Origin of the sequence: Paraburkholderia sp. HP33-1 (assembly GCF_021390595.1) — a bacterium.
Lineage (GTDB): Bacteria > Pseudomonadota > Gammaproteobacteria > Burkholderiales > Burkholderiaceae > Paraburkholderia.
This window is the reverse complement of the sequence record NZ_JAJEJR010000002.1, coordinates 1,030,341-1,145,683: the sequence shown is the minus strand read 5'-3', so window position 1 is coordinate 1,145,683 and position 115,343 is coordinate 1,030,341. Positions and strand designations below refer to the sequence as shown.

Here is a 115,343-nt window from a genome sequence, read left to right as displayed (position 1 = left end):
CCTGGTTGTCCCAACGCCTGCCGGTTCATGCTGTATCGGCGAATCCGCGCTTTTCGCCGCCCGGCTTCGCTTTGCCCTTTCCTCTTCGAGATACCATTTGACCTCCCAATGCGGTGGAACGAAAACCAGCCTGCGGCTCCGAAGTTGCCGGTGAATCTCGCTAGCCACCTCGTGGTCACTCATCATGTTGATCCGCAGCCGACGATCGTTGACGCGCCCCAACAACCCTCGCAGGTTGCTCATATCCGCGTCACTCGAGGTCCATGACCCGGGTGTCGCCCACTTTACAAACTCCTCATGGGCGACGTTCAACGCTAGCTCAATTTCTTCGTATTCCTCTCGCGTGAGTTTCTTGATCGCGCTGTGCCACCGGAGGGCTGCGGAAAATCCCGACGCCTCCTTTATGTACATAATGTTCCGGCTAAAAAACATCAGGACTCCGCCACCTTAACCCTTGCCCGCGAAGCCCGCATCCTAGCAGCTCATCAGCTGCCCATGAGCCCGCCTGAATCAATCTTTACAAACATTTGACATCACTTAGGAATACTCTTTGCCAGCGCCCAAAAACGAACGCGGCGCACCAGAAAATCCAATGCGCCGCGTTCGACATAGGCAAGCCTTTTACCAGGTCGCTGCGTCAGCTTCTCAAATCAAAGACTTGCTCAAACCACCGCTTCAACCCGCATAAACTTCCGGATTATCCACGAGCGGCAAGAACTTGCCGCTCTTGCCATCCAGCGCGAGCATCTCGCCGCTTTCAATATTGAAGATCCACCCATGCAGCCGCAGCGTCTTGTTCACGAGCCCGACCGCCACCGACGGATGTGTGCGGATATTGCTGAGCTGTGCGATCACGTTGTCCTTGACCAGTGCCTCCAGACGCTCCGCATCCGAGCAGTAGTGGCGCGACGCATTGATCGCCTTCGCCGCATCCGCGTGGCGCAGCCAGCTCGCGACCGCCGGCATGTGTTCGAGATTCGTGCAGGACGAGATCGCCGTCATCGCACCGCAGTTCGAATGGCCGCAGATCACGATGTTGCTCACGCCGAGCACCGCTATCGCATATTCGACGGTTGCCGACACGCCGCCCGGCTCCGGGCCGTACGACGGCACGATGTTGCCCGCGTTGCGGATCACGAACAGTGAGCCCGGCTCGGTCTGGGTCAGCAGCTCCGGCACCACGCGGCTGTCAGAACAGGTCACGAACAGCGTGCTGGGATTCTGCGCGGTCGACAAACGCTTGAAGAGCGCGCTTTGCTGTGGAAAGACCTCGCGTTGAAAGCGGATCAATCCTTCGATGATTTCCTGCACGATATTCTCCAGAGAATCGTAGAGACGGATTTTTAAATTGCCGCGACTATACCGCAGCCCTTCAATCGTCGCGCGAATCACCGTGCTAATCGTCGTGCGCGCCTGCGGCGAATTGCCAGCAAAATCATGACGTGCTTGCACGCGCCACAAAAAAACCGGCTGCCGGCAGCCGGGTCCAACTCTCTCGCTCACGCACCGCAAGCGCTGCGTGCATCACCACTGTAGCCGCGCCGGCGTCGCGGATACAGACGCCGCAATGGAAGAGTCCTTTCCAACGCGGCCGCAATTGCCTGAACCGATGCAATCAGGCAGGCCGTTCAATCGAAGTCGCGCGTTTCGAGCTCCACGGACCGCCCCCCGTTTCGTTCCAGCACCCGCCGCGTCGCATTTTCAATGCGCGCGCGATTCGCCTCGAACGCTCCCACCAGATCATGAGCCGACGGGGCGCCGTTGCCGAGGCTGCCATTGCCGAAGTGGTCATTGAGCGCGTCGAGCGACACGCTGCACCATACGTCCTTCCCGTCCACATTGGCCTCGTAGGCGACGCGCGCAGCAGCCACGACTTCCCGGCGTCCGGTGAATTCGATTCTCATAATCGACCTCCATGTGTCAAAGGGAAACTGGATACACAATGGTCGTGCCCAAACCAGCCGGTTTGCCGGTTGCTCAGGCACGAGCACGCATTCTCCGCGAGGTGCATACTCCTGCCGGGCCGCCCCACGCGGCCGCGCCGACGCGTCGCAGCAAGGCCTCCTCCTGGCCGCCGACGCACTCAACATATCGATACTACGCTTTTCGCGTCACGCAGCCGTCACTGTTCGCGCCGGCCCGCCGGCATCGTCGCTGCGAAGAAATCACGTACCTGGGCGGCGGTTCGCGCATGAATCGCGGCGCGGTCAACACCCGGGCCGTCCTTGCAAACCGGCGCGAGACGCTCCATCACCTCGGGCTCGCACACATCCATGAACGTATAGTGCGACGCGCCCGGCACGATCGTCACCGTCGCCTGGGGTATGAAGCCCGCGACGCGGTGAATATTGGTGTTGACGGGCGCAGTCGTGTCGGCCTCGCCCGCGAGCAGCGCGACCGGAATCGTCACTTCCTTGAAAGATGAACTGTTGAACGCCTCACCGAGCGCGGGCGCGATCGCGAACGCGGCCTTGATACGCGGATCGCGATACGAGTCGCCCGAACGCGCGCGCGACGCCTGCGTTTCCACCGATAACCCCGCAACCGTCAGCGCCGGCGCACCCGGCGCGTGCGCGAGATTGGCGGCTTCCGGCGGCGAGCAGATCGCATCGGCTTCGGGCGACGTGCAGAAGTGCTCGAACGCGGCCAAATCGGTACGCGCGCCCGCGAGTTCGAGCACCGTGTAGCCGCCGAGCGAAAAGCCCAGCGCGCCGATCCGCGTGGTGTCGACGCGCGGACCGAAATGCGGGTCCGCAAGCATGCCGTCGAGCACTTCGCTGACATCTGTGGCGCGCTCCCACCAGAGGATGAAACCGTCGCGCGTGCGCGGCTCCAGGGCGTTGTTGCCCGGATGATTGACGCCAGCGACGATATAGCCCTGCGCGGCCAGCGACGCCGCGAGCCAGTCGAGACTGGCCGCGCTGCCGCCGGTGCCGTGCGACAGCAGCAGCAATGGGTATTTGGGCTGCGCGGCCGACAGCGGCGCATCGTCGGCGGCAGCGTGGCCGAGAAAGATCGGATGGCCCGGCGCGCCGATATCGTGAGGTGTCTGAGGCTGCGTCGCGTCGGCCGGATACCAGATGCTCGTGATCAGCGCCTGGGTTTGCGCGCCGCGCCAGTTGCGGGCCGCGGCGGGATGAAACACGCGGCGCGTTTCGCCGACGTGCCAATCGGCGGGGGCGGATTGAGCGACAGCCGGCGTCGGCAACGCAGTCCATAGCGCGCCGCACAGCGCCCCCGATAACGCTACCGACAGCGACACCAACATCGCGCTCGACAGCGCGGCACAGCCTCGACGCATCATGGTTAGTCCTCGCAAATGGGGATCAGCAGATCGGTGATGCAGGGATGCAGCGCGCCGCGATCGGGCGTGCTTCGATACAGTTCGAGCCCCGGCCGCTGATCGCGCCGGTAGCCGCTGCGCGGCAGCCAGCCGCCGTACAGCGCCCTGAACGTCGGTGAGATCAGCGCATAAGGGCCGACGAGGCGGTGCACCGCGTACAGGCCGCCTTCGAGCCGCAGCGGCACGACGCCCGGCGGCGGCCCGGTAACGCACGACTGCTGCGTGGTCTCATCGAGCCGCTCGATCGCGCGGCTGAACGCAGTCTGCGACGCGGCGACGATTCCCGCGTGATAGCGAAACCCGCCGGCCACCGTCGCATCGCGCGCGCAGATACCGACGCGCTGCTGCAAATGTGGATCCTCGTCGCAGCGCAGCATCGTCATCAACGTCTGGAAGGTCTGGCCGATCGTCGCAACCGGGCCGTCATGGCGAACGCACAGCACGTCGAGCGGCGCGAGCTCGGCGATTTCGACGGACGGCAACGCTGACGCCGCCGGATTCGCAACCAGATGCCGCTGCCGCGCCCTGAACTCGCTCGGCGACACGCCGGTGAAATCGCGAAACGCGCGCGCGAAGGCTTGCGGACTGTCGTAGCCGGCGTCGTGGGCGACCGAGGTGACTTGCGCGGCGTCGGTCAGCCTTTGCGCCGCCTCGGCGAGCCGCAGACGCTTGACGGTGTCGACGACACTCTCGCCCATCAACGCGCGATAAATCCGGTGGAAGTGATACGGCGACATATGCGCGACGGCCGCAAGGCTGGCGAGCGTGTGACGCGCGCCGGGCTCGAGCAGAATGGCCTCGACCACGCGAGCGATCCGTCGACGGTAATCACGTTGGGTGCTGGGCTTCATCATGGCGCCACGATACCGGTCCGCGCGCCGCGCGGCGGTGCAGAACTTGCTGACTTTCGCGTTTGCGCATCTTCGCGTTTTGCCGGGAAGACGGCGGTCGGGCTCGCCCCGTGCCGTCAGCTGTCCTTCGCGTACAGCGTCGAATCGGCGAAACCTTCCGCGGCCAGCACCCGCCCGACCAGAATCAGCGCGGTCCGCTCGATCGCGCTGCCCTGCACTTTTGCGACGATGTCGTCGAGCGTGCCGGTGATTTTCTCCTCGTCGGGCCAGCTTGCCCTATAGATCACCGCGATCGGGCATGCGCCGCCGTAATGCGGCCGCAATTCATCGACGATGCGCGCGAGATGCCGCACGCCGAGGTGAATCGCCAGCGTCGCGCGATGCCGCGCCAGGTCGGCCAACTGCTCGCCTTCGGGCATCGACGTTTTGCTCGCATAGCGCGTGAGGATCAGCGTTTGTGACACGTTCGGCAGCGTCAGCTCGCAACCGAGCGCCGCCGCGCACGCGGCCGTCGCGGTCACACCGGGCACGATTTCATACGGAATGCCCAGCTCACGCAAACGGCGGATCTGCTCGCCGATCGCACCGTACAGCGATGGATCGCCCGAATGTACCCGCGCGACATCCTGACCTTTCGCGTGCGCCGCCGCGAGCAGCGCGACGATCTGGTCGAGATCGAGCTCCGCGGTGTTGATCACCTGTTCGGCGCTGTGGCCTTCGAGCACCGCGGCCGGCACCAGCGACCCCGCATACAGGATCACCGGACAACTGCGCACGAGGCGTTGCCCTTTCACCGTGATCAGCTCCGGGTCGCCTGGACCGGCGCCGATAAAAAACACTGTCATTCGACACTCCAATATTTGCTCAATTAGCCGGATCCGCGGCCACCTGCGCGGGCAACGCATCGAGAAGGTCGGCAGCGGTGGCGAACTCGCGATCGACACCGGGCAACACCGGCCGGCGCAGCATGATCACCGGCAAGCCACGTTCGCGCGCGACCTCGAGCTTCGCCTCGGTCGCACCGCCCCCGCTGTTCTTGCTGACGACGACATCGAACCCCTGCAGCGCGAACAGCGCGCGTTCGCCGTCCAGCGTGAACGGTCCGCGCGCCGCGAGGACGCGCGAGCGCGCGGTGTCCGGATGCGAATCGAGCACACGTACGGTCCAGAACTGTTGCGGTGGAATCTCGTCGAGATGCGCGAGCGGTTCGCGTCCGAGCGTGAAGAGCGGCCGCCTGAACGGCGCCAGCGCGTCGACCAGTTCGTGCCAGTCGCCGACCATGCGCCAGTCGTCGCCGGCTTGCGGTTGCCACGCCGGACGACGCAGCGCCCAGCACGGCACATTCGCCGCCCGGCACGCCTCTACGGCGTTTGCGCTGATTTGCGCCGCGTACGGATGCGTCGCGTCGATCACGAGGTCGATCCGCTCGCTGGAGATGTAGCGCGCAAGACCCTCGCTGCCGCCGAAACCGCCGACGCGCACCGCGCACTTCAGGTCGTCGGGCACCTTGCCGAGTCCCGCGAGACTGTACACGTGCGCGGGACCGAGTCGGCGCGCGATCTTCAGCGCGTCGCCGGTACCGCCGAGCAGCAGCACGCGCGTCATCGCGCGACTCCGACGAGGTTGCCCTGCCGGTCGATCGCAAACATTTCGACGCTGACCGTCGGCGGCACGATGTCGCGCGCGACGGCCAACGCATGGGCGCAGACGATATCGCCAAGCGGCACCTGCTGCGCGTGCGCGAGCGCGAGTGCCTGCTGGCTCGTGTTGGCCGCGCGCATCGCCGCTTGCAGCGCAGCGTCGGCGCCATGCGCGGCGGCCCACGCAGCGAGCTGTTCGAGGTCGATGCTCGAATTGCGGCTATGCAGATCGAGATGGCCGGCCGCGAGCTTGCTGAGCTTACCGAAGCCGCCGCACATGCTCAGACGCTCGACCGGCGCGCGCTTCATATGCTTGAGCACCGCGCCCGCGAAATCGCCCATTTCGATCAGCGCGATATCGGGCAGGCCGTAATGCGCGCGCATGGTGTCCTCGCTCGCGTTGCCGGTGCAGGCGGCCAGATGCGTATAACCGTTCGCGCGCGCGACGTCGATGCCCTGATGGATCGACGCGATATACGCCGAGCAGGAAAACGGCCGCACGATGCCGGTCGTGCCGAGTATCGACAAGCCACCGATGATGCCGAGACGCGGGTTCATCGTTTTGAGCGCGAGCGCTTCGCCGCCTTCGACGCCGATCGTCACCTCGAAGCCGCCGCGATACGCGTGGCGCGCAGCCAGTTCGGCGAGGTGTTGCGTCATCATCTGGCGCGGGACCGGATTGATCGCGGGCTCACCGACCGGCAGCGTCAGCCCCGCGCGCGTGACCGTGCCGACGCCCGGCCCAGCCCGAAAGACCACACCGGGCTCCGGCACGAGGCGCACGCGCGCGAACACGAGCGCGCCGTGCGTCACGTCGGGATCGTCGCCGGCATCCTTGATCGTGCCGGCTTCGGCGATCCGCTCGGCGTCCGTGCTGGCGAGACGGCAGAACACGAGCCGCATCGGCACATGCTGGCCCTTCGGCAACACGATCTCCGCAACCTCGCTGATCTCGCCCGCCAGCAGCAGACGCGCGGCCGCCAGCGACGTCGCGGTCGCGCAGCTGCCGGTCGTATAGCCGCTGCGCAGCGGCGCCGGTTGTTCGGGGGTCTCGTCGCGCATCACGAATCGGGCGACGGCCGCGCAGGTTTCGTCACGTCGAGTAACGTGATCGGCAATGCCTGACGCCACGTATCGAAGCCGCCGAGCGGTTGGGCGTGCGCGAGCGCGATGCGCGTCAGCGTGCCGCCATGCCGCTCGCGCCACGCGGCGAGCACCGCCTCGCCTTGCAGCGTCACCGCGTTCGCGACGAGCCGGCCGCCGTCGCGCAGCCGTGACCAACAGGTGTCGAGCACGCCGGGCTCCGTGACGCCACCGCCGATAAACACCGCATGCGGCGCCGGCAGCCCCCGCAACGCGTCGGGCGCGCGGCCCGCCACCAGTTGCAGGCCAGGCACGCCCAACGCATCGCGATTCTGTTCGATGAAACGCTGCCGCGCTTCGTGCGCTTCGATCGCGATCGCGCGACAGGTGGGATGCGCACGCATCCATTCGATGCCGATCGAACCGCTACCCGCGCCCACGTCCCATAGCAATTCGCCGGGCGCGGGTGCGAGTCGCGCGAGCGTGATCGCGCGGACATCGCGTTTGGTCAACTGACCGTCGTGGACGAAGGCATCATCCGGCAAGCCGCAGGTCAGCGGCAGACGCGGCGCTTGCGCTGACGCGCGGCAGTCGAGCGCGATCAGATTGAGCGCCGCCATCTCCCCGGCCGGCCATTGATCCGCGCGGCCATCGACACGCCGTTCGAGTTCGCCACCCAGATGTTCGAGCACGGTCATGCAAGTTGCGCCGAAACCGCGCGCGTCGAGCGACGCGGCCAGCGCCGCGGGCGTGCGCCCGTCGGCGCTCAGCACGAACAGGCGCGCGCCGTCATGCAGATACGCATTCAGCGCGGCGAGCGGCCGGCCGACCAGCGACACGGTCGCGACATCCTGCAACGGCCAGCCGAGCCGCGCGGCCGCGAGCGACAACGACGACGGCGCAGGCAGCACACGCAATTCACCGGCCGGCAACTGCCGCGCGAGCGTCGCGCCGACGCCGAACAGCATCGGGTCGCCGCTCGCGAGCACGCATACCGCGTGCGGACGCTCGGCGAGCAACGGCGTGAGATCGAACGGACGCGGCCACGCGGCGCGGCGCGCGGCGAGCCGCGCGGGCAACATCGCCAGATGGCGCTCGCCGCCGTACACGACCGACGCGCTCAGCAACGCACGCCGCGCGGGCCGCCCCAATCCGGCGAAGCCGTCGTCGCCAATGCCCACTACAGTCAGCCATGCCGGCATGCACCCATCCTCATCAATTGCGTCGGTTCTTTAGCGTTTTGCGCCGCGCCGCGTCATGCACGCGGCTGCGCGCGGGCTCGGACGGCGGTTTGCGAAAGTCCGCATGATACCGCCGCCGTGCGGCCCGCTGCATCGCGCGATGGCCGACAAACAGGCGCTGCGGCCACAGCGTAAAGATATAATGGCCGCTTTCATTGCCCACGGTCAGCCCGAAGCGCTGTTCCGGCCGCATGGTTCACGCCGGCCCCTATCGGGCAGCATGCAGCGAGGCCGCAGCCATGCCGTCGCGCGACGCTAAACCCGGTGCCCTCTTGAATCGAGCTTCGCCTCCCCCCGTTTTGTCCCACGCGGTCACGACACCGCGGTCCTCGGCGTGTCCGGGGCTGCTGCGCATCGTCCCTGCGCGCGACGGCGGCATCTGCCGCATCAAACTGCCCGGCGGCGTGCTGAGCGCAGCGCAGGCACGCGCGATCGCCGATGCGAGCACCCGGCACGCGAACGGCGTCGCCGAGCTGACCAATCGCGCGAACCTGCAACTGCGCGGCGTGCGTAGCGGACACGAAGCGGCGTTGAGCGCGGCGCTGATTCGCGCGGGGCTCGGGCCCGCTTCAGCGCTCAGTTCCGCCGACGACGTCCGCAACGTGATGATCAGCCCCGCCGCCGGCCGCGATCCGCACGCGCTGATCGACACGACGCCGCTGTGCGGAGAATTGCTCGCGCTGCTGCAAAGCGACGCGCGCTTCGCGGCGTTGTCGCCGAAATTCGCGCTGCTGCTTGATGGCGGCGAACAGCTCGCGCGAGTCGATCATCCGCATGACGTGTGGCTCGCGGCGTCGCCCGACGAAAGAGGCGTGCGCTTCGTGTTCGGCCTCGCGGGAAGCCCGGTTTCCGCCGGCGCGAACGTCAACGGCACGGGCGCGCTCGCGGCCGTGCCGCCGTCGCGCGTGCCCGCGCTCGTGCGCGCGCTGTTGCACACGTTCCTTGACCTTGCCGCCGCCGACGCAACCCGCATGCGCGACCTGCTCGCCACGCACTGCGCCGATGCGCTGCTGCAACACGCGCAACGCTACGTCGATTTTCCGCTCGCGCGCGACGCGTCGCTGAGCCATTGGCGACGACACATCACCGCCGACGCGTCGCTGCGGCTCGGCGCGCACGCGCAGCGCGGCGACGGCACATCGCACGTCGGCGGCCAGCCGCCGCTCGGCCGGATCGACGCGGCGACGCTGCGCCGCCTTGCCGAGCTCGCGCAAAGGCACGGCAACGGCATGCTGCACGCAACGCCGTGGCAAAGCGTGCTGCTGCCCGACGTCGCGACGCAGGCCGCGCCCGTCGTGCTCGCGAAACTGATCGCGCTCGGCCTCGCCTGCGATCCCGCGCAGGCCATCACGCACGTGATCGCATGCGCCGGATCGGCCGGCTGCGCGAAGGGCCTCGCCGACACCAAGACCGACGCGCTGCAACTGGCCGAGCGCTTACCTGCCGGGCTCGACGTGCATCTGACGGGTTGCCCGCGCTCGTGCGCGGCCGCGCATTGCGCGCCCTACACGCTGCTCGCCGCCGCGCCCGGCCTTTACGACCTTTATCGACGCGACGGCCGCCCCGGCTTCGGCCAATGCGTCGCGCCCCAACTGACGATCGACGAGGCCGCCGCACTGCTTGCGCGCCTCGCCCGGAGTACCCCTCATGCTTGATTACATTCGCGACGGTCAGGAGATCTATCGCCAATCGTTCGCGACGATCCGCGCGGAGGCCGACCTCGCGCGCATCCCCGCCGACCTCGAAAAACTCGCGGTGCGCGTGATCCACGCGTGCGGCATGGTCGACGTGATCGAAGACCTCGCGTTCTCCCACGGTGCCGGCAGCGCCGGCCGCACCGCGCTCGCGCAAGGCGCGCCGATCCTGTGCGACGCGGGCATGGTCGCGCAGGGCATCACGCGCGCGCGGCTGCCCGCGAACAACGAAGTGATCTGCACGCTCACGCATACGGACGTGCCCGAGCTCGCGCGCGAGCTCGGCAACACGCGCTCGGCCGCCGCACTCGAATTGTGGCGTCCGCATCTGGCGGGCAGCGTCGTCGTGATCGGCAATGCGCCGACCGCCCTGTTTCATCTGCTCGACATGCTTGACGCGGGAGCGCCGAAACCCGCGCTGATTCTCGGCTTTCCGGTCGGCTTCGTCGGCGCGGCGGAATCGAAAGCGGCACTTGCGCAAGACAGCCGCGGCGTGCCCTACGTGGTCGTGCACGGACGGCGCGGCGGCAGCGCGATGGCCGCCGCCGCAGTCAACGCGCTCGCGACGGAGGTCGAATAAATGGCGAACCCGCTAACCAGTCGCGGTCGGTTGTACGGCATCGGCGTCGGCCCCGGCGATCCTGAGCTGATCACGGTGAAGGCGCTGCGACTGCTGAAAGCCGCGCCGGTGGTTGCTTATTTCGTTGCGAAGGGCAAGAAAGGCAACGCGTTCGGCATCATCGAAGCGCATCTGCACGACGCGCAGCAGCATCTGCCACTCGTCTATCCGGTCACGACCGAAGCGCTCGAACCGCCGCTGTCGTACGAAGCGATCATCGCGGACTTCTACGACACCGCCGCCGAAATCGTCGCGAGCCATCTCGACGCGGGTCGCGACGTCGCCGTGATCTGCGAGGGCGATCCGTTCTTCTACGGCTCGTACATGTATCTGCACGACCGGCTCGCCGCGCGCTACGACAGTGAAGTGGTGCCGGGCGTGTGCTCAATGCTCGGCGGCACGGCCGTGCTCGGCGCGCCGCTCGTGTATCGCAACCAGAGCTTGTCGGTGCTGTCGGGCGTGCTTCCCGAGGACGAACTGCGCCGGCGTCTCGCCGATGCGGACGCCGCGGTCATCATGAAGCTCGGCCGCAACTTCGACAAGGTGCGGCGTGTGCTCGACGAACTCGGACTCGCGCAGCGCGCGCTGTACGTCGAACGCGCGACGATGCGCAGTCAGCGGATCGTGCCGCTCGCCGAAGTCGATCCGATGGCTTCGCCGTATTTCTCGCTGCTGGTCGTGCCGGGGCAAAAATGGCAAGGATGAACGCGCCCGCCATTGTGATTCTCGGCGCGGGTGCGCTCGCCACCGCGCGACGGATTCAGGCGCTGTATGCCGAACGTGGCGCGCATGCCGAGCCTCACGTCGCTGCGGATTGCCAGGTCCACGCGTTACAGGGCCGCGTCGAGGCCGATGTTTCGTATACCGAGCTCGGCGCGCATCTGCGTGAGCTGTATGCACGCGGCACGCCGATCGTCGCGCTCTGCGCGGCCGGCATCGTGATCCGCTGCCTCGCGCCGCTGATGTCGAACAAAGGCGCCGAACCACCCGTGCTCGCGGTCGCCGAGGACGGCAGCGCGGTCGTGCCGCTGCTCGGCGGCCTCGCGGGCGTCAACGTGATGGCGCGCGACATCGCTGCCGCGTTGAGCGTGCAACCCGCGATCACGACGAGCGGTGAATTGCGCTTCGGCACCTGCGTGCTCAATCCGCCCGATGGCTATGCGCTCGCCGACCTGGGCCAGGGCAAGCGCTTCGTGTCGGATCTGCTCGCGGGCGAAAGCACGCGCATCGAAGGCGACGCACCGTGGCTCGACGATGCGCAACTGCCGCGCTCGGAGTCGGCGCGTCTCGCGATTCGTGTGACGCCGCGCGCATGGGATGGGGGTAAAGACGAGCTCGTCATTCATCCGCGCTGTGTCGTGGCGGCCGTGGTCAGCGAGTATGCGGGCGCGGATGCCGATGCCGCCGACGCGATCGTTGCGCGCGTGCGCGCGGCACTGAACGCGCACGGTCTCGCCCCGCTTTCGCTGGCGGCCTTGCTCGCGCCATCGGCAAGCATGGCCGACACGGCGCTCGCACAAGCGGCAACGCTTCTCGACGTGCCGCTGCGCTTCGCCGATGCCAGCGCCGAACATGGCGAACCGGGCGCCGCGGCGTTGCTGCACGCCGCGCTTCGCGTCCCCCACGAAACGCTGGCCGGTGACGCACACACCAGCGTCGCGCTCGCCCTCTCCCCGCTCGCCATCGACCCCGCGACGATCGGCCGGGCGCGCGGACGTCTGACGGTAATCGGCCTCGGCCCCGGCGACGCCGCGCTGATGGTCCCAGCCGCGCGCACCGCGTTGAACGAAGCGACCGACATCCTCGGCTACGACACCTACGTCAAAATGGCCGGCCCGTTGCGCCCCGATCAACGCGTGCACGGCACCGACAATCGCGTGGAAATGCAGCGCGCGCGGCACGCGTTCGAACTCGCGAGCGAAGGCCGCTCGGTCGTGATGGTGTCGTCGGGCGACCCCGGCGTGTTCGCGATGGCGGCCGCCGCGCTCGAAGCGCTCGAAGAGTCGCATAACGAAGCATGGGCCGCCGTCGAACTATCGATCGTGCCGGGCGTGTCGGCCGCGCTCGCGACCGCCGCGCAGGCCGGCGCGCCGCTCGGCCACGACTTCTGCATGCTGTCGCTGTCGGACAACCTGAAGCCGTGGACGATCATCGAAACCCGCCTGCGCCATGCGGCGCAAGCCGACCTCGTGATGGCGTTCTACAACCCGATTTCGCGCGCGCGTCCTTGGCAACTCGACAAGGCGCTCGACATCGTGCGGGAGTATCGAGCGCCATCGACCCAGGTGGTGCTGGGGCGTGACATCGGCCGGCCCGGCGGCACGCTGCGCACGCTGACGCTCGGCGAGCTTCGCTCGGCCGACGTGGATATGCGCACGATGGTGATCGTCGGATCGTCGCTGACGAGAAGCTTCTCATGCGGCGATAGGGGTGTGCAGTGGGTGTACACACCACGCTGGTACGAGTAAGCGCCCCGCTCACGCCACCTTCAGATCCTCCACCGCCCGCTGCCTGACCCCGAGGTCGTCCCACAACTCCGGATGACACGTGAACACGAGGATCTGATGCCGCGTCGCCGCATCGATCAACGCGCGCTTGAGCGCATCGCGGCGCGCGGCATCGGTGTGTACCGCCGCGTCGTCGAGCATCAGCAGGGTCGGGCGGCCTGAGGCCTGCAGCAGATCCGCGTACGCGAGCCGCGTCAGGATGCCGAGTTGTTCGCGCGTGCCGAAGCTGAGCGCGTCGAGCAGTTCCGCGCGGCCGTCGCGATCGAGCATCGCCGGAATCAAATCGTCGCCAAGCGCGAGGCTCGACTGCGGAAAAATCCGCTTCAGATAGTGACCGAGCCGCTCGGTCAGCGGCGCGCGCAACTGCGCGAGCGCGGCGTCGCGTTCATCGACCAGCACTTCGTCGAGCAGACTCAGTGCGCTTGCGCGCATGCTCAGTTCGTCCTTGCGACGCATGGCCTGCTCGACCTGCGCTTCGAGCGCGGCAAGCCGTTCGCCGAGGCCCGATGCGCCCATCGTTTCGAGCTGACTACGCAGCTCCGCGATCCGCAGTTGACGCTCGTGCTGCTCGCTGCGCGCGAGTTCCGCCGATGCGCGATAGCGCTTGGCCTCCGCCACGGGATCATCGAGGCGGGCCGCGCCGAGTTCGCGCTCGCGCTCACCGCGCTGGTTCTTCAACGCGTCGACCTTCACGCGCTGCTCGACGATGTGCGCCTGCCACTGCGCGCGGTTGCGCCGAAACGCGTCGTCGTTCAGCTGCGCTTCCTTGCGCTGCAGTTGCGCCGCGAGCGAATCGGCCTTCGCGACGCCGGTCGATTGCGCGCCAGCAGCCTGCGCGAGCACTTTGCGCGCGGCCTCCAACGCGTCGCGCGCAATGTCGGCGTTGCGGCGCGCGTCGTCGAGCGGCGCCGCCGCGGACACGTCGGGCAGGCTCCCGAGGCGCTCGCTCGACGCCTGCAAACGCGCCGCCGTCGATGCCAGCGCCGCCCGCAACGCGTCGATGCCTTGCGGCGCATGCACCTCGAGAATCCTGGCCTGGCTCTTCTGTTGCGCGACCAGCGTTTTCCATTGCTCGTGACGCGCCTGCGCATCGCCCACCGACTCGACGCCGAGCGTGCGCAGCAACTGCGCGTGCTTCGCTGCGAGCGAGGCCAGCTCCGAAACCTGCGCGGACAGGTCGGAGACGCCCGGAATCACACGCAATTCGCCCAGCTCGCCGAGGCCGATGCGCTTCTCTTCGTCGACGCGCAGCACGCCAGTCCCGCTGATCGTCTGATCGCCGACGCTCAACTTGCCGTTCAAGCGATACTCGATGCGCGTCATCGCCGCTTCGGTTCGCGCCCGCAGTACGGTCAATTCGCCGTCGAGCGCGACGAGGCGCTTTAACTGCGCGTCGTCGAGTTCGAGCGCCGCCGCCTCGCGCGCGGCGTGCAACACCGCCGCGTTCGCCTTGTCCGCCTCGACGATCGACGCTTCGAGCCGCTGACTCTCCGTCCGATAGAAATCCACCTGGCTGCGCAGGTCGGCGGCGGTCACGGCCGCGTTCGCGAGTTCGAGCGCGCGGTTCGCCTCGGCCGACGCCTGCTCGCATTGCACGACGCGGCTTTGCGCCTGCGCATGCGCGGTTTGTGCAGCCGCGACCTCAGCGCGCGCCACGTCGAGCAGCTCGCGTTCGCGCGCGATGGCAGCTTCCAGTTCGAGCGCGCCCTGCTCCTGCGCCACCGACAACGCGAGTTCGGCCTCGCCGACCTTCAGTGACTGTCCGAGCCCTTCGAGACCCCGTTCGAGTTGCTCGACCGCCGCGGCGCGCTGTTGCGCAAGCGCAGCCTTCTGCTCGTGAAGCTCCCACGGACGCCTGCGCGCGGCGTCGTCGAACGCCTGTTGTTGCGTGGCGAGGCGCGCGATGTTGTCGTCGAACTGCTGGCGCTGCTGTTGCAGCTCGTCGCGGCTCGCACTCAGCGCGGCGAGCTTCTGCTCGGCCTCGGCGAGCGGCCCGGTCGATTTCTGCGTGCGCGCGGTCAACAGTTGCCGCAGTTCGCGCTGCACGGCTGCAATCAGCGCATCCTCGCCGCCCGACTCACGACCGCCCGACAGTTGCGTCAGCGCGTCGCGCAGATACTGGGCCGCGTGCCCGGTCGAATCACGCATCTCCTGCGTGCCGCCCTGCTGCACCCATAACAGACCCGGCACGCCGGCGTTCTCCGCTTTCATCGGCCCGCGCGCCGCGCGCGAGAATCCGAGTAGTGCGGCGAGCTTGTCTTCGGCCTCGTCCTCGCTATACACGGCCTGGCCGATCCTCAGCTCGCAGCGCTGGCGTGACACGAACTGCTTCGCCAGACGGCACGCCACACCATCGAGCTCGAAGCTGACCTCGACCGACGGCTGCCCGCTCGCGAGCCCCCACGGCAACAGATCCTTCAGATGCGACGCCTTGTAGCGTTCGAGAAACACCGTGCGCACCGCCTCGGCGATCGTGCTCTTGCCTGCCTCGTTCGGGCCGATGAACAGATTGAGGCCGGGCTGCAGATCGTCGATCACGAGCTGCCCGCTGAACTGCCTGAATTCCTGAATCGCGATACGTTGCAGCTTCATGCGCAGGCTCCTTCGCGCGGCAGTTCAGGTTGTTGCCGCTCGCGCGCCTGCGCGGGTGGAGCGGCAGTCGAATCGCGTTGCCGCTGTTCGCGCTGAAAACGTGCGAGCAGCAGCAATGCCTCCGCCGCGCGCCGAGCCTGATGCGGATCGGCTTGCGCGTCTTCCTGCAAGCCGCGCAGCCGCGCGACCACCTTCGCGAGATAGCCGCTTTGCGCGCCGAGTTCGGCGAGATCGTCGGCGGTGGGGAGCACGTGTAGGGCGGCGAGATCGGCACGCAACGCGCGCACGCGGGCGCGGGCCTCTTCGACCCCGACATGCAGCGCTTCGGCATCGGCGAGCGCCGCCGTGCCGTCAACCTCGATGCGCAGCACGTCATTCGCGGCGAGGACGGCGAGGCGGGCTTTCAACGCGTCGACGTCGGTCGGCACCGAGATCGTCTCATCCCAACGATGCCACCGATATTGCCCGACCCGCACCGCGTCGACCTGCGGCACCGCGCCCGGCTCGCTGATGGTGACGTCGAGCACGAAACCCGGTTCGTTCGCACGAAAACGGTCCTGCTCGTGTGTGCCCGCGTACCAGGTGCGTTCATCGACGCGCAGATGACCGTGCCAGTCGCCTAGCGCCAGATAGTCGAGCCGCGCGTTCGCGGCGCGCGTCGGCGCGATCGGATTCGACGAATCGATGCCCTCCTGCAGAATCCCGCCGACGCTGCCATGCGCGAGCCCCACGCGGTGATAGCCGGGTGGCGTGTCGGTGGTGTCGAAGAACGTGGTCGTGTCGTCGTAGGTGATGCGCTGCATGAGCGGCGCGCACAGCAGCGCGCAGCGGCACGCGTCAAGCAGCACGACGCCAGGTTCCAGCACGAGGCGCACGTTCGGCACGACGCAATTGAGCCGCTGCGCGCGGGTCCACACGCTTTCGACGAGCGCCGCATCGTGATTGCCCGGCAACATGATCCACGGTCCGGAAAACGCTTGCAGCGCGGCGAACAGACGCCGGATCACGGTATCCGACACCGTCTGCAGATCGAAAACGTCGCCCGCGACGAGCACCGCGTCGACGTTGCGCGCGCTCGCTTCTTCGGCGATACGGCGTACCGTGTCGAAGCGCGCTTGCGCGAGATGCGCGGCCTCGTCCGGCTCGAACTGGCCGAATTGCGTGCCGATCTGCCAGTCCGCGGTGTGCAGAAACCTGATCACTGTGCCTCCATTGCGATTGCGTTGCGCGTATTGCGGTGGGTTCAACGAGAAGCCCAACCGGGAATGTTACCTTGCCGAAGCGCCGGCGCGTATTGCGCTCGCGCGTATTGCGCTCGCGAGTATCCAGGCTGGACGCGCGCGCAGGCCGTATCGCATCATTGCAACCGAACCGCCTGAACCCTGCCCCCTTCAGCCGCCGCCCGACAGGATCAACCGCGCCGATGGACAAAACCACCGAACTGAAGAAGGCCAAGCGCACGCCTTTACTGCTGCTCGCCGCGGCCGCCTGCGTTTTCGTCGTCACTGCGTTCCTGCCGCGCGGCCTGTGGGTCGACGGCATCAAGGCCGTCGCCGAGGCCGCGATGGTCGGCGCACTCGCCGACTGGTTCGCGGTCGCCGCGCTGTTTCGCCGTGTGCCGATTCCGGTCGTCTCCGCCCACACCGCGATCATCCCGCGCAACAAGCACAAGATCGCCGACAACCTCGCGCACTTCGTGCAGGACAAGTTTCTCGACGTGCCGTCGCTGGTCGGTCTGATCCGCCGGCATGATCCGGCGCGGACCATCACCGTGTGGCTCAGCGAGCCCGCCAACACCGCCCGCCTCGGCGACTACGTGGTGCGGCTCACCGGCGGCATCCTCGACGTGGCCGACGACGCGCGCATCCAGAGCTTCATCAAGGACGCGTTGCGCGATCTGCTCGCGAAAGTCGATCTGTCGCAATCGCTCGGCGCGATTCTCGACACGCTGACGCGCGACGGCCGTCATCAGGAACTGCTCGACACCGCGATCGATCAGGTGATCGCCGTGCTGCGCGAGGCGCCGGCGCGTGAGTTCATCGCCGCTCGCATCGTCGATTGGGTGAAGAGCGAGTATCCGACGATGGAGAAGTTTCTGCCGTCAGCGTGGCTCGGCGACAAGGGCGCCGAAGCGATCGCGAGCGCCGCGAACCGTATGCTCGAACAGATCGCGGAGAACCCTACACACGAGTTGCGCGACAAGTTCGACCGGGTGGTGCAGAAGCTGATCGTGCGGCTGAAGACCGATCCGGTTTTTCTGCAGCAAGGCGAAGCGCTCAAGCGTTATCTGGTCGAAGGCGAGGCGTTCAGCGGCTACGTGAAGGATATGTGGGGCGACCTGCGAGCCTGGCTCAAGCGCGATCTGAACAGCGCCGAATCGACGCTGCATGCGCGTGTCGCCGCGATGGGCGCGTGGGTGGGCCGCGAACTCGCGCGCGATCCGGCGCTGCGGCAATCGCTGAACGATCACCTCGAGGAAGCGGCGCGCGCGATGGCGCCGGACTTCGCGCAGTTCCTCACGCGCCATATCAGCGACACCGTCAAGAACTGGGATGCGCACGAAATGTCGCGGCAGGTCGAGATGAATATCGGCAAGGATCTGCAGTACATCCGGATCAATGGGACGATCGTCGGCGGGTTTATCGGCTTGTTGCTGTATGTGAGTTCGCGGTTGCTGGAGATGCTGCGGGTGCATGTGGGCTAGCGTGCGTGACCGACATCTCTGTTTGCCTATTCCGCAAAGACTTCCTGCAAGGTCCGCAGACTGTCCAACAACGTATTGTCGGCCACTGAGCCTTCTTTCTTGACCAGGCGCAGCTTGTCGACCGCGCGAATCTGATCCATAAGGATCAAGCCATGTTTGCGCTTGAACGTGACCGGTACTCGAAACGGTGCCGGACGTCCCTTTGAGGTCATGGGGGCTACGATGACTGTCCGCAAGTGGTCATGCATTTCAGGCGGCGAAATCACTACACAAGGCCGCGTCTTTTGAATCTCACTGCCCAGCGTTGGATCGAGCGCGACCAACCAAACTTCTCCGCGCACTACCATGCCAGTTCCGCGTCGTCAGCGTTCGGAAATTCACCCATTACCAAGGCGTCATCGCCGCTTTCCGTGAGAGCTTTGCTTGCCTCCGCCCAGCCTTCGCGCGCCCTGTGTTTGGGGCGTCGCAGGACGATCGCGTCGTTCTCAATCTCCATTTCCACCTCGTTCTCCAGTCCCAATTGGGCAAGCACTGGCTTCGGGATTAGCACACCCTGCGAGTTACCCATTCTGCGAATCGTCGTTCTCATAGAATTCACCGACCTAATGTAATAACAATATTATGCCCAGCAAGAGCCGAAGTCAACACAATGTTATTACGCAATGTCCGCTGTGTCACGACTGATCCTCCAAAGCGCCTACAATTCCGGCATGCCTCTTGCTGACCATCTGTGCTCCGCTCGGCCGTCAACACATCCCAACCAGAATTCTCTTCACATGAAAATATCGCTGCCACCGCCGCAAGGACGGCCGAACCGCGTTTACCCGCCGGGCACGCCGGGCCTGCATGGGCTCGTGTCGCTGATCACCGGCGTCGTAGTCGTGTGCGCGCTGTACTTTGGCCGGGAGGTACTCATTCCGATCACGTTGTCGGTGCTGCTGAGTTTCCTGCTCGCGCCGCTCGTGCAAATGTTGCGGCGCTTGCACATGGGCCAGTTGCCGTCGATCTTCATCGCGGTGCTGTTCGCGCTCGCCTCTCTGCTCGCAGTCGGCGCGCTGATCGGCGCGCAACTCGTGCAGCTCGCGAACGCTCTGCCGCAGTATCAGGAAGCGATCGAGCAGAAGATTGAAACGGTGCAGGAAAAGACCGTCGGCCGCGCCGATTCGTTGATGTCCAGCGCGGCCACCGCGCTGCAGCGCATGGCGCCATCGCGACCCGCTCCGCCGCACCCGACCGGCCGCGCCGCGCGCAATGCGCCGCAGGTGCCGCAACAGGTCGAGGTGCACGAGCCCGCGCCGACGCCGGTGCAGCTCGCGCAGCGCGCGCTGTCGCCGGCCATCGCGCCGATCGAGACGACCTTCATCGTGCTCGTCGTGACGATCTTCATTCTGTTGCAGCGCGAGGATTTGCGCGATCGTCTGATCAGCCTGTTCGGCTCGCGCGACCTGCACCGCACGACCACCGCGATCGACGACGCCGCCGGGCGCCTGTCCCGCTATTTCGTTGCGCAGCTCGGCGTGAACCTGAGCGTGGGCGGCATCATCGCGATCGGGCTCGCGATCATCGGCGTGCCCGGCGCGCTGCTGTTCGGCGTGATGGCCGCGCTGCTGCGCTTCGTGCCGTACATCGGCATCTGGATCGCGGCGATCCTCGCGTTTTTGCTCGCTGCCGCGATCCAGCCGCAATGGACCATGGCCGTCCTCACGCTGATCCTGTTCATCGTCGTCGACGTAGTCGCCGGACAGATCGCCGAGCCGCTGTTGTACGGTCATCGCTCGGGCCTATCGCCGCTCGCGGTGGTCGTCGCGGCGATTTTCTGGAGCTGGCTGTGGGGGCCGATCGGCCTCGTGCTGTCGACGCCGCTCACGCTGTGCGTCGTCACGCTCGGGCGCTACGCGGACCGGCTCAACTTCCTGACCGTGCTGCTCGGCGATCAACCCGCGCTGACGCCCGCGCAGACCTTCTATCAGCGCCTGCTCGCCGACGATCCGGACGAGGCAATCGTGCAGGCCGAGCGGCTGTTGCGCGAGATGTCGCTGATCGACTACTACGACAAGGTCGCGCTCGAAGGCCTGCAACTCGCGCGCAACGACGCACTGCGCGGCGTGCTGATGCCCAACCAGTTGCAGCGGATCAACGACGCGCTCGTCGATATCGTCGAGAACCTCGAAATCGCCGAAGGGCTGCGCGATACGCTGTCGCCTGGCGGACCAGCGGACGCGGGTAGCGCGCTGCTCACCCCGGCGTCGGATCTGGGGTCACCGGACGCGGGTAGCGCGCAGCGCTCCGGCAGCGACCTGTTCACACGCTCGCGACCGTCGGACGAAGCGGGCAAGGCGGCGGTGCTGTGCGTGCCCGGCCGCGGCGCGTTCGACGAAGTGACGACCGCGATCGCCGTGCAACTGCTGAACCGCCAGGGCTTCTCGCCGCTGATGGCGACGCACTCGGGCTATCGCAGCGCGCACGCCGACGAGCCGAGTTTCAAGGACGCGTCGATCATCTGCATCGTGTCGCTCGACGCGCCCGAATCGCCCGCGTATCTGCGCAACATGCTGCGACGCACGCGCGAGTGGCGGCCGCGCGCGACGCTCGTGGTCGGCGTCGGCGTCGGCGAGACGCCGGAAACCAGCATCGAGCTCGATGCGGCCGGCGAGCTGCACGCGTCGCCGACGTTCCGGGCGATGATCGAGGCATGTCACGCGGCGACGGGCGCGCAGGCCACGCGGCACCCGGCGCAAGCGGCCGGCGCGGGCTGAAGCCACCGCGGCCCAGGGCGGGCCGGTTAGAAATAACCGCGAGGATGCGCGAGCGCCTCGCGGTTTTTTTGTGCCCGCGCGCAGCCTTGTACCCAAAATGAGGACAGCCGCGCGCGCCCGTAACCGCATACTGCGCGGACAACGCAAGAAAACTGGAGACATGCATGACCCGCCCGTTCAAGCCCTATCCGTTCGCGCCGCGCCACTATCCGGCCGTGGTGCCGCCGCTCGTCGACGGACGGGATCGCGAGGCGCGCGCCGTTGCGATCGTCGGTGGCGGGCCGGTCGGCATGACACTCGCGCTGGCGCTCGCGCGCCACGGCGTGCGCTCGGTGCTGATCGAGGCCGACGACAGCGTCTGCACCGGCAGCCGCGCAATCTGCATCTCGCGACGCAGCCTCGAAATCTTCAAGCGGCTCGGCGTCGTCGACGGCTTTCTGCAAAAGGGGCTGGCGTGGACCGGCGGGCGCAGCTTCTATCGCGACACTGAGGTGTTCCGCTTCGCGATGCATCAGGACGACGAGCAATCGCTGCCGCCGATGATCAACATCGCGCAGTATCAGATCGAACAATTGCTGCTCGACGAAATCGAACGGCACGCCGGGCTCGTCGAGGTGCGCTGGCAAACGAGTGTGACGGACATGGAGCAACGGCCGCAAGGCGGCGCGACCCTGACGTTGCACAGCGCCGATCCTGACGATCCGCAACGCACGAACTGGAAGATGGACGCCGCGTGGGTCGTCGCCTGCGACGGCGGACGCAGCACGATCCGCGACCTGCTCGGGCTCAAGCTCACCGGCACCACCTACGAAGGCCGCTATGTGATCGTCGATATCGAGCTCGACAGCACGCGCGCGACCGAACGTCTCGCGTATTTCGATCCGCCGTCGAATCCGGGCTCGACCGTACTCGTGCACAAGCAGCCCGACAACGTGTGGCGCATCGACTACCAACTGCGCGACGACGAAGATCCCGACGCCGCCGTGCTGCCCGAGAACGTGATGCCGCGCGTGCAAAGCGTGCTCGACTCGATGGGCGAAACCGGCGCGTGGTCGCCGATCTGGATCACGATCTACAAGGCCACTGCGTTGACGCTCGAACGTTATCGGCACGGCAGCGTGCTGTTCGCGGGCGACGCCGCGCATCTGGTGCCGATCTTCGGCGTGCGCGGCGCGAACTCCGGCATCGACGACGCCGACAATCTCGGCTGGAAGCTCGCTTGTGTGATCAAGGGGAACGCGTCGCCCGCGCTGCTCGACAGCTATAGCGACGAACGCGTGTACGCGGCGCGCGAGAATCTCAGCTACGGCATGAAAAGCACCGAATTCATGGCACCACCGACCTTTGCCTTCGATCTAATGCGCACCGCCGTGCTCGGGCTCGCCGAACGGCATTCGGCGGTGCGGCCGCTGATCAATCCAAGGCAGACGCATGCGATTGCGTATCGGCAATCGCCGCTGAACTTCGCAAGCGACGGCGCCGATGCGTTCGATCGCGGCCCCGCGCCTGGCACCGTGCTACCCGAATGCCGGCTGCTCAAACAATCGGACGATGGCGCGCGCACCGGCACGCATCTGACCGATCTGCTCGGACCGTGCTTCACGGCGTTGCGCTTCGACGCCGGCCACGCGAACGACGCCGACGCATGGCAAGAACTGCACAAGACGCTGACCAGCAACGGCATTGCGTTCAACGTGATCAATATCGTCAAGGCCGAAGCGCAACCGGGAAACGGCCTCCATGCAATCGACCCAACCGGACGCCTGCACGACATGCTCGATGCGCAACCCGGCACCGTCTATCTGATCCGCCCCGACGGCCACGTGCTCGCGCGCTGGCGCAACGGCAGCGCGGCGGCTGTGCGGCGCGCGCTCGATGCCACGCTGACCAGGCAGAACTAACGCGGCAAGGACAAGAACAAGGGCAACTCACATCATGACCGATAGCGATCTCGACCTCGTCTATACGACGCTGTGCAACACACTGACCCAGCAAGGCGAAGCGCAGGCGTCGCTGTATCTGGCGCGCCTCGCGCTTTTGTGCCTGACCGAGCTCGACGACCCGCGGCGAGCGTTGTCGTTGATCGAAGCGGCCAGATTGCCGGCCGCCGCAGCGGCCTAGCCCATATGCAAGGAAACGGAATTCCTTGGACGCGCGACGGGTGAGCGCTCCGGCGCCGTCAGTGCGCCGTCGGCTCGTTCAGATAGACGCCCGTCGACAACCCGGCCTTCACCTGCCGCGTGAGCTCGTCGGTGGACACTTCATCCGCCCCGGCCTCGATCGCGTCGTATGCCTGACGCACGACGTCGTCCGGCATCGCCTTCGGCACTTCCATTCCACGCGTCAGATCCGTATCGATAAAGCCCGCATGCAGCCCGATAACCTGCGTGTGCTGCTCGCGCAGCGAATGACGCAGGCCGTTCGTCACCGCCCACGCAGCCGACTTCGACACGCCGTAGCCGGCGAGGATCGGCCGGTTCACCCAGCTTGCAACCGACAGCACGTTCAGGATCGCGCCGCCGCCGTTGGCGGCGAGGTTGCCCGCGAACGCACGCGACATCGCCAGCATCCCGAACACGTTGGTTTCGAAATGATCGCGCAACGCGTCGAGCGCGCCGTCGTCCATCAGGCTGCCGAGCCGCGCGATGCCCGCATTGTTGATCAGAAGCGTGACGTCGCGCGCAGCGTCTGCGGCAGCGGCCACGGCCGCCGGATCGGTCACGTCGAGCTTCACGGGCACGACGCCCGGCAGCGTCACGCTGGCCGGATCGCGCGCTCCCGCATAAACCTTGCGCGCCCCTCTTTCGAGCGCCTGTTTCGCGAACTCGAGGCCAAGCCCGCGGTTCGCGCCCGTCACGAAAACGACAGCACCTTCGATCTTCATATCCCATCCTTTCGCATGATGAATCGCCTGCGGCCCCGGGAGCGCTGGGTGCGAAGGCGTCGGTCGGCCAAATTACGAAATCCTCTCAGCCTGACGCTACCCGTTGGATTTGGAACGGACCTTGGCCGTGTCCCTCGAACGGCGACGGTCAAGGGCCTCATGACTCTCAGTTGCAGCGCACGATAGACGAGACGTTTGCTAACGCAACATACCTTCGAAGGCGAGTCGAGACTGTACCGGCGGTACCGCTCGAATGAAGATCGAGCAAGATTAGCTAGGCGCACGCGTCAACCATAGGCGACCATGTCGCAAATTGCACGATCCACACTACGCTCGCTCACGTCAACGCCGCAAACCCGAAGGACCAGTGGCAGACTGACATCCACGCTCCGTTGCGCCATTCGATGTCGGAGGCAGCCTTGAATATCTTGCTCGGAACAGGGATTTTTCTTGCGGTAGTCGTCCTGATTGTCTGCGTCGCTATCGCGATGGTGGCGACCTCGCCACGTCCAGCGCCAGCGGAGAAAGACGTTTTCGGATTTGCCTCGCTGCAACCGACACCCGATGCTGAATTGCCACCTCTTCTCCGCTACCCTGCCGCAGACGGCGAGCAGCTAGCCTATCGCTTCTACGATTCTTCGGCGGACCAGATTTTGATCTTCATACACGGATCGTCCTATCACGGACGCTCCTACCATGCGCTGGCCTCCGCTGTGAGCGCATCCGGTGCGGCGAAGGTCATTCTGCCGAATCTCCGTGGTCACTATCAGTCTGGCCGCCATCGAGGGGACGTCGAATACATCGGTCAACTGGAAGACGACATTGCCGATCTGATCGCCGAACTGCGAATACAGGGGCACCACGGACAGGTCATCCTCGGAGGACATTCAAGCGGTGGCGGATTTGTGATTCGCTTCGCCGGAGGTGCTCACGCGAACCTGGTATCGCGGTTCATGTTGTCGAGTCCCGTCATTCCCACTTCCTCGACCCTCAGAGAGGGTTCAGCCAGTGGCTGGGCGCAGCTTCACACGCGACGACTCATTGGGCTCGTCATCCTGAATGCACTCGGCATTCGCGGATTCAATGCGCTTCCGGTCATCGACTTCAACAAGCCCGTGCGATTCTGGGACGGTACCGAGACACTTTCATATTCCTACCGCCTCAGCACGTCTTACCACCCGCGTAACCGGTATGTTGTGGACCTGCGAAAATTGGCGGGCAAAGCGATAGTCCTCATCGGCGAGCGTGACGAGGCCGTTGATGCTCAGCGCCTTCAGAAACTGTTCGCTCGAGAATCCCCTGCAAGCCTGTTCAAAATCCTTCCCGACACGGACCACTTCGGGATCTTCACAAGCGCCAACGTGCAGAAAGTGCTAATCGAGTGGTTAGCGCAAGGTGTGGAGACACATCCGTTGAACACAACAACTGGTGTTGCTCATGTAACGTAGTCGAAGGGCTGCTTTTGGGAAATTCGACCGGTGACTCCCGGTCGACTACCGCCGATCGCATCGGGCGAAAGTCGGTAGAGTCGAGATGTCGCGCGGTGGCAGTAGGTTCGGTTTGTCTGTTGTCCGCCCTTTTCGTCTGGCGGTGCCCGAGCAACCTCGCCCTAACTCCGTTTCCACACCCCGCTCTAAACACTCTTCTGATAGGGTCCGGCTGGTAACTCTTCTGCCCGTGAGAGATGAGGCATCGGAGAACGGAGAGTGATGGTGCTGCGGTTACTCGCCCGATCTCCTCGAATCATGCCGCCGCCCGGTATGGGTCAAGTTGAGGTCTCGGTCGTGGTCCGCCTTGATGGGGAGGTCGAAGCGGCCGAAGAAACTGGTCGGGACAAATCGGTCTTGAAGCTTTCGGTGCGAGCCATCAAAACCAGTCCGATAACGGCGACGCCAGCGAAAAAGGCTGGCAGCAGGAAGACTTTGGGAAGATCCAGCAACGCTACACCAAGACCGCCCGCGATGCCTCCTAGCGCCGACGCGAGCGCCGTCGAACTCATGAAGATGGCCGATGCAGTCGCTACTGCGCTCGGAAGCAGACGCTGGGCGACGATGATGCCCAGCACCATAAATATGCCCCAAACCCCGCCCATGAAGATCTGCCCGGCGAACATGCCCGCCGCGGACGGCCAGAACGCAAAGCACAGATTCGCAAACACTCCCAGGGCGGCCGCGATACACATCAGCCACACGTTGCCAATCCTGCGGCCGAGCCCGATGCTAAAGGGCATGATTAGCAGCTCGATGAATGGCTGTATCCCGATGACGGCTCCTCGTACGGCCGGACTCAGCTTGAGGTGCTCTTCCATGTAGATCAGCAGGAATCCGTACTTCACGGGCTCCCCTGCGTAGACCAGGACGAAGAGTCCTGTAAACGTCAGCAGTGGAAGCATGGCACGCAGGCTGGCATGTCGAGCGGGTTCACCCGTCGAATCCGGCTTCCGTTCGGCGATGGGGTGCAGCGTTCCGAGAGGTGCGATCTGCAAAAGCGTGCAGATGGCCGCCATCCAGAGCATGGGGCGCAAGCCGTAGGTAGCCGCCACCCACGCTCCTGTGACAGGCCCGACGATCCACCCGCCAGTAAGCGCCATGCGGATGATGGCAACGACACTTTCATTTGCGCCGCCGGGCTTGTGGCTGAGTTCATCATGGACGGCCGCAAAGATCTGCGAGGCGGACGCACCGGAAACTGCCAGCAACGCGACGCCGAGGAAGAAAGGCATCCACACCGAAGTAGAGAGCGCGAGCCCGGCCCAGCCAACAAAGCCGGCCACAGCACAAATGCGAAAAAGACCGAGGCGATTTCCCGTGCGGTCGGAGTAGCGACCCACGAAATAGCCTGCGACGGGAGCTGCAAGACTGGTCAGGTAATAGAGCCCCGCCAATGGCAGCGAGGCGCCGAGTTCCTTCACCAGGAACAGAACGATCTGTGGCGCGGCTGCTGACGCGCCGAGACCCGACAGAAACATTGCAATTGTCGAGCCGAGAAAAAGCCTCGAAGCTGCAACCTGGCGCAGTGCGGATCTATTACCGTCTTGATCAGACATGACGTAACGAACTCCCTGGTGATAGAAAAGATCGATGGGAAAATGCGGAAACTATTCTCGTTGGCCGGCAATCGAGCCTCTTCGACAAGTAGTCAACGAATCCGACGCCGAAGGGGACCATGAAGTTTCGCCTTGCCGCCCGCCTACAGGTCGGCGGACGCGGCCACCAGCACCTTCGGACCAGCCTTGGACAGGGATACGCGCTCTGCGCGCGGCAGATCGTGTTCGACGACAACGCATTCGATCGCTCCGATGCCGATAATCCGATGAGCTGCCCGGGTGGTGAACTTGTCAGTAGTCACCAGAACCACGCTGCGCGCGCTGGCAGCAAGGGCCGCGCGTTTGAAGATGGCGTCGGCCAGGCTGAAGGCGCTGATACCGCCTTTTGACGATATGGCGCACGAACCAATGAAGCATCGATCGATATTCATCTGCGAGATGCTCAGCACAGCACTGGCATCGACGCATCCGCCGACTACCGGATCGACCGCTCCGCCAATCATGATGAGTTGCAGATCAGAGCGGCGAAGCACGGCGGCGGCAATGTCGATGGAATTGGTGGCCACGATGAGTTCACCGTCTTCGGGCAGTACTTCAACGAGAGCAAGATTGGTGCTGCCGCTGTCCAGAAACAGGAGCTCGTTTGGTTGAATCAGCGGCGTCGCCGCGCGAGCCAATGCCGCCTTCCTCTCACGCGCCTCATCCATGCGGGCCGCCATAGGAGCAGACGTGGGCGTGATGGGCAACGCGCCTCCGTAGACCCTGCGGCACAGTCCCTCAGCGGCGAGTGCGCGGAGATCGCGACGAATCGCATCTTCCGAAATATTGAATTCGATGGCAAGCGTAGCCGCCACAACCGGCTGGCCGAGGGCGAGCCGACGTGCAATCTCGTCGCGTCGTGCGAGGGGAATATTGTCATTCATGGGCGCAGCTTACTGTGCACAATCAAGAATGTAAACGTGCACAATCATGCATTTTTGGGCAACGAGAATGTCATGTGCCGGTGGTACGGCGGGTGCGCCAACCAATTGAATGTTCAGGCGAAGGATCGATTTACGCTGCAACCGGATCAGAGTGTGCTGATCGTCGGATGTGCATCGGAAACCGAAGTCGCTACCAAGGCTCCCTCACGGCCAACGAGCCGTCGCGGTACTTCAATGTTCGGCCAAAAGCGCTCCTACCCAGTCGCATGGCGAACGTCTGTTGATAAGCGGCAGCTCAGACTTCGACCGACATTCTGGCCGACGCCCCCTCCAATCTGTCTGGTTGCACCGCCTGAATTTGCCTATAACAAAGACCGAACAGGTGGCAAACATGCTGCAACCGGCCCTCGAATTGGCCATTAGCTAACCGCAAAGCATCATCAGCCTCTCGGCCACAAGTCCCGAGGCCACTTTATCCGTCAGTCCGACCCGCCTGCTGCGCTACTTCAACCAACCGGGAGACACGTCATGAAGATGATGGGTTTGCTGGGGCTGCTGGCGAGTGCCGTTGTGCAGGCTCAGGTCGCCCTGCCGTTGCCGTCGGCATACCCGACGCTGCTCGGCGTCTCGTGCGGCGGTGTACATGTGGCCAGCTATGTCACAGGATTCGACAAGAACGGGTATATCCGCGGCGAGATCTACGCGTGGACCCGCTGCGGCGGATCGGGGCGCGGCGGCGGCTACCATAGCCAGGCCTATCAGGCTTGGTACACCATCGTGTGGGACCTGCACCGGAACTACAAGCTGCTGCCATATGACAACCTGGTTCCCGACCGGGAATTCACGGCCACCGACGCACATGGCAACAGCATTCTCGACACCTGTTCCGGTACAACCTTTGGACAGCCGGCTTGCGTCGCCAGCGCCTATATCTACTATGTTCCGCCCACGATGACACCGATTTCGGATACCGTCCCCGTCAACCAGGCGTGCGGGCAATCGGCGGCGCCGAACACGGCCGTGGGTGCCAGTTCAACGGTCGGCGCGTGCTTGTCATCCGGAGCGGCACAATGAGTTCTAGATAATGCACGGGAGCGTCGACAGGCCACCGCGAGTCGCGAATGGATCGACAATGACGAATTCGCGGCATGAGTCCGGCCAGCCCAACGAATTCCGCTTCCCTGCCCCACGACCTCACTGCTTCGGATACAACCCCAACATACTCGCATGCAGCCGCGCGAGCCCGAGCAACGCATCCGTATAAGGCGTCGGCACGCGCGTGAGCTGCCCGAGTTCGCGCACCGCACCCACCAACGCGTCGAGTTCGACCGCCTTACCAGCCTGCACGTCCTGCAGCATCGAAGTCTTCATCGCACCAAGCTTCAGCGTGACCGCATGACGGTCCTCGGGTGCCTGGTCGATCGGGATGCCGAAGCGCGCGCCGATTTCCTTCGCCTCCAGCATGACGTGCGTGACGAAGCCGCGCACGAGTTCGTCGCCGAGGATCCGGTCGGTCGTCGCGCCGGTGATCGCACTGACCGGGTTCATCGTCATGTTGCCCCACAGCTTGAACCAGACGTCGCGCTGGATCTGCGCCGAGACCGTCGCGTTAAAGCCCGCCGCCTGCAGCAGCGCGGCGAGCAGCTCGACGCGCTCGCTCGGCTTGCCCGACGCCTCGCCGACGATCAGCCCGTTGCCTTGGTGATGCCGGATCACGCCAGGCGCATCGATCAGGCAACTGGCATGCACGACGCAGCCGACCGTCTGCGCGGCCGGGATCGCGGCGGCGATCGCTCCATCGGGATCGATCGTCTTCAGGCGCTGGCCGGCGAGCTCGCCGTCGAGGCCGTCGCAGAACCACCACGGCACGCCGTTCATCGCCGTCAGCACGACGCTTTCCGGGCCGAGCAGCGGCTTGATATGCGCGGCCACCGCCGCCATCGCCGGGCCCTTGACCGCGATCACGACGAGTTCCTGCACGCCGAGGTCGGCCGGCTTGTCGCTCGCCTTCACCTGCTCGGCGTAGATCACGCCGCCTTCGATCAGTCGCAGACCATGCTGGCGTACGGCGTCGAGCGTCGCGCCGCGCGCAACTACGCTCACCTGATGCCCGGCCTGCGCGAGCTTCACTCCCATCCGGCCGCCGATCGCGCCGGCGCCATAGATCGCTACGTTCATCGCCTGAATCCTTACCTGTTGCTCTGTTTAGTGCCGCGTGACTTCGGTCATTGCCGGTAGCTCACATCGATCCGATCGACCCGCCGCACCAGCGCATCGAACACGTCCTGCCCGGCGCCGTGGCGCGGGTCGAACTGCAACGCGTCGCGCGAGCAGCGAATGGCGACCTCCTCCGGCACCGGCCGCGCGCGGCCCATCGAGAATGTCGCCATCTGGATTTCGCACGCGCGATTGAGCGTCCACAGAATCGCGAAGGCCTGCGGCAACGTGCGACCCCACGACAGCAGACCGTGATTGCGCAGGATCACCGCCTGTTTGTCGCCGATATGCGCGAGCAGCCGCGGCCCCTCTTCCGCATGAACCGTGATGCCCTCGAAGTCGTGATACGCGATCCGATCGTGCAACTGCGCGCTATAGAAGTTGGTTTGCTGCAAGCCCTCTTCGAGACAGGCCACCGCGACGCCCGCCGTTGTATGCGTGTGCATCACACAGTGCGCGTCGCGCAAGCCCTCGTGAATCGCCGCATGCACGACGAAGCCGGCCGGGTTCACCGGATACGGTGAGCCGTCGAGCACGCGCCCCTGCGCATCGATCTTCACCAGATTGCTCGCGGTCACTTCGCTGTAGTGCAGCCCGAACGGGTTGATCAGGAAGTGCCGCTCTGCGCCGCTGACGCTTGCGGGCACACGCAGCGTGATGTGGTTGTAGATCATCTCGGTCCAACCGAGCAGATCGAAAATCCGGTAGCACGCCGCGAGTTGCACGCGCGCCTGCCATTCGTCCGGATGCATCGTGGCGGATCTGGGCGAGCTTGCCGGTTGCGCTTCGAGGGTCGTGGCCATCGTCAGTGTCTCCATGATCGTCGTTGTGACGGCGCGCCAGTGCGCGCCGCCCATCCGAATTCACCCGTGCTGCAACGGCGGCCAGACCGCCGGGCGATTTCAGGCGCCCGACACCACCGCCGCGATCGACGACGCAACATAGTCCGCGTTGCGCGCGTTCAGCCCCGCGACGCACATGCGCCCCGAGCGCAGCACGTACACCGCGTATTCGTTGCGCAGACGCTCGACCTGGCTCTCGGACAGGCCCGTGTAGGTGAACATGCCGCGCTGCGCGACGTAGCGCGCACGCATTACTTCATCGACGCGTCCGTCGAGCCCCGCGTGGATCACGTTGCGCATCGCCAGAATACGCTCGCGCATCGCGCCGAGTTCGGCTTCCCACGACGCGCGCAGCGTCGCGTCGGCGAGCACGTTGGCAACGAGGCGCGCGCCGTGCGTCGGCGGATTGCTGTAGTTCGCGCGCACCGCCGACATCAGCTGGCCGGCCACGCGCGCGGCTTCGTCGGCGCTCTTGCAGACGACGCTCAACGCGCCGACGCGCTCGCCGTACAGCGAGAAATTCTTCGAGAACGAATTCGCGACGATCAGCGGCACGTTCGCGTCGGCGAGCAGGCGTACCGGCGCTGCGTCTTCTTCGAGGCCCGCGCCGAAACCCTGGTAGGCCATGTCGACGAACGCGATCAGCTTGCGGCGCTGCAAAACGGGCGTCAGTTCGGCCCATTGCGCCGGGCTCAGATCGACGCCGGTCGGGTTATGGCAGCACGCGTGCAGCAGCACGACGCTCTTTTCCGGGAGCGCGTCGATCGCGGCGAGCATCTCGGCGAAACGCAGGCCGCCCGTTTGCGGGTCGTAGTACGGATACGTGTTGACCGTCAGGCCTGCGCCTTCGAAGATGACGCGATGGTTTTCCCAGCTCGGATCGCTGATCCACATCTGCGAGCCCGGGAAATAGCGCTTGAGGAAATCGGCGCCGACCTTCAGGGCGCCCGAGCCGCCGAGCGTTTGCAGCGTTGCGATCCGGCCTTCGGCGCGCGCCGCGCTATTCGCGCCGAACACGAGCGCCTGCGCGGTGTCGCGATACAGCGGCAGACCGGCCATCGGCAGATACGAGCGCGGGCCGATCGCGTCGAGCAGAGCGGTTTCGGCGCGGCGCACCGCGTCGATCATCGGCAGCTTGCCGGCGTCGTCGAAATAGATACCGATGCTGAGGTTGACCTTGTTCGGCCGGGGGTCCAGCTGAAAGTCCTCGTTCAGGCTCAGAATCGGGTCGCCCGGATAGGCGGGAATATGGTCGAACATGACGGGTCCTTGAAGGCGGCCTCTGAAGGCCTGTTGTAGCGGTCGTCCGCGCGGCGCAGGACGACAGGGCAAACCTCAAGTCTAAGCGGGTTTGCCGGGCTAAGTCGACCCGCTTGCGCGCACGTTCGGGCTCGTAGTGAAGCGCATCGTCGATCCGGAAACGATTCGCGAACGCTGCGTGTATCGCTCGACCGAGCGTGCGCTGTCGCCATCGGCCGATGGTTTTGCGGATTTCGTGATGCCGTGGATGAAACGCTGGGATCGGCAGACACGCAGCTAAGGCTGCACGCACAGCGCGAACAGTTGCCGCTGATTCGAAATTCCAAGCCGCGCATACGCGCGCTTCTGATACGTGACGACGCTCGCGGGCTTCACGCCCATCTGCCCGGCGATCTCGGCGGCGCTGGCGCCTTCGAGCGTGCCGCGCAGCACGTCGAGCTCGCGCGGCGTCAGCGCCGGACACACGCGCCGCACGCGTGCGAGCATCGCCGCGCCGGTGCCCTGCTGATGTTGTCCGTTCAGCGCGTAGTGGCTCTTCGCCGCATGCGCGAACAGCGGCGCGACGCTTTCGATCCGCTCCAGTTCGCCCGGCGCAAACACGCCGTACGCGCGGTCGCGATACAGGTTGATCGACAGCCACACGCCGTCCACCGGCCGAACGAGCAACGAAAGCCGGTCCGACACGTTCGGCTGCGCGTAGCAGGCCGCGCGATACGCTTCGTTTTCGATTTCGTCGCCGTGTTGCTGATGCAGCACCAGCGCATCGCGCGACGGCGCGTGCCGCCGGTGGTTCGCCGGGCCGATGATCGCGCGATTGCCGTCGAGCGCATAGAAATGCGTGGCGTAGCGCTTGGCGACATCGCGCAGAAAATGCCCACCGCGATGATCGGCCGCCGACACGGTACGCGGCCGCGCATCGAACTCATACGCGAAGATCGTGCACTGCGAGACCGGCAGCGACAGCGACTCATCAACCGTGCGCAGGATGCTCGCGGCGAGCGCATCGGCGTCCGGATGGGAGATCGCCATGACGAGATCGGTAGCGAGCGCGGTGCTGATCTGGCCGCTGCGCTGCGGTGATACGAGACGCCAGGAACGCATGATGGGATTCGTGTTTTCGCTGCGTGAATTCGGTTGCGCCAAGCGTAGCACAGCGAGGGCTAGCCCCACGGCGTCGCAGTGTGGTGGCGGCGTCGCCGCGTTCAGAACCAATAGTTGATCGACACGTCGGCGACACCGGTCGCCCGGCTGCGCGTGATCGGACTGTTGCCCGCGCTGCCGACGAGCTGCTCGAACGCGCCGTCGGCGGTCGCGAACCAGTGCTTGCTGAACAGCCAGATCAAGCTGACGCCGAAGCCCACCGACTTGAAGCCCGCGCTCGCGTGGTACTTCGGATACTGCGAGTGCGCGGCCTGCTCCTGATTGACCCCGAACCAGCTGTTCATGTAATCGGAGTCCGCAAGCACCACGTTCGGGCCCGCGAACCAGAAGAACTGCTCCGTGCTGCCCGGCATCGGCATATAAGCGCCGAGATCGCCGATCCAGCCGTTCGATCCGCCGAAATAGCGGCGGATATCGGCGCGCAACACGAGCGGAAAATTCCTCGACACGACGTACTCGCCCGAGAGTTTCAGACCCGGCGCCGGGTTGATGTTGCCGAGCCCGTTGAGTTCCTGGGGATCGTCCTGCGCGCGTCGTCCAAGGTCGTAGACCGCGGCGAGACTCATGCGCCATTTCTCGCCCTGAGCGAAATTCACGCCGAAGCCTTCGCCGCTCGACAGAAAGAACAGATCCTTGTAGCGCACGTCGATGCTGGGGCCAGCCACCACGTGATAGCGGTCAGAACCCTCGAAGCGCGGCTGGAACGAGGTGGCCATGCCGAAGCGCAGTTGCCAGTCAGGAATATTCGGCTCCCACATCTTCTGCAGTGGAATACCCGCCGAGTATTGCCATTCGCCGAGCGGCGAAGGCGTTTGCGCGACGGCCACAGCCGGCACGCAGGCCATCACGCCCAAGGTCGCGGCGACGAGAGGACTCGCCGCGATGCCGGGTTGTTTGTGGCGAGGCATGGCGCCCCGCTTCTTTCTACGGCTGCTCAACACCAGACGCCTCCGATCCCGCTCGTCGCGAAGAGGTTGGGTTCTCGCCCGGGGTCCAGTGCGGACCCAAAAGCCAGGACGACCGCCGCACTGCTACTTACGGCGTGTAATTTTTTCCAGTCATTGACGCGTGCTGTGCGATGCACACGAGGCGCTGCGAGCCCGCGGAGCCTGCCGGTTGTATGGCCATTGCGCGCCGTCCGCGCGCCGCGTCAACGCGGCAACGTGGACGATGACCAACGGCTCAGCGGTTCGCAAGATATGCGCCAAGTCTGTGGAGGATTGATGACGGTCGCGACGAAAGGAGTAACGGAGATCGGGTCAGGTGGGGAAGCGGCGCTACTTGCGCCGCTGTTCGGAGAGCTTATTGCCCGGCTTCCACGAGCACCGGCTTGTCGCGATACAGGTTGGGGAACAGGCGCTTCAGATTGGCGATTTTCGGCATGTCATTGAACACGATATAGGCCGAATCGGGATGCAACGTCAGATAGTTCTGGTGATACGACTCGGCCGGATAGAAGCCCTTGTACGGCTCCGTCTTCGTGACGATCGGCGCGGGGAACACGTGCGCCTTGTCCAGCTGCGCAATATAGCTTTGCGCGACGCGCCGCTGCGCGTCGTTCAGCGGAAAGATCGCGGAGCGGTATTGCGTGCCGCTGTCGGGACCCTGGCGATTCAGCTCGGTCGGGTCCTGAACCACCGAGAAATACACGTGCAGCAACTGGCCGTACGTGACCTTGCCGGGATCGAACGTGACTTGCACCGATTCGGCGTGCCCCGTCTGGCCGCCGCTGACGGTCTCGTACTCGGCGCTCTCGCGTGAGCCGCCCGAGTAACCGGACACCGCCCGCGTGACGCCGCGCACATGCTGGAACACGCCTTGCACGCCCCAGAAGCAACCGCCCGCGAACACCGCTGTTTCCTCGTGCGCGGTGCTGGCCGGAATCGGTTCGTCGAGCGCGGGCGGCGCGATCACGACGGCGTTCTCCGCCGATAACGCGACGGGTTGCGCGAGCACCAACCCGAGCGCGCCCGCGCCGAGCAGCAACGACAACGCAGCGGCCCGTGAGCGTTTCGAGGTGTCGTGGAACGATGTAAAGAACTGCCGAGTGTTGCGAGTCATGATGGTCGCTCCGGAAAAGTGCCGACGCTCACCTGCCGCGGCGCGATGCTGCTTGCGCCGCGCGCGGGTGCGCCGATGCTTGGTCGCGCGAGCGCGGCATTTATGACAGCATGCGCGTTTTCGACGCCGGCCGCGCGGCTCACAGCGGAAATTTCGTGGTCGAGAGGATTTCTTTCAGCACCATGAACGAGCGGATTTGCCGCACGCCCGGCAGATAGAGCAACTGCTCGGCGTGCAGGCGATTGAAGCTGTCGCTGTCGCGCGTGCGGATCACCATGAAATAGTCGAACTCGCCTGTCACCACATGGCACTCCATGCAACCGGCCACTTTCTGCGCGGCCTTTTCGAACTCGGCGAACGACTCGGGCGTCGAGCGATCGAGCACCACGCCGATGATCACGAGCATGCCCGCGCCGGCTGCCTTCGGATCGAGCAGCGCGACCACGCCACGAATCAGCCCCGACTCCTTCAGCCGTTCGACGCGCCGCAAACATGCCGGCGCGCTTAGCTTCACTTTCGCCGCAAGCGCGACGTTCGAAATCGACGCATCGGTTTGCAACTGCCGCAGGATTGCCCGGTCGATGCGATCGAGCGCGTGGTGGGGATCGGCCTGCGTCGGGGAGATAGCGGTGGTCCTTTCAGAAGATTTCGATCCGGCACGAACTTTTATTGCGTTCATCGGTGTATGCACGAAGTCTTGTTAGTAATGAGACGTTCCTTGATTTCTAAAAATACGTCCAGGCCATTTTTTTCGCAAGCTTATTTCTAGCGGTTTTTCCTAACATGAACTCACGGAAATCACTCACCACGGAGCCGCGATGAACCTGCAACGATTCCCCCGCTATCCGCTCACCTTCGGACCGACGCCGATCCAGCCGCTCAAACGTCTGAGCGAGCATCTCGGCGGCAAGGTCGGGCTCTATGCCAAGCGCGAGGACTGTAATAGCGGCCTCGCATTCGGCGGCAACAAGACGCGCAAGCTCGAATATCTGATCCCCGACGCGCTCGCGCAGGGCTGCGACACGCTGGTATCGATCGGCGGCATCCAGTCGAATCAGACGCGCCAGGTCGCGGCGGTGGCCGCCCATCTCGGCCTCAAATGCGTGCTCGTGCAGGAAAACTGGGTCAACTACTCGGATGCCGTGTACGACCGCGTCGGCAACATCCAGATGTCGCGCATCATGGGCGCCGACGTGCGGCTCGTGCCGGACGGCTTCGACATCGGTTTTCGCAAGAGCTGGGAAGACGCACTCGACAGCGTGCGCGCGGCCGGCGGCAAGCCGTACGCGATTCCGGCCGGCTGCTCGGATCATCCGCTGGGCGGGCTCGGCTTCGTCGGCTTTGCTGAAGAGGTGCGCCAGCAGGAAGCCGAATTGGGCTTCAGGTTCGACTACATCGTCGTGTGCTCGGTGACGGGCAGCACCCAGGCGGGCATGGTAGTCGGTTTTGCCGCCGACGGCCGCGCCGATCGTGTGATCGGCATCGACGCATCGGCGAAACCGGCGCAGACGCGCGAGCAGATCACGCGCATCGCAAAGCGGACAGCCGAGAGCGTCGAGCTAGGCCGCGACATCACTGCCAAAGACATCGTGCTCGACGAGCGTTACGGCGGCCCGGAATACGGTCTGCCCAACGACGGCACGCTAGAGGCGATCCGTTTGTGCGCGCGGCTCGAAGGCATGCTGACCGATCCGGTGTACGAAGGCAAATCGATGCACGGCATGATCGACAAGGTCCGCAACGGCGAATTCCCGGCCGGCTCGCGGGTGCTGTATGCACATCTGGGCGGCGTGCCCGCGCTGAGCGCGTATAGCTTTATTTTCCGTGACGGTTGACGGGGTTTAGCCGACGCGCGTCGGCGGTTCCGCTTCAGGTTGAGCGTGAACCCGGCAGCTTTTTCTTCAGATGCTTGCGCAGGAACTCGACGAATGCCCGGATCGTGACCGAGCTTTGCCGATGCTGCGGATACACCGCATAGACGCCCGTCGCCGTCGGCAGAAACGCTTCGAGCACGGGCACGAGTTGACCGCTTGCCAGCGCATCGGCGACGATGAAATCAGGAAGTCTAACGATTCCGAGTCCCGCGACGGCCGCATCGCGAATCAGATCGCCGTTATTGGCTCGCAACGGCCCGTGCACCTCGACACTCTTCACCGCGCCGTCGACGCTGAACTCCCAGCTGACCGCGCCGCCGTGGCCGTATAGCAGACACTCGTGACTCGCGAGGTCGGCCGGCACGGCTGGCGTGCCACGTCGCCGCAAATAGCCCGGGCTGCTACACGCGAGCATCCTCACATCGATCAGCTTCTGCGCGATCAGCGACGAATCCGCCAGCGTGCCGATGCGGATCGCCATGTCGAAGCCCTCGCCGATCACATCGACAGCGCGGTCGCTCAACTCCATGTCGAAGCGCACGTCGCGATGCTCGCGCAGAAACGCCGCGACGAGCGGCGACAGATGCATCATGCCAAACGACATCGGCGCGCTCACGCGCAGCAGCCCGCGCGGCCCGGCGCGGCGTAGCGACATGGCCTGCTCGGCGTCCTCGACCTCGCCGAGGATGCGCTTCGCTCGCTCGTAGAACTCCTGGCCGAGATCGGTCACCGCCAGCTTGCGCGTGTTGCGAATCAATAGTTGCACGCCGAGCGCTTCCTCAAGCGCCATCACGCGGCGGCTCACGAACTGTTTCGACAGCGACAGCCGGTTCGCCGCGGCGGTGAAATTGCGGGCGTCGACGGTCGCGACGAAGATCCGCATGTCATCGAGTTGCATCGTATTGTCCACTCCACGGCGACAGTGTTTCCGGTTATGTCGTGATTATAGCCATCCGGATTGACTTACACTGTCGTTCATGGATCGCAGCCAAACATCTGGCCCGGATCGCACAACAAAACTCAAGGAGAAACAGCATGCTCGAAATCAGACAAGCCAATCAACGTGGCCGCGCGGAACACGGCTGGCTCAGTTCGCGTCACACGTTTTCGTTCGCGCATTATCACGATCCGAAGCAGAACGGCTTCTCCGACCTGCTCGTGATCAACGACGACCGTGTCGCGCCGGCGCAAGGCTTCGGCAAGCATCCGCATCGAGACATGGAGATCTTTTCGTACGTGCTCGAAGGCGCGCTGGAACACAAGGACACGATGGGCACGGGCTCGGTGATCGTGCCCGGCGACATCCAGTTGATGAGCGCGGGCACCGGTGTCGCGCACAGCGAATTCAACCATTCGAAGAGCGAGCCGGTGCACTTCCTGCAAATCTGGATCGCACCGGCCCAGCAAGGCACGAAGCCGCGCTATCAGCAACAGCACTTCGGCGCGGCCGACAAGCGCGGCGTGCTGCGGCTCGTGCTGTCGCCGGACGGTGCGAACGGTTCGCTGCAGTTGCAACAGGATGCGCGCGTGTATGCCGGTCTATTCAACGGTGACGAAACCGCGCGGCTCGAACTCGCGAGCGACCGCTATGCGTATGTTCATGTGGCGCGCGGCAGCGTCACCGTGAACGGCGTCGAGTTTGGCGAGGGTGACGGCGCACGCGTGCGTGGCGAAGAAGCGCTGACGTTCTCGCAAGGTCGCGACGCGGAAGTGCTCGTGTTCGATCTGCGCAATATCGAAACGTCGGCGCTGTGGGCATAAGCGCTCCGCTTGCGCCGCGCTTGCCCCAGCCGAACACGGCTCGCTGGACGAATATTTCCAGCGAGCCTGGCCTCTCTACCCTATCGTGAACAATCATGCGCTACACACTGTTTGAAAACCAGAAAGACGTCGTCCTGCTCGTCGCTCGCATCCTGCTCATGGTGCTCTTCGTGCTGTTCGGCTGGTCGAAACTGACAGGCTTTTCTGGCACCGTCGCTTATATGACGTCGACCGGCGCGCCCATGCCTGAATTGTCAGCCGTTATCGCAGTGGTGATGGAGCTGGTCGTGGGTGTCGCACTGCTGGTGGGATTTTTCACGCGGCCACTGGCGCTGCTGCTTGCGGTGTATACGCTCGGCACCGCAATCATCGGCCATCACTACTGGAACATGACGGGCGCGATGCAGTACGACAACATGATTCATTTCTACAAGAACATCGGAATCATCGGCGGGTTGCTGTTGTTGTGCGTAAGCGGCCCCGGCAAGTATTCGTTCGACCGACGTTGATGACGATTGCCGTGCCCTAACGAAACAAGGCCCGCGTGCATGCGGGCCTTGTTTCGTGCGCAAACTGAAACGGCGGCCCGAAGGCCGCCGCTTGGATGTTTCCTCAACCGGATCACACCGCTGCTTCAGCCTCCGCTTCGCTTGGTTCCGCGACTTCCTCGCTGTTGCGGATCAGATGATCGAACGCGGACAGCGATGCCTTCGCGCCCTCGCCCACCGCGATCACGATCTGCTTGAACGGCACCGTGGTCACGTCGCCGGCGGCGAACACGCCCGGCACCGACGTCGCGCCGCGTGCATCGACGACGATCTCGCCATGCTTCGACAGCTCGACCGTGCCCTTCAGCCACTCGGTATTCGGCACGAGACCGATCTGCACGAACACGCCTTCGAGCTCGACGTTCTTCACATCGCCCGAAGCGAGGTCCTTGTACACCAGACCATTGACCTTCTTGCCATCGCCGGTGATTTCCGTGGTCTGCGCCTGGGTGACGACCGTCACGTTCGGCAGGCTTCGCAGCTTGCGTTGCAGCACTTCGTCGGCACGCAGCGTCGGGCCGAATTCGAGCAACGTCACTTCGCGCACGAGACCGGCGAGGTCGATCGCCGCCTCGACGCCCGAGTTGCCGCCGCCTATCACCGCGACGCGCTTGCCCTTGAACAGCGGACCATCGCAGTGCGGGCAATACGCGACGCCATGATTGCGATACTCGCGCTCGCCCGGCACGTTGATTTCGCGCCAACGCGCGCCGGTCGCGAGAATAATCGTCTTTGCCTTCAGCACGGCGCCATTCGCCAGACGCACTTCGTTGATGCGCCCCGGAATCAGCGCTTCGGCGCGCTGCACGTCCATGATGTCGACGTCATAGGCCTTCACGTGCTGTTCGAGCGCGGTCGCGAACTTCGGTCCTTCGGTTTCCGTCACGGAGACGAAGTTTTCGATCGCGAGCGTATCGAGCACCTGGCCGCCAAAGCGCTCGGCCACGACGCCAGTCGCAATACCCTTGCGCGCCGAGTAAATCGCCGCCGCCGCGCCAGCCGGGCCGCCGCCGACGATCAGCGTGTCGAACACCGGCTTGTTCTCCAGTTCCTTCGCAGCGCGCTCGTCAGCGTTGGTGTCGAGTTTGGCGAGGATTTCCTTCACGCCGCTGCGGCCCTGGCCGAACACGTCGCCATTCAGGAACATCGTCGGTACCGCCATGATCTGGCGCGCTTCGACTTCGTTCTGGAACAGCGCGCCGTCGATCGCGACGTGACGGATGCGCGGATTGATCAACGCCATCACGTTCAGCGCCTGCACGACTTCCGGGCAGTTCTGGCACGACAGCGAAAAATACGTTTCGAATTGATAGTCGCCGTCGAGGCTGCGGATCTGTTCGATCACCGCATCGTCGAGTTTGACCGGATGGCCGCCGACCTGCAGCAGTGCGAGGACGAGCGACGTGAATTCATGCCCCATCGGAATGCCGGCGAAACGGATGCCGGTGTCCTTGCCCGCTTCGCCAATTGAAAACGAAGGCTTGCGCTCGCTGTCGTCGCGACGCTCGATGACCGTGACACGCTCCGACAACGTCGCGATATCGTTCAACAGGGCCAGCAGCTCCTGGGACTTCGCGCTGTCGTCGACCGACGCAACGAGTTCAATAGGCCTGCTAACTTTTTCGAGGTACGACTTCAGTTGAGTCTTGAGATTGGCGTCAAGCATGGCGTGGCGATTCCGTGACGAGGGGTGTGGGTGTCCCGGCGCCGCACACGCCGGATAGGACGTGTACAGCCCAGGGGCGCGCGAAGCGCCGTATCAGGCGGTTCGCGCGGTGATGCGCCGGGAAGGACCCGGAACATGCAGACTACGAATGCAGCGTGCGCTGCATGGACCTTAGATCTTGCCGATCAGGTCGAGCGACGGGGTCAGCGTTTCTGCGCCCGGCGTCCACTTGGCGGGGCACACTTCACCCGGGTGCTTCGCGATGTATTGCGCAGCCTGAACCTTGCGCAGCAGTTCGCCAGCGTCACGGCCGATGCCGTTGTCGTGGATTTCGCACAGCTTGATTTCGCCTTCCGGGTTGATCACGAACGTGCCGCGCAGCGCGAGGCCTTCTTCTTCGATCAGCACGTCGAAGTTGCGCGAGATAGCGAGCGTCGGGTCAGCCAGCATCGGGTACTTGATCTTCTTGATCGTGTCCGACGTGTCGTGCCAGGCCTTGTGCGTGAAGTGCGTATCGGTCGAGACGCTGTAGATTTCGACGCCGATCTTCTTGAACTCTTCGTAACGATCGGCCAGGTCACCCAGTTCGGTCGGGCACACGAACGTGAAGTCGGCCGGGTAGAACACGAAAACCGACCACTTGCCCTTCAGGCTTTCTTCGGTGACGGTCTTGAAATCGCCATTGTGGTAAGCCTGTGCCTTGAACGGTTTGACTTGACTGTTGATGATCGGCATTTGCTGAATCCTCTCTCTGGGTGGTTGGAAAGTGGAGTCAGTATGTCAGACTGCGCTTAATAGGTAAAGCGGATTGTATTAATGACTTCGATAGTCTGACCCTATTCAATTTGTCGGTTCAAACTATCGGGTCGATTAGCGGGAGGTTTCAGCCCTTCAAAAGCCGCCACAGCGTGGTTCGGCCGATGCCGAGCGCGCGGCTCGCCGCGGCGCGATTGCCGCCCGATTGTTCGAGGGCGTGCAGCGCGTCCTCGCGGGTTGGGGCGACGCGGGGCGCCGTGCGGCTGGATACCGCGTCCCGAGGCGCTGGAGTCAGCCGCTCAACGCCGGCCGGTCTGATTCGCGCGAATTCGGGAAACACCGCCTGCCAGTCCGGCGAGGCGTCGGCGGGCAAGTTCCCGGACAGGTCGCTGGCCACGTCACCGACATAAATGGCCGCACGCGCGAGCAGATTTTCCAGCTCGCGGACGTTGCCGGGCCACGCGTAGTTCGCGAATAGCGGATCGAGAAACGCGAGCACCCGTTCGAGCGCTGCCACCGACAAACCGTACTGCAGCGCGCTGCGCTCCAGCAGATGCCGCGCCAGCGGCGCGATGTCGGCGCGGCGTTCGCGCAGCGGCGGCAGTTTTATCTGAAGCAGATTCAACCGGAAATACAGGTCCGCGCGAAACGCGCCCTGCTCGACGAGCGCATGCAGGTCGCGGTGCGTCGCGGCGATCACGCGCACGTCGACGGGCGTGGCACGGCCCGCGCCGAGCTTCATCACCTCGCGTTCCTGCAGCACGCGCAACAGCCGGCTTTGCAGCGCCGCCGGCATTTCGCCGATTTCATCGAGAAAGATCGTGCCGGTGTGCGCGATTTCGAACAGCCCTGGCTTGCCGCCGCGACGCGCGCCGGTGAACGCCCCTTCCTCGTGCCCGAACAGCTCGCTTTCGATCAGCCCCTCGGGCAGCGCCGCGCAGTTGAACGCGACGAAGGGATTGCCGCGCCGCCGGCTCGCGTTGTGGATGCCCTGCGCGACCAGTTCCTTGCCGGTGCCGCTTTCGCCCGTCAGGAGCACGGTCGCGTCGTGCGCGGCGCCGGCGCGCGCGAGCCGGCGCACGCGCTCGAGCGCCACCGAATCGCCGATCAGATCGTCGAGCCGATGCCGCGCGACCAGATGCCTCGGTCGCTGGCTGGTGCGCAGCGAACGGTCGATCCGCTGCGCGACGAGCGCGTCCTGCGCAGTCACGACGAAACCGGAGCGCGCGCCCTGCTCGACGATCGGCACGCAGTTGACAATCAGCGCGCGAGCGCCGATCTGCTCGATGCGTTCGTCGAGCGGCTGCTCGGCGGCGCGGGTCTCGCGCAACAGCGGCGCGAGCGCGCGCCCGACCCGCGCGGGGATGTCCTCGTCGTCCCTCGGGAGCGCCTGCGCGGCGCTGAGACCGAGCAGGTCGAGCATCGCCGGGTTGACGGCTTCGAGCTGGCCCACTTCGTCGAACGCGGCGACCCCGTCGCGCAGATGTGCGACGATCGTGTTCAGACGCACCCGCTTCGATTCCTTCTGGCGGCTCACGCGCGCCAGTTCGACCGAGCGCTCGAACGCTTCCTCGACCGCGGCCAGCGAGTACAGGAACACGCTTTCCATGCCGGCCTGTTGCGCCAGATCGCAGGCCATGCCGGCCCCGACGACGACGCGGCAGCCTTGCGCGGCGAGCTGATCGACCGCGAGCCGCACTTCGTCGATCGACCGGTACGCGCGCTGGCGCAGATCGACGTTCAGGAGCGGGCTCAGGTCGGTCAGTTCCTGCGCGATCGCTTCATGCAGCACCAGTCCGATACGCGCTTGCGGCCAGGCAGCGGTGGCACGTGTAATCGCGCTCAACACGTCGAAGCCGTTCACCTTGACCATCACGACCGGCACGCTGAGGTTCTCGCGCAGGTACGCGCCGTTCGAGCCGGCGGCCAGCACGACGTCGACCGAACCCGCGTCCACGTAGGCTTGCAGCGCGGCGACGGCCGCGCCGTAGCCCTCCCGCACCGTGAAGAATTTCGCGCGGCCGGCATAGCGCGGCGCCACCGCCTCGCAAAGCGATTGCAGTCGGCTGATACTGACGAGTGCGACGCCGGGGCGGCCGGCATCGACGGCGGGACTCGGATTCGTGACGAATGGCGTGAACGTGGACACCGCGGCTCTCCCTGATTGAAACGTTCCGAAAAACGTTTCATGAAACGTTCCACAGATTGTGCCACGAACTTCCCAGCCGAGCCCATTTCGCGCAAACCCTTGTTCCAGTGGATCGAGCCGCGAAACGCCAGGCAATGGCACGCTTCCTGCACAATGTCGCCCGCGTTCCACTACCGATTTCGATTCAGGAGACCCGCATCATGACCACCACTTCCGCCACCCGCCGCGCCGCCTTCCGCGCCAAGGTCAACCAGCGCCAGGGCCTGCTCGTGCCCGGCGCGTTCAACGCGATGAGCGCGCGCGTGATCGAGGACGCCGGCTTCGAGGCGGTCTACATCACCGGCGCGGGCGTCACCAACATGTCGCTCGGCCTGCCCGACCTCGGCTTTATCGGCCTCGCCGAAGTCGCCGAGCACACCGCGCGCATCCGCGACGCGGTCGCGCTGCCGCTGATCGTCGATGCCGACACCGGCTTCGGCAATGCGCTGAACGTGCGCCAGACCGTGCGCGTGCTCGAGCGCAGCGGCGCCGACGTGATCCAGTTCGAAGACCAGGTGATGCCGAAGAAATGCGGCCACTTCTCGGGCAAGGAAGTCGTTGCGACGAGCGAGATGGTCGGCAAGATTCGCGCGGCGGTCGACGCGCGCGAAGACGCGAACCTGCAGATCATGGCGCGCACCGATGCGGCGGCGGTCCACGGCATCGAGGACGCGATCGAGCGCGGCCATCGCTTCATCGAGGCGGGCGCCGACATCCTGTTTATCGAGGCGACCGAATCGCTCGCCGACATCGAGCGTCTGCCGGGGCTGTTCGACGTGCCGCAGCTGATCAACATCGTGATCGGCGGCAAGACGCCGGTGCAATCGCGCGACGCGCTCGCGAAACTGGGCTACGGCATCGTGCTGTATGCGAACGCGGCGCTGCAAGGCGCGGTGCTCGGCATGCAGCGCGCGCTCGGCACGTTGCAGAGCAACGGCCGCCTCGACGAGGACGCGACGATCGTCGCGCCGTTCAGCGAGCGCCAGCGGCTCGTCAACAAGCCGCTGTATGACCGGCTGGACAAGGAGTACGCGGCGAAGGATTGACGCACGGGCGGCGCCGCGCTGCGCGCCGCCGCGATATGCGACCCTTTATTGCGTTAGGATTCAGGGCTGGCGGCCCTGGCCCCTTCGCCGGCCCGTTCTTCCGGATGCCGGCAGACACACAAAACGCAATCGAAAGGCAGTCGCAAACACCATGAAGTCAAACTCCTCGCGCGCCCCGCGCCGGCTCGTCAATGGTCTTTTCGCGCGCATGGGCGCGGCACGGGAGATCGCGCGATGAGCAGCAGAGCTACCCGCAACGCGCACGTCGGCTGGCTGCCTTACATCGTCGCGGCCACCTTCTTCATGGAGTACCTCGACACCACGGTGATCGCCACCGCGCTGCCGCAGATGGCGCACTCGTTCGGCGTCGGCCCGAACAGCCTCAGCCTCGGCATGACCGCCTACATGCTGGCGCTCGCGATCTTCATCCCGGCGAGCGGCTGGGTCGCCGACCGCTGCGGCGCGCGGACCGTGTTCGTCAGCGCGATCGGCGTGTTCACGGTCGCGTCGGTGCTGTGCGGGCTGTCGCAGAACGTGCCCGAATTCACGGCCGCGCGGCTGCTCCAAGGCATCGGCGGCGCGATGATGGTGCCGGTCGGCCGCCTGATCGTGGTCCGCAGCACCGAGAAAGCCCGCCTGATGCAGGCGATCTCGACGATTACATGGCCCGCCATCGCCGCGCCGGTGGTCGGCCCGCCGATCGGCGGCTTCATCACGACGTACGCGTCGTGGCGCTGGATTTTCCTGCTGAACGTGCCGTTCGGCCTCGCGGCAATCGCCGTCGCGCTCGCCATCGTGCCGAACCTGCGCGGTACCGAACGCAAGCCGCTCGACGTCGTCGGCCTGCTGCTGAGCGGCGTCGCGCTGACCGCGATCCTGTACGGCGCGGAACTCGCGAGCCAGCCGGCCGCGAATCCGTGGCTCGCGATCGCAGTCGTGGCGGGAGGTCTGCTGGTCGGCGCGATCGCGTTCCTGCACGCGAAGCGCCATCCGCATCCGCTCGTCGACGTCTCGACGCTGAAGGTGCCCACGTTCTCGGTGACGGTCATTACCGGGTCGTTCACGCGCATCGGCATCGGCGCGGTGCCCTATCTGATGCCGCTGCTGTTCCAGATCGGCTTTGGTCTGTCGGCGTTCCGCTCGGGTCTGCTGCTGCTCGCGAGCGCGGTCGGCAACCTCGGCATGAAGGCGCTGACCACGCAGATCCTGCAGCGCTACGGCTTCCGGATGGTGTCGATCGTCAACGTGGCCGCGGCCGGCATTTTCATCATCGCGTGCGGACTGCTGGCGCCGGACGTCCCGCTCGCGGTCGTGCTGATCGTCGTGTTCGTGTACGGCGTCACGCGCTCGATGCAGTTTTCGACGCTCGCGACCCTCGCCTACGCCGACATCCCGCAGCCGCAGATGAGCGCGGCGAGCACGCTGTGGAGCGCAGCCATGCAAATGACGATCGGTCTCGGCATCGCGTACGGCGCGGTGTCGCTGCGCGTCGCGGCATTGTTCAACGGCGAGACGAGCGGCCACGTGTTCACGCTCGACGACTTCCGCCTCGCGTTCCTGTTCGCCGGCGTGCTGACGCTGCTGTCCGTGCTCGGCTATATGGGGCTCGCGCGCAATGCCGGACATAGCATCGGCGGGGGGTCGCGCGGCGCCGAGAATACGGCGAAGGGCTAAGGGAAACGCCCTACGCGACCCAAAGGAGACGCGCCGTGCAAGCCAGCGAACTGACGATTTCCAGCCGCAACGACGATCTCGACCTCGACATGGTCTACACGTTCCTGTCGCAGGAAACGCCGTGGGCGAAAGGCATGCCGCGCGCGACCTTCGAGCGCGCCGTCGCCGGTTCGCTCTGCTTCGGCGGCTTTGTCGGCGGCAAGCAGATCGCGTTCGCGCGCCTCGTCACCGACGAGGCGACCTTTGCCTACCTGTGCGACGTGTTCGTGCTGCCCGCGCATCGCGGCCAGGGCCATGCGTCGGCGTTGCTGAAACATATCTTTGCGAGCCCGTCGCTCGCCACGCTGCGCAGGATCGTGCTGGTCACGACCGACGCGCATCACGTGTATGCGCCGCAAGGGTTCAACTCGCTCGAGAACCCGGAGCGGTATATGGAGCTGCACCGGCCGGATGTTTACAAGACCAACCCATAAACACGCATCCAAAGCCGGCTATCGCGGGTGTGCCGTGATGGGCCCGCACGCGCCTACTCGCGCTTCAACTGCCCGCGATAGTGCAGCAGTCCCCGGCGCGCCTGCTGCCTGAGCATTCGCTGCACGAACGGCGACCAGCCGAACAGCGTGCCGCGCACGCCCATCGCCTGTCTCATCCACAGCCACAGATCGAAGCGGTCGCGATGTTCGACGATCAGCCCGTCACGGAACACGAAGCGCGCGTCGATCCGGTTCACGACGTCGCGCCCCGTCTGGACGAAACGGTAGCGCGCCACCCACTGCGCGCGGCCGGTGCGGTCGTCCGCCTCGATGTCGCTGAAGGTCAACGTGAAGTCCTGCGCGTGCTTGACGAGCATGCGCCACATGTCGCGCACTTCGTCGCCGACCAGTTCCCCGAAGGCGGGGTCGCTAAAGACGACGTCGTCGGCGTAACAGGCGACCATGGTCTCGGCGTCGCGCTGCTGGAAGGCGGTGTAGAAACGTTCGATCAGCTCGGTGTTGGGATGGCTCATTGATGTCGTGTGGTGTATTGCAAGAGCGCGGCAGGCGGCGGGCATGGCGCACACGATAGCGGAAAACGGCGTGAATGGGGGGCCGGCGCGGTGATCGACGTCGGTGAAAGCGAACGGTCGTCAGGTTCTGCGCCAACACAGGGCTCTTCTTTCGTTATATCCTGCGAGATATTACGGTAGGTCCTGCCGTCGAGCGGCAAAGTTCAACGACATCGACGATCGTCGCGACTTGGTCGGACGATCCCGGAACCGCGCCTCGCCAACGGCCATTTTTTTGCGCGGCGCTATATCCAATTGAATATATCGCGACGTGCACGGCACGACAGACACGAACCCGATTCGAGACCTTCATGCCCACGCCCCCGTTTCCTCTGGCACAGCCCTCGCGCCTGAAGCTATCCGGCGACGCGCTTGCGAGCACCGGCATCGACTCGCCCCACGACGCATGCTGCGCGCCCGCCGACGCGACGCCGACGAACGTCAGGCGACGCGCGCGTCTGTCCGAACTCGACAGTCATCTGCACTGCTCGATCATCGGAACCTGTCTGAGCACGCACGAATTGCGCAAGCTGGTGCCGAAATTTGCCGACCTCGATCGCCGCGACGCGAGCGATCTCGAGATCCACCACACCGCGGTCGAACTCGCGATCGCAGGCGGGCCGGGCGCGAAGGCGCTGCACAAGCTGCTCGACGAACGCTACGCGGTGGCAATCCGCCGCTTCGACAAAGCCGCCGACGACCTCGAACTGCTGAGCCTCTGGAACGAGGCGCTCGAAAGCGGCGACATCCCACCCGCTTACTGGGCGCTGATGACGCACCCGCTCGCGACGATACCGGTCCGTCAGAAAGCGTTCGGCGATTTGCACATGCTGTCTCATCTGGTCGGCGCGGCCAATCGCGCGGACATTCGCAGGCTGGTTGCGCTGGAGGAAGAAAACGCCGCACTGAAGGAGAAAATCGAGCGGCAGCAGAGCCGCTTGCAACAACTGGGCATCGAGCGCGATGCGTCGGTCGCGGCGCTCAACGAACAGACCGCGCGACTTCAGTCAAACCCGTCTCCCGCCGATGCAACCGGTCTCGAAGCCGAGGTGCAACAACTGCGCGAGTGGCTTGCGATTGCCGATCAGCGCGTGGCGCTGCACACGAGCCGACGCGAGGCGGCCGAGCAACGCATAGAGCAGATCCAGGACGCGGCTACAGCGCTACGTCACAGCCGCGATCACGCGCTCGCGCTCCTCAAGCTCGTGCAGAGCGAATGCGATGCGCTCGAACGGGCGACCGTCGACGCCGCCGATGCCTCGAACGGCACCGGTCCGCGCCGCGCGAGCCTGGTCGGCGTGCAGGGCAAACGGATCGTCTATGTGGGCGGGCGGCCCGGCTCGAATGCCGCGCTCAAGCGGATCGTCGACGCGGCAGGCGGCGAACTGGTCGTGCATGACGGCGGCGTCGAGGATCGTAAGGGGCTGTTGGCCTCCGCGCTGCCGGGCGCGGATTTCGTCGTGTTTCCGGTCGATTGCGTCGATCACGATTCGATGAATACGCTCAAGCGGATCTGCGAGCGTCACGGGATCGACTATCACCCGCTGCGTACGGCGAGCGTTGCGAGCTTCGTCGAGTTGATCGCGCGACTGCATCCGGAGCACGTCGCGCAGTTGGGCAATCCGCCGCCTTCGGCGTTCTGTTTGCGGCACGGCTGAGCGCGACGATCGCCCCGGCACGAACGTAGCCGCGAACACTGGTCCCTCACGAGCGGATCAGTTTCATCAGCTCGGCGATCTGCTTTGCGCAGCTTCGCCGCGCCTCTTCCTCGACGTCGCGATACAGGCGGATGATGGTTTCGCCGACCGGCGTCAGCGTGCAGCCGCCGCCGCTCTGACCGCCCTGCTCCGAACGCGTGGCCGGCGACTTCAGCGAGCTGTTCAGCTCGTCGATCAATAGCCACGCGCGCCGGTATGACATGTTGAGACTGCGCGCCGCCGCCGAGATCGAACCGTATTCGCGCACCGCTTCGAGCAGATCGACCTTGCCCGGTCCGAGCGCAACCGCATCGCCGTTACGGATGCGCATTCTGAAGCGCACTTCGGGACGCGTCCTCGTGGACTTCGTCGCCGCAGCGGCGCTGGTTTTCGCGGGTTTTGCGGTGTCGGCCATGCGCGCAAGCATACACGAACCGTTTCGCGCCGCCACTTGGGCGCGCGCCTCAACGCTAGCGCGCAAAGCAATACCCGTAGTCTTCGCAGCCTGGGCAACCTGGCGCGGGCCCCGGTTGCAAACCCAACGAGAGCGCGCATTGCGCGGCGAGGAATTTCTTCCAGCGCAAGTTATCGAGGTTGCGCGCGACCAGCACCGGAAAATAGCGCGTGAGCATCCACGTCACTTCATCGCGGCCCGCGAGACCGAGGTCGCGCCATAGATGATCGGGGCGCAGACACGCATGGGCGATGATCGTCGCGAGGCAATCGGCATCGCCGGGATGGACCGCGCCGCTGGTGTTCGCGACGAGCAGCGCGTGCAGTGCCTGAACGAAGCTCGCGTGTTCGCTGGGGATCACCCCAAGCGCCAACACCGGCATGCTCGCGCGCGTGAAGTGCCGCGCGAGCAGCCCGTGCCATGCCTGCGCTCGCAGTCCCAGCAACGCGAGTTCGTGGCGAGCGTCGCGCGCGGCGATCAGTTTGGCGAACAGGCGCGTGTCAGCGCAGTCGGGTTCGGTGGCCACGCCTAGCCACGCGCGCATGCAGTCGGCCATCAGCGGATCGTCGGACATTGCTATATCCGCGCAAGGAAAAGTGAGTCAGACCTCGTTCGCATACGCGCGGCTTCGAATCTCGGCCAGCGACGTATCGACCAGCAAGCGGCCCGCATCGAACACCGTCGCGAGCACTTCGTCCCACCCGCCCGCCACCGTTCGCTCGTCCCACATGATCGGCAACGTGACCGTCCGGTACTCGCCGGTGCGGCGATGGCGCAGCAGCGTGAGCCGGCCTTTCATCGAGCGCTTGCCGTGATCCGTGACCGGATCCTTCGACACATCGTGCCACGTGTCGCCCAGCCGGATCGCCGAGCATTTCATCGCGAAGCGCTGCGTATCGCGGTTGATCTGCTGCAACAGCGCGCCGCCCATGCCGAACACGATGTTGTCGGCGGCGAAGCCGGCCTCGTCCATCGCGGCGAGAATCGCGACGATCGAATCCGGGTTCACGCCGTCGCCCTGAATCACGCGCACGTGATTGAGCACGCGCCGCCCCTTGCTATTCGTCTGCGTTCCGAACGACGCCTCCAGCGCGCGCAGCGTATGCAGCACGATCGTGCATGGATCGCCCGAATCTGGGCGAATCACGAGCATGCCGCCGGAATCGAGCACGGCCTGCTTCAGCTCGGTGCCCCATGCGTCGAGTGCGGCGAACAGGTCGTAGGAGTCGGACACCACCGAAACGATCGCGCCCGGCTTGCCGAAGCGCGCGATCATGTTGCGATACGCGTCGACTTCGCGCTCGCGGCCCCACGACGTGATCGTGCTGTGCTCGGCCGCCGGCACCGAGAACGCGGCCATGCTGTCGTGGTAGTAGTGATTCGCCGCGACCACGCCGAGCACCGTATCCGAGCCCATGAAGCTGACAAGATGCGCCGCGCCCCCGATCGCCGCCGACTCCGCGCTCGACACGCCGCGTGCGCCGAAATCGTGCAGCTTGAACGGCAGTTGCGAGAGATCGTCGCTGCTCTTGAGCAGGGACGCGCGGATCGTCTGGCGCAAATGCCAGCTTTGCGTCGCAACTGTGATCGGATACCAGACCCGCATCAGCATCGTCTCCAGATAAGACGCGAGCCAGAACACGTGGGGATCGTCGCATTCGACGGTGAGGAGCACGTTGTGCGTCGGCACGACCGAGCCTTCGGGTACCGCGCGAATCCGCACCGGCAGATAGCCGCCGTATTGCTGGACGACATAGCGCCAGCCCGCTTCGTTGAACGGCTCGCCGTGCGCGCCGAAGAAGGCGCGGGCCTGATCGATCATCGCGCCGGTGACGGGCCGGCACAGGTACGCCTTCAGCAGCATCTGCAAGCCGAAGAACAGCGTGCGCTCGTAACGTCCGCCGCGCGATTCGATGTACGAGAACATCGCCGTCGCATCGGGCGGATATTGCAGATAGTGTGATGCCTTGTACGAATCCGTATTCAGAATCGGATTGGACAGGATCGACACGAGGTCGCTGAAACCTTGCGCGTTTTGCATGGACGGCTGTGCGCTCACGTGATTTTCTCGCTGGAGTGGCCGGACGGCGCAAGCCTGTCCGACCTCAAACCTGCCGGGACTCCCCCGGAACTTCACCTTACTCCGGTACACGCGATAGCGCTCGCCGTCGAAATCAGGCAATGCAGGTGCGTTCCCTATGCAAACAGACCCTAGACTCCAGGCTTGAATTTCGGCGGCAGATTCGGCCCGATCGCGAACCGTCGGCCGAGCCTCCGGTGGCGCTCTGCACCCGTCGGCCACAGCATGTTCGCGAGCAGGCCGATGCCTTGTGCGAGCCCGCTGTCGCGCGCGGACGTGACGAGCGGCACGCCGCGGCTGAGCGCGTCGTTGACGTGCTGATCGTCGCGCGGTAGTTGATGCGCAACCTTCGCGCCGAGCGTGCGTTCGAGCATCGGCAGATTGATCTGCGCGTTCTTGTCGTACTGGTTGACGACGACCCGCACTTTGCTGGCCGGATGCCCCAGTTCGCGAAAGATATCGAGCATGCGGCGCGCGCCATGCAGGTACAGCGGATTCTGCCGCACGACCATGCAGATCGCGTCGCTATGAGCGAGCGCGCGGATCGTCAACGGATTCAGGCTCGGGCCGACGTCGATCAGCACTGCGTCGTAGCGCTCGCGCACGAGCGTCAGAATGCGTTCAAGTTGCGCGGGCAGCAGTTCGGCGGCCTTCAACGGATCGCCGGCGCCGGCGAGCAGATCGAGGTTTGCGCGCACGTGCATGGTGCACGCGTCGAACAGCGCCGCGTCGAATCGCTCATTACGTGAGCACAGATCGGCGAGCGTCATCGGCGGCGGGCGATTCGCCATCAGCAGGCTCGCGTCGGCGAATTGCTGGTTCAGGTCGATCAGCAGCACGCGCCGCTCACGCTGCGCGGCGAGCGCCCACGCGAGGTTGACCGCGATCAGCGTCGTTCCGCTGCCGCCCTTGCTCGACGCCAATGCCACCACGCGTGCACCACGCCGCCCAGGCCCGCGGCGCTGCACTTCGATCTGCGCGAGCACGTCGCCAACGGCCTGACGATCGAGCGGCCACGACAGCACGCGCCGCACGCCGGCGCGCAGCGCCGCGCCGATCAGCGCGGTGGACGGCGTCGGCGTCACCAGGATGCAATTGAGCGTCGGCGCGCAGGCGAGCGTTTCCTCGATGCCGTCGAGCCCGAGGGCGTTCAGATTGGCGTCGTCGACGATGAGCAGATCCGCGCTGCGCACCATGCGCGCATGCATCGGCAGGTGCCGGAGCGAACCGAACGCGGTGCGCAACCGGTAACGCACGCCGCTCGCTTCGAGGCGAGCGACGATGCACTGCGCGTTTTCAATGCTGGCGGCAATCAGAAAGATGTCGATCATGGCAGCTCTGCGGCGCGTGGCGCGTCATGCGTGAGTTTTTATTCAAAGCGTCTGTTCGCAATTGACGACGCAGGCTACCGCGCGGACTCGTTGCCGGCATCAGGATTGCGCCGGGTCAAGCCGTTCCGCGGCAGTTCCCCGGCCGCTGGTCCAGGTCACCGTGCCCGTGCCAACCCACGGACACGGCGCCTGGTCCACCTCGTACATTCGTCCCTCTGTGGAGACTTTGGCCGCTCTCCCCGCTTCGTCGCGCCGGCTGGTCCCGGGCCAGCGCTGCCCCTGTCGTTATCGCCATCCTTTTCGCGTCGCCAGGACAAAAAGTCGAAAAGGAAAAACGGCGAAGTCGATGCCCTTTGTCGTCCCGTTTTGAATGGCCGCATGCCGGTCCGCCACTCATCCGTTTTTCTGACGTACTCGAGAAGACCCCGCCGCGCTCCCGCAAACACCTGATGGCTCCCCGAAGTGCCTGCGAGTGACCTTTTTACCGCCGGTCTTTTTAAATCCGCTCTTCCCTGTACCGTCGACCAGGCGGCAAAACGTTTTTCTGTGCCGTCCTTATTGCAACGGTTATGCCAACACCCGTTCGAATCGACAAGAAGCCCGTCAAGGCTTTGGGCCACCGAAAGAACGGCCGGAGTTTCGAAGCAGCCCAAGCCGGCTGTATTTATGGCCTGACGCGCATTGATTCGTTTGTGACACGCTATTTCGCCACGCGCTCGCCGGCAAGCGCGCGCGCCAACCCGGCTCGCCGGCCCGCCGACCGGCCTCGACGCCCGCCGCACACGGCTTTGCCGCTACGCGAATTCGAAAAGGCGGCCCTCAGTGCGGCAAAGCGCATTCGACGCGTGCTGTCCAATCTGTCGCAAACATGAAACATGGCCGCTCGCGCCTCGTCTGGTTTTGCCCCGTCTTTACGCCCAGGCAAATGCCAGGCAATGTGCGATGCCTCGCATAATCGGACTTGACCACTATTTGATTAGTGATCCATGTAAATCCAAAAATCACAAAATGCGTTCTCGATCCATCTTTCTTTGTATGGCGCTTTCAGGCGCTTTCGCTTATCGTTAGGCCCATGCGCCAATCAGAGCGTCTGTATCAGATCAACGAGACCAGCCACGGCTCATTTGGCTTTCACGATTCGGGGATCAAGTCGCCGGGCAGTTTCAGCAATGAACGTCGGTACGCCGCCATTGCATGAAACCGTCCGCCATGCACCGCGTTGCGCTTCGCGGCGCGCTTTCGGTGGATCCCTTGTTCGTGATCGCTGCTGCCGTGAATGCGTCACGGCTGGAGTGCGGCAACTGGCCGCCTGAATTTCCATGAGTCGCAGAGCAGTCCTGAAGGACCGAACCCGGGGGTACCATGACTACGACTTGCACGCCATCCGACACCGAGCGCACCGTTCTGTACGTGGCGGACACGCCCGACCAGAGACTCGTCGAGTTTCTGGCCGCGTCGGGATGGCAAGCCGTGCACGCGAAAAGCACGCCCGTCGCAGAACGCATGATCGAACGCTGCAACATCAAGGTCGGTCTCGTTCAGTTGCCCGAAGATTGCACCTCACAGCAGCTGTCCGCACTCGCGCTGTGCATGCGCCGCGTCGAAACCAACTGGGTCGCGCAGATCATGCCGGGCCAGGCCGACAACGAGCTCGTCCGCCGCTTCATCCTCGATTACTGCTTCGATTTCGTCACGCAGCCGTGGCTCAACGAGCGGCTCGTGTTCGCGCTCGGCCATGCACACGGGCTGTCGAGCCTGCGTCAGCCGCGCGACGCTCTGGAGCCTTCGCTCGGCCGGCACGGCATGGTCGGACAATGCGAGCCGATGCAGCAACTCTACCGGCGCATCGACAAATGCAGCGTGACCGACGCGCCGGTGTTCATCGCGGGCGAATCGGGCACCGGCAAGGAGCTGACTGCTCGTGCCATTCACGACCGCTCGCCGCGCGCGGGCCGCACGTTTGTCGCGATCAATTGCGCGGCGATTCCGCCAAGCCTGCTGCAGGCCGAACTGTTCGGCCACGAACGCGGCGCGTTTACGGGCGCGCTGCAACGGAAGATCGGCCGCATCGAGAGCGCGCACGAGGGCACGCTGTTTCTCGACGAAATCGGCGACATGCCGCATGAATGCCAGTCGGTGCTGCTGCGTTTCCTTCAGGAAGGCACGATCGAGCGGCTCGGCGGCGACGGTCCGATCAGCGTCGACGTGCGCGTGATCTCGGCGACCCACGTCGATCTGGAGCGCGCCGTCGAAGACGGGCGCTTCCGCTCCGACCTCTATCACCGGCTGTGCGTGCTGCGCCTCGTGGAGCCGCCACTGCGCGAACGCGGCGGCGATATCAAGCTGCTCGCCAACTTCGCACTCAGCATGTACAAACAGGACGGCGCGCGCAAATTGCGCGGCCTGTCGAGCGACGCGATCGTCGCGATGTCGAACTATCCATGGCCGGGCAACGTGCGTGAGCTGATCAACTGCGTGCGCCGCGCCGTCGTGATGAGCGAGGGCCGTTTCATCACCGCGAGCGACCTCGGCTTGCCCGAGGCCGACAATGGTCCGGCGGTCACGCTCGCGGAAATCCGCAGCAAGGCCGAAAAGGACGCGATCGAGAACGCGCTGCTGCGGCACGGTTACAAACTGTCCGACGCTGCGGCCGAACTCGGCATTTCGCGTGCCACGCTGTACCGGCTGATGCACGCGAACCGGCTGCATCAGGAGCCGGCCGGACGCGTCGTGAGCGGCGGCCCTGATGCGGACGACGAAGCCGGGCGGCGGACCTCATCGGCGGCATGAGCAGCGATTCAAGCGGTTTTTGTAGTGGATGCTTAGCGGCTCGCGGTGAGGCGATCGATCATCCTCCACTTAGCGCGCCCGGCGCGCACCTGAAGTAGTCGCCCAAGACCTCGCGCGCCTCGGCCAGCATTTTCACCAGAGAAGCGACCTCCATCCCCTGTCCCGCCCACGCCGGCCCCGGGCAGGCTTTCTGCTACCTTCGACAGGCCTGCCGGCCGTCATCGGCTATCCTTTCGCATCAACGCCCCGCCCGGCCGGCGCCGTCGTAACCGCCCTTTCGCCCGTCCGGCGTGCCTCCGCCGCAGGAACTTCAGCCGCGCGACCCGTGTCCGTCCCCGGTCAGCCCGGCTGAAACCGGTCTCACGTTCCGGCACAATCGGCCGGATTGGCTTCACCCCGCTTTACACGCTATGCAAAAATTTCTCAGAGTCTGCCTTTTCGTTTTGCTGCTTTCCGGCGCCGGGCCCACCTTCGCCGCCGCGCCGCAGACCACCCCCGCCGCGCCCGCGTCGGACGCCGTCAGCCTGACGCCCCAGCAGGCCCGCAACGCGCTCGATGTCCTGAACGACCCGAAACGTCGCGCGCAAGTCGCCGATACGCTGCAGGCGATCGCCGCCGCCGGCGCGTTGAGCGCGCCTCCCGCTTCCGCGCCGGCGGCAGCGTCGGCGCCCGCCGCGGCAACCGGCGCGGCCGCGCTCGTGCCGGACGCGTTCAAATCCAATGGCCTCGCCTCGCAGATCGCGCGCCAGGGCGCGCATTACGTCGCCTATCTCGCGACCTCGCTGCGCGGCTCGATCGCCGCGCTGCTCGACATCGGGTCGGCGCGCGCGTGGTGGAACTGGCAGTTCACCGACCCGCACGCGCGCGCGGTGCTGCTCAAGGTGCTAGGGTCGCTGCTGGCCGCGCTGGTCCCTGCGCTGGTGCTCGAATGGCTGACGCGGCGGCTGCTGCGGCGCGCCTATCGTGCGATCGCCGCGCGCCGCGAAGCCGCGCTGCTGGAGGAGAACGACGAGGCGCAGGCCCTCGCGACCGGCCCGGCCGCGCCGTACGCGTCGCCATCCGAGAAAGGCCGCGCGATTGAAGCCGAAGGCAAGCGCAACGCGACGCACCACTGGACGCTGCTGCAACGTCTGCCGCGCGCATTTCTGATCACCCTGGTGCGGCTCATTCCGCTCGCGGTGTTCATCGGCGCGGCGAGCGGGCTGATGCCGATCGTCACCGACAACGGCACCCCGCAGGACCGCGCGCTCGATTCGCTGATCGACATCTATGTGGTGTGCCGCTGCGTCGCGATTGTCGGCGCGTTCTTTCTGCAACCCGGCGCGCCGCGCCTGCGGCTGCTGCGCATGAGCGATGCGTGGGCCGCGTACGTGCTTGGCTGGATCGAGCGGATCGTCGCCGTGGTCGGTGCCGGCGTCGCGCTCGCCGGGCTCGCGCAGGCGCTCGGCATGAACGACGCCGCGCGTCTCGCGCTGCTGAAAGTGGTCGCGCTCGCCGGTCACGTGATGATCTCGATCCTCGTGCTGCGCTGTGCGAAGCCGGTCGCAAACCGGATCCGCAAACGCTTCTCCGTGCACGAGCCGTTGGAGATGTTCGGCAACGCGCTCGCGGACGCGTGGGCATGGGTCACCGTGGCCATCGTGATGGCGCTGTGGTTCGTGTGGGCCTTCGACGTGCAGAACGGCTATCACGCGCTCGTGAATATCGGTGGCATCACGCTCGCGATCCTGATCGGCGCGCGGCTCGTATCGATCGTGATCTTCGGCGCGCTCGCGCGCCTTTTTCATGTGCAGGACGAGGAGTCGCGCTCGCTCGTGCATGAGCACGCGTACCGCTACTACCCGCTGCTGCGGCGCGTGGTGAGCTGGATCATCGGCATCGTCACCGCGCTCGCGCTGTTGCAGGCATGGGGCGTCGATGTCGTCGATCTGTTCCGCAGCGGTACGATCGGTCACCGGCTCGCCTCTGCGCTCGCGACGATCGCCGTGGCCGCGATCATCGCGCTGGTGGTGTGGGAGATCGTCAACGTGTCGGCCGAGCGGCGCCTCGATAACTGGACGAGCAGCGGCGATCTGGAGCGCGCGGCACGCCTGCGCACCCTGATGCCGATGCTGCGCACCGCGCTCTTTTGCGTGATTGCGCTCGTCGTTGTGCTGACCGGCCTGAGTCAACTCGGCGTGAATGTCGGCCCCCTGCTCGCGGGCGCGAGCATCTTCGGCGTCGCGCTCGGCTTCGGCTCACAGAAGCTCGTGCAGGACTTCATCACCGGCATCTTCCTGCTGATGGAAAACGCGATGCAGGTCGGCGACTGGGTCACGCTCGCGGGCGTGTCGGGCACCGTCGAATATCTGTCGATCCGCACCGTGCGGCTACGCGGCAGCGACGGCTCGCTGTTCACGGTGCCGTTCAGCTCGGTGTCGACGGTGAACAACACGAATCGCGGGCTCGGCAACGCGGCAGTACGCGTAAACATCGTGTTCGGTCAGGACGTCGAGCGCGCGATCGACACGCTGAAGGCAATCGGCGCATCGCTGCGCGCGGACGACAAGTTCAAGGACGGCATCCTGTCGGACTTCTCGTTCTGGGGCGTCGATGCGGTCGACGGGTCGGCGATCACGCTGGCCGGCCAGATGCAATGCCGCGATACGACGCGCTGGGGCGTGCAACGCGAATTCAACCGGCGCATCGTCGAGCGCTTCACCGAACTCGGCATCGAGATCGCGAATCCGCAGCGTCATCTGCTCACCTGGGATCCCGCGAGCAAGGCCAAGGTCGATACGGCCGTACCGCGCTCGCGAGACAGCCACGCTCCGCACAAGGGCGACGCGCCGCTCGACGATCAGATTCCCGTCGATCCGAGTCCGGCCGGCGGCCCCGGCACGCCCGGCAATCCTGGCGCGACCTCGCCGCATGCTTGACACGCCACGCGTGTGAACGTGCGCTAGCGCGGCGCAGCGCTAGCGCACCTGCCACCAGCGCGGTAACAGGCGCCGCACTTCCGGCCGGCGAAAGCGGTCGTCGATCAGATGCACGACGCCGCGGTCTTCCTCGGTGCGGATCACACGCCCCGCCGCCTGCACGACTTTCTGCAAACCCGGATACAGGTACGTGTAGTCGTACCCGTTGCCGAAGCGCGCGTCGAGCGTGCGGCGCATCTGCTCGTTGACGTCGTTGATCTGCGGCAGACCGAGTGTCGCGACGAACGCGCCGATCAGCTGCTGGCCGGTCAGGTCGACGCCTTCCGAAAACGCGCCACCGAGCACCGCGAAGCCGATGCCCCGATTCATCGTCCTGAAGCGCGCGAGAAACGCGTCGCGCGCGGCTTCGTCCATGCCAGGCTCCTGCGCCCACACCGGCAGGCCGGGATACCGCTCGCGCAGCAGCGCGACCACGCGTTGCAGATAGTCGAAACTGCTCAGGAACCCCAGGTAATTGCCGGGCTGCGCGTCGTACTGCTGCGCGATCAGCTCGACGATCGGCGCGAGCGAGCGCTCGCGGTCGCGCCAGCGCGTCGACACATGAGCGGCCACGTGCACCTGCAACTGCTCCGCGCGAAACGGCCCTTCCACGTCAAGCCATTGCGTGTGGTCGGCAAGCCCAAGTGTGTCGCGATAGAAATGCTGCGGGTTCAGCGTGCCGGAGAACATCACCGTGGTACGCGCGGCCGCATAGCGCGGCGCGAGGAACGGCGCGGGGATCACGTTGCGCACGCACAGCGTCGCGCTGGTTTTGTCGCGCGGCGCGTAGCGGTCGTCTGCTAGCGTCACGTCGAACATCGAATGCTCGCCGAACTGCTCGGCGAGCGCGACGAAGTGCATCGCGTCGAAGAAAACGCGCAGCGCGTGTTCGTCGATCGATAACGGTGCGTCGGCAAGTTGATCCGTCACCGCGCCGATCAGATTCTGCGCGGCCGACAGCAGTTTGCCCGGCACCTCGGCATACACCTGATAGCTGGCCGTCTGCGCCCGCTTCACCGCATTCCACTCGCGCTGCAAGCGTTCGAGCGGTCTCTTCAGCGACGCTGGCGCGCTCTTGCGCGCGAGCCGGAACGCGCTTCGATCCAGCGAGGCGGTATACATGCGCCGCGCGCGTTCGAGCAGGTTGTGCGCTTCGTCGACCAGCACGCCGACGCGCCACTGGTTGATCTGCGTAAGCGCATACAGCATCGCGCTCGCGTCGTAGTAGTAGTTGTAATCGCCGACGATCACATCGGCCCAGCGCGCGAGCTCCTGCGCCAGATAGTACGGACAGATGTCGTGCGCGAGCGCAGCCTCGCGCACCGCCGCCCGATCGAGCCGCGGCGTCGCCAGCGCGGCGGCGCGCCCCGCATCGAGACGATCGTAAAAGCCGCGCGCAAGCGGACAGGACTCGCCGTTGCAGGCTTTGTCCGGATGCTCGCAGGCCTTGTCGCGCGCGACGAGTTCGAGCGTTCTGAGCGGCAACGGCGCGCTCCGGTGCAGCGAGTCGATCGCATCGAGCGCAAGCGCGCGGCCCGGTGTCTTCGCGGTCAGAAAGAACACGCGATCGAGCCGGTCTTCGCCGCAGGCCTTCAGCAACGGAAAAATCGTCGCCAGCGTTTTACCGATGCCGGTCGGCGCCTGCGCCATCAACGGCTTGCCGTCGCGTGCCGCGCGATACACGGCCACCGCGAGTTCACGCTGCCCACGGCGAAACTGCCCATACGGAAACTGCAACGTGACGAGCGCCGCATTGCGCGCGGCCCGATGCGCATCCTCCTGCACGGCCCAATCGAGAAATCGCTCGCACTGCTCGACGAAGAAGATTTCGAGTTCGCGCGCGTTGTGCTGCTGCGTCAGTACCGTTTCTTTCTGGCTGCCGATATCGAAGTAAACGAGCGCGACCGTCAGCTCAGCGAGTCCGCGCGCCTGGCACAGCAGATGCCCATACACGAGCGCCTGCGCCCAATGCAGCACACGATGATTCGCAGGCATGCGCGCGAGATCGCCACGATACGTCTTCACTTCTTCCAGCCGGTTCGCGATTGGGTCGTAGCCGTCCGCGCGGCCACGCACGGTCAGACTGCGATGTGTGCCCGCAAGCGTAAGTTCGGTCTCGTAGCCGCTCGCGCGCCGCCCCGCGACCATCTGATGGCCCGCGATGCCTTCGAGCGAAGTCGGCGCGGGCGTGAAGCGCAGATCGAGATCGCCGCGCCGCGCCGTGAATTCACACATCGCGCGTACGGCCACGACATAGCTCATACGAGGCGCTCCGCTTCGGCTTGCGTTGCGACGTCTGCTTCGCTCTCCCCCTCTTGCCCGGCCCAGCGCACGTCGACTACGCGCACCGGCATGCCGTGCTGGGCGCAATACGCGAGCCAGCGGATCTGGTTGTCCTGCAGACGATCGCCGGGGCCTTTCACCTCGATCAATTCATAGCGACGCTCGGCCGGCCAGAACCGGATCAGGTCGGGCAAGCCCGAACGATTGCCGCGAATGTCGGAGAGCAGGCGCTCGAACCACAGCTTCAGATGCGCGGCGGGCAGACAGTCGAGCGCGAGTGCGACGAGCTCGGGCGTCAGCAGTCCCCAGAACACGAACGGCGACTGCGTGCCGGCCTTGTCATGCAGATGGCGCAGAATCGTCTCGCGATAGACGCCGCTATCGAGCTGCGCGAAGCACGCGCCGAACTGCGTCGCCCGACGCGCGTGAAAATCCGGCGCGAGCAGATCGGCCGGCCCGCGCTGGAACGGATGAAAAAACGCACCGGGCAGCGCCGCGAAAACCGGCTCCCAGCACAGCAGGCCGAACAGCGAATTGATCAGCGCGTTCTCGACGTAATGCACCGGCGCGGCGTCGCTGTTCAAATGATCGCGCACCGCGTATTCGACGGCCACCGGCGTGTCAAGCTTCGGCAACACCAGTGTGCCGCGCTCGACAGGCAGCGCCGCTGGCGCGCGCGGCACCGGCTCGCCGCATTTGCGCCGCAAACGCGGCAACATCCGCGCGACACGCTGCGCTTCTTCCTCGCTCTCGGGCGCGGCGTCGGCCTGCGAGGCCAGCGCGAGCGCTTCGGCGAAACGCTCGCTGCGCTCGAGCACCCGCATGCGTCGATGACGCGCGCCCGGCCACGCGCACGCGTCGTAGACCGCGAGCGCGGTGCCCCACTGCTCGCGCCGCTCGCAATCCTGGCCGATCCGGAACAGCAGTTTCGCGCGACGCGTTTCGAGCCAAGGGTTCGTGGTCTCGATCGAATGGACGGTCGCGATCAGTTCCTCCAGTGCGGACGCGTCGTTGTCGAGCGGTAGCCATTCGAGCGCTTCGCGACACGCGTGCAGCGCGAGATAGACGTCGATATCCGCGCGTTGCTGGAACGCACGCGACGACGGTCCAAACGCGACCTTCTCGTACTGGAACACGCCGAGATCGGCGAGCACGAACTCCGACCAGTCCTGATGCAGATTACCGAAGAACATCAGGCGCAAGCGATCGCACAACGGCGCGATCGCGACGTGCAGCACGCGGTCCGTCGTGGCGGCATGCCAGCCGGCAAGCGGACGTGACATGCACGCAGGCGCGCCGCCGCTTTCAGTTTCGTAAAACGCTCGCAGCGCCTCGAGCAGATCCGGTTTGCGCAGCGCCTTCGCGCCGGGAATCCGGACGATCGCGTCCGCGAAGATGTCCAGCAATTGCGCACGCGTGCTGAGCGCGAACAGATCGTCGAGAGACAGAGGCGGCTCGGTGTCGATCCAACGATGCAGCGCCATCGGCATCGCCGTCTGCAACGGACAGCCGATTTCGTCATAAACGAGGCGGCTCGCGCGAAACAACCTGCCTTTGCGCATCAGCATGCGCACCAGCAAGGCACGCGAAACCTGCGGTAATTCAGCGAAATCCTTGAGAAATGCGTGTTCTTCGTCGTCGAGCAGATCGTCGTAACGCGCGGCGAGCCACGCGAGTGCGCGCTCGAAATTCAGCAGATAGTAAGGGACGTCAGAGCGAATCTCTGAGCGAGTAGCGGTTGCCACGGACTTTTTGCGGGACCTGTATGTTTATACAGTGATGATAGCAAAGTCCGCAGCGGCAACCGACGCGCATTTGCTACGCGAGCCACACGACCGTCAGCGAGCGAACGCCCTGTGCGCCGCGAATCAGGACACCCTCGATATCGGCTGTCGCCGATGGGCCGGTAACGAGCGCCGCATATCGCGCGCTGTGGAAATCGTCGCGGCGATAGACGTCCTGCAGTCCATCGAGCAATTGCGCCGGATCGAGCAACACGACCAGATGCTGGACGATATAGCCCAACGCATTGACCACATATTCGCGCTCGCTCAACCACACCGAACCGGTTTCGGCGACGCCGAAGCGGGCCCGCACCACACCGACGTCGACGTCCTGCAGCGATGCGGGTTCGGTGTCCGCGCCGATCGTGCGCGTGCCCGGCACTTCCGTGGTCGCCGATGCAATCGATGCCGCCGCGCCAAAACGCTCGCGAATCAGATCGCTGACGTCGCCCGCGCTCGCCGCCTCAACGCAAGTCCCGCCCATGATCTGCAACGCCGCCGTAAAACGCGCACGCAGATCGCCGCCGGCCGCATCGAACAGCGGCACGTCGGGACGCGGCCGCGCGGCCGGTTGCGCGGCGCGCACTTTAGCGAGAAACGCCTCACGCGTTGTCATCGCCGCCTCCGCGATTCTTCTTGTACCACGCATGAAAAGTCATCTTCGGCGCTTCCGGCAATTCGCGCTGCCGCCCCCAGATATTCAAAGGGTTATACAGCACGAAATTCGGCAACCGCCGCAACGCGCTGCCCATCGACGACACCGTCGCGCGATACAAGGTCGGACTCGATAGCAAACGCCCCGCCATCTTCAGTACCTCCTGTTTGACGAACGGCACTTCGTGCTGCTCTGCAATCACCGCGCGCCATTTGTAGATCTGCTCGTGAATATTGATCTTCACCGGACACACGTTCGTGCAACTGCCATTGAGGGTCGACGCGAACGGCAATGCGCTATAGCGTTTCAAATCGAAGGTTGGATTGATGATCGCGCCGATCGGCCCCGAATAGGTGCCGCCATACGACAGGCCGCCGCTGCGTCGATAGACCGGACACGTATTCATGCACGCGCCGCAGCGAATACATTTGAGCGAGTACCAGAAGTCCTCCATCGCGAGCCGCTCGACGCGGCCATGATCGACGAGGATGAAATGCATCTCGGTACCCGGCCTCGGCGCACGAAAATGCGAGGTGTACTGCGTGATCGGCGAGCCCAACGCGCTGCGTGACAGCATGCGGATGAACACGCCGAGATCCGACACCTTCGGAATCAGTTTCTCGATTCCGATCGACGCGATATGCAGCGGCGGCACGTTCGCCGACAGATCCGCATTGCCCTCGTTCGTGCAAACGACGACCGTACCGGTTTCGGCCACCGCGAAATTGCAGCCGGTCATGCCGGCCGTCTTCTCGCGCACGAAATACGGTCGCGTATTCATGCGCTGACTTTCGGCGAGATAGTGAATGTCGCTATTGGCCGGATCGGTGCCGATGGTGCGGCCGAACAATTCGGCCACGTCCGCGCGCAGCTTGTGCACCGCCGGCACGACCATATGACTCGGGTCCTGGTGATCAAGCTGCTGGATGCGCTCGCCGAGGTCCGTCTCCATCACGGTAATGCCGCGCGGTTCGAGATAGTCGCGCATGCGGCATTCGTCGGTCAGCATCGACTTGCTCTTCACAAGGGTCGTCATGCCGCGCTCGGACATCAGCGTGTGGACGATCGCGTTGTGCTCTTCCGCTGTCGCGGCCCAATGCACGACCACGCCGTTGGCCTCGGCCGCCGCCGCGAATTGCTCCAGGTAGTCGGCCAGATGCGACAGCGTATGTTCCTTGATGCCCGACGCCAGCGCGCGCAACATTTCCCATTCGGCAATGCCGTGCGCCTGCGCATCGCGCTTCTCGCGCAGGTCCCACAGACGCTTGTCGTGAAACGCGACGTGTTCGGTCTTGCCGATGAAAGAACCCGCCGCCCTGGCGTGGTCGACGCGTTGCTCGTTGCGACTCATGCGCGCGCTCCATTGAGAACCTGCGCGATATGAATGAAGCGCGCGTCGGCCTTCATGCGTTCCGCGCAACCCTGCTGGTGCATCAGACACGACATGTCGCCCGAAACGATGTACTCAGCGCCCGCATTCAGATGGTCGCGCACCTTGTCCTGCCCCATGCGCACCGACACAGCTTCTTCGGTCACCGAGAACGTGCCGCCGAACCCGCAGCATTCGTCCGGTCTCGCCGGCTTCACGAACTCGACGCCCTTCACGCCTTCGAGCAACGCGCGCGGCTTCGAAAACGGCGTGCCGGCAATTTCGGACGCCGACGCCTGCTTCAGATGCCGCAGAGCGCTGCAACTGGTATGCAGACCGACGCGATGCGGAAATTCGGCCCACGGAAATTCGCGCGCGCCGATCACGTCGTGCAGAAACTCGACCAGCTCGTAAGCGCTCGCGCGCACTTTCTTCACTTCATCGGTCTGCTCGAGCGCACTCAGATGCTCACGCACGTGATGAATGCAGCTCGCGGACGGCCCGACGATGTAGTCGTAGCCCGCAAAGTTGCGCGCGAACAGCCTCTCGGTGGCGGCGGCGTCCGCATGCGCGCCGCTATTGGCCATCGGCTGGCCGCAGCAGGTCTGCTGCGGCGGATAGTCGACCTCGATGCCGAAACGTTCGAGCAGTTCGAGCGTTGCGATGCCGACCTCGGGATAGAACGCATCGATAAAGCACGGGATAAACAGCGCGACTTTCATAGGCTCTTCAGGAAAACCGGCGGGGACGACGTTTGTTTGACCAATTTGCGCCGCCCGGTCAGCTTGGTCATGTTGGTCTGACCAAGACTATAAAAAAGTCCGCCGGTGGTGTCAATTCTGGCGGCTACCCGTCCGGAAATCCGCCGATCAGGAAATCACGGCGGCAGACGGCTTCGTCGCATCGTCCTTGTAAATCTCGCATACGAAGGCCAGATGCCGCTCGGCGGCCTTGCGCGCCTTGGGTGCATCGCGTGCGATCACGGCGTCGTAAATCGCCTGATGCTGGCTCATCAACTGCTTTTCCATCGTGTCGTCGTAATCGATCAACCGATGATACTGGCGCATGCCCTCGCGAATCAGCGTATGAATGCCGTGCATCACATGCGCCAACGCGACGTTGTGCGTGGAGTCAGCGATCGCGAGATGAAACGCGGCATCGAGTTCCGCGAGATTCGCACGGTCGCGCGACAGCGATGCGGACTTCAATGCCTCGAACGCCGTGCGGATTTTCTTCAGATCGGCCGCGGTTGCGCGCTGAGCGGCATAGACCGTCGAAATCGCTTCGAGTCCCTGGCGCAACTCCAGAATGTCGGCACTGGTACGCGGATTCTGCAGCAGCAGCTCGGCAAGCGGCTTCGAGATGATCGGCGCGGTGACGTCGACCACCGTGAAGCCACCCCGGCCGGAGGTTTCGATGTAACCGTCCGCCTCCAGCCGGATCAGCGCCTCGCGCAGCGACGGGCGCGACACGCCGAGCTGCGCCGCGAGATCGCGCTCGGCTGGCAGACGGTCGCCGGGCATCAACGTGCCCGCCGAGATCAGTTGCTTGATCTGGTCGGACACCACGTCGGAAATGCGCTTGCGCGCGAAGGACGGGATCGGGGTAAATGGCATAGGCAGCAAACGATGAAGCCGGTTGAAGGAGCGCGCGGCTGCTCCACGGTGCCTGAAATTATACCGTTGACACCATGCGCCGATTCGCCGGTCTCAACGCGGCTGCGCCGTATAAAAGCTCACGAGATCACGCTTCATCGCATGCAGCGCGGCGTCGTCGAGATAAACCATGTGGCCGGTCGGATAGTAGGTGATCCGCACGTTCTCGCGCAGCGATCGATCGAGGCCGAGATGCGCAAGCGCATATTCGGTCGCATAGAACGGCGTGGCGAGATCGAAGTAGCCGTTCAGCGACAGCACCCGCAACTGCGGATTCTGCCGCATCGCTTCGGCCAGATCGCCGCCCGCGTAGGGCAGCTCGAGCCGCTCGCCCCACCATTCGCGATGTTTCCAGTCCCATTGCTTCAACGCGTCGTCGCTGAACACAAGGTACCGGTCCGTTGGCGTGTAGTGAAGATCTTCCGCCAGATGCTGATGGAGCGCCGCATTGAACGCATTCGACACACTGCTCACCGAGGCATCGAAGTCGGGATCCTCCGCTGCATCGTCGTGATTGAGGCCTTCGAAGCGCGCATCGTAGCGGCCCACGCTGCGTGACTCATTGCGCAACAACTCGTTGCGAAAACGTCCCGGATAAAGACGCAGGCGGTTGCGCTTCACGAAGCCCGCGTCGAGACCGGTGAAGTACGCCATACGCGCGGCGATCGCGTCGCGCTGATCGTCGGGCAGCGCATCGCCCTGCGCGAGCGCCTGGGCATAAGGGCCGCGCGCGAACGCGCGCGCGTCGTCGAGAAAGGCCGGCAGGCTCGCGGGTTTCGGCGTGATCTTGTCGTGATACCACGCGATCGCCGCGAAGCTCGGCAGATAACTTTCGCTCCTGAAATCGAGGCCCGGAGAGAATGCCGCGGAATTCAGTACCGACGACAGCAGGATCACGCCGTTCAGCGCGATATCGTTCTGCCCCAACCGGTAAGCGAGCATCGCGGCGCGCGCGGTGCCATACGATTCGCCGAGCAGGTACTTCGGCGAATTCCAGCGCTGATTCACCGTCAGATAACGGTCGATGAATTGCGCAAAAGCGCTGACGTCCTGATCGACGCCCCAGAAGTCCTTGCCCGTGCCATGGCCGACCGGTCTCGACAGGCCCGCGCCGACCGCGTCGATAAATACGAGGTCGGTGGTGTCGAGCAGGCTGTCGGGGTTGTCGTCGAGCGTGTACGGCGCGGGCGGCGTGCTTGCGGGGCTCGCGGTGCGCACACGCTTCGGGCCGACCGAGCCCATCATCAGGAACACGCTGCCGGCACCGGGCCCGCCATTGAATAGAAACGTGATGGGACGCGTCGCTGGCGTTCTGGTGGGCACCGTGTACGCGACATAGAACACGCTCGCGTCGGCCGCGCCACTCTTGTCGTGCAGAAGCAGATTGCCGGCGCTCGCCGTGTAGTCGAGCTTGCGGCCGTTCAGGCGCAGCGAATGGGTGGTGACGCTCGTGGCTTCAGGCGGCACCGGGATCGCGGGCGTCGACGCTTTGTCGTTGCGTGGCTTGCCGGCCGCATCGGCTGAGTCCGGGGCGTTCGATTCAGCCTGCGCGTCGCCACGCGAGGCCGTCCGCCTGGCGGGCGCGACGGGCGTGGATGCGGCGGCGGCCGCGCTGTCGGCCGTTTCCGTGCTTTGCGCGGCGCTCGCCGCACCGACCTGCCCGGCTGCCATACACCGTTCACCGAACGGCGCAACACTGGCGACGCAAAGCGTTACCGTCAGCGCGGCGGCCGGTAATCCCGCTGTCAGCGAGCGGCGCAACGAAGCAGAGAAGCGAAGGATCATGAAGTTGTCTGTCACGAGTCGAAACGCGCTGGAATCCCGCTAAGCGGGTTCGAGAGCAAACCCGGCGCTCGATTCTTGACGCAAGTTTGCGCGGCGTCAACCATCGGCGTCACCGCACGCCCAACATTACAAACCGCCTGTTTCGCGACGTGGCGCACACGTGCACAGTCATGGCAGAATCGACAGCGCCTTCGTCGCCTAGTCGAGAATACCCAATGGACCAACTGGTACTGGATGCATTCGACGCCGCCTCGCTCATCCCCGGCTTTCGTGCGCCGCAACTGCCGCAGGAACTGCCGGACCGCCCGACCCTCGACGCCGCCGACCACGCGATGCGGCACTGGACGAGCGCGGTCAATGGCCCGCTGCCCCCCGGCTCCGACGTGCACCGGCGCGAAATGTGCCGCATGTTTCAGGAAACCTTCAATCCGTATCGCCCGTCCGTGCTCGCATGGCCGCCGCTCGAAGCCGCGACGCTCAAGCGCATCGTCGAGCTGCCGATCTGGGACATCGCCGTGCAAACCGAAGGCAGGGCACGCCTGCGCATGGCCGCCTACGCGGCGACGCGAGACGACCCGGACTTGCGCGACGCGCTCGCGCTGAACGCGTGGGAAGAAAATCGCCATAAGGAAGTATTGTCGCGAATGGTGCACGCGTATGGCATCGCGCTCGCGAGCGAGCCGACCTATGTCTATCCGAAAGACACGGAACGCGCTTACCTCGTGACGGGCTATAGCGAATGTATCGACAGCTTCTTCGCGTTCGGCCTGTTCGAGGTGGCGCGGCGCTCGGGCCTCTTCCCGCCGGAACTCACCGAGACGTTCGAGCCGGTGATGCAGGAAGAGTGCCGCCATATCCTGCTGTTCGCAAACTGGGTCGCGTGGCATCGCGCGCAGCTTTCATGGTGGCAGCGCATCCGCTTCGAGATCAAGGTGGCGGGCGTGTGGGCGTTTCTCATTTGGGAGCGTATCGGGCTCGCGCGTGCAATGGATGCCGAAGGCAACGTTCACGAGCACGATAACAACTTCACGGTAAACGGTGCGCAGTCGGTTACGGATGTCGATATCAGCGTGCCGGAATTGATGCAGCTGTGTCTTCAGGAAAACGAACGGCGTTTTGCCGGGTATGACCCGCGCTTGCTGCGGCCCGAAACGATGCCGTGGCTCGTGCGGTTCGGGTTGAAGTTCGCGCGCAAGAAAAAGTAAGGCGCGCCGTTGTTTCGAGAATTGCGAATCACAGGTTGACGGTAGAAGTGGTACTCCCTGAAAGCGGCTGGCGCGGCGGTCATGCCCACGTCAGGTTCACGCCATGATGCTTGCGTAAGCTAGGAATCCAGGCGAGCGAACATCAAGGAGCGCGCAATGGAGTCCTTCCCGCTGTTCATCATTGGCTCGCCCAGGTCCGGGACAACCTTTCTCTGTTCCGTGCTGAACGCGCACCCTCTGATCCAGCTGACCAACGAGTGCCGCGTCTTTGCCTTGTTGAAGGACTTTCTGGAAGTCGGTTGCCAGCGCGCCGATCTGCTCGGCGAAACGTCCCGTGATCGCCTGTGCGCATTCGGCCGTCGTACGCTGGGTGGGTGGGTCGAACGCTTCTATCGGGAAGAACTGAAGATCGGCGCGCCGATCTGGGGCGACAAGCATCCGTCGTATGCGGACCCCACGGTACTGTCGGGCCGAATTGGTTCGATCGAACGTGAGCCGCGTTCGGGCTCGTGTCTGCGTTTGATACGCGAGCTTCTGCCGCAAGCGCGCTTCATTCATATCCATCGCGATCCCCGCCACGTGGCCAATTCGCTCGTGCACAAACATTGGACCGGATCGATCGAAGACGGCATTCGCGTCTGGGGGCAATACGTCGGCGAGATCAACGCATTCTTCGAAGAGATACCGGCGGCTCAGGCACTCACCGTGTCGTACCGGAAGGTCATCGAGGAACCGCTGGCGACGGCCGCCAGCATCGGACAGTTTCTCGGGCTCGCGGATGCCTCACCGATCAGCGACTTCCTGATCTCGCAACGCCGCTCACCGACGCCGTTCAGCGATCCGGTCACCGATATCGGCGATCTATATCTGATTCCTGATACGGCGGCAAGCGACGACACCCTCCTCGCTCTCGCGGGAACGCAGGCGCGACTGCTTGGCTACGCAGCGGCGTGAAGGCGTCGAGCGGATTTTTGCTCCCAACGTCTCACCGCCCCCTTATCCCCTCGACAAATACCGCGATCCTCTCGCACGCCTCGATCAGGCGATCCTCGCCGACCACCAGCCCCAACCTCACGAACCCTTGCGCCGTCTCCCCGAACGCACTGGCGTCGAGCACGGACACGCCTTGCGCGCGAAACAGCTGCCACGTGAACTCGGTCGTATCGAGCCCGGTCCCGCTGATGCCGACCATGATGAACATGCCCGCTTCGGGCAACAGGCACCGCAAGCCCGGCACGCGATGCAAGCGCTCGAACACGACGTCGCGCCGGCGCCGGTAAATCTCGCGGATATCGGCGACGATCTCCGCCCTGTTCTCGAAAGCCGTCAACGCGGCCTGCTGGATGAAACCCGGCAGGCCATACAGCATCGCGAGCGCGAGCCGCGTCATGTGCTCGATCAGCGTCGCGGGACCGATGGTCCAGCCGACGCGCCACCCCGCCATCGCATGCGACTTGGACAGACTGCCGAGTGTGACGGTGCGCCCGGCCATGCCGGGCAGCGACGCAATGCTCACGTGCTCGCGCTCGAACGTGAGTTCCGCATAGACCTCGTCGGACAGCACCCACAGGTCGTGCTCGCACGCGAGCCGCGCAATGCGCTCGAGATCCGTGCGCTGCATGACGACACCGGTCGGGTTGCACGGCGTTGCGAAGAAGATCGCTTTCGTGCGCGGCGTGATCGCCGCTTCGAGCGCGTCGCAGTCGACGTGAAACGCGCGCGCCGGATCGACCGGCACCGCGACGAGCGTCGCGCCCGCCGCGCGCACGCAGGCCTCGTAGGTCAGGTACATCGGCTCGGGGACGATCACTTCGTCGCCCGCTTCGAGCAGGCACAGCGACACCGCAAACACGCCGTTCTGCGCGCCGGCGGTCAGCACCACGTTGGCGGCGCTCACGTCGCAGCCAGTCGTGCGCGCGTGCTGCGCGGCGATCGCCGCGCGCAGAGGCTCGCGGCCGGCCATCGCCGTGTAGTGCGTATCGCCGGCGCGCAACGCGTCGATGGCGCGCTCGACGATGGGCGCGGGCGTCGCGAACTCCGGATCGCCGACACTCAGCACGATCACGTCTTCCCCGCGGGCCGCCGCCTGCTGCGCGACCCGATGAATTTCCCACGCCGACGTACGCCGCCCTTGCAGACGCTCGACCAGACTCGAATACTTCATTGCGCTCACCGTGGTTGTGCTGATCCGGTTTTGATCCGTTGCGGTATCGACTTTCATTCGACCCGCCAATGTAATCGCCCGCCAAGGAAACGTCCAGATACGAAAAAGGGTCATGCGAGTGGACAATCTCGCATGACCCCGTGCGCAATGTGCTGCCGTTTGATTGACGGCCTGGTTGCCACCCCCCACGAATACCTTGCCGCGTTTAAAACTGTCGGCGCAGTTCCACCGGCTGCACCTTCATCAGATGCCGGTTCACAGATGCACCCGACCATGACCGAAGAAGAACCCGCCGTGTTCGATGTGCTTGCGATGGCCGCCGATGATTGCTTCGCGCGTTCAGTAACGATATTCGTGCGGTGGCATTGGGTGATGCTCATGTGGAGGCATCGGATGATGACCACCATCGTGGTGACGATCGTGATGCGAGTCGTGCGACAGATCACCACCTAGCACCGCCCCGGCACCACCGCCGAGCGCGGCACCGACGAGGCCGCCTGCCGGGCCGCCGACCGAATGGCCCAAGGCTGCGCCGGCACCGCCGCCGACAGCACCACCGACGATTGCGCCGGTGCGGTCATGATGGCCCGACGTGGCCGCCGCGCCCAGTCCGCCACCAACCGCACCGCCCACCACCTCTCCAGCGCCGCCACCAACCACACTACCGAGCGCGGCACCGGCGACACCACCCAGCGCGCCGCCCGCGGCGTCATGGAGCCCAGTTGCGAACGCGGGTGCTATCGAACCCGCAATCATCGCCGCCACAATCGCGCCAACCGTAATTCGCTTCCACATGGCCCAACTCCTTTTCCGAGCGTTGATTTCCGTACTGATGGTTGGGCCGATATCGGGGAAAGGTAGATGGCGCACTGTCGCACCGTCGCGCTACCGCTGGTCGGAGCCATTTCAAGACATGCGTGTGCGCGGGCACGGAGGCGGGTCAGAAGTCTGAGCCCGACCGCCTGGACACCCCGCGTGCAACACTTTCCCCAGCAGCGCGAAATCGCAAGCGGGCGGTGCAAATGCAGGCCGCCAACGGAACATCCGATTGAGGCACAAGGGCCCCACACCTCGTTCATGAACGTGACCGCCGAGTACGTGGCGGAACGCTCATCGTCAATCAGAAAAGCAGGATAGATGTGACATATCGCTGCACGCCCAGCTCGACACGCCGCGCGTTCTCGCAGTGATTGCCGCCGAGGAAAGCGACTCGTCGCTGCTCTGGACGATTGCTCACCTGCTCAATGAGGCGCGCGCGATGGCTGCGGTACTGCTGCCATCCGATCAGGACGAATAGGTGCGAGACGCGACACAACCACGCCAGACTGGACTTCAGGCATCACCCGCTCAGGTGATTTTCCCGAAGCTTTCCTCTGCCCGCTTCGGCGGGTTCTTTTGCCAGCTGGCCGCAAAATCCGCCCTCCCCCCGCTTCCGGGGTGTGGGCGGAAGTGTGGGAAATCTCCGCCATCGTCCTACAGGGCCCGCCGCAAATCGGCCGGCGGCACCTTCATCAGATGCCGGTATTTCGCCACCGTGCGCCGCGCGACCAGCACCCCCTGATCCGCGAGCATCTTCGCAAGCATCACGTCAGACAGCGGATCGCGCGTATTTTCCGCAGCGATCATCTCCTTGAGCAGCGCCCGCACCGCGGCGGCCGAGCAGGTGCCGCCGCTTTCCGTGCCGAGCTCGCGCGGGAAGAAGTGCTTGAACTCGAAGATGCCGCGCGGCGTCGCCATGTATTTGTTGCCCGTAGCGCGCGAAATCGTCGATTCGTGCAGGCCGAGCTCGTCGGCTACATCGCGTAGCACCATCGGCTTCAGCGCAATTTCGCCGTACTGGAAGAAGGCCTTCTGATGCGCGACGATGCATTCGGCGACGCGCTGAATCGTATCGAAACGCTGCTGCGCGTTGCGAATCAGCCAGCGCGCTTCCTGCAACTGCTGCGCGAGCGGCGAACGGCTCGTGCCGGCCGACTGCGCGAAGAGCTGCGCATACATGCGATGGATGCGCGCCTTCGGCTGCACCGCCGGATTGATCGACACGACCCACTTGTTGCGCGCCTGACGCACGATCACGTCAGGCACCACGTAGTTATCCTCGGCGCGGCCGTAGTAATTGCCCGGCTTCGGATCGAGCTTGCGCACCAGCGCGCAGGCCACGCGCAATTCCTCCGCACTGCAGCCGATCTGCTTCTGCAATTCGGCCTGCTCGCGGCGCGCGAGACGTTCCAGATGATGCCCGGCAAGTTGCCGTGCGACGTCGCGCCCGGGCTTATCGGCGGGAAGCGCATCGATCTGCAAGACGAGGCATTCCGACAGCGAACGCGCACCGAGCCCCGGACGATCGAGCGACTGCACGAGCCGCAACGCCACCAGCAGCTCCTCTTCGGTCAACGCGGGTTCGAGATCGACGCTCCCGGCCAGGTCAGCGAGCGATTGCCGCAGATAGCCGTCGTCGTCGAGCGCCTCGATGATGAAGCGGGCCACCGCGCGATCGCGGTCGCCGAGGCGGTACAGGCCCAGCGCGTCGTGCAACTGCTCGCGCAGCGTGGGTTGCGAGCGAGCCCATTCGGCCGGGTCGCTGCCGTCCGCGTCGCCGTTCTGGCGCGTCGAATTGCGCGAACCGTAGTCGCCGGGAAAGTCGGCGGGCATGTCGTCCTGGTCCGCGCTTTCGAGCCTATCGCCAGCGGCGCTTTCCGTCGGCACCCCGTCCGGGTCGGCGGGGGCAAGCGTATCGGCGGCGGGCAGCGGGCTGGCTTCTTCGCCTGGATTCGTACCGGCGAGCGCGACGTCCTCCGTCTCCGACGAGTCATATTCAAGGAACGGATTGGTATCGAGTGCCGTGCGCAATTCCTGCTGGAAATCGAGAGCTGACAATTGCAGCAGACGCACCGACTGCTGAAGACGCGGCGTCAGTGCAAGAGACTGCCTCGCGCGTAGTTCGATTGAAGGCATTGAAGTTGATTCCGTTCGTTAGTAGCCGAAGACCGAATGAGCCGCTTTCCACTGATTAACGCAACCTCCGTACCAGCTCACGCAAAGCGTTGTTTTGATTGCGGTCTGCTTCTCCGGCGCATGAATTGCCCGGATCGCGAGCGCCAGTTTTTACAAACGACAGGCAATTTCCGGTCCCCTGCTTCACGCCTCGGGCGAGTTCGTCACATACCGCGCCGCAGCCCTATTCGTCAGTCAAAAAAACCGCGTGGATCGGGCTTTCGCGAGAGGCATCGATCGGCGCGAACCGGGGCGGGCACGATGGTTGCGGATCAGCGGCTTCGGCCGCGATCGGTCACCGGCAACAAGACCGCCATTTTCATCAACACCCGAAGGAGAGAACCATGAAGACGATCCAGCTTCTGAAGACCGCAGGCAGCATCGCCGCTGTCGCATGCGCGCTGAACGCGACCGCCCAGACGGCCGCTGCGGCCCCGTCCGCATCGTCGGAAAGCGTTGGCCAGCATATCGATGACGGCGCCATCACGACCAAGGTCAAGGCGGACCTGCTTGCCGCGAAGAACGTCAAATCGATGCATATCCACGTGAAGACCCGCAAGGGCGTCGTGTGGCTCACGGGTTCGGTGCCTTCGGCCGACGACAAGTCCGCCGCCGAAGAAGTCGTGCAAAACGTGAAGGGCGTCGAAAGCGTGAAGAACCATCTCAAGATCGCTGCCGACTGATACCCATTCGACTAAGTGGAAAATGAAAGAGCCGGCATTTGAACAGCCGGCTCTTTCCATTCCAGTGGTGCTTCGATCAACGCTTCATCGACGCATACCGGTCGCGCAGATCGCGCACCCGATCATGCGTCTGCAGCACGCCCTGGTACTGCCGCTCGATGATCGCCCGCACGTCGGCCGGCAAATCCTTTTCGAGCGCATCGTGATAGCGTTTTTTCGCGACGTCCTCGCCCTTTTCGCACTCGGCGAGAATCGCATGGTCGCTGCGATCGCCCACCGCCGATTTCACGTCGACCCAGCCGCGATGCAGCGCACCGCTCATGCTGCCGCCGGTTTCGGGCTTGCCGCCCAGTGTCTGGACGGCATCCTGCAACTCACGCGCGCCGCGCGAGCAGTCTTCGGCAGTTGAGCGAAACAGCATCTTCAGCTGTTCGTCGTGCGCATCCTCGGCTGCCTTCATAAATCCCTTTTCGCCATCCTTCGACGTTTCGACCAGAACGTTCAACACGGAAACAACGTTGGTAGCCATTCCATACCTCCAGGGGTTTCGTTGATCGCGGACTTCGCCGTGCGAGGTCTTTTGTCGCCTCGCGATGAATCGTTTTGACGGGCGGCGGAGTGCATGGGGTACCGAGCAGGACACGTGCCCGGCATGTGTTGGGCTCAGTGCTTCGGCGGTTCGGTGAATAGCATAGCGATCGCTTCTCGAATGCAATTGGCTTTGCAATCTGTACCGACAGGGTCGATCACCATGAAAAGAGACGCAACGGGATGGATAACGGTAAACGGAAAGCGGCCCGATGATCGTCATCGGGCCGCTTCTCTGTTGGTACGGCGCCTCGCTATTTGATACGCCTGCAGCCCCGTATCAAAGCGTTGCCTGCATCACGTGTGCTTCTCCGCGAATTCCTGAATCGGCTCGGGCGTTTTGAGCGGATCGAAATCGGCCCAGCGTCCCTGCTGCCAGCGGCCAGACGCCTTCTCGATCGCTGCGCCGCCCGCGTCACGCAGCACGCGCGCGGCGTCGAACTGATTGTCGGGCGATACGTGCACCGCAACGAGTACCCCCGAGCGGCGCGCCTCCTCGTGATACAGCACCCGAAGGCGCGATTTGCCGTGCTCGTGGGTGCGCGACATCGCGCCGATCAGCGAACCAACATACGCGCCGACACCCGCCACGATCAGTGACACCAGCAGCGGCATCGAAAACGCCGCGAAGATCGCCACGCCAACGACCGCGCCGATCACCGCGCCGATCGTCAAGCCCGTGCCCGCGCCTTTTGGCGCCTCTCGTGCGCCGGGGGCGGCGTGGATGTCGCCGCCGATCGGGGAACGTCCGTGCTGCCCACGCGGATTGACGAAGAACAAAGTGACGTCCTCTTCGACAAAACCTGCATCGAAAAGCTTTTGCGCCGCGCTTTCCGCAGCCGGGAAAGTGGTGAAGCGTGCTGCGACGATGAGTGACATAAGGCCTCCTTATCGTTGACTGGCGTTCGCGGACCATGCCGTCGCTGCGTCGAGTGCTTCCGCGCAAACCGGGCAGGCCGTGACAGGATCGCGTTCATGACGTGGCCTTCATCGTGCCGGCGAGATGCTGCGCCATCTCCAGGTCATGCTTGATGGTCGGCAGCGCATGCGCGGCCGCTGCCTTCAATTGCGCGTCGGCGCCGCTCCCGCTTTGCTGCTGGAACAGATCCAGCGCGCGTTGATGCGCCTCCACGCCGACCTGCTCGACGTAGGCCTGATCGAACTCGGTACCCTGCAACGTCTGCAGCTTACCGACCAGTGCGGAATCCGCCGATGGGGTCGGCTTGAAGCCCTTCTTCGCGACCAACGCGGCCATTGTGTGCGACAGTTTCGTGTGGTCGGCGATCATCTGTTGCGCGAACTTCCTGACGTGCGGATCGTTCGAGTTTTTCAGCGCGATCCTGCTGGCGGCGATTTCGGTGGCGTCCGAATTCGACGCTTCGAGCACGAACTGCTGATCCGCGGGCGACAGTGTCGTGCTGCGGCCCGGCGCGGCGCTCACGGGCCCATCGCTCGCCTGCCCGCTGGCCGTGTCGATCGATGCCGCGCTCACGCCCAACACGGCCAGCGCGGCGGTCATCACGTGTAGGGAATACCGGATCTTCATGCATTTTCTCCCTGTGGAATCACCGAGGCGTTGCGTATATCGGCCTGCAGGCTCAAGCGTTAAGGAGCAAAACACGTGCCGGCTTGGGGTATGTGTTTCGGTGGTTGTGTTGCAACCGGCAGCGCGGAGTCCATCGCGCAATCGTTGAAGCTTCAGTCCGCTCCAGGCTGAATGCCAAAGGCACTCTGAACGGCCTCGAATCTCGAACTGACGTTCAGTTTTTCGAATACGTTCTTCATGTGCCACTTGACCGTCTCGGGCGCCAGTTTCAATGATCGGCCAATTTCCTTGTTCGACAGCCCGCGAGCAACGTAGCCAAGTATCTGGAGCTCTCTCGCGCTCAGTGTGCCCGGCGCCATCTTCGTGTCGGCATGGTTCGGCAACGGAGATGACATCTTGTTGACCTCGTCGAAAGCCGACAGCAACGTGTCGATATACGCGGCGTGCCGGGTCGAGATTTCCGATGACGTGTGGCGACAGCGTTCCAGTAATGCACGCATCGACGGCCCTTCGTCCACGAAGCTATTGATCAAGCCCATCGCGCACCCGATCCGCAGCGCGTTTTCCAGCGCGGAGAAGGCCTTTTCCGAGGCACCGCTCTGCTCATGCGCGAGAGCAAGCAACAATGAAACGACGGCCTCGGCATAGCGCCAGCCAAGCGCCACCAGGTCGTCGAAGGAGCGCGACAGAAAACCGACGGCGTCATCCGCGGCATTTTCGGCGAGCAGAACACGCGCTTCCAGCACACAGTAGCTCGCCCACGTTTCCATTGCTGAGCCCCGTCGTTCTTTGCACATCATCGGTACGCTCGCGCTCAGCTCGTCGGCGATCTGTCTCGCTTCGCCCACGCTACCGTCGGCAAGAAGCTGTCTGACGGTTTCCGCATCGCACGCCAGCTTCAGACGCAACCATCGACGTGTGATCGCGACCTGTCGACCATCCTCGAGAACGGCCAGCGCCGGCCCCTTTTTACCATCGCGCCACAACACGCGCGACGCGGTCAGCATGAAGCGCATCAACGCAGCGAGTGGCGAGGTCTCCAATGCGATGGTCATGCGCCCTTCGATCAACTTCCTCGCTTTGGACAGCTCGTTGCATTCGTAGCAAATCGACGCAAGGCAACCGGCTACCGCGGCCGTGCTCGCCGACCACTCCCCTAGCTTGTCTTCGGAGTACCGCATCGCCACTTCCATCACCCGTTTCGCATCAGGAAGTTCGCCGTGGATCAGCGCAGCGATGCCATACACCGCGTCGCGCAGCATATCCGCGCTGTTCGGCTTCCGGCTGATTCCCACCTGATCGACCCGCGCTCTCCACACGCGGGATATGTAGCTGAACTGCCCTCTATACATCAGGCCGAAAATTTCCGCGCTTTGCCCGTAATACCGTACCCAGTGCTCCGCAGGCGCCGTCGATGCCTCAACGGCACGCCCCAGTTCGAGCGCATGTTCGCTGTCGTCACTCACGCAGGCGATCACCGCGCGGATCGCGTTGATTTCCGTCCATGCGACCTCGTCGGCCACCGACCGATCATCGCGGGCCATCCGCTCGAACTCGTCGGCGATCGCACTGATCTCCTTCGACGCGCGCGCGGTTTCAAGCGACATCGCGAGACCCCAGGCTTTCGCCAGGCGCAAACGGAGTCGACCAGCGATCACATCCGGTGGAAGTTTGCGAATCCAGCCCGGCAGCATGAACGGGTCGCCGCGCTGGAGCATCTCCATCGCACAGTTTTCGGCCCACTGCGCCGCCTGGTCGATATCGCCCGCGGCCAGCGCATGCCGCACGGCCTCGGGCCACAGGCGAGCCCGAGCGAACCAGAGGCTGGCCCGGCGATGCAGCAACGGAACCTGTTGCGGCGTCTGACGCACGAGACGGCGGCGCAGCGCATCGCTCAGCAACGCGTGATAGCGATACCAGTCTTGCGTTTCATCGAGGGGCCGGATGAACACGTTATGCCGCTCGAGCCAGTCCAGTTTTTCTCCGCTGTCACCTTCACTGCCCATGACTTCGTCGCACAGCGTCGCTGTAAGCCGCTCGAGAATCGACGTGTGCAGCAGAAACGTCAGCATGTTTGGCGGCAAATGTTCAAACACCGTGTCGCTCAGGTAGCGATCGATTCCGAAGCGGGAACCTGCGAGATGACTGGCGAGCGCGGCCACATGATCGACCCGGTTCAGTCCGAGCGAAGCCAGTTGCAAACCGGCCACCCAGCCTTCGGTCGCGCTGTTCAACAACTCGACGCTGTTGCGGTTGAGCGGCGTGTTACCGGTGCGGTCGAAAAACGCCTGAGCATCGTCGAGCGAAAAACGAAGATCGTCGGCGTTCACGCGCGAGAGCTTGTCGGGCGATCGCAGCCCGCTCAGCGACAGCGCCGGTTCGCCGCGCGCTCCGAGCAGAACGTGCAGGTTGTCGGGCGCGTAGCGCAGCAGGCGTGACACGATTGCCAGAACGGGCTTCGCGCTCAGGCGGTCGACGTCGTCGAGCACGAGAAATACATCGCGGCCGTATGCGGCGATGCCATTCAGTAGCACGGAAATGATGGTTCTGACCGGCGTATGTGCATCGTTGTCGAGGAGTTGCTGTGCCTGCCACGCGATGTCCTTCGACGCGCGAGAAAGCGCCGCCACCAGATAGGCGCCGAGTTGCTGCGGATCGTCATCTTCTCCATCGAGACTGAGCCACGCAACGGGACGCTTCTTTCTCACTTGCGCCTCGCTCCACGCGGCAAGCAAAGTCGTTTTGCCGAAACCCGCGGGCGCAATCACGAGCGTCACGTGACGCGGGCGTCGTTCATCGAGTCGCCGAAGCAATTCGGGCCTTTGCACGCATCCGGCGGGAATGCGCGGCGGCATCATTTTGGTCTGGATCAGCGACACGATCCATTCACGCTCGAAACTATCTGCGGGTGTGTTCATGAGTGGTCCTCTCACCGGCTATCCGTGAGAGGTATGGATGGGTCTTTGTGATTGGTTGTTCAAGATACGCCGAAGAGTGTGACGACTCAACGCGGACCTGTGCAATGAGACGCGGCGCCCGGATCTTCTGGCTCGGCATCCGCCAAGGTTTCCGTGCCTGCGCTACCGACATCGATCTCATCGAGCCGGTATCCGTGCGTATAGACAGTCGCCAAACGGACGCCATTCTCGGGACGCAGGACCAACTTGCGTCGAAGCCGGTAGATATGCGTGTCGATCGTGCGCGAAGTACTATCCAGTTCACGACCCCAGGCAAGCTTCGCCAGAAGTCGCTTGGAGACGACCTGTCCAGCGTTCGCGAAGAAATACGTCGCGACGTGAAATTCCTTTTCTGTCAGCACGATCGCTTCACCGTGCAGAGAGACCCGGCGCTGCGTGACGTCGAAGAAGTACGGACCAAAGGCGATTGTGCTTTCGACTTTTATGCTGCGCCGGGTGCGACGCAGTAGTGCGCCGACTCTCGCCACCAGTTCTTCGATCCGGAGCGGCTTGACGACGTAGTCATCCGCACCGGCGTCCAGCACCTGCACGATGTCGACTTCCAGAAGCCGGCTGGTCACGAACAGCACGGCGGGTTCGCGGCCCAGATGACGACGTATCCAGTGCAGCACCTCGAAGCCGCTTACGCCCGGCGACTCCCAATCGAGCACCACGAGATCGACCTCGTTAGCCTGAAGAAACGTGATTGCGTCCTTGCCCCGCTCGACCTTGCTGATCCGATGCCCGGATTGGCTGATCGCCCTCTCGACCGGATCCGTTTGCGCGGGACCGCCTTCCACCAACAGGATATTCATTTATCACCTATTGCTTTCGCCCGGCCAACTGGAAAACCTGCTCCCCCGACAGATTCGGCGAAAGATGTGCGCATCCGGCAATGCGCTCACACGAGCAACCAGGTCGAACAGGGCGAAAAACCACCATAAAAATCGCGTACGGCACAGGGTCGGCATGCGCAGTCGGCAGCGACGATCCCGTTTGCTTTGTCAAATTCGAGACAAAAGATAGAGCCTGTCGATTTTCAAATCCCCCCCTTTAAGGAGGGGGTATGGCGATTTTGAATGGGGGGCGAATTCCGTAGCGAGCCCCCTCCCCCCATGACGATCGAAGTGTCCGGATCACCACTGATATCCGTCCCCGCCCCCCGATCGCAGACGAACAGATAGGCAAGCTTGTTGCGCGGCACGGTCTCGTGCATCGACCGGACGCGCCTGGTTCATTTTCCGTTATTGTCCGGTCTTGACGGCGTGTTGAATCCGGCCGGCGCCCGCGGCGACGCGCCGCAAAGCGCCGCCGCGACAGCCGGCCCATTCTGAGTCAGCCTCACACCCCACTGCCGCCCACAGTCCGCTGACTCTTCCACTGCCCCTGCTGCACCTCGAACAGCGTATACGGTGGCTTGATCAGATCGCCATGCGGATCGAACGCGATTTTCCCCGTCACACCCGTCACATTCACTTTCGGGAAAACGGCGACGATCTTCGCCCGGTCGAGCGAGTCCGCGTCCTGGATCGCCTGAATCATCGCGAGCGCGGCGTCGTAAGCGAACGGCGCATACAGTTCGACATCCTGATTGAAGCGCGCCTTGTAGCGCTTACCGAACTCCTGCGCCGACGGCAGCTTGTCCAGCGCCGGGCCGGGCTCGAGATCGCGCGTGCCCTCACCCGCGTTGCCGGCAATCTGCAGGAACGCGTTGCTCTTCAGCGCACCCGCGCCAAACAGTTGCGCGGGCATGCCGAGCGAGCGCATCTGTTTGACCAGCATCGCGCCCTGCTCGTCGAGTCCGCCGAAGAAGATCAGATCGACGTTTTTCTGCTTCAGCGAAGTCAGGATCGCGCGCAGATCAACCGCCTTGTCGTTCGTGAACTCGCGATCGACGATATTGCCGTTCGCCTGCTTTGCGCCCTTCTCGAATGCATCGGCGAGACCCTGCCCGAACGCGGTGCGATCATCGATGATGCCGATGCGCTTCGCCTTCAACTGCTGCACCGCGAACTCGCCCGCGATCACGCCGCCCACACCGTCGTGCCCCATCGTGCGAAACACGTTCGCGAAACCCTGCGCCGTGAGCGCCGGGTTCGTCGAGCCCGGCGTGATCATCGCGACGTTCGCCGTGTGATAGACGGCCGAGGCCGGAATGCTGCAGCCCGAGTTGTAATGGCCGATCACGCCGACCACGCCGTCGTCGACGAGCTTCTGCGCGACCTGGATCGCGATGCGCGGATCGGCCTGATCGTCCTGAACCTCGAGCACATATTTGACGGGTTTTCCGCCGATCATCGGATGCTTCGCGTTCGCTTCGTCCACTGCGAGCTGCGCGCCGTTCTGCAGATCCTTGCCGACCCGCGCGACCGGTCCGGTCAGCGGTCCGACGAAGCCGATCTTGACGATTTGCGGCTCGGCGCCGTATGACGGCGCATGAGCGAACAACATCCCAAGGGCGAATGCGACAACCAGGTTTCTACGTTTCATGATGTCCGTCCTCTTCCGTGGAGCAGTTGCGGTGGTTAAAAACGACGCGGGCTATAAGGCGCGAGATCGACCGGCGGCACCCGACCCGCGACCAGATCGGCGACGACGCTGCCTGTCACGCCGCCCAGCGTGACGCCCAGATGTTGATGACCGAACGCGTAGAACACGCGTGGTGAAGCGCTCGACGGCCCGACGACCGGCAAGCCGTCGGGCAGGCTCGGCCGGAAGCCGAGCCAATCGCTGTCCGGTTGCGGCAATTGCGGCAGCGCGTGCTGCGCCGAGCGCGTGATCAGATCGAGCAGTGCGGCATTGCGCTGCAATCCATAGCCGCCGAGCTCGACCGTGCCTGCGGCGCGGATGCCGCCGTCCATCGGCACCATGTAGAAGCCGCGCTCGGCCCAGCCGCACGGCCGCGAAATCAGTGACGACGTGCCGGGGAAACGCACGTGATAGCCGCGCTCGGTATCGAGTGGTACCCGGTCGCCGCATTGGCGCGCGAAGCGGCCCGAAAACGCGCCGGCACAGACGACCGCCTGCGCGGCGTCATAGACGCGCCCCGCCTCGTCGACGATACGCACGCTGCTCCCGCCCGGCACGAGTGTGCGGACCGCGACGCGCTCGTGCCTGAGGCCGCGAGCGAGCAGCGCCGCGTGCAGCGCCTGCAAAAAGCCGCGCGGGTCGCTGAGGAACCAGCTGCCGTTGAACAACGTGCCGTGCGCGAAGATCGGCGCGAGATTCGGTTCGAGCGCGGCGATGCCGGCGCGGTCAAAGTTTTCGAACCGCACGCCAAGCGAGCGGCGCAACGCGAGCGACGGCTGGGCCGCGTCGAACGACGCCGAATTCGAATACAGGTACAGGCATTCGCGCGGCCGCACGAAGCGCGACAGGTCGTCGCTCGCGAGCATCTCGCGATAGCCGTCGAACGCACGCGACAGCAGGCTCGCGAGTGCCTGCGCGCTGTGCTCATACCGCCGCGGCATCGACGCGCACAGAAAGCGCGCGAGCCACGGCGCGAGTTGCGGCAGATAACGCCAGCGAATCCGCAGCGGACTCATCGGCGAAAACAGAAAGCGCGGCAGATTGCGGAACACTTCCGGGTTATTCACAGGAATGCAGCCGTAGTTGGCGAACGTGCCCGCATTGCCGTACGACGTGGCCTCGCCCGGACCAAGCGCGTCGAACAGCGTGACGTGGTGACCGTCGCGCATCAGCCAGTAGGCGCTCGACAGGCCGATGAAGCCCGCGCCCAGCACGGCGACCTCGCTCATCGCGGTTGCCGCCCGACCGCACTGGCCGACCGACCCGAACATGCGCCGGATGCACCGACCGGCAGGAGTGTGCTCTGCTGCTCTGTCACAACCGTCCCTCCTGTACTACAGTTGCGCGTCGCCTTTCGACACAGCGCCATACAAATCATGTTTTAATACTCACACAAAGTTTTTTTGTGTGCAATTAATTTGGCTTTGTGTGGACTTAGGTACTTTCCCCGAGTAGAGGGAGTTGACATCATGTATGCAGACAAGAACGGGTTTAGTATTGGTTTGTCTGTACGGTCAAACAAATTTTTGTATGGAGATTGAGTCTGGATGAAGAGCGCAATAGACCACACAAACGGTGAAGACGTTCTCCAGACAAAAGGGCGTCAGCCGACTTATCTCGAAGTGTCACGCGGCCTCGAGGAAAAAGTCCGCAGCGGCCATTACCCGCCGGGCAGCCGCCTGCCGCCGCAGCGCGAGCTAGCGTTGGAGCTGGGCCTGAATGTCTCCACCGTGTCGCGTGCGTACAAGGAGTTGCAGGCGCGCGGACTGATCGTTGCGAGCAAGCGACGCGGCTCGATCGTCACCGGCGGTGCCATGCCTGCTGTGCATGTCCGCAGCGACAACGCGTCGGCAAGCGCCAATACCGTGATCGATCTGACCGTGAACCGGCCGGCCACCGACGAATTCCTCAAGCAGCTTGCGCGGACCATGGCGCAGATCGCGCACGATCCCCGCTATCCAGAGACCCAGGAATATCAGCCGCCGCAAGGCCCCGAATGGGCGCGAGCGGCGGGCGCGCAATGGATCGCCGCCCCCGGCTTCACGCCCGGCGCCGATAGCGTGGTCGTCACGAGCGGCGCGCAGCATGGTCTGTATGCGGTACTGAGCAGCCTGATGGGTCACGAGGGCGTGATCCTGTCGGATCAACTGACCTACTACGGCCTGAAAGCACTCGCGCCCGTGTTCCAGTTCGAACTCGTCGGTATCCCGAGCGACGACGAAGGGCTACTGCCCGAGCGTCTCGAAGACGTGTGCCGGCACCGGCGCGTGAAGGCGATCTTCACGGTGCCGAATCTGCAGAACCCGACCGTCGTGACGATGAGCCTCGCGCGTCGCGCGGCGCTCGCCGACATCGCGCGCCGGCATCACATCGTGATCATCGAGGACGACGTGTACGGCCCGTTGCTGCAAGCGCGTCTGCCGACGATCGCGAGCCTGTGCCCCGAGCTGACCTTCCACATCACGTCGACGTCGAAGGTCCTCGCGCCGGGTCTGCGCATCGGCTATCTGCGCACGCCGCCGCATGGCGCGGCCCTGGCCGCGGAAGCGGTGCGCACGACCGCGTGGATGCCCGCGCCGTTGTCGACGCTGATCGCGACGCGCTGGATCGAGGACGGCACCGCCCAGACGATCCTGGACGCTCAGCGCGCAGAGTTGCGCGCGCGCCAGGAGATCGCGCGCGAACTATTGCCCGCCGAGCATCTGAAGAGCGACCCCGCATGCATGTTCGTGTGGTTGCGCGTGCCGCCTCCGTGGCGCTCGGACGACTTTGCGGCCAATGCGCTCGCGCGCGGCGTCAACACGATGCCGGCCTCCGCGTTCGCGGTCGATCGCTCGACGATCGAGCACGGCGTGCGCATCAATCTCGCTTGCGCCGAGTCGCGCGAGCAGTTGACGCGCGGCCTGCAGTTGCTCGCGCACACGCTGCGCGACCGGCCGCGCGCCCTCTTCGGCACGATCTAGAACGCGGTGGAAGCGTCGAGCGGAGCCGCTAGAATAGGTCACCAACATTCCCCGCCAAGCCGCTCTCACCCGATGACTCCGTCCGACGATTCACGCCCCGCCTCGCGCACGAGCGCCGCGGATGCGCTGTTCGCTTTCCTGAAGTCGCTGCCGCTCGGCGACCGGCTGATCGAAGGCGGCTTCATGGCCGTGCAGGCGGTCGCGGGCGCGAGTCTCGCGTTCGGTATCGGCAGTGCGCTTCATACCGAGCAGGCGTTCTGGGCCGCGATCACCGCGATCGCGGTCAGCCAGCATAGTTATGTCGACACCCGCAAGCTGTCGCGCGACCAGTTCATCGGCGCGATGGTCGGTGGCATCTGCGGGCTGATCGGCACGCTCGCGGGCGGCGGCCATTTTGCCGCCTACGCGGCGACCGTGGCAGTTGCGATCATGATCTGCTGGATCGTCAACGTCGGCAGCGCGGCGCGCCTCGGCGGCATCACCGCGACGATCATGCTGCTCGTGCCGGGCATCGGTCCCGCCTGGGACAAGGCGTTCCTGCGGCTCGGCGAAGTGACGCTCGGCACGGTCTGCGCGCTCGTGATCGCGCGGCTGATGGCGTCGCTCGAAAGACGTGCGTTCGCGAAGAGCGAGCCGCCCAAATGAAATCGCGGTGCGTGCGTCGAGATTTTAGTCAGCCATCCGAATCATCGTCCGCTTGCGTGCGACGCCGGTAGCGTCCCGGCGTCACGCCGACGCTTTGCGCAAACGCCTTGCCGAATGCCGCTTCCGATTGATAGCCAACCGCCTCGCCGATGTCCGCCGCGCTGCGATGTGTGCGCAACAGCAGATCGCTGGCGATCGCCATGCGGATCTGCGTCAGAAAATCCATTACGGTCACGCCCGCGCGCTCGTTGAAGTGGCGCGCGTAAGTCGCACGGGACATCGCCGCGCGCTCGCCGAGTTCGGCGATGGTCCATGCGCGCTCGGGCGCGTCGAGCATGGCCTGCACCGAGGCGCCGAGACGCGGGTCCGTCAGCAACGCGAGCATGCCGGCGCCGTTCGCGTTGCGCTCGCCGTGCACACGAAGCGCCATCGCGAACAGCGCGTGGCTCAAGGCGGTGACGATCGCGAGGGCGCCGGCCTGACGCCGCTCTGCTTCACCGCGCATCAGCGCGATCATCGTTTGCAGCGCATCGAGCTTTTGCGCGTCACCGAGCGACACGTGCAGCGGATCAGGCAACGCATTGAGCAGCAGCGCCGACGAGCCGGGCGCGTAGACGAAGCGGCCGCACAGCAGATCGACGCCGGAATGAACCGGGGCGTCGCTGGATGCGTGCGCAGACGTGTCGCCGGTTTCATGGGCATCGTTGCGTCGCACCGGCAGCATGCCGTCGTGCCCGAGCGTCAACGGCATGCCGCCCGCCGAGCGCTTCACGTCGCGCACGCGATGGGCGGCGCCGCGTGGAAACAGCAGAAAATCGCCGGCTCGCAATTCGAGTTGTTCTTCAGCGGCGGTTTCGATCACGCAGGCGCCGTCGAGCACCAGATGAAACGGCGCGACGCCCGCCCCCAGTGGCGCGTGATCGATATCGAATCCGCCTGAGAGCAGGCAGCGAAGATCGAGGCTCGCCTGCGGCCGGGCAAGGTCAATGAGGCGACTGAGCGTGTCCATGAGACGAGCGCGCTAAAAGTTGAGTCGAACGAGTATTCGGGATATCGCGGTGCGACGCAATACTGTAGCCCACGACGCCGGCACTCGCCGGCGCGCAACGGACCAAGGAGCACTGCCATGTTGAACTGGATCGATTACCGCAAGGAACTGTTCGGCCGTATCGGCGAAATGTCGAAGCTCGCGCCGGACAGCGTGAAGGCGTATCAGGCGATGTCGAGCGCTGGTCAGAAGACCGACCTGCTCGGCGCGAAAACGCGCGAGCTGGTTGCGCTCGCGGTCGCGGTCAGTCTGCGCTGTGACGGCTGTATCACGGTCCATACGGCCGAGGCGCTGAAGCACGGCGCGACGCGCGAGGAAATCGCCGAAGCGCTTGGCGTCGCGATGGGGGTCAACGCGGGCGCGACGCTGGTGTACTCTGCGCGCACGTTGGACGCGGTTGCCGCGCATGCGCAGGGATAAGTGGCGTCGCTGTAACAGGCCTCGGTGATTCAGAACTGGATCGTCGTGCGCAAGCCGAGAACCGCTTCGTCCTTGATGCGCCGGGACGAATCCTGCGGGTCCGGAATCCCGCCGCCCGGCCGCCAGAAGTACTGGAAGTCGGCTTGCAGCATCCACCACGGCGCGACCTGGTACTGATAGGTCGCCTCGAGCATGGTCTCCGCGCTGCGCGACGGATAGCCGGGGGTGTCCAGCGCCTGCGCGCTCGCGAGATCCTGCGCGTGCGCGCCGATCTTCGCGTAGCCGAGCGCGAGCCCGGCCACGTCGTTGTCGCGCCCCTTGAACGGCGCCTTGAGCGTGACGCCCGCGTTCACGCTGAGGTCTACCAGATTGCGATCGCCTGGCGCGCCCATGATGCGCGCGAACACACCGAGCGACCGCGGGCTGTCGGGACCCGGGCGCCACACCATCTGATCGGCGACCGCGTAGATGCTGTAGTTGCCGCGATGACTCGCGGGCACGCCGTTGCTCGCCGGATTCGCGAGCGACAGTCCGCCAGTGTCGAAACCCTGATCCGCAAAGTGGTTGCTGTTGTACCAGAAGCCAATCTTGTAGGTACCCGGCAAGCCGGCCGGTTTCGGATCGGACGGGTTCGCCGACGGCTGGTTGATCGCGTACTGCAGTTCGCCGATCACGAGCGCGCCGTTGCCGAGATTGAAGTTCGTACCGCTCGCGTTGAGCTTCTGTGGATCGCCGACGCCCGGAGCCGGATTGCCGTCGAATACGCCGCCCAACACGGTCACTCCGTTCGCGAACGCCGCCCTCGCCCTCACGCCGAGCGACGACAGCGGATAAGCGGGTCCGCCCGCGGGCAGATCGGTGGACGGCAGCACTGGCCAGCCAAACGCCGCATTCATGAACGTTGCCGCGTACTGGCTGACCATGAACTCCTGATCGAGACTCTGCTGACCGATCTTCAAGTCGACATTGCCAAGCGACTGCTGATACCACAACTCCCACAGACGGGTCGCGGCGTCGGCTTCGATGCCGCTCGCCGTTTGCAGCGTTTGCAGATTTCTGGCGGTCAGGCTCGTGCCATGAATCTGCAGGCCGGAAACATTGAAGGTCCCGCCTGGCAACCCAAAGGCCTTCTGCGTATCGACGACGAGTCCGAACTGGGTCAAGCCCTGATAAGCGCCGCCACGATTCGTGCCGCCCGACACGTTGCCCATGTACTCGCTGGTCTCCTGCAGATTGAACGTCACGCCATAGTTGCCGAGCCAGGGACGCAAGCCACCCATGTCGCCGAGCAGGTTCGAGCGCTCCCACACTCCCGTCGGTGCGGCGGCGGTCTGATCGGCGGGCGCCGCTTGCGCCTGCGTGCCTTCGCCGGCTGTCTGCGCGAACGCACAGGGAACGAGGCCGAGACAAAGAACGGCACTCACGGCGAGTGGACCGCCGGAGTCCAGCAGTCCGCGCTTGTGGATATTTTTCATCATGTAATTGTGGTTGAAGTTATAGGCGGATGACTCGGTTGTTATTCGCACACGCGCATGGCAAACGTGTGTTCAATTCGTTGCCGGCATGCAAGCTTGCGCGAGCGCGGACACGCAAAAGGACCGCACCGAAACACGCAGGTATGTGAAACATCCGACACACCGCGAGCGCAACGCGAAAGCGCGACCGCCCCTTCGATCAGCCTTGCAGATGACGATCAAAACAGAGGAAGCGTGCTACGGAAAACCGGCAGCAAAGGCCGGTCAGTATTGAAGCGCGCCAACCCGACTGGGGCGAGTTAGCGGCGAAGGAGCGAACCAGCGGCGACTATCTCGCGGTTGTGTTGCCGGCGCTCGCCGGCATCGGACTTCCACTGCCTGAACATGCGTCCATGGACGACTCCTTCGATACGATGGGGCGGATTGTATTGACATCGCCCGCACAAATACAAGTAAAAAACGCATAAAGACAACATTGTGTTTCCGAACCTCACGCGACGACCTTCAAACTCTTTGCGCGAGCCTTCATCTATTTCTGTTGGCTCTGCTTACAGAATCTGGTTGACTTCCCGTTTTTACCGCGTCTAGAATTCGCCGTCTTCTTAAGTGGGGCAGATGCCTTGGACACCTGTAGTAGCCGATCTTCGAACAGTTTCACTGCCTGACCGGCAGAACGTCCGCGCCCCTTCCTCGCGCCGCCGTTCCGCCAGCAGGCAGAACGGTGCGCGCAGTAGCAGATCTCCTTCGTGCACGTCGATCATGAGCGCCATATGGACGCGGCCTTCGCTCGTCCACACTGGCACGCCCTCGCAAGCCTTCGGGGTTGCGGCCGCCGCTCGCCCTTCAGCCTTGGGATCGTTGCCCTCTTCAGTTCTGCAAAGTTTCTGTCACGAATCAACGCCACACTCGAAAGATTGTGGTGTTGATTCGTCGGGGCCGTCGCTTGCTGAATTAAACCTTTCATCAACTTGCGTTTCGTCATGTTCCAAGCTAAAGATCCGTCGCGATTCGATGACCATGCCGCCATCCGGTACACCGACACGATTTCGCTCCGCCCAAACACTCACGGCCGCGGGGGTTACTGATGGAGTTCAGTTTCAACCTGAACCGCACCGCCAATGCGTCCGCCCGGCGGCTGCTTCCAAACGGATGGGACTTCATTGCCTTTCCACTGATCATCTGTCTGATCGCGATGGCGTCGATCGGCTTTCAGCAGACGCTTGCCCCGATGTCGACGTTAAAGACGCAGGCGATCTCGCTCGATCCGTCGAACCTGCCCGCGTACGCGATGCGCACCACGCTGCGCATGCTCGCGGCGATGGTCGCGTCGCTGACCTTCACGCTCGTGTACGGCACGCTCGCCGCCAAAAGCCGCCGCGCCGGTCTCGTGCTGGTGCCGATTCTCGACATCCTGCAGTCGGTGCCGGTGCTCGGCTATATCTCGTTTACGGTCACGTTCTTCCTCGCGTTGTTTCCAGGCCGGGTACTCGGCGCCGAGTTCGCCGCGATTTTCGCGATCTTCACGAGTCAGGCGTGGAACATGACGTTCAGCTTCTATCAGTCGCTACGCACGGTGCCGCGCGATCTCGATGAAGTGTCGCGCGGCTTTCATCTGACCTCATGGCAGCGCTTCTGGAAGCTCGAAGTGCCGTTCTCGATGCCGGGCCTGATCTGGAACATGATGATGTCGATGTCGGGCGGCTGGTTCTTCGTCGTGGCTTCCGAAGCGATTACGGTCGGCAACAACACGATTACGCTGCCGGGTATCGGCGCCTATCTGGCGCAGGCGATCAGCGACCAGAACCTGCATGCGATCGGCTGGGTGATCCTTGCGATGACGGTCGTGATTCTGGCCTACGACCAGTTGCTGTTCCGTCCGCTCGTCGCGTGGGCCGACAAGTTCCGCATGGAGACCACGAGTTCGGGCAACGCGCCGGAATCATGGCTGCTCGACCTGATCCGCCGCACGCGGCTGATTCACCGGCTGCTCGTGCCGCTCGGCTGGATGCTCGCGACCGCCGCACGCATCCCGTTCCGTGTACCTTTCGCGAACTTCCGGCGCGCCGGGCTACCGCACAGCGAGAAGTCCACGCGCGCGGGCGACATCGTGTGGGGCATCCTGGTACTCGTGCTGACGGCGTACGTGATCTATCGCGTGGTCACCTACGTGCGCACCGGCGTGACGCTCGACGAGGTCGGTCACGTGTTCGTGCTCGGCCTGATCACACTGCTGCGCGTGATGCTGCTGATCGCGATCGCTTCCGTGGTCTGGGTGCCGATCGGCGTGCTGATCGGCCTGCGGCCCGCGCTCGCAGAAAAGGTGCAGCCGCTCGCGCAGTTTCTCGCCGCTTTCCCCGCGAACCTGCTGTTCCCGGTGTTCGTGATCGTGATCGTGCGCTTTCACCTGAACCCGGATATCTGGCTGTCGCCGCTGATCGTGCTCGGCACCCAGTGGTACATCCTGTTCAACGTGATCGCGGGCGCGACCGCCTATCCGAACGACTACCGCGAGGCGGCCACCAATTTCCGCATCCGCGGCTGGCAGTGGTGGCGTCAGATCATGTTGCCGGGCATCTTCCCGTACTACGTGACCGGCGCGATCACCGCATCGGGCGGAGCGTGGAACGCGAGCATCGTGTCCGAGTTCGTCCAGTGGGGCGATACCAAGGTCGCCGCGCACGGTCTGGGCGCTTATATCGCCGAGACCACCGCCGCCGGCGATTTCCCGAAGATCATCCTTGGCGTCGCCGTGATGTCGCTGTTCGTCACGCTGTTCAACCGCACGCTGTGGCGCCCGCTGTATGCCTTTGCCGAATCCAGGCTGCGACTCGACTAGGAGTGAACCCATGCAAAACGTTATTCAAGCCATTCCCGCCGACACGCTCCAGTCGTCCCCGCGCACAAGCTCGCAGGTGCTGAACATCGAGCACGTGTGCCGCGGTTTCGATAAAAATCAGAGCGAGCTGCTGGTGCTCGACGACGTCAATCTGACGCTGCACGAGGGGGAGATCGTCGGACTGCTCGGCCGCTCGGGCTCAGGCAAGTCCACGCTGCTGCGCATCATCTCCGGTCTGATCCGGCCGACGAGCGGCAACGTGACCTACCGGGGCAAGCCGCTCGACGGTCCCGCCGAGGGCGTCGCGATGGTATTCCAGACCTTCGCGCTGTTTCCGTGGCTGACGGTATTGCAGAACGTCGAAGCCGGACTCGAGGCGCTCGGCGTCAGCGTCGACGAACGGCGCAACCGCGCGCTCGCGGCGATCGACCTGATCGGCCTCGACGGCTTCGAGAACGCGTATCCGCGCGAGCTGTCGGGCGGCATGCGCCAGCGCGTCGGCTTTGCTCGCGCGCTCGTCGTCGATCCGACCATCCTGCTGATGGACGAGCCGTTCTCCGCGCTCGACGTGCTGACCGCCGAAACGCTGCGCACTGACCTGCTCGACCTGTGGAACCAGGACCGCATGCCGATCAAGGCGGTGCTGATCGTCACGCACAACATCGAGGAAGCGGTGTTCATGTGCGACCGCATTCTGGTGCTGTCGTCGAACCCCGGGCGGGTGGTGGCCGAGACCGTGGTGCCGTTCGCGCATCCGCGCAACCGGCTCGACCCGGCATTTCGCGCGCTCGTCGACGAGATCTACGCGAAGATGACCGCACGCCCCACCGGCGCCGCGGCCAAACGCGAACTCGAACCCGGCAGCTGGCTGCCGAACGTGTCGACGAACCTGATGGCCGGTCTGATCGAAACGCTCGCGGCCGCACCCTACAACGGCCGCGCCGACATGCCGGAGATCGCGCGCACGCTGCAGCTGGAAGTGGACGAGCTGTTCCCGATCGCGGAAATGCTGCAGTACCTCGGCTTTGCCGAAGTCAGCGAGGGCGACGTGTTCCTCACGCCGCCCGCGCAACGATTCGCCGAGGGCAGTACGCAGGAGCGCAAGATCATGTTCGCCGACCATCTGTTGCAGAGCGTGCCGCTCGCCGCGCGAATCAGGAAGGTGCTCAACGAGCGGCCCGGACATCGCGCGCCGCGCGTGCGCTTCGAGCAGGAACTCGAGGACATGCTGTCGGACAGCGCGGCGCAGGAAACGCTCGACGCGGTGATCGACTGGGGCCGTTACGCGGAAATCTTCTCGTACAACGACAAGACGGAGACTTTCAGTCTCGCGGACGTAGAAACTTGAGCGAGTGCTGAAGCAAAATGGCGTGGAGAACGCCAGTTCTCCGCGCCATGTCGTTTTGTTATCGAGCCCCGGCTGCGCCCGCACCGTGCCGTGCGCGCAGACGCGCGGCGATGCGGCCGAACGCATACCATTGCTGCGCGATCAGTCCATCGCCATACGAGCGCGCGGCACCGTGCGGCGCGGGCAACTGATCGCGGATGCCAGTCGGCTCGACCCTGCGGTTCCACGACGCAGTCTGGAACAGCATGTCCCACCACGGGAACAGAACGCCGAAATTGCAGCCGTAGCGCGTGCCTTCGTGGCCGTAGCCGATCGCATGATGACGGCGATGAAACGCGGGACTCACGATCAAGCGTTCGAGCAGCCATCCGTACTTGAGACGCGCGTTCACGTGCTGCACGCTCTGCATAAAATTGCCGACCGCGACGAGCACGACGAACTGGCTCGGCTGCACGCCGATGAACAGCGAGATCGCCGCAAAAAACGCCGCCTGCAGGATGTCGTCGAGAAAGTGATTGCGGTCGTCGGTCCACAGCGACATCTGCCGCTGGCTGTGATGAACCGCATGCAGTTCCCACCACACGCCGAACCGGTGTTGCCAGCGGTGATACCAGTAGCCGGCGAAGTCGAGCACGATCAGATAGATCAGAAACGACACGAGCGGTTGATCAGTGACGCCCGGCCACAAGCTATCGACGTCGATGTTGGGCACGTCGTGGATCGCCATCAGGCTCTGCCAATGGTTGAAGAACGGCTGCAGCAGAAAGAAGAACGCAATATTGATGATGCCGAGCTTGGCGATCCACGTGTAGATCACGTCCACGCGCAACGCCTTGCGGTCCGTCCACGTCTCCACCGGGCGAAGCGCTTCGAGCGGCCGCAACGCCACATACGAGACGAGTATCTGCAGCGCGCCGACGATCACCCAGTAGAGCGCGTCGTAAGTGTCTTCGTCATAGCCCATCAGATTGAAGCGGTAGAAAATCGGCTGGACGACGTCGATGTACAGAAGCGTCTGCAGGGCTGAGATGCCGTTGTCGAGTTGAGCGAGGAGTTCGTGAATCATGTAGGGCCTTTCGGGTTGCCTCAGTCCGGATTGGGCGCGTAGACCGGCGCGCGGTTGGCGAAATACAGGCCGTGCGGCGAACGCCCGACTGGAATCGTATCGACCAGTCGATGCGTGCTCAGGTCAATGACGCCGACATGCCTCGCAAAGCGGAACGTGACCCATAGATAGCGCCGGTCCGCGGATAGTTCCATGTCGTCGGGACCGGGCATCAGGCCGGTAATGTCGGCCACTTTTGTCAGCGTGTTGTAATCGATAATGCTGATCGTGTTCTCCACACGATTCGACACGGCGATATGCTGGCTATCGTCGAGATTGCGGAAGTTGTGCGCGCCGCGACCGGTCTGGATCTTCTTCACGAGTGCCCGGTTCTTCCAGTCGACCACCGCGACATTGTCTTCGCCGGTCATGCCGATAAGCAGATAGCGGTCGCCCGGCGTCATCCAGAGTCCGGCCGGCGTCCTGCCTACATGCAGCTTCCAGATGACTGACTGCGTCGGCAGATCGATCGCCGCGACCTCGCCCGTATCCTGCAGCGTAACGAACACGGTACGGTTATCGGAGGCGAAGGTCAGGTGGCTGGGTGTCTTCGCCAGCGCAATCCGCTTCGCGAGCGTCACGTTCTCGCCGTCGTAGTGATAGATGTCGACGCGATCGAGCCGCAGTCCCGCGGTGACGAACCACTTGTGGTCAGGGGAAAAGCCGAGCTGATAAGGATCTTCGATATCCTCGAGACGGCGCTGCACACGGCCGCTGTGAGGGTCGACGAACATCAGGTTGTTCGAGATCGAATCCGCGACGATGAGCGAGCGGCCATCGGGCGTGACCATCAGATGGTGGGGTTCCTTGCCGGTCGGCTCGGTGCCGATCACTTTGTGCGTGGCAGGATCGATCAGCGTGAGCTGCGCTTCGCCCGAGTCGAGCACGATCACGTTGTCGGCCGCGAGGGCGAAATGGGGCAACGTCAGCGAACAGCAAGCCAAAGCGCCGAAAACGCCGGCCTTTGCAATGGAAGCAAACGAGAATGTCACGAACTGGACAGGAGTCGGAAGTATGACGCGAGACATCGGCATGGTCGATGCGTAGAGGACCTACGGTGTGAAGTCTACGCGCAAACGCATGACAAATGTGATGATCGTCGCGGCCGCGCCGGCATGAAATCCGCGCGGCGCGACGTTGGGGATTCAGGATTCTCCTGCGTTCGCGGGTACGCCGTCGCGCTACCGCTGCACGACGTGCCGCACCTCGGCCAGTTGCTGCCGGCGCTGCTCGCCCTGCCGCTCCAGCATCCAGCCCGGATACTCGGCCGGCAGTTTGCTGACTTCGGCGAGCTTCGCGAGCTCATCGGCAGACAATGCGACGTTGGTCGCCGCGATGTTGTCGTCGAGCTGCTCGATTTTCTTCGCGCCGACGATCACCGTGCTGACGACACGCTGGTGCAGCAGCCACGCCAGTGCGATCTGCGCAACCGACACGTTCTTCGCCGCGGCGATCTCGCGCATCACGTCGATGCAGTCATACGCACGCTCGCGATCGACCGGCGGAAAATCGAAGCTCGTGCGACGGCTGCCTGCTTCGGCCTGTTGCTCCCGGCCGTATTTGCCGCTCAGCAAACCGCCCGCGAGCGGACTCCACACCATCAGCCCGAGACCTTCGCTTTGCAGCATCAGCACGAGTTCGCGTTCGAGATCGCGGCCCGCGAGCGTGTAATACGCCTGCAGCGTTTCGAAGCGCGCGGTGCCGAGCCGCTCGGCGATGCCGAGCGCCTTCGCGATCTGCCACGCGGCCCAGTTCGACACGCCGACGTAGCGCACGTGGCCGTGCTGCACGAGCGTATCGAGCGCGCGCACGGTCTCCTCGATCGGCGTGGCCGGGTCGAAGCCGTGGATCTGATAAAGGTCGACGTGATCGAGTTGCAGACGCTTCAGGCTCGCCTTGATGCCGTCGAGGATGTGATAGCGCGACGCGCCGCGCGCATTCGCGAACTCGCCGGTCTGGCCGAACACCTTGGTCGCGATCACGACCTTGTCGCGCGGTACTTGCAGATTCTTCAGCGCCTGGCCGGTGATCTGCTCGGACAGGCCGCCCGCGTAGACGTCGGCCGTATCGATGAAATTAATGCCCGCGTCGAGCGCCCGGCCGACCAGCCGCTCCGCGTCGTTCTGCTGCAGATCGCCGATCTGCCGCCAGATGCCTTCGCCGCCGCCGAAGGTCATCGTGCCCAAACACAACTCTGAAACAAACACACCGGTACGGCCCAACTGGTTATATCGCATCGTCGACGCTCCATCGTGGGTGCAGGGAGAGTTGTCAAGCGTACTGCAATTGGTGGAGGCTGGCAGGTGACGCGCACGAGCGGGGAAAACCTGCGAGACTGACCGCTATTGCCCGTCAGCGTGGAATGACCGATAGCCGCCCCGCCCCCACTGGATATCCCCCGCACCACCCTCACCTACACGAGCATGACCTCGGCCAAAACTACCGCCGCACTCGACGCGGCGCCTCGTTCCCGGAAGACTCGCTCCACCGCGCGCGCGGCGCGGCCCGCCGCGCCTGCGCTGCCGCCATCGCAGGACGCACTCGACGGTTTTCACCCGGCCGTCGCCAACTGGTTCCGCAAAACCTTCGCCGCCCCCACCGACGCGCAGGCCGCCGCGTGGCCGCAAATCCGCAGCGGCCGCTCGACGCTGGTCGCCGCGCCGACCGGCTCCGGCAAGACGCTGACCGCGTTCCTGTCCGCGTTGAACGACCTCGTGACGCAAGGCGAGACGAACGGCGGCACCCTGCCCGACGAAACACTGGTGGTATACGTCTCACCGCTCAAGGCGCTTTCCAACGACATCCGCCTGAACCTGCAACTGCCGCTCCAGGGCATCTCCGCAGAACTGGACGCCCTCGGTTTACCGCCGCTCGACATCCGCACCGCGGTGCGAACCGGCGATACCACCCAGCAGGAACGCAACGCACTGAAAAAACGCGCGCCGCACATCCTCGTGACCACACCCGAATCGCTGTACGTGCTGCTCGGCTCGGACTCCGGCCGCCGCATGCTGGCGACGGTGCGCACGGTGATCGTCGATGAGATCCACGCGCTCGCCGGCAGCAAGCGCGGCAGTCATCTCGCGCTAAGTCTCGAACGGCTCGACGCGCTATGCGGGCGGCACCTGCCGCGCATCGGGCTGTCGGCGACTCAAAAGCCGGTCAGCGCGGTCGCACGGTTTCTGGTGGGCGGCGCCAGTCTCGACAGCGACACGCCGGCCGAGTGCGCGGTAATCGACGTCGGCCATGTCCGCGCGCGCGACCTCGCGCTCGAAATCCCGCCCGTGCCGTTCGAAGCGGTGATGGCCAACGAGGTATGGGAGCGCGTCTACGACCGGCTCGCTGAACTGGTCGCGCAGCATCGCACGACGCTGATCTTCGTCAACACGCGCCGCATGGCCGAACGCGCCGCGCGTCATCTGACCGAGCGGCTCGGCAAGGACGCGGTCGCCGCTCATCACGGCAGCCTCGCGAAAGAACATCGTTTCGACGCTGAGCAGCGCTTGAAGCGCGGCGAGCTGCGCGTGCTGATCGCGACCGCATCGCTCGAACTCGGCATCGATATCGGCGACGTCGACCTCGTCTGCCAGATGGGTTCGCCGCGCGCGATCGCGCCGTTCCTGCAACGCGTCGGCCGCTCCGGACACCACGTTGGCGGTATGCCAAAGGGGCGGCTGTTTCCGTCTTCGCGCGACGATCTGCTCGAATGCGCGGCGCTGCTCGATTGCGTGCGGCGCGGCGAACTCGACGCGCTGCGTATTCCGCGCGCGCCACTCGACGTGCTCGCGCAGCAGATCGTCGCGGAAGTGTCGAGCGCCGAGTGGGGCGAGGATGCGCTGTTCGACATGATGCGGCGGGCGGCGCCGTACGCGGATCTGCCGCGCGAGCAATACGACGCAGTGCTGCGCATGCTCGCCGAAGGCTACACGAGCCGCCACGGTCCGCGCGCGGCTTACGTGCATCGCGATGCGGTCAGCGGCACACTGCGCGGCCGACGCGGCAGCAAGCTGGTCGCGGTCACCTCGGGCGGCACGATTCCCGAGAACGCGGATTACGCGGTCGTGCTGGAACCGCAGGCGCTCAACATCGGTACGGTCAACGAGGACTTCGCGGTCGAAAGCCTCGCCGGCGATGTGTTCCAGCTCGGCAACGCGTCGTACCGGATTCTGCGCATCGAGAGCGGCCGGGTGCGGGTCGAGGACGCGCAGGGGCAACCGCCGAACATTCCGTTCTGGCTCGGCGAGGCGCCGGGGCGCAGCGACGAGTTGTCGTTCGCGGTCGCGAGATTGCGCGAGCAAGTCGAGACGTTGCTGGCGGAGCGCGAGACGCGCACCACCACGGCGTCCGCAAGCGAAACCGAACCCGCCGCCGCGCGCCTCGAGCGCGCCATCACCTGGCTCGTCCACAACCTCGCGCTCGACGAACCCGCCGCGCGCCAGATCGTCGACTACCTGGCGCGCGCCCGCGCGGCGCTCGGCGTGCTGCCCACCCAAAGCACGCTCGTGATGGAGCGCTTCTTCGACGAATCGGGCGGCACCCAGCTCGTCATCCACTCGCCGTTCGGCAGCCGCGTGAATCGCGCGTGGGGACTCGCGTTGCGCAAGCGCTTCTGCCGCAGCTTCAACTTCGAGCTTCAGGCCGCCGCGACCGAGGACGCAATCATCCTGTCGCTGACTGGCAGCCACTCGTTCGTGCTCGACGACGTCTGGCGCTATCTGCATTCGAACAGCGCCGAACATCTGCTGATCCAGGCGCTGCTCGATGCACCGCTATTCGGCGTGCGCTGGCGCTGGAACGCAACGACCTCGCTTGGCCTGCCGCGCTACACGGGCGGTCGCAAGACCGCACCGCAACTGCAGCGCATGCGCAGCGAGGATCTGCTCGCCAGCGTGTTTCCAGAGCAGGCCGCGTGTCTGGAGAACATCGTCGGCGAGCGCGAGGTGCCCCGCCACCCCTTAGTTGACCAAACCATTGACGACTGCCTCCACGACGCGATGGACAGCGAACGCTGGCTCGCGCTGCTGCGCCGCATCGAGCACGGCGAGCTGCGGCTCGTGGCGCGCGATCTGCCGGCGCCATCGCCGCTCGCCGCCGAAATCCTGACCGCGAAGCCCTACGCGTATCTCGACGACGCGCCGCTCGAGGAGCGCCGCACCCAGGCGGTACTGAACCGCCGCTGGACCGACCCGGAAAGCGCCGACGATCTCGGCGCGCTCGACGCCGCCGCGATCGACAGTGTGCGCGACGAAGCCTGGCCGCAGGCACGCAACGCCGACGAAATGCACGAAGCGCTGACGGGCCTCGCATGCATCACCGAGGCCGAGGCGCGCGCGCATGAAGGCTGGCCGGCACTGCTAGCCGCGTTGGCGAAAACCGGCCGGGCGACGCGCTTGCCGCTGGCCGCGAATGCAAACGCGAGCACCGCCGACGACAACGACAACGCACTATGGCTGCCCGCCGAACGCCTCACCTGCTTCGAAGCGCTCTATCCCGGCCTCCCGCGCGATCGCTACACACCGCCGCTGCGTGCCCCGAAGGGCTACACCGACAGCTGGAGCGCCGACGACGCGCTCGTCGACGTACTGCGCGCGCGTCTGACCGGCTTCGGCCCGCTCACGGTGGACGCGATCGCGCGCCCGCTCGGTTTGCCGGCCAACCAGGTCGAAGCGGCGCTGATCCGGCTCGAAGCCGAAGGCTATCTGTTGCGCGGCCGCTTCACGCCGCACACGAGCGTCGAGGAATGGTGCGAGCGGCACCTGCTCGCGCGTATCCATCGCTACACAGTGAAGCGGCTGCGGCGCGAGATCGAGCCGGTCGAGCGGCACGACTACATGCGCTTCCTGTTCGAATGGCAGCATCTGACGCCGACCGCGCGCGCCGAAGGCCGCGACGCGCTCGCCGCCGCGCTCGATCAGCTCGAAGGTTTCCAGGCCGCCGCCGCTGCGTGGGAGGAAGACATCCTGCCCGCGCGCGTGCGCGCCTACGCCAGCAGTTCCCTCGATGAACTATGCCGCGCCGGCAAGATCGTCTGGACCCGCCTGACCGAGCGCGCGCGCGGCGCCGCCGGTCCGGTCCGCGGCACGCCGATCGTGCTGCTGCCGCGCGCCCAGTTGCGTGCGTGGCGCGCGCTGCTCGACCCGGCGCGCCAGGTCGAGTTGTCGGCGCTCGCGCAAAGCGTGCATGACACCCTCGCACAACACGGCGCCATGTTCTTCGACGAACTGCTAGCCGAGGTGCGCGTGCTGCGCATGGAGCTCGAAAACGCGCTTGGCGAGCTGGTCGCGGCAGGCCTCGCCAACTCCGACAGCTTCGCGGGCCTGCGCGCATTGCTGAGACCGGTCGCCAAACGCCACGTGTTTTCGAGCGGCCGGCGCGCGCGAGCGAGTGCGCTGATCGGCGGCATGGACGATGCGGGGCGGTGGTCGCTCGTAAGCCGCCCCTCCTCCGCCGCGCCGGAGAATCCGCCCGAAGGGCGCCGCCAGTTGCCGCCCGAGGTACTCGAACACGTCGCGATGACGTTGCTGCGCCGCTACGGCGTCGTGTTCTGGCGCGTGCTCGAACGCGAGGCGGAATGGCTGCCGCCGTGGCGCGATCTGCTGCGCGTGTTGCAACGGCTCGAAGCGCGCGGCGTGATTCGCGGCGGGCGATTCGTCAACGGGCTCGCTGGCGAGCAGTTCGCGCTGCCCGAGGCGATTCCGCTGCTGCGCGAAGTGCGGCGGCAGCCGGACGACGGTGCTTTTATCTGCGTCGCGGCGACCGACCCGCTCAATCTCGTCGGCACGTTGCTGGTCGGCGACAAGGTGCCGGCCGTCGCCGGCAACCGCGTGCTGTATCGGAACGGTGTGGTGGCGGCCACGCTGGTGGCCGGCAAGTTCTGGTTCGACGCGGCGCTCGACGCCCATCAGCCCGAGCGGGAACGCGCCCGAGCCTTGCTGGCGCGCCGCTTCTAGCGGCGTCACGGTGACGTCGCTTTGCCGCGGAATAATGCCGCCTCGCGCAGCCGTGCCGAGCCGAGCCGATTATTCCCGAAACGTTAATGATTCTTCGCTCGAACTGTCACGCTTCGATACAATGAGGCAATTTCTATTTCGTATGAGGAAGACTGTCTGCCGCCGCCCGCCTTGATCGGGACTGCCGGCAGACTCCGGGGACTTCATGAGCGACGAGCTACACGACCAGGTGCTTCACGCGCGGTTCGGCACGAGCAGCCCTTGCTGGCGTCTATCGGCGGCCAGCGACACACTGGAACTCGCGTCGGCGCACGGCCGCGCGGCTCCCAGCGTCGCGATTCCCCTCACACCTTCGCAAGCCGCACAGGTCCGCGGCCTCAGCGGCGTGACTTCGCACGTGGTCGTCGATGTGCAACTGGACAGCGCACCGCTGCGTCTGCATCTGGTCGGCAAGAAGCTCAATGGTCATCGCTGGGGCGGCACCGCGTCGGCCCACGCCGACACCGAATCGGTCGCGCGCGCACTGCTGCACGGTCTGTCATTCGCCGAGCAGGTGGTCTCCGAGGTGAACTCGGTGGTCGTGATCGTCGACCGGCACGGCCGGATACAGCGCTTCAACCGGCTCGCCGAGGAACTGACCGGGCTCAGGGAAGAGGACATCATCGGCCGCAGGGTCTGGACGCTGTTCATGTCGTCCGAAGGCGACGTGGTTTCGAACCGCGTCAGCGCGGACTTCTTCAATCGCGGCGAACCGTACGAGATCGAGCGACGCATCAAGACGGTGCACGGCGAGCGGCTGTTCCTGTTCCGCAACAGGTTCGTGCGCAGCGGCAACGGCATCGAAGACCAGTTCCTGATCTGCTCGGGCACCGACATCACCGAGCAACGGCTCGCCCAGGACCGCCTGATCGAGCAGGCCACCACCGACCCGCTCACGGGTCTCGCCAATCGCAACGCGATCCAGGAGCGCATCCAGATCGCGATCGAACAGGCCGCGCCGGGCGAAACCGTCGGTGTGCTATTTCTCGATCTCGACAACTTCAAGAAGGTCAACGATCACTACGGCCACGTGTTCGGCGACCGGCTGATCTGCGACGTGTCGGACGCGATCCGCAACTGCCTCAATCCGGGCGACTCGCTCGCGCGGCTAGGCGGCGATGAATTCATCGTGCTCGCGACGAAGGGCTCCGCGCATGCGCTCGAAAACACCGCGCAGCGCATTCTCGACCGCATGCGCATGCCGTTCGCGGTCGGGCTCGTCGAGGTCTACACCGGCTGTTCGATCGGCATCGCGCGTTGGCCCGAGCATGGCGACAGCCTCGAATCGCTGATCCGTTCCGCCGACACCGCGATGTACGTTGCGAAGGACGAAGGCAAGCGCACGCATCGCGTGTTCTCGCCGGACATGAACCGCCGCGTCGCCGAGTTTATGTGGCTCGACACGAATCTGCGCCGCGGACTCGAGGAAGGCCAGTTCGCGCTGCACTATCAGCCGAAACTGAACCTTGCCACAGGGGCCGTGGAAGGCGCGGAAGCGCTGGTGCGCTGGAATTCGCCAGAGCGCGGCCAGATCATGCCGGTCGAGTTCATTCGTTATGCCGAGGAATCCGGACTGATCGGCGTGCTCGGCCGCTGGGTGATGGAAACCGCCGCGAAGCAGGCGGCCCGCTGGAAAGCGGCCGGCTACGACTTGCGCGTCGCGATCAACGTGTCCGCGCGGCAACTCACGGATACAGCCGTGGTCCGCCATTTCGCCGAGGCGCTGCAGCACGCGGGCCTCGATCCATGCCTCGTCGACCTCGAACTGACCGAAAGCTGCCTGATCGAAAACGAAGCGGCCGTGATCGAACTGATCAAGCAGTTCCGCCAACTCGGCGCGCAAGTGCATCTGGACGACTTCGGCACCGGCTATTCGTCGCTGTCGCAACTCGGTCGTATTCCGCTCGACGTGATCAAGCTCGACCGCAGCTTCGTGCGCTCGATCGACGCGGATATGAAGGCCCAGGCGCTGGTGCGCTCGATGGTTGCGGTCGCACAGGAACTCGACTTCCAGGTGGTCGCCGAAGGGATCGAAACCGAAGCGGAAGAAGCCTTCATGAAGGGAATCGGTGTCGATTACGTGCAGGGCTACCTGTACGCGAGGCCGATGCCCGCCCTCGAATTCGAGCGCTGGCTGCTCGACAGGCGCAAGCTCAGGCTGATCGCCTGAGCCCTGGTCCCGCGCGTCAGCGCAGGCGCCGAGCCGCCGCGCGCACCCGAGCCCCGCTCAAGCAAATCGAAAACTCAAGGCGCCGCGGCGATCACCTCGGCCACCGCGGCCGTCAGCTTCTTGCCGAACGGCACGTGCAGGAACTCGTTCGGCCCATGTGCGTTCGACTTCGGCCCGAGCACGCCGCACACCATGAACTGCGACTTCGGGAAACCGGCCTTCAGCACGTTCATCAGCGGGATCGTGCCGCCGAGGCCCATGTAGGCAGCGTCGGCGCCGAAGTGCTGACGCGATGCGTCGTTGAGCGCGGTGGCGAGCCACGGCGCAACCTCCGGCGCGTTCCAGCCGCTCGCCGCGCCCGCATCCGGCTTGAACGTGACCTTCGCGTTGTACGGCGGATCGAATTCGAGCAACGCCTTCAGTTCGGCGACCGCCTTTTCCGCTTCGATGGTCGGCGGCAGACGCAGCGACAGCTTGAACGCCGTGCGCGGCCGTAGCACGTTGCCGGCGTCGGCGAGCGCGGGCAAGCCGGCCGCGCCCGTCACCGACAGCGACGGACGCCACGTCGAATTGAGCAGCGCCTCGCGCGGATCGGCCGTGGTGGGCAGCACCTGACGGCCGTCCTGGCCGCACGCCCACGGCATCTTCTTCCAGACGTCGTCGCCGAGAATCCTTGCGGCGGCCTCCACTTCGCGCAGACGATCGGCTGGCACCGGGCAATGAAAGCCCTTCGGCAGCAGCGTGCCGTTCGCGGAGTCTTCGAGACGGTCGAACAGTTGCCGCATGACGCGGAAGCTCGACGGCACAATGCCGCCATAGACGCCCGAGTGAATCCCTTCGTCGAGCACCTGCACTTCGAGATCGCCGCCGACGAGGCCGCGCAGCGACGTGGTCAACCATAGTTGATCGTAGTTGCCCGCGCCCGAATCGAGACACACGACGAGCCCGACGTTGCCGAGCCGCTCGCGCAGCGCGTCGACGTATGGCAGGAGGTCGTAGCTACCCGACTCTTCGCAGGTTTCGATCAGCCCGACGCAGCGCGGACGCTCGACACCCTGCGCATCGAGCGCGGCGAGCGCCGTCAGGCTCGCGTAGATCGCGTACCCGTCGTCCGCGCCGCCGCGACCGTAGAGCTTGCCGTCTTCGAGCTTCGGCGTCCAGGGACCCAGGTCGTTGCGCCAGCCGTCGAACTCGGGCTGCTTGTCGAGGTGGCCGTAGAGCACGATGGTTTCATCACTGCCCGAGCGCGTCGCCGCCGTTTCGAAGAAGATCACGGGCGTGCGGCCCGGCAGGCGGATCACCTCGAGCTTCAGGCCGCGCACCGGCTGCTGCTCGGCCCATTGCGCGGCGTCGGTGATCACTCGCTCCAGATAGCCGTGCCTCGCCCAGTCGGGATCGAACGCCGGGCTCTTGGCCGGCACCGCGATGTAGTCGGTCAGCGCGGGCACGATCTCGTCGTTCCACTTGCGCTCGACGAATTCTCGTAGCGTGTCCGGGTTCAGTTGGGCCTGCTGGGCCGTATCGTCGGTGATCATGATCGGGTCCGTGAAGTACCGTTCGGTCGAAACGAACATGATAGTCCCGATGCGTGCCGGGCTGAACCCCTTGCCGCGTCTGGGTGCCAGGCGGAATTGCGCAGGTGCGGCGCAAAGCCGCCATTCGCGCGACAATCCTTACACGCATCGCGCATCAGGAGCTTTTATGGGTGGCAACTTGGCCGTTCAGGTCATCGCCGCGGCGTTCGCGCTGGCGCTGTATTTTCTGCCGGCGATCATCGCGGACCGGCGCAAGCGCCGCGACGTGCTGACGCTCGCGCTCTTCAACGCCTGCCTCGGCTGGACCGTGCTCGGTTGGCTGCTGGCGATGTATTGGGGACTACAGCCGAATCCGCCGGAGAACCTCGCGACCGACGTCGTCGAGACACGCAAAGCGTTGAGTCTGCGCGCGTTTTCGTCGGCTCTGATGGTGCGGGTGCGGCGGCGCGAGGCCGCGCGCGATCGGCCCGAGCACTGAATCGATTCGGGTGGCTCGAGCGATACGGCCAATAAAACAGGTTGGTCGACTTGCGTCACTCAGGCCGCGCGCGCGATGCGATGCGACTGTACCGAGCCGGCCGGAATCGAGCGCGGTTCCGCGCGCACGTCTTGTGGTGCAAACCTTTCGTGGCGCAGTTCGCCTTGTTCGTCGAACCACTCGCAGATCAGCCAGTCGCCGCTGTTGAGCGCGACCGGACCTGCGTACGTCACGGTCATGCGCGGGCCCCCTTCCTTTAACTTGACGACGTCGCCTGCGTTGAAGGCGGCGGAGCTTGTCTGCAATGCGTCAATGGTAGCGGTCAGCATATTCGGTCCTCTATGTTGAGCGTTATTAAGTCATTGCGCCGGCTTTATCGACTTCGACCCGTTGAATGAACACTCTAAAAGTTAAGAGAGATTAACAATTGAATTTAAACGCGGCAAGCCATTTTTATTGATATCGTTTTCACCGCGGACCGCAAATCATGCCGGACAGATAAAGTTCCCCGCTCTACGTGAAAATACCGCGACACCCCTGCGGATAACCCTATGTGCGTTACCGCACAAACGCAACACTTACTGCAGGCCGTTTGCAGGCCGGTACAAAATGCGAAACCGCATTCGTCTGATTAGAAATCGTGACGCAATGCCGCGTAGATGTTATTCCGGACGGGCTGATTTGACCTAAATCAGAATTACCTGTGAACGACCAGATCGCCGGTAAATACCGCGTATTTCGTTATACCGCTTCGTTCAAATTGAACGATTTTTCAGGCGGACCAACAAATGAAAACGATTACCAGCGAATTAATTTCAAGCCGCTTGCGCGAGTGAGCGCCGCAGGCCTTGCTGATGACGCACGAGCAGTACGCTCAGGCCGATACACACGAACATCAGCACGGCATTGATACCGAGGCTCAACTGGAAGGCGTGCGCATAAGACCCCGGTGCCGCGCTTGCGCCGAGCGCCCCGAAGAACGCGCCGCTGATCGCCGCGGTACCGAAAGCGGAGCCGATCTGCAGCGTCGACGACACCACGCCCGATGCAAGCCCGGCCTTCTCAGGCACCACCTCCTGCAGCACGATGCGCACGATCGACGGCAACAGCAGGCCATGTCCGACGCCCGCGCAGACCAGCCCGGAATAGAACAGCAGATCGGGCGTCGCGGTCTGGGTCGCGGACCAGCCGGTCACGGCGAAGCCGAGCGTCAACATCGAGAAGCCGAGAGTCAGCACATGTGCGCCGATGCGCTTGACCACGGCCGGCGACGTGAGCGGCCCGATCACGAAGCCGAGCGCGAACGGCATGATCGCGATGCCCGACGCGAGCGGCGTCCAGTGCAGGCCGGTTTGCAGGAAGATGCCGTAGGTCAGGAAGAACGCACTATTGCAGTAGAACAGGAACGCAAGCACGAGACCCAGCGCGAACGCGCGGTTACGGAACAGTTGCAGATCGACGAGCGGATGGCCGCCGCCACGCTCGACGCGCCGCTCGGTCGCGACGAACAGCGCGAACATCGGCACCGCGAGCGCGAACATCGCGAAGGTCCACGCGGGCCAACCGGCTTCGCGGCCATGCGTCATCGGATAGATGACGAGCAGCAGCACCGCCGAGAGCAGCGCGACGCCCTTCAGGTCGACACCCGTATGCGTGGCCGGCTGGTTCTCGGGCACGAACTTCCACGTGCCGATGAAGGCCGCGATGCCGATCGGGATGTTGATGAGGAAGATCACGCGCCAGTCGAGACCGAACGGGTGATAGGTGATCAGCGCGCCGCCGCCGAGTTGCCCGACGATCGACGACAAACCGAACACGAAGCCATACAGACTCATCACGCGTGTCTGCTGATGCAGCGGCACGACCGCGCGAATCGTCGCGAGCACCTGCGGCGCCATCACCGCGGCCGCGATGCCCTGCACGATGCGTGAAATCACGAGCATCTGGCCGCTCGTCGCGAAGCCGCACAGCGCCGACGCGACCACGAACGCCGCCATGCCCGTCATGAACATGCGACGGCGGCCGAACAGATCGCCGAGCCGGCCGCCCGTGATCAGCAGCACCGCGTAGGCGGACGCATATGCGGACACGACGAGTTGCAGTTGCGCGTCGCTCGCGTCGAGGCCCGTGTGAATCGACGGCAGCGCGAGATTGACGATGAAGTAATCGAGCGGCGCGAGAAAGGCGCCGACGAACAGCACGGCGAGCGCGAGCGTCTGGCGCTGCAAGCCCGGCGCCGCCGCTTTGGCGGCGAGCGCCATGCCTGCCATCGCCGGTCCGGGACCGGTCACGGCGCCGGCTGTGCATGTGGCGCAGCCGGCGGATCCACCGAACGCCGCCGGAGCGGACTTGATCGCTTCGCTTTTCATGACCGATCGTTCAAAAATTAGTTAAAAAATTTTGCGCCCTTGGGCACTACGCCAGGGCGCGCATCGCCACATCGACGATACCGATCAGGGCATCTTCCTCATGCGCGACTCGCCCCATGACCCGCAAGCCCTGCATCACACATAGCAGGAAATCGCCGACGGCTTTTTCGTCGAGCGTCGAATCAAATGCGCCGCTCGCCTGACCGCGAATCACCGCCGCCGCGAGCAAGGTGGCCATGCGCCGCTGTATCGCGGCGACGCGCGTGCGCAGCACTTCGTCGCCGGGCTGCATTTCGAGCGTCGTATTCGTAATGAAGCAGCTGCGCCGGCCGCTTAGGGCGCACGCGACCCGCGCGTAATGCAGCAGCGCGTCGCGCAGCGCCTGCTCCGGCTCGACGGGCGCGCTCAAGCGCTGTGCGAGCCGTGCGACCGCGCCTTCCGAGTAATGATCGAGCGCGGCCAGCATGATGCCGTGCTTGTCGCCGAACACGCCGTACAGACTGCCGCGCAGCAGACCCGTCGCCTTGCACAGATCGTCGATCGACGTCGCGTGGTAGCCGTGATCCCAAAACACCTGACTCGCGCTTGCCAGCACGGTGTCCGTGTCGAACTCGCGCGGACGGCCACGCTGACACACTTCGCCGGCTTTTTTCGCGGCTTGCTTTGAATCGTTCAATTGCGATGACCTTGTTGCGTCGTTGGGTCGATATTATGACTGGATGTTCAATAAATCAAGGACGGCTTTCCGTAGGCCTACTCGCCTCAGGGTCATTCGTCGATTCGACAACCACCATGAAAAAGCCGGCGGCAGACCTGACCCGCCACCGGCTTCGTTGCGTGACTCCTGCAGCCGAGGCTCAGGTCTCCAGCTTCGCATCCATCGTGATCGTCGCGTTCAGCACCTTCGACACCGGGCAACCGGCCTTCGCGTCCGCAGTGGCTTTGTCGAACGCGGCCTTGTCTCCGCCTGGAATCTTCACGGTCACGTCGAGATGCACCGCGGTGATCGAGAAGCCGCCGCCGTCCTTGTCGAGCGTCACGGTGGCGGTAGTGCCGATCCGCTCCGGCGTGATGTTGGCCTTGCCCAGTTCCGCCGACAACGCCATCGAGAAACACCCCGCATGCGCAGCCGCGATCAGCTCCTCCGGATTCGTGCCGATGCCGTCCGCGAAGCGCGTCGCGAACGAGTACTGAGTGTCCTTCAGGACGCCGCTGTCGGTGGAAATCGAGCCCTTGCCGTTTTGCAGGCCGCCTTGCCAGACTGCCGATGCCTTGCGCTTCATTGCTCTCTCCTGTTTGTGCCTTGCCGCGCACGCCGATCGACCGAAGATGATGCCCGCCGCGGCGGTCCGTCCGCGCTCGGGCATCGGTCGCAGGTGCCGTGCGGCTTGCAGGCGCGGGTGTGGACCGGATTTCATCATAGGCGTTTCCGGATGCCGGCGCGGGATGGTCGCCGCCCCACCATATCAAATTTGGTAACAATATTTCATAAAGAAGCGGCTTTTTTGCTGACCTCTCAAAAAATAGACTGCATTCAACGGATCGGGAAACGTGATTCACACCGATCCAGTCCACAATCAAATATCGGAGGTCATCATGAAATCGCTTCTTTCCGCAGTCGTCATCGCATCGGCTCTTATCGTTCCGGCAGTGTCGTTCGCGCAGCAGGCCAACGGTCCGATCACGCGCGCTCAGGTGCGCGCCGAACTCGTCGCCGCGCAGAAAGCGGGCCTCGTGTACCAGAACGACACCCAATATCCGAAGGCCGTGCCCCAAGGCTCGACGATCGTCACGGCTTCGACGCAAGGTTCGCAGGATGTCGGCGGCGTGAAGGCCGCTTCGTCGGACGCAGGTGCACCGACGACCGTGCAGCAACGCATCTTCTCGACGTATCGCGGTAACTGAAGCCCGCTAGCAGTTATTGCGGCACACAGTAAAAAAAGCCCCGGTTGCGAAGTTCGGCAACCGGGGCTTTTTCTTGACGCGCGCGACCACGGCGACACAGCCGCGCGTGGGTAAAAACGCTATTCGGGAAACGGCAGGCTTTGCTGTCCGATCGCGCGCATGTCGAACACATTCAGCGTCATCGCGACCAGCGCGTAGTAGCCGAGCAGACCGACCAGGTTGATCACGACCTGATGTCCGAAACGCTCGACCGCCTGCGCGTACGTCGCGTCCGACACCCGCTTCGTCTCGTACAGTTCGCTCGCGAAGTCGTAGATCAGCGCGTCGTCGGCATCGGCGAAATCGGGGCGCCGCCCCTGGCGGATCGTCTCGGCGTCCGCTTCGCTAACGCCCGCCTTCAACGCGATCGGATAGTGGATGTACCACTCCGCCTGCGCCTGCCAGCGCGTAGCGGTCACCAGAATCGCGAGTTCCGACAGACGCAGCGACAGGCCGGTCTGGTAGCGGCAAAACGCGCCGAGGCGCTGTGCGTGCTGCGCGAGTTCCGGGCTGTGGATCCAGCCAAGGAACGGCCCGTTCAGGTTGCCGCGCGGGCCGGACAGAATTTCGTCGAGCACCGCCTTCTGTTCGGGCGTGGCGGTGGACATGTCGAAGTGAGGCAAGCGCTCGGTCATCATCGTTCTCGCAAAGGCAGAGGTTCGGATAGCTTAGACGGCAGCGAGCGACGCGCCGATCGCATCGTTCAGGCGGCTCACGATCTCGTCGATGTCGCGCTCCGTGCAGATGAACGGCGGCGCGAGCAGCACATGATCGCCGCTCTTGCCGTCGACGGTGCCGCCCATCGGATACACCATCAGGCCGCGCGCGAAGGCCTCGCGCTTGATCGTCGCATGCAGTTTCAGTTTGGCGTCGAACGGCTCTTTGGTCGCGCGATCCTTCACGAGTTCGACGCCAACGAACAAGCCGCGCCCGCGCACGTCGCCAATGTGCGGATGCTGCGCATAGTGCTCGCGCAGCCGCCCGCGCAACTGCTCGCCGCGCGCCTGCACATTCGGCAGCAGTTTGTCCTCCGCGATCACGCGCTGCACTTCGAGCGCCGCCGCGCACGCGGTTGCATGGCCGATATAGGTATGGCCATGCTGGAAGAAGCCCGAGCCGCCGACGATCGTCTGATAGATGCGATCACTGACCAGCGTCGCGCCGATCGGCTGATAACCCGCCCCAAGACCCTTCGCGATGGTCAGCATATCGGGCGCCACGCCGTCTTCCTCGCACGCGAACAGATGGCCGGTGCGGCCCATGCCCGACATGATCTCGTCGAGTATCAGCAGCACGCCATAGCGATCGCAGACCGCGCGAATCTTGCGGAAGTACTCGCGCACCGGCGGCACCGCACCGGCCGTTGCGCCGACCACCGTCTCCGCGACGAACGCCGCGACCGTGTCCGCACCGAGTTCGAGAATCTTCTGCTCGAGTTCATCGGCGAGACGCTGCGCGAATGCCTCTTCGGTTTCGTCCGCGCGCTGCTCGCGATACGCGTAGCACGGGCTCACGTGATGCGCTTCGATCAGGATCGGCAGGAACGGCTCACGGCGCCATGCATTGCCGCCGATCGCGAGCGCCCCAAGCGTGTTGCCGTGATAGCTCTGCCGGCGCGCGATGAAATGACGCCGCTGCGTCTCGCCCTTTTCGACAAAGTACTGGCGCGCGAGCTTCAGCGCCGCCTCGATCGCTTCCGAGCCACCCGACACGAAGTACACGTGCTCGAGTCCGGCCGGCGCGCTCGCGACGAGCCGGTCGGCCAGCTCCTCGGCCGGCTCCGTCGTGAAGAACGACGTGTGCGCATACGGCAGCTGCTGCGCCTGCCGCTTGATCGCGTCGATCACGCGCTGGTTGCTGTGCCCGAGGCATGACACAGCGGCGCCGCCGGACGCGTCGATATAGCGCTTGCCCGTGGAGTCGATGATTTCGATGCCGTCGCCCGCGACGGCCACCGGCAAGGTTTGCTTCGGAGAACGATGGAAAACGGTGGACATGGTGTTCAGTTCCTGGTGATGGCGGGGCGCGCCGGAACGCGGGCCGGCTCGGGCGTCGCACCCACATTCAACAATCGGTACGTATTTATACGTCAATACAACATTTGTTGTCAAATGATGTTGTGGGGCGCCAGATGGAGCGCGGCGTGCAACAGCCGACGCTCAAGGCACGTACGCGCCCTTCGTGTGCAACGATTGTTCGGCGAGCGCGAGCTGCTCGACCGCGTCCGCGCCTTCGAGCGCGAGCAGATGCGCAACCAGCGCCTCGGCGATCGCGGTGGCGGCCACCAGCGACGGAAAGAACGACGGGCTCTCGTGCGAAAAGATCAGCACCTTGTCGGCGTTCAGCGCGATCGGCGACACCGCGCTGTCGGTGATGGCGATCAGCCTGCTGCCTTTTTCGAGCGCGGCCTCGGCGACGCGCGCGGCTTCGACCGAATACGGCGCGAAGCTGATCACGATGGTCGCGCTGTCGCGTTCGATCGTGCGCAGTTGCATTTCGAGCGTGCCGGCCTCGCCGTTGAGCAGCGACACCGACGGACGAAACAGCCGGTAGCCATAGACGAGGCCGAACGCCACCGGGTAACACGAGCGGAAGCCCGCCACATGCACGTGCGGCGCGCGCCGCAACACCCGCGCCGCCTCGACTATCACGCGGCCGTTATGCGCGGCGGTCGCTTCGAGATTGTGCTGCTGCGCCGCCAGCAGATCGGTCGCGAGCGCATCTTTCGATTTGACCATCGAGCGCGCCCGGCTCGTCAACGGCTCGGGCCGCGTGCGCACGCGCGCGACGAACAGATCGCGCAATTCGTTCCAGCCGGGAAAACCGAGTTGCTGCGACAGCCGCACGAGTGACGCAGGCTGCACCTGCGCGCGCTCGGCAACTTTACGCATCGACGACACCGCGACCTCGTCGGGATGATCGAGCAGGAAGCCCGCGCCCATCTGGAACTGCGGGCTCAGTTCGGGGAAGCGAGCCCGGATAAGGGCGACGAGCTGGTCGAAGCTGTCTGGCATGTTGAGGTGGGGCGACGCCGGAGTGGGAATTGACAACAAATGTTACCACTGGCTAGCGCATTTCAACGGAGCGAACACGCAGTAACCGTTGCACGTTCAGCGTTCGGATGACCCGGCAGTTGACGCGAAGGCGGCCGGTTGATGTGGTGCGTCAGCTCTATGCCGTTCTCCGAAAGCGTACATCATTAAGAAAGCGTACGATTTCTTACGTTTTCCGTGTCCGTATCAATCTGACTATACCGTCTTGGCTCGCTTGTACGTTTTTTATCATTTGTATGGTTTTGGAGTACACTACATTTAAAGCGTACAAGGAGGACAGGATGTCGCTTCCGCCAGATCTTTCTTTCTCCGAGCGAAGACTGCTCGAGGACGCGTGCGCGGCGTTCGAACACGCGACACGCCGGTTCAAAGCCCGGCCCACGAAGCGCCTGAGCGCGCGTGAGCGCCCCGCCCTCGGTGCGATAGTAGACGGCGCGATCAGTTTCAATGTCAACGGCAAGAATTTTGACATGCCGGTGTTCCTGAAGGAGCGAGCGGGCGAGACTGGTATCGTCGCTGCGCGCGCACTGCTGTTCCCCGACAAGTCGGCGGCGCGTCAACGGCAGTTCGTGTTCGTGACGCGCTACCTCACACCGGGCAAGGCTAACGACCTGATCTCGCGAGGGGTACGGTTCCTCGACACGGCCGGGAACGTATTCCTCGACGAACCGGAAGCCACTATCATGATCACCGGCCGGCCCAAGCCGTCGCCGGTGCGTTCGGTACCGAGCGCGCGTTCGACGACACCCAAGGGCCTTCGGGTGATGTTCGCCATCGCGACGACACCGGGTCTTGTTACCCAGCCGTACCGGACCATCGCCGAGTCAGCGGGTGTGGCCCTGAACACCGTCAACATGGCGGTGGACGATCTGATGGCACGCGGTCTTGTCGCGGAAAAGCGGGACGGGGAACGGATACTGCCGGACTGGCAACGGTTCGTCGATGAGTGGGTGAGCCTCTACCCTTCCCAACTTCGACACAAACTCGGCACGCGGCGCTTTGCCAGTGCGTCGCCTGACTGGTGGCGCTCATTCGACTTCGCGAAATTTACGGACCTGCTAGACCTGCGGCTTGGTGGCGAGGTCGCGGCTGAAGACCTGACTCACCAACTCAAGGCCTCCAGAACAACGATCTACACGCAGAGCCCCGTCACCAGTGAGTTCATCCTCAAAGCGCGGTTGCGGCCTGACGATTTCGGCGACGTCGAAATCCTCGAAGCGTTCTGGCCTCGCTCCTCAGTCAAGGTTTCCGGGTCAATAGTTGCCCGACCTCTCGTGCACCCGCTTCTTGTCTACGCGGATCTCGTCGCCACAGGTGACAGCCGCAACCTTTCCGTCGCCAGCCAGATCTATGACGAACACCTCGCAACCCTCCAGGCTTGAGATCAGTGTCGAACGCCCTTTGTCGGCCGAGACACATGCGCTTCTTCGCTATGTGCGGGACGTCGCTGCGCAACTGGATACCGGTTTCGTCGTAG

Annotated in this window: 96 protein-coding genes and 1 pseudogene (2 of these 97 cut by a window edge); 34 read left to right on the top strand and 63 right to left on the bottom strand. The window is 64.6% G+C overall.

Annotated features, from left to right (window positions below; all coding sequences use genetic code 11):
• From L0U81_RS21195 to L0U81_RS21150, 10 genes are all read right to left on the bottom strand, one after another.
• A protein-coding gene (locus tag L0U81_RS21195; protein ID WP_233805469.1) for a hypothetical protein crosses the window boundary here: on the bottom strand, positions 1 to 432 show its 5' portion. It extends 300 nt beyond the left edge of the window; 432 of the gene's 732 nt are visible here — the first part of the coding sequence; it begins with the start codon at positions 430 to 432; the stop codon falls past the left edge of the window.
• Positions 433 to 675: 243 nt separating this feature from the next.
• A complete protein-coding gene (locus tag L0U81_RS21190; RefSeq protein ID WP_233805468.1) occupies positions 676 to 1,311 on the bottom strand; it encodes a carbonic anhydrase in 636 nt (211 codons plus the stop codon).
• A 317-nt stretch (positions 1,312 to 1,628) separates the two neighbouring features.
• Positions 1,629 to 1,904 (bottom strand): DUF1488 domain-containing protein, encoded by a 276-nt coding sequence (locus tag L0U81_RS21185; RefSeq protein WP_008923225.1) that lies wholly within the window; start codon positions 1,902 to 1,904, stop codon positions 1,629 to 1,631.
• Positions 1,905 to 2,122: 218 nt separating this feature from the next.
• Positions 2,123 to 3,304: an alpha/beta hydrolase family protein gene (locus L0U81_RS21180; RefSeq protein WP_233805467.1), complete on the bottom strand. Its 1,182-nt coding sequence runs from the start codon at positions 3,302 to 3,304 to the stop codon at positions 2,123 to 2,125.
• Positions 3,305 to 3,306: 2 nt separating this feature from the next.
• The gene (locus L0U81_RS21175) at positions 3,307 to 4,197 is read right to left on the bottom strand and encodes an AraC family transcriptional regulator (RefSeq protein ID WP_442793442.1); all 891 of its coding nucleotides are present in this window, start codon (positions 4,195 to 4,197) and stop codon (positions 3,307 to 3,309) included.
• Between the two features lie 113 nt (positions 4,198 to 4,310).
• A complete protein-coding gene (gene cobM, locus L0U81_RS21170; RefSeq protein ID WP_233805465.1) occupies positions 4,311 to 5,039 on the bottom strand; it encodes a precorrin-4 C(11)-methyltransferase in 729 nt (242 codons plus the stop codon).
• A gap of 19 nt (positions 5,040 to 5,058) precedes the next feature.
• Positions 5,059 to 5,799: a cobalt-precorrin-6A reductase gene (locus L0U81_RS21165; protein ID WP_233805464.1), complete on the bottom strand. Its 741-nt coding sequence runs from the start codon at positions 5,797 to 5,799 to the stop codon at positions 5,059 to 5,061.
• Positions 5,796 to 6,896, bottom strand: coding sequence for a cobalt-precorrin-5B (C(1))-methyltransferase (locus L0U81_RS21160; RefSeq protein WP_233805463.1), 1,101 nt, complete (start codon positions 6,894 to 6,896; stop codon positions 5,796 to 5,798). The genes L0U81_RS21165 and L0U81_RS21160 overlap by 4 nt, the downstream gene beginning before the upstream one ends.
• A complete protein-coding gene (cbiE, locus tag L0U81_RS21155; RefSeq protein ID WP_233805462.1) occupies positions 6,896 to 8,119 on the bottom strand; it encodes a precorrin-6y C5,15-methyltransferase (decarboxylating) subunit CbiE in 1,224 nt (407 codons plus the stop codon). Before cbiE ends, L0U81_RS21160 begins: the two co-directional genes overlap by 1 nt.
• 13 nt (positions 8,120 to 8,132) lie before the next feature.
• A complete protein-coding gene (locus tag L0U81_RS21150) occupies positions 8,133 to 8,351 on the bottom strand; it encodes a hypothetical protein (RefSeq protein ID WP_233805461.1) in 219 nt (72 codons plus the stop codon).
• A 46-nt stretch (positions 8,352 to 8,397) separates the two neighbouring features.
• Here L0U81_RS21150 and cobG point away from each other — a divergent pair, with 46 nt between their 5' ends.
• From cobG to cobJ, 4 genes are read left to right on the top strand one after another with little or no spacing between them, the layout of a single operon-like run.
• Complete coding sequence (cobG, locus tag L0U81_RS21145; protein ID WP_326489845.1) at positions 8,398 to 9,813, top strand: precorrin-3B synthase; 1,416 nt, start codon at positions 8,398 to 8,400, stop codon at positions 9,811 to 9,813.
• Entirely contained in the window at positions 9,806 to 10,432 is a 627-nt protein-coding gene (locus tag L0U81_RS21140) for a precorrin-8X methylmutase (protein WP_233805460.1), read from the top strand. The genes cobG and L0U81_RS21140 overlap by 8 nt, the downstream gene beginning before the upstream one ends.
• Positions 10,433 to 11,176, top strand: a complete 744-nt coding sequence (locus L0U81_RS21135) for a precorrin-2 C(20)-methyltransferase (protein ID WP_233805459.1) — start codon at positions 10,433 to 10,435, stop codon at positions 11,174 to 11,176.
• The gene (gene cobJ, locus L0U81_RS21130) at positions 11,173 to 12,939 is read left to right on the top strand and encodes a precorrin-3B C(17)-methyltransferase (RefSeq protein ID WP_233807873.1); all 1,767 of its coding nucleotides are present in this window, start codon (positions 11,173 to 11,175) and stop codon (positions 12,937 to 12,939) included. The genes L0U81_RS21135 and cobJ overlap by 4 nt, the downstream gene beginning before the upstream one ends.
• Before the next feature lie 9 nt (positions 12,940 to 12,948).
• Here the strand turns inward: cobJ and L0U81_RS21125 are convergent, their stop codons facing one another.
• Positions 12,949 to 15,570 (bottom strand): AAA family ATPase, encoded by a 2,622-nt coding sequence (locus tag L0U81_RS21125; protein ID WP_233805458.1) that lies wholly within the window; start codon positions 15,568 to 15,570, stop codon positions 12,949 to 12,951.
• The gene (locus L0U81_RS21120) at positions 15,567 to 16,772 is read right to left on the bottom strand and encodes a metallophosphoesterase family protein (protein ID WP_233805457.1); all 1,206 of its coding nucleotides are present in this window, start codon (positions 16,770 to 16,772) and stop codon (positions 15,567 to 15,569) included. Before L0U81_RS21120 ends, L0U81_RS21125 begins: the two co-directional genes overlap by 4 nt.
• 221 nt (positions 16,773 to 16,993) lie before the next feature.
• Between L0U81_RS21120 and L0U81_RS21115 the strand changes: the two genes are divergently transcribed.
• Complete coding sequence (locus L0U81_RS21115; protein WP_233805456.1) at positions 16,994 to 18,274, top strand: DUF445 domain-containing protein; 1,281 nt, start codon at positions 16,994 to 16,996, stop codon at positions 18,272 to 18,274.
• 26 nt (positions 18,275 to 18,300) lie between these two features.
• Here the strand turns inward: L0U81_RS21115 and L0U81_RS21110 are convergent, their stop codons facing one another.
• Positions 18,301 to 18,621, bottom strand: coding sequence for a type II toxin-antitoxin system PemK/MazF family toxin (locus L0U81_RS21110; RefSeq protein WP_233805455.1), 321 nt, complete (start codon positions 18,619 to 18,621; stop codon positions 18,301 to 18,303).
• Positions 18,615 to 18,863 (bottom strand): AbrB/MazE/SpoVT family DNA-binding domain-containing protein, encoded by a 249-nt coding sequence (locus L0U81_RS21105; RefSeq protein ID WP_233805454.1) that lies wholly within the window; start codon positions 18,861 to 18,863, stop codon positions 18,615 to 18,617. The genes L0U81_RS21110 and L0U81_RS21105 overlap by 7 nt, the downstream gene beginning before the upstream one ends.
• A gap of 187 nt (positions 18,864 to 19,050) precedes the next feature.
• On the opposite strand from L0U81_RS21105, the gene L0U81_RS21100 reads away from it, so the two are divergent.
• The 3 genes from L0U81_RS21100 to L0U81_RS21090 all read left to right on the top strand — a co-directional run bounded on the left by L0U81_RS21100 (position 19,051) and on the right by L0U81_RS21090 (position 23,151).
• On the top strand, positions 19,051 to 21,030 hold the full coding sequence (locus tag L0U81_RS21100) for an AI-2E family transporter (RefSeq protein ID WP_233805453.1): 1,980 nt from the start codon (positions 19,051 to 19,053) through the stop codon (positions 21,028 to 21,030).
• A gap of 164 nt (positions 21,031 to 21,194) precedes the next feature.
• Entirely contained in the window at positions 21,195 to 22,931 is a 1,737-nt protein-coding gene (locus L0U81_RS21095; RefSeq protein WP_233805452.1) for an FAD-dependent oxidoreductase, read from the top strand.
• Between the two features lie 34 nt (positions 22,932 to 22,965).
• On the top strand, positions 22,966 to 23,151 hold the full coding sequence (locus L0U81_RS21090) for a hypothetical protein (RefSeq protein ID WP_233805451.1): 186 nt from the start codon (positions 22,966 to 22,968) through the stop codon (positions 23,149 to 23,151).
• 58 nt (positions 23,152 to 23,209) lie between these two features.
• Here the strand turns inward: L0U81_RS21090 and L0U81_RS21085 are convergent, their stop codons facing one another.
• Positions 23,210 to 23,914, bottom strand: a complete 705-nt coding sequence (locus L0U81_RS21085) for an SDR family oxidoreductase (RefSeq protein ID WP_233805450.1) — start codon at positions 23,912 to 23,914, stop codon at positions 23,210 to 23,212.
• 419 nt (positions 23,915 to 24,333) lie between these two features.
• Between L0U81_RS21085 and L0U81_RS21080 the strand changes: the two genes are divergently transcribed.
• Positions 24,334 to 25,362 carry an alpha/beta hydrolase gene (locus L0U81_RS21080; RefSeq protein WP_233805449.1) on the top strand — a complete coding sequence of 343 codons (1,029 nt, stop codon included), beginning with the start codon at positions 24,334 to 24,336 and terminating at the stop codon, positions 25,360 to 25,362.
• Between the two features lie 317 nt (positions 25,363 to 25,679).
• Here the strand turns inward: L0U81_RS21080 and L0U81_RS21075 are convergent, their stop codons facing one another.
• Positions 25,680 to 26,960 (bottom strand): MFS transporter, encoded by a 1,281-nt coding sequence (locus L0U81_RS21075; protein WP_233805448.1) that lies wholly within the window; start codon positions 26,958 to 26,960, stop codon positions 25,680 to 25,682.
• Between the two features lie 143 nt (positions 26,961 to 27,103).
• Complete coding sequence (locus tag L0U81_RS21070) at positions 27,104 to 27,883, bottom strand: DeoR/GlpR family DNA-binding transcription regulator (RefSeq protein ID WP_233805447.1); 780 nt, start codon at positions 27,881 to 27,883, stop codon at positions 27,104 to 27,106.
• A 528-nt stretch (positions 27,884 to 28,411) separates the two neighbouring features.
• Between L0U81_RS21070 and L0U81_RS21065 the strand changes: the two genes are divergently transcribed.
• Positions 28,412 to 28,957, top strand: a complete 546-nt coding sequence (locus L0U81_RS21065) for a hypothetical protein (RefSeq protein WP_233805446.1) — start codon at positions 28,412 to 28,414, stop codon at positions 28,955 to 28,957.
• A gap of 120 nt (positions 28,958 to 29,077) precedes the next feature.
• On the opposite strand, the gene L0U81_RS21060 is transcribed toward L0U81_RS21065, so the two are convergent.
• The 3 genes from L0U81_RS21060 to L0U81_RS21050 form a co-directional block, all read right to left on the bottom strand.
• Positions 29,078 to 30,061 (bottom strand): 2-dehydropantoate 2-reductase, encoded by a 984-nt coding sequence (locus tag L0U81_RS21060; protein WP_233805445.1) that lies wholly within the window; start codon positions 30,059 to 30,061, stop codon positions 29,078 to 29,080.
• Between the two features lie 47 nt (positions 30,062 to 30,108).
• The gene (locus L0U81_RS21055; protein ID WP_233805444.1) at positions 30,109 to 30,903 is read right to left on the bottom strand and encodes a class II aldolase/adducin family protein; all 795 of its coding nucleotides are present in this window, start codon (positions 30,901 to 30,903) and stop codon (positions 30,109 to 30,111) included.
• 99 nt (positions 30,904 to 31,002) lie between these two features.
• The gene (locus L0U81_RS21050; protein WP_233805443.1) at positions 31,003 to 32,202 is read right to left on the bottom strand and encodes an amino acid aminotransferase; all 1,200 of its coding nucleotides are present in this window, start codon (positions 32,200 to 32,202) and stop codon (positions 31,003 to 31,005) included.
• Positions 32,203 to 32,305: 103 nt separating this feature from the next.
• Here L0U81_RS21050 and L0U81_RS21045 point away from each other — a divergent pair.
• Positions 32,306 to 32,482: pseudogene (locus L0U81_RS21045) on the top strand (LysR family transcriptional regulator); the annotation flags it as partial.
• Here L0U81_RS21045 and L0U81_RS21040 read toward each other — a convergent pair.
• From L0U81_RS21040 to L0U81_RS21025, 4 genes are all read right to left on the bottom strand, one after another.
• Complete coding sequence (locus L0U81_RS21040) at positions 32,479 to 33,303, bottom strand: helix-turn-helix transcriptional regulator (protein ID WP_233805442.1); 825 nt, start codon at positions 33,301 to 33,303, stop codon at positions 32,479 to 32,481. The pseudogene L0U81_RS21045 and the gene L0U81_RS21040 sit on opposite strands and share 4 nt — an antisense overlap.
• A gap of 101 nt (positions 33,304 to 33,404) precedes the next feature.
• The gene (locus L0U81_RS21035) at positions 33,405 to 34,304 is read right to left on the bottom strand and encodes a MipA/OmpV family protein (RefSeq protein ID WP_233805441.1); all 900 of its coding nucleotides are present in this window, start codon (positions 34,302 to 34,304) and stop codon (positions 33,405 to 33,407) included.
• Positions 34,305 to 34,665: 361 nt separating this feature from the next.
• Positions 34,666 to 35,424 carry a peptide-methionine (S)-S-oxide reductase MsrA gene (gene msrA / locus L0U81_RS21030; RefSeq protein ID WP_233805440.1) on the bottom strand — a complete coding sequence of 253 codons (759 nt, stop codon included), beginning with the start codon at positions 35,422 to 35,424 and terminating at the stop codon, positions 34,666 to 34,668.
• 139 nt (positions 35,425 to 35,563) lie between these two features.
• Complete coding sequence (locus L0U81_RS21025) at positions 35,564 to 36,103, bottom strand: Lrp/AsnC family transcriptional regulator (protein WP_233805439.1); 540 nt, start codon at positions 36,101 to 36,103, stop codon at positions 35,564 to 35,566.
• Positions 36,104 to 36,242: 139 nt separating this feature from the next.
• On the opposite strand from L0U81_RS21025, the gene L0U81_RS21020 reads away from it, so the two are divergent.
• Positions 36,243 to 37,259: a 1-aminocyclopropane-1-carboxylate deaminase gene (locus tag L0U81_RS21020; protein WP_233805438.1), complete on the top strand. Its 1,017-nt coding sequence runs from the start codon at positions 36,243 to 36,245 to the stop codon at positions 37,257 to 37,259.
• Between the two features lie 34 nt (positions 37,260 to 37,293).
• Here L0U81_RS21020 and L0U81_RS21015 read toward each other — a convergent pair whose 3' ends face one another.
• Positions 37,294 to 38,196, bottom strand: coding sequence for a LysR family transcriptional regulator (locus tag L0U81_RS21015; protein ID WP_233805437.1), 903 nt, complete (start codon positions 38,194 to 38,196; stop codon positions 37,294 to 37,296).
• Between the two features lie 137 nt (positions 38,197 to 38,333).
• On the opposite strand from L0U81_RS21015, the gene L0U81_RS21010 reads away from it, so the two are divergent.
• Positions 38,334 to 39,059 carry a pirin family protein gene (locus L0U81_RS21010; protein ID WP_233805436.1) on the top strand — a complete coding sequence of 242 codons (726 nt, stop codon included), beginning with the start codon at positions 38,334 to 38,336 and terminating at the stop codon, positions 39,057 to 39,059.
• Positions 39,060 to 39,154: 95 nt separating this feature from the next.
• Entirely contained in the window at positions 39,155 to 39,568 is a 414-nt protein-coding gene (locus tag L0U81_RS21005; RefSeq protein ID WP_233805435.1) for a DoxX family protein, read from the top strand.
• A 112-nt stretch (positions 39,569 to 39,680) separates the two neighbouring features.
• Here L0U81_RS21005 and ahpF read toward each other — a convergent pair whose 3' ends face one another.
• The 3 genes from ahpF to prpR all read right to left on the bottom strand — a co-directional run bounded on the left by ahpF (position 39,681) and on the right by prpR (position 44,178).
• Complete coding sequence (gene ahpF, locus L0U81_RS21000; protein ID WP_233805434.1) at positions 39,681 to 41,273, bottom strand: alkyl hydroperoxide reductase subunit F; 1,593 nt, start codon at positions 41,271 to 41,273, stop codon at positions 39,681 to 39,683.
• 171 nt (positions 41,274 to 41,444) lie between these two features.
• A complete protein-coding gene (gene ahpC / locus L0U81_RS20995) occupies positions 41,445 to 42,008 on the bottom strand; it encodes an alkyl hydroperoxide reductase subunit C (RefSeq protein ID WP_233805433.1) in 564 nt (187 codons plus the stop codon).
• Positions 42,009 to 42,156: 148 nt separating this feature from the next.
• The gene (gene prpR / locus L0U81_RS20990; RefSeq protein ID WP_233805432.1) at positions 42,157 to 44,178 is read right to left on the bottom strand and encodes a propionate catabolism operon regulatory protein PrpR; all 2,022 of its coding nucleotides are present in this window, start codon (positions 44,176 to 44,178) and stop codon (positions 42,157 to 42,159) included.
• A 200-nt stretch (positions 44,179 to 44,378) separates the two neighbouring features.
• On the opposite strand from prpR, the gene L0U81_RS20985 reads away from it, so the two are divergent.
• The 3 genes from L0U81_RS20985 to L0U81_RS20975 all read left to right on the top strand — a co-directional run bounded on the left by L0U81_RS20985 (position 44,379) and on the right by L0U81_RS20975 (position 47,410).
• Positions 44,379 to 45,263 carry an isocitrate lyase/PEP mutase family protein gene (locus L0U81_RS20985; RefSeq protein ID WP_018438163.1) on the top strand — a complete coding sequence of 295 codons (885 nt, stop codon included), beginning with the start codon at positions 44,379 to 44,381 and terminating at the stop codon, positions 45,261 to 45,263.
• Between the two features lie 234 nt (positions 45,264 to 45,497).
• On the top strand, positions 45,498 to 46,937 hold the full coding sequence (locus tag L0U81_RS20980) for an MFS transporter (RefSeq protein WP_233805431.1): 1,440 nt from the start codon (positions 45,498 to 45,500) through the stop codon (positions 46,935 to 46,937).
• Between the two features lie 35 nt (positions 46,938 to 46,972).
• Positions 46,973 to 47,410 carry a GNAT family N-acetyltransferase gene (locus L0U81_RS20975; protein WP_233805430.1) on the top strand — a complete coding sequence of 146 codons (438 nt, stop codon included), beginning with the start codon at positions 46,973 to 46,975 and terminating at the stop codon, positions 47,408 to 47,410.
• A gap of 53 nt (positions 47,411 to 47,463) precedes the next feature.
• Here the strand turns inward: L0U81_RS20975 and L0U81_RS20970 are convergent, their stop codons facing one another.
• Entirely contained in the window at positions 47,464 to 47,943 is a 480-nt protein-coding gene (locus L0U81_RS20970) for a nuclear transport factor 2 family protein (RefSeq protein WP_233805429.1), read from the bottom strand.
• Between the two features lie 350 nt (positions 47,944 to 48,293).
• Here L0U81_RS20970 and L0U81_RS20965 point away from each other — a divergent pair, with 350 nt between their 5' ends.
• The gene (locus L0U81_RS20965) at positions 48,294 to 49,640 is read left to right on the top strand and encodes a DUF2325 domain-containing protein (protein WP_233805428.1); all 1,347 of its coding nucleotides are present in this window, start codon (positions 48,294 to 48,296) and stop codon (positions 49,638 to 49,640) included.
• Positions 49,641 to 49,686: 46 nt separating this feature from the next.
• On the opposite strand, the gene L0U81_RS20960 is transcribed toward L0U81_RS20965, so the two are convergent.
• The 4 genes from L0U81_RS20960 to L0U81_RS20945 all read right to left on the bottom strand — a co-directional run bounded on the left by L0U81_RS20960 (position 49,687) and on the right by L0U81_RS20945 (position 53,544).
• Positions 49,687 to 50,094, bottom strand: coding sequence for a winged helix-turn-helix domain-containing protein (locus L0U81_RS20960; protein ID WP_442793441.1), 408 nt, complete (start codon positions 50,092 to 50,094; stop codon positions 49,687 to 49,689).
• A 55-nt stretch (positions 50,095 to 50,149) separates the two neighbouring features.
• Positions 50,150 to 50,707, bottom strand: coding sequence for a nitrogen fixation protein NifQ (locus L0U81_RS20955; protein ID WP_233805426.1), 558 nt, complete (start codon positions 50,705 to 50,707; stop codon positions 50,150 to 50,152).
• Positions 50,708 to 50,734: 27 nt separating this feature from the next.
• Positions 50,735 to 52,174, bottom strand: coding sequence for a nicotinate phosphoribosyltransferase (locus L0U81_RS20950; RefSeq protein ID WP_233805425.1), 1,440 nt, complete (start codon positions 52,172 to 52,174; stop codon positions 50,735 to 50,737).
• A 170-nt stretch (positions 52,175 to 52,344) separates the two neighbouring features.
• Positions 52,345 to 53,544: an AAA family ATPase gene (locus tag L0U81_RS20945; protein WP_233805424.1), complete on the bottom strand. Its 1,200-nt coding sequence runs from the start codon at positions 53,542 to 53,544 to the stop codon at positions 52,345 to 52,347.
• 1,362 nt (positions 53,545 to 54,906) lie between these two features.
• Here L0U81_RS20945 and L0U81_RS20940 point away from each other — a divergent pair.
• Together L0U81_RS20940 and L0U81_RS20935 are read left to right on the top strand one after the other, a co-directional pair.
• A complete protein-coding gene (locus L0U81_RS20940) occupies positions 54,907 to 56,334 on the top strand; it encodes a sigma-54-dependent transcriptional regulator (protein ID WP_233805423.1) in 1,428 nt (475 codons plus the stop codon).
• Positions 56,335 to 56,744: 410 nt separating this feature from the next.
• A complete protein-coding gene (locus tag L0U81_RS20935; protein ID WP_233805422.1) occupies positions 56,745 to 59,252 on the top strand; it encodes a mechanosensitive ion channel domain-containing protein in 2,508 nt (835 codons plus the stop codon).
• A 39-nt stretch (positions 59,253 to 59,291) separates the two neighbouring features.
• Here L0U81_RS20935 and L0U81_RS20930 read toward each other — a convergent pair whose 3' ends face one another.
• The 7 genes from L0U81_RS20930 to L0U81_RS20900 all read right to left on the bottom strand — a co-directional run bounded on the left by L0U81_RS20930 (position 59,292) and on the right by L0U81_RS20900 (position 68,822).
• Positions 59,292 to 61,553 (bottom strand): ATP-dependent DNA helicase, encoded by a 2,262-nt coding sequence (locus tag L0U81_RS20930; RefSeq protein ID WP_233805421.1) that lies wholly within the window; start codon positions 61,551 to 61,553, stop codon positions 59,292 to 59,294.
• Positions 61,550 to 63,319, bottom strand: a complete 1,770-nt coding sequence (locus L0U81_RS20925; protein WP_233805420.1) for a VRR-NUC domain-containing protein — start codon at positions 63,317 to 63,319, stop codon at positions 61,550 to 61,552. Before L0U81_RS20925 ends, L0U81_RS20930 begins: the two co-directional genes overlap by 4 nt.
• A gap of 73 nt (positions 63,320 to 63,392) precedes the next feature.
• Complete coding sequence (locus tag L0U81_RS20920; RefSeq protein WP_233805419.1) at positions 63,393 to 63,974, bottom strand: LutC/YkgG family protein; 582 nt, start codon at positions 63,972 to 63,974, stop codon at positions 63,393 to 63,395.
• A complete protein-coding gene (locus L0U81_RS20915; RefSeq protein ID WP_233805418.1) occupies positions 63,961 to 65,364 on the bottom strand; it encodes a lactate utilization protein B in 1,404 nt (467 codons plus the stop codon). The genes L0U81_RS20920 and L0U81_RS20915 overlap by 14 nt, the downstream gene beginning before the upstream one ends.
• A complete protein-coding gene (locus L0U81_RS20910; RefSeq protein WP_233805417.1) occupies positions 65,361 to 66,104 on the bottom strand; it encodes a (Fe-S)-binding protein in 744 nt (247 codons plus the stop codon). The genes L0U81_RS20915 and L0U81_RS20910 overlap by 4 nt, the downstream gene beginning before the upstream one ends.
• A 147-nt stretch (positions 66,105 to 66,251) precedes the next feature.
• Complete coding sequence (locus tag L0U81_RS20905) at positions 66,252 to 66,998, bottom strand: FadR/GntR family transcriptional regulator (protein WP_233805416.1); 747 nt, start codon at positions 66,996 to 66,998, stop codon at positions 66,252 to 66,254.
• 93 nt (positions 66,999 to 67,091) lie between these two features.
• On the bottom strand, positions 67,092 to 68,822 hold the full coding sequence (locus tag L0U81_RS20900) for a S10 family peptidase (RefSeq protein ID WP_233805415.1): 1,731 nt from the start codon (positions 68,820 to 68,822) through the stop codon (positions 67,092 to 67,094).
• Positions 68,823 to 69,037: 215 nt separating this feature from the next.
• On the opposite strand from L0U81_RS20900, the gene L0U81_RS20895 reads away from it, so the two are divergent.
• The gene (locus L0U81_RS20895; protein ID WP_233805414.1) at positions 69,038 to 70,027 is read left to right on the top strand and encodes a ferritin-like domain-containing protein; all 990 of its coding nucleotides are present in this window, start codon (positions 69,038 to 69,040) and stop codon (positions 70,025 to 70,027) included.
• A 156-nt stretch (positions 70,028 to 70,183) separates the two neighbouring features.
• Complete coding sequence (locus L0U81_RS20890; protein WP_233805413.1) at positions 70,184 to 70,981, top strand: sulfotransferase family protein; 798 nt, start codon at positions 70,184 to 70,186, stop codon at positions 70,979 to 70,981.
• 31 nt (positions 70,982 to 71,012) lie between these two features.
• Here L0U81_RS20890 and L0U81_RS20885 read toward each other — a convergent pair whose 3' ends face one another.
• The 3 genes from L0U81_RS20885 to L0U81_RS20875 form a co-directional block, all read right to left on the bottom strand.
• Positions 71,013 to 72,191, bottom strand: coding sequence for a pyridoxal phosphate-dependent aminotransferase (locus L0U81_RS20885; RefSeq protein WP_233807872.1), 1,179 nt, complete (start codon positions 72,189 to 72,191; stop codon positions 71,013 to 71,015).
• A 339-nt stretch (positions 72,192 to 72,530) separates the two neighbouring features.
• The gene (locus L0U81_RS20880) at positions 72,531 to 72,986 is read right to left on the bottom strand and encodes a hypothetical protein (RefSeq protein WP_233805412.1); all 456 of its coding nucleotides are present in this window, start codon (positions 72,984 to 72,986) and stop codon (positions 72,531 to 72,533) included.
• A gap of 678 nt (positions 72,987 to 73,664) precedes the next feature.
• Positions 73,665 to 75,146, bottom strand: coding sequence for an RNA polymerase factor sigma-54 (locus L0U81_RS20875; protein ID WP_233805411.1), 1,482 nt, complete (start codon positions 75,144 to 75,146; stop codon positions 73,665 to 73,667).
• A gap of 383 nt (positions 75,147 to 75,529) precedes the next feature.
• On the opposite strand from L0U81_RS20875, the gene L0U81_RS20870 reads away from it, so the two are divergent.
• Complete coding sequence (locus tag L0U81_RS20870) at positions 75,530 to 75,868, top strand: BON domain-containing protein (RefSeq protein ID WP_233805410.1); 339 nt, start codon at positions 75,530 to 75,532, stop codon at positions 75,866 to 75,868.
• Between the two features lie 76 nt (positions 75,869 to 75,944).
• On the opposite strand, the gene L0U81_RS20865 is transcribed toward L0U81_RS20870, so the two are convergent.
• The 7 genes from L0U81_RS20865 to L0U81_RS20835 form a co-directional block, all read right to left on the bottom strand.
• Positions 75,945 to 76,397 (bottom strand): PA2169 family four-helix-bundle protein, encoded by a 453-nt coding sequence (locus tag L0U81_RS20865; protein WP_233805409.1) that lies wholly within the window; start codon positions 76,395 to 76,397, stop codon positions 75,945 to 75,947.
• A 356-nt stretch (positions 76,398 to 76,753) separates the two neighbouring features.
• The gene (locus L0U81_RS20860) at positions 76,754 to 77,335 is read right to left on the bottom strand and encodes a hypothetical protein (RefSeq protein WP_233805408.1); all 582 of its coding nucleotides are present in this window, start codon (positions 77,333 to 77,335) and stop codon (positions 76,754 to 76,756) included.
• A gap of 94 nt (positions 77,336 to 77,429) precedes the next feature.
• Positions 77,430 to 78,002: a DUF4142 domain-containing protein gene (locus tag L0U81_RS20855; protein WP_233805407.1), complete on the bottom strand. Its 573-nt coding sequence runs from the start codon at positions 78,000 to 78,002 to the stop codon at positions 77,430 to 77,432.
• A 152-nt stretch (positions 78,003 to 78,154) separates the two neighbouring features.
• Positions 78,155 to 80,860, bottom strand: a complete 2,706-nt coding sequence (locus L0U81_RS20850) for a LuxR C-terminal-related transcriptional regulator (protein WP_326489861.1) — start codon at positions 80,858 to 80,860, stop codon at positions 78,155 to 78,157.
• A 146-nt stretch (positions 80,861 to 81,006) separates the two neighbouring features.
• Positions 81,007 to 81,774 (bottom strand): response regulator transcription factor, encoded by a 768-nt coding sequence (locus tag L0U81_RS20845; RefSeq protein WP_233805405.1) that lies wholly within the window; start codon positions 81,772 to 81,774, stop codon positions 81,007 to 81,009.
• A 526-nt stretch (positions 81,775 to 82,300) separates the two neighbouring features.
• The gene (locus L0U81_RS20840) at positions 82,301 to 83,410 is read right to left on the bottom strand and encodes a branched-chain amino acid ABC transporter substrate-binding protein (RefSeq protein ID WP_442793458.1); all 1,110 of its coding nucleotides are present in this window, start codon (positions 83,408 to 83,410) and stop codon (positions 82,301 to 82,303) included.
• A gap of 74 nt (positions 83,411 to 83,484) precedes the next feature.
• On the bottom strand, positions 83,485 to 84,717 hold the full coding sequence (locus L0U81_RS20835) for an NAD(P)/FAD-dependent oxidoreductase (protein ID WP_233805403.1): 1,233 nt from the start codon (positions 84,715 to 84,717) through the stop codon (positions 83,485 to 83,487).
• 318 nt (positions 84,718 to 85,035) lie between these two features.
• On the opposite strand from L0U81_RS20835, the gene L0U81_RS20830 reads away from it, so the two are divergent.
• On the top strand, positions 85,036 to 86,451 hold the full coding sequence (locus L0U81_RS20830; RefSeq protein ID WP_233805402.1) for an aminotransferase-like domain-containing protein: 1,416 nt from the start codon (positions 85,036 to 85,038) through the stop codon (positions 86,449 to 86,451).
• Positions 86,452 to 86,523: 72 nt separating this feature from the next.
• Entirely contained in the window at positions 86,524 to 87,096 is a 573-nt protein-coding gene (locus tag L0U81_RS20825; RefSeq protein ID WP_233805401.1) for an FUSC family protein, read from the top strand.
• Positions 87,097 to 87,124: 28 nt separating this feature from the next.
• Here L0U81_RS20825 and L0U81_RS20820 read toward each other — a convergent pair whose 3' ends face one another.
• On the bottom strand, positions 87,125 to 88,105 hold the full coding sequence (locus L0U81_RS20820) for a cupin domain-containing protein (protein WP_233805400.1): 981 nt from the start codon (positions 88,103 to 88,105) through the stop codon (positions 87,125 to 87,127).
• 117 nt (positions 88,106 to 88,222) lie between these two features.
• On the opposite strand from L0U81_RS20820, the gene L0U81_RS20815 reads away from it, so the two are divergent.
• Positions 88,223 to 88,564 carry a carboxymuconolactone decarboxylase family protein gene (locus L0U81_RS20815; protein ID WP_233805399.1) on the top strand — a complete coding sequence of 114 codons (342 nt, stop codon included), beginning with the start codon at positions 88,223 to 88,225 and terminating at the stop codon, positions 88,562 to 88,564.
• 29 nt (positions 88,565 to 88,593) lie between these two features.
• On the opposite strand, the gene L0U81_RS20810 is transcribed toward L0U81_RS20815, so the two are convergent.
• Positions 88,594 to 90,039 carry a carbohydrate porin gene (locus L0U81_RS20810; RefSeq protein WP_442793457.1) on the bottom strand — a complete coding sequence of 482 codons (1,446 nt, stop codon included), beginning with the start codon at positions 90,037 to 90,039 and terminating at the stop codon, positions 88,594 to 88,596.
• Positions 90,040 to 91,123: 1,084 nt separating this feature from the next.
• Between L0U81_RS20810 and L0U81_RS20805 the strand changes: the two genes are divergently transcribed.
• A complete protein-coding gene (locus L0U81_RS20805; RefSeq protein WP_233805397.1) occupies positions 91,124 to 92,875 on the top strand; it encodes an ABC transporter permease in 1,752 nt (583 codons plus the stop codon).
• A gap of 10 nt (positions 92,876 to 92,885) precedes the next feature.
• Complete coding sequence (locus L0U81_RS20800) at positions 92,886 to 94,223, top strand: ABC transporter ATP-binding protein (protein WP_233805396.1); 1,338 nt, start codon at positions 92,886 to 92,888, stop codon at positions 94,221 to 94,223.
• A 58-nt stretch (positions 94,224 to 94,281) separates the two neighbouring features.
• Here L0U81_RS20800 and L0U81_RS20795 read toward each other — a convergent pair whose 3' ends face one another.
• The 3 genes from L0U81_RS20795 to L0U81_RS20785 form a co-directional block, all read right to left on the bottom strand.
• Complete coding sequence (locus L0U81_RS20795) at positions 94,282 to 95,289, bottom strand: sterol desaturase family protein (protein ID WP_233805395.1); 1,008 nt, start codon at positions 95,287 to 95,289, stop codon at positions 94,282 to 94,284.
• Positions 95,290 to 95,309: 20 nt separating this feature from the next.
• A complete protein-coding gene (locus L0U81_RS20790; RefSeq protein WP_233805394.1) occupies positions 95,310 to 96,356 on the bottom strand; it encodes a YncE family protein in 1,047 nt (348 codons plus the stop codon).
• A gap of 153 nt (positions 96,357 to 96,509) precedes the next feature.
• Positions 96,510 to 97,565 (bottom strand): aldo/keto reductase, encoded by a 1,056-nt coding sequence (locus tag L0U81_RS20785; protein WP_233805393.1) that lies wholly within the window; start codon positions 97,563 to 97,565, stop codon positions 96,510 to 96,512.
• Positions 97,566 to 97,751: 186 nt separating this feature from the next.
• Here L0U81_RS20785 and L0U81_RS20780 point away from each other — a divergent pair, with 186 nt between their 5' ends.
• Positions 97,752 to 102,278 carry a DEAD/DEAH box helicase gene (locus L0U81_RS20780; RefSeq protein ID WP_233805392.1) on the top strand — a complete coding sequence of 1,509 codons (4,527 nt, stop codon included), beginning with the start codon at positions 97,752 to 97,754 and terminating at the stop codon, positions 102,276 to 102,278.
• A gap of 205 nt (positions 102,279 to 102,483) precedes the next feature.
• Positions 102,484 to 104,487 carry a cyclic di-GMP phosphodiesterase gene (gene pdeR / locus L0U81_RS20775; protein WP_233805391.1) on the top strand — a complete coding sequence of 668 codons (2,004 nt, stop codon included), beginning with the start codon at positions 102,484 to 102,486 and terminating at the stop codon, positions 104,485 to 104,487.
• 74 nt (positions 104,488 to 104,561) lie between these two features.
• On the opposite strand, the gene L0U81_RS20770 is transcribed toward pdeR, so the two are convergent.
• Entirely contained in the window at positions 104,562 to 106,022 is a 1,461-nt protein-coding gene (locus tag L0U81_RS20770) for a M20 family metallopeptidase (protein WP_233807871.1), read from the bottom strand.
• Positions 106,023 to 106,188: 166 nt separating this feature from the next.
• Here L0U81_RS20770 and L0U81_RS20765 point away from each other — a divergent pair, with 166 nt between their 5' ends.
• A complete protein-coding gene (locus L0U81_RS20765) occupies positions 106,189 to 106,500 on the top strand; it encodes a superinfection immunity protein (protein ID WP_233805390.1) in 312 nt (103 codons plus the stop codon).
• Between the two features lie 59 nt (positions 106,501 to 106,559).
• Here the strand turns inward: L0U81_RS20765 and L0U81_RS20760 are convergent, their stop codons facing one another.
• The 4 genes from L0U81_RS20760 to L0U81_RS20745 all read right to left on the bottom strand — a co-directional run bounded on the left by L0U81_RS20760 (position 106,560) and on the right by L0U81_RS20745 (position 110,152).
• Complete coding sequence (locus tag L0U81_RS20760) at positions 106,560 to 106,829, bottom strand: YodC family protein (protein WP_233805389.1); 270 nt, start codon at positions 106,827 to 106,829, stop codon at positions 106,560 to 106,562.
• A 486-nt stretch (positions 106,830 to 107,315) separates the two neighbouring features.
• The gene (locus L0U81_RS20755) at positions 107,316 to 108,869 is read right to left on the bottom strand and encodes an MFS transporter (protein ID WP_233805388.1); all 1,554 of its coding nucleotides are present in this window, start codon (positions 108,867 to 108,869) and stop codon (positions 107,316 to 107,318) included.
• A gap of 46 nt (positions 108,870 to 108,915) precedes the next feature.
• Positions 108,916 to 109,545 (bottom strand): TetR/AcrR family transcriptional regulator, encoded by a 630-nt coding sequence (locus L0U81_RS20750; RefSeq protein WP_233805387.1) that lies wholly within the window; start codon positions 109,543 to 109,545, stop codon positions 108,916 to 108,918.
• Between the two features lie 181 nt (positions 109,546 to 109,726).
• Positions 109,727 to 110,152 (bottom strand): OsmC family protein, encoded by a 426-nt coding sequence (locus L0U81_RS20745; RefSeq protein ID WP_062137154.1) that lies wholly within the window; start codon positions 110,150 to 110,152, stop codon positions 109,727 to 109,729.
• Positions 110,153 to 110,465: 313 nt separating this feature from the next.
• Here L0U81_RS20745 and L0U81_RS20740 point away from each other — a divergent pair, with 313 nt between their 5' ends.
• The gene (locus L0U81_RS20740; protein WP_233805386.1) at positions 110,466 to 110,774 is read left to right on the top strand and encodes a DUF4148 domain-containing protein; all 309 of its coding nucleotides are present in this window, start codon (positions 110,466 to 110,468) and stop codon (positions 110,772 to 110,774) included.
• A gap of 119 nt (positions 110,775 to 110,893) precedes the next feature.
• Here the strand turns inward: L0U81_RS20740 and L0U81_RS20735 are convergent, their stop codons facing one another.
• The 3 genes from L0U81_RS20735 to L0U81_RS20725 form a co-directional block, all read right to left on the bottom strand.
• Positions 110,894 to 111,448, bottom strand: a complete 555-nt coding sequence (locus L0U81_RS20735) for a carboxymuconolactone decarboxylase family protein (protein ID WP_233807870.1) — start codon at positions 111,446 to 111,448, stop codon at positions 110,894 to 110,896.
• Between the two features lie 33 nt (positions 111,449 to 111,481).
• Complete coding sequence (locus L0U81_RS20730) at positions 111,482 to 112,810, bottom strand: aspartate aminotransferase family protein (protein WP_233805385.1); 1,329 nt, start codon at positions 112,808 to 112,810, stop codon at positions 111,482 to 111,484.
• Between the two features lie 162 nt (positions 112,811 to 112,972).
• Positions 112,973 to 113,827 (bottom strand): MurR/RpiR family transcriptional regulator, encoded by an 855-nt coding sequence (locus tag L0U81_RS20725; RefSeq protein ID WP_233805384.1) that lies wholly within the window; start codon positions 113,825 to 113,827, stop codon positions 112,973 to 112,975.
• Positions 113,828 to 114,147: 320 nt separating this feature from the next.
• Between L0U81_RS20725 and L0U81_RS20720 the strand changes: the two genes are divergently transcribed.
• Both L0U81_RS20720 and L0U81_RS20715 read left to right on the top strand, forming a co-directional pair.
• Positions 114,148 to 115,248 carry a type IV toxin-antitoxin system AbiEi family antitoxin gene (locus L0U81_RS20720; RefSeq protein WP_233805383.1) on the top strand — a complete coding sequence of 367 codons (1,101 nt, stop codon included), beginning with the start codon at positions 114,148 to 114,150 and terminating at the stop codon, positions 115,246 to 115,248.
• Positions 115,217 to 115,343, top strand: partial view of a nucleotidyl transferase AbiEii/AbiGii toxin family protein gene (locus tag L0U81_RS20715; RefSeq protein ID WP_233805382.1) — the 5' portion only. The gene runs 776 nt beyond the window's last position; only the first 127 of its 903 coding nucleotides appear in the window; it begins with the start codon at positions 115,217 to 115,219; the stop codon falls past the right edge of the window. The genes L0U81_RS20720 and L0U81_RS20715 overlap by 32 nt, the downstream gene beginning before the upstream one ends.

Excerpts from the sequence above, each read along its gene's own strand:
- L0U81_RS21185 (WP_008923225.1), bottom strand. The coding sequence starts at position 1,904 with ATGAGAATCGAATTCACCGGACGCCGGGAAGTCGTGGCTGCTGCGCGC.
- L0U81_RS21180 (WP_233805467.1), bottom strand. The coding sequence starts at position 3,304 with ATGATGCGTCGAGGCTGTGCCGCGCTGTCGAGCGCGATGTTGGTGTCG.
- L0U81_RS21175 (WP_442793442.1), bottom strand. The coding sequence starts at position 4,197 with ATGATGAAGCCCAGCACCCAACGTGATTACCGTCGACGGATCGCTCGC.
- cobM (WP_233805465.1), bottom strand. The coding sequence starts at position 5,039 with ATGACAGTGTTTTTTATCGGCGCCGGTCCAGGCGACCCGGAGCTGATC.
- L0U81_RS21165 (WP_233805464.1), bottom strand. The coding sequence starts at position 5,799 with ATGACGCGCGTGCTGCTGCTCGGCGGTACCGGCGACGCGCTGAAGATC.
- L0U81_RS21160 (WP_233805463.1), bottom strand. The coding sequence starts at position 6,896 with ATGCGCGACGAGACCCCCGAACAACCGGCGCCGCTGCGCAGCGGCTAT.
- cbiE (WP_233805462.1), bottom strand. The coding sequence starts at position 8,119 with ATGCCGGCATGGCTGACTGTAGTGGGCATTGGCGACGACGGCTTCGCC.
- L0U81_RS21150 (WP_233805461.1), bottom strand. The coding sequence starts at position 8,351 with ATGCGGCCGGAACAGCGCTTCGGGCTGACCGTGGGCAATGAAAGCGGC.
- cobG (WP_326489845.1), top strand. The coding sequence starts at position 8,398 with ATGCCGTCGCGCGACGCTAAACCCGGTGCCCTCTTGAATCGAGCTTCG.
- L0U81_RS21140 (WP_233805460.1), top strand. The coding sequence starts at position 9,806 with ATGCTTGATTACATTCGCGACGGTCAGGAGATCTATCGCCAATCGTTC.
- L0U81_RS21135 (WP_233805459.1), top strand. The coding sequence starts at position 10,433 with ATGGCGAACCCGCTAACCAGTCGCGGTCGGTTGTACGGCATCGGCGTC.
- cobJ (WP_233807873.1), top strand. The coding sequence starts at position 11,173 with ATGAACGCGCCCGCCATTGTGATTCTCGGCGCGGGTGCGCTCGCCACC.
- L0U81_RS21125 (WP_233805458.1), bottom strand. The coding sequence starts at position 15,570 with ATGAAGCTGCAACGTATCGCGATTCAGGAATTCAGGCAGTTCAGCGGG.
- L0U81_RS21115 (WP_233805456.1), top strand. The coding sequence starts at position 16,994 with ATGGACAAAACCACCGAACTGAAGAAGGCCAAGCGCACGCCTTTACTG.
- L0U81_RS21110 (WP_233805455.1), bottom strand. The coding sequence starts at position 18,621 with ATGGTAGTGCGCGGAGAAGTTTGGTTGGTCGCGCTCGATCCAACGCTG.
- L0U81_RS21105 (WP_233805454.1), bottom strand. The coding sequence starts at position 18,863 with ATGAGAACGACGATTCGCAGAATGGGTAACTCGCAGGGTGTGCTAATC.
- L0U81_RS21100 (WP_233805453.1), top strand. The coding sequence starts at position 19,051 with ATGAAAATATCGCTGCCACCGCCGCAAGGACGGCCGAACCGCGTTTAC.
- L0U81_RS21095 (WP_233805452.1), top strand. The coding sequence starts at position 21,195 with ATGACCCGCCCGTTCAAGCCCTATCCGTTCGCGCCGCGCCACTATCCG.
- L0U81_RS21090 (WP_233805451.1), top strand. The coding sequence starts at position 22,966 with ATGACCGATAGCGATCTCGACCTCGTCTATACGACGCTGTGCAACACA.
- L0U81_RS21085 (WP_233805450.1), bottom strand. The coding sequence starts at position 23,914 with ATGAAGATCGAAGGTGCTGTCGTTTTCGTGACGGGCGCGAACCGCGGG.
- L0U81_RS21075 (WP_233805448.1), bottom strand. The coding sequence starts at position 26,960 with ATGTCTGATCAAGACGGTAATAGATCCGCACTGCGCCAGGTTGCAGCT.
- L0U81_RS21070 (WP_233805447.1), bottom strand. The coding sequence starts at position 27,883 with ATGAATGACAATATTCCCCTCGCACGACGCGACGAGATTGCACGTCGG.
- L0U81_RS21065 (WP_233805446.1), top strand. The coding sequence starts at position 28,412 with ATGAAGATGATGGGTTTGCTGGGGCTGCTGGCGAGTGCCGTTGTGCAG.
- L0U81_RS21060 (WP_233805445.1), bottom strand. The coding sequence starts at position 30,061 with ATGAACGTAGCGATCTATGGCGCCGGCGCGATCGGCGGCCGGATGGGA.
- L0U81_RS21055 (WP_233805444.1), bottom strand. The coding sequence starts at position 30,903 with ATGGCCACGACCCTCGAAGCGCAACCGGCAAGCTCGCCCAGATCCGCC.
- L0U81_RS21050 (WP_233805443.1), bottom strand. The coding sequence starts at position 32,202 with ATGTTCGACCATATTCCCGCCTATCCGGGCGACCCGATTCTGAGCCTG.
- L0U81_RS21040 (WP_233805442.1), bottom strand. The coding sequence starts at position 33,303 with ATGCGTTCCTGGCGTCTCGTATCACCGCAGCGCAGCGGCCAGATCAGC.
- msrA (WP_233805440.1), bottom strand. The coding sequence starts at position 35,424 with ATGACTCGCAACACTCGGCAGTTCTTTACATCGTTCCACGACACCTCG.
- L0U81_RS21025 (WP_233805439.1), bottom strand. The coding sequence starts at position 36,103 with ATGAACGCAATAAAAGTTCGTGCCGGATCGAAATCTTCTGAAAGGACC.
- L0U81_RS21020 (WP_233805438.1), top strand. The coding sequence starts at position 36,243 with ATGAACCTGCAACGATTCCCCCGCTATCCGCTCACCTTCGGACCGACG.
- L0U81_RS21015 (WP_233805437.1), bottom strand. The coding sequence starts at position 38,196 with ATGCAACTCGATGACATGCGGATCTTCGTCGCGACCGTCGACGCCCGC.
- L0U81_RS21010 (WP_233805436.1), top strand. The coding sequence starts at position 38,334 with ATGCTCGAAATCAGACAAGCCAATCAACGTGGCCGCGCGGAACACGGC.
- L0U81_RS21005 (WP_233805435.1), top strand. The coding sequence starts at position 39,155 with ATGCGCTACACACTGTTTGAAAACCAGAAAGACGTCGTCCTGCTCGTC.
- ahpF (WP_233805434.1), bottom strand. The coding sequence starts at position 41,273 with ATGCTTGACGCCAATCTCAAGACTCAACTGAAGTCGTACCTCGAAAAA.
- ahpC (WP_233805433.1), bottom strand. The coding sequence starts at position 42,008 with ATGCCGATCATCAACAGTCAAGTCAAACCGTTCAAGGCACAGGCTTAC.
- L0U81_RS20985 (WP_018438163.1), top strand. The coding sequence starts at position 44,379 with ATGACCACCACTTCCGCCACCCGCCGCGCCGCCTTCCGCGCCAAGGTC.
- L0U81_RS20980 (WP_233805431.1), top strand. The coding sequence starts at position 45,498 with ATGAGCAGCAGAGCTACCCGCAACGCGCACGTCGGCTGGCTGCCTTAC.
- L0U81_RS20970 (WP_233805429.1), bottom strand. The coding sequence starts at position 47,943 with ATGAGCCATCCCAACACCGAGCTGATCGAACGTTTCTACACCGCCTTC.
- L0U81_RS20965 (WP_233805428.1), top strand. The coding sequence starts at position 48,294 with ATGCCCACGCCCCCGTTTCCTCTGGCACAGCCCTCGCGCCTGAAGCTA.
- L0U81_RS20960 (WP_442793441.1), bottom strand. The coding sequence starts at position 50,094 with ATGGCCGACACCGCAAAACCCGCGAAAACCAGCGCCGCTGCGGCGACG.
- L0U81_RS20955 (WP_233805426.1), bottom strand. The coding sequence starts at position 50,707 with ATGTCCGACGATCCGCTGATGGCCGACTGCATGCGCGCGTGGCTAGGC.
- L0U81_RS20950 (WP_233805425.1), bottom strand. The coding sequence starts at position 52,174 with ATGCAAAACGCGCAAGGTTTCAGCGACCTCGTGTCGATCCTGTCCAAT.
- L0U81_RS20945 (WP_233805424.1), bottom strand. The coding sequence starts at position 53,544 with ATGATCGACATCTTTCTGATTGCCGCCAGCATTGAAAACGCGCAGTGC.
- L0U81_RS20940 (WP_233805423.1), top strand. The coding sequence starts at position 54,907 with ATGACTACGACTTGCACGCCATCCGACACCGAGCGCACCGTTCTGTAC.
- L0U81_RS20935 (WP_233805422.1), top strand. The coding sequence starts at position 56,745 with ATGCAAAAATTTCTCAGAGTCTGCCTTTTCGTTTTGCTGCTTTCCGGC.
- L0U81_RS20930 (WP_233805421.1), bottom strand. The coding sequence starts at position 61,553 with ATGAGCTATGTCGTGGCCGTACGCGCGATGTGTGAATTCACGGCGCGG.
- L0U81_RS20920 (WP_233805419.1), bottom strand. The coding sequence starts at position 63,974 with ATGACAACGCGTGAGGCGTTTCTCGCTAAAGTGCGCGCCGCGCAACCG.
- L0U81_RS20915 (WP_233805418.1), bottom strand. The coding sequence starts at position 65,364 with ATGAGTCGCAACGAGCAACGCGTCGACCACGCCAGGGCGGCGGGTTCT.
- L0U81_RS20910 (WP_233805417.1), bottom strand. The coding sequence starts at position 66,104 with ATGAAAGTCGCGCTGTTTATCCCGTGCTTTATCGATGCGTTCTATCCC.
- L0U81_RS20905 (WP_233805416.1), bottom strand. The coding sequence starts at position 66,998 with ATGCCATTTACCCCGATCCCGTCCTTCGCGCGCAAGCGCATTTCCGAC.
- L0U81_RS20900 (WP_233805415.1), bottom strand. The coding sequence starts at position 68,822 with ATGATCCTTCGCTTCTCTGCTTCGTTGCGCCGCTCGCTGACAGCGGGA.
- L0U81_RS20895 (WP_233805414.1), top strand. The coding sequence starts at position 69,038 with ATGGACCAACTGGTACTGGATGCATTCGACGCCGCCTCGCTCATCCCC.
- L0U81_RS20890 (WP_233805413.1), top strand. The coding sequence starts at position 70,184 with ATGGAGTCCTTCCCGCTGTTCATCATTGGCTCGCCCAGGTCCGGGACA.
- L0U81_RS20885 (WP_233807872.1), bottom strand. The coding sequence starts at position 72,191 with ATGAAGTATTCGAGTCTGGTCGAGCGTCTGCAAGGGCGGCGTACGTCG.
- L0U81_RS20880 (WP_233805412.1), bottom strand. The coding sequence starts at position 72,986 with ATGTGGAAGCGAATTACGGTTGGCGCGATTGTGGCGGCGATGATTGCG.
- L0U81_RS20875 (WP_233805411.1), bottom strand. The coding sequence starts at position 75,146 with ATGCCTTCAATCGAACTACGCGCGAGGCAGTCTCTTGCACTGACGCCG.
- L0U81_RS20870 (WP_233805410.1), top strand. The coding sequence starts at position 75,530 with ATGAAGACGATCCAGCTTCTGAAGACCGCAGGCAGCATCGCCGCTGTC.
- L0U81_RS20865 (WP_233805409.1), bottom strand. The coding sequence starts at position 76,397 with ATGGCTACCAACGTTGTTTCCGTGTTGAACGTTCTGGTCGAAACGTCG.
- L0U81_RS20860 (WP_233805408.1), bottom strand. The coding sequence starts at position 77,335 with ATGTCACTCATCGTCGCAGCACGCTTCACCACTTTCCCGGCTGCGGAA.
- L0U81_RS20855 (WP_233805407.1), bottom strand. The coding sequence starts at position 78,002 with ATGAAGATCCGGTATTCCCTACACGTGATGACCGCCGCGCTGGCCGTG.
- L0U81_RS20850 (WP_326489861.1), bottom strand. The coding sequence starts at position 80,860 with ATGATGCCGCCGCGCATTCCCGCCGGATGCGTGCAAAGGCCCGAATTG.
- L0U81_RS20845 (WP_233805405.1), bottom strand. The coding sequence starts at position 81,774 with ATGAATATCCTGTTGGTGGAAGGCGGTCCCGCGCAAACGGATCCGGTC.
- L0U81_RS20840 (WP_442793458.1), bottom strand. The coding sequence starts at position 83,410 with ATGTTGTTCGCTCATGCGCCGTCATACGGCGCCGAGCCGCAAATCGTC.
- L0U81_RS20835 (WP_233805403.1), bottom strand. The coding sequence starts at position 84,717 with ATGAGCGAGGTCGCCGTGCTGGGCGCGGGCTTCATCGGCCTGTCGAGC.
- L0U81_RS20830 (WP_233805402.1), top strand. The coding sequence starts at position 85,036 with ATGAAGAGCGCAATAGACCACACAAACGGTGAAGACGTTCTCCAGACA.
- L0U81_RS20825 (WP_233805401.1), top strand. The coding sequence starts at position 86,524 with ATGACTCCGTCCGACGATTCACGCCCCGCCTCGCGCACGAGCGCCGCG.
- L0U81_RS20820 (WP_233805400.1), bottom strand. The coding sequence starts at position 88,105 with ATGGACACGCTCAGTCGCCTCATTGACCTTGCCCGGCCGCAGGCGAGC.
- L0U81_RS20815 (WP_233805399.1), top strand. The coding sequence starts at position 88,223 with ATGTTGAACTGGATCGATTACCGCAAGGAACTGTTCGGCCGTATCGGC.
- L0U81_RS20810 (WP_442793457.1), bottom strand. The coding sequence starts at position 90,039 with ATGAAAAATATCCACAAGCGCGGACTGCTGGACTCCGGCGGTCCACTC.
- L0U81_RS20805 (WP_233805397.1), top strand. The coding sequence starts at position 91,124 with ATGGAGTTCAGTTTCAACCTGAACCGCACCGCCAATGCGTCCGCCCGG.
- L0U81_RS20800 (WP_233805396.1), top strand. The coding sequence starts at position 92,886 with ATGCAAAACGTTATTCAAGCCATTCCCGCCGACACGCTCCAGTCGTCC.
- L0U81_RS20795 (WP_233805395.1), bottom strand. The coding sequence starts at position 95,289 with ATGATTCACGAACTCCTCGCTCAACTCGACAACGGCATCTCAGCCCTG.
- L0U81_RS20790 (WP_233805394.1), bottom strand. The coding sequence starts at position 96,356 with ATGTCTCGCGTCATACTTCCGACTCCTGTCCAGTTCGTGACATTCTCG.
- L0U81_RS20785 (WP_233805393.1), bottom strand. The coding sequence starts at position 97,565 with ATGCGATATAACCAGTTGGGCCGTACCGGTGTGTTTGTTTCAGAGTTG.
- L0U81_RS20780 (WP_233805392.1), top strand. The coding sequence starts at position 97,752 with ATGACCTCGGCCAAAACTACCGCCGCACTCGACGCGGCGCCTCGTTCC.
- pdeR (WP_233805391.1), top strand. The coding sequence starts at position 102,484 with ATGAGCGACGAGCTACACGACCAGGTGCTTCACGCGCGGTTCGGCACG.
- L0U81_RS20770 (WP_233807871.1), bottom strand. The coding sequence starts at position 106,022 with ATGATCACCGACGATACGGCCCAGCAGGCCCAACTGAACCCGGACACG.
- L0U81_RS20765 (WP_233805390.1), top strand. The coding sequence starts at position 106,189 with ATGGGTGGCAACTTGGCCGTTCAGGTCATCGCCGCGGCGTTCGCGCTG.
- L0U81_RS20760 (WP_233805389.1), bottom strand. The coding sequence starts at position 106,829 with ATGCTGACCGCTACCATTGACGCATTGCAGACAAGCTCCGCCGCCTTC.
- L0U81_RS20755 (WP_233805388.1), bottom strand. The coding sequence starts at position 108,869 with ATGAAAAGCGAAGCGATCAAGTCCGCTCCGGCGGCGTTCGGTGGATCC.
- L0U81_RS20745 (WP_062137154.1), bottom strand. The coding sequence starts at position 110,152 with ATGAAGCGCAAGGCATCGGCAGTCTGGCAAGGCGGCCTGCAAAACGGC.
- L0U81_RS20740 (WP_233805386.1), top strand. The coding sequence starts at position 110,466 with ATGAAATCGCTTCTTTCCGCAGTCGTCATCGCATCGGCTCTTATCGTT.
- L0U81_RS20735 (WP_233807870.1), bottom strand. The coding sequence starts at position 111,448 with ATGACCGAGCGCTTGCCTCACTTCGACATGTCCACCGCCACGCCCGAA.
- L0U81_RS20730 (WP_233805385.1), bottom strand. The coding sequence starts at position 112,810 with ATGTCCACCGTTTTCCATCGTTCTCCGAAGCAAACCTTGCCGGTGGCC.
- L0U81_RS20725 (WP_233805384.1), bottom strand. The coding sequence starts at position 113,827 with ATGCCAGACAGCTTCGACCAGCTCGTCGCCCTTATCCGGGCTCGCTTC.
- L0U81_RS20720 (WP_233805383.1), top strand. The coding sequence starts at position 114,148 with ATGTCGCTTCCGCCAGATCTTTCTTTCTCCGAGCGAAGACTGCTCGAG.